Below are 111,916 nucleotides of genomic sequence, written 5' to 3'. Positions count from 1 at the left end.
AGGGTACGGTCGACACCACACAGACCAGGGCGAAGAGCCAGACAGGAAGCATGGTCCCGCCTAGAACTGCGATGATGAGCTGCTGTACCGGGAAGCCATAGATATACATTCCGTACGAGACGTCGTTGCGTCGACCGATTCGAGTGAGAACGGCTGGGAACCGGCTTCCTGAATAGAGCATTATGTATGCCACAGGAATCGCGGCTAGCGGCTTAAAGACGCCCGCCACAGCAAGAGTGACTGCGAGCGCCAGAGTGAGCGCTACGAGAAGGCCGGAAGCCGGAATCCTGTCGCGATATAGAAAAAGCAGAGCACCTGCGACGAAGAAACTCCCGAGGCTCGTCGCATTGTCCAGAATCGGCGCGGGGAATGCACCGGGCCAGAAACGGAAAGTCAGCGACACCGTCGTCGTACCGACGAGCATGATCGCGAGCGCCGTACCAAGAAGCCTTCTCGGCAGAAGCGAAACCAGCACACCGATGACCACGTAACAAAGCGCCTCGTAGATGAGGGTCCAAAGAGGTAGGTTCCAGACGAATGGAAACGGATTGTTGACGAGGGTGTGCTCAACAGTGGTCTGCTGAACAAAGAGGCCAGCGTTCGCCAGAACGTAAGAGAACCCACTGCGCCAATCGATTGAGCCGTGCGGATCGATGAGCGTGGATAAAGGAGCCAGCACAAACGCCACTGCGATGAGCGCGGCGAGAAAAGCGGGATAGATGCGAAGAAACCGTCGCCAGAGATAGCTGAGCAATGACCGCGATCTAAGCCTGCTTGCCGTGACCAGATAACCCGAAATGGCAAAGAAGCCGGCTACGGCCACCAGGCCAGGATCGGTGCCGTTAAGCATCGGCGGAACCCCGAGGCCATTAACGAGCCAAGAGTGGCTGACGATGACGATGACAGCCAGAAACAGGCGAATCGCGTTCAAGCTATTGCGGGCCGGATCGAACACTTCGCCGATCGTCTTCAAGTGCGGGCCGTCGCTAGCATTCTAGCCTTACGCGCGGACCGCCAGAGCGAAGGTGGCAAGGGCCTCATCTGCTGTTGCGAACGGACCCGTCCACGCGTGCCGCGTGTGAAGCATCGCGCTCTTGGCATGCCAGCCGTCCTTCATGAGATACACCGTCGCCACCCGCTGCGGCTGTCCTGCCGCATCGTTCCTGACGATGACAGCAACTTTATCGCTCTCAAAATCGAGATACACCTCGCCCATGATGAACTCCCCCCAGTCCGTTGGAAAAGGATAACCCGTCGCGTATTACAGGAGTATTACTTTTCTTGCACCAGAACGGGCAGCTGCGAGGCCACCGCATCGGCTAAAATTCGTGAGCCTCGGGCGTTCGCCACCACGCCGTCGTCAGAGAACCCCGTCACCCACGTGCCATTGGGTGAGGCGACCGCAGCGTTGAGATCGAGCACGCCATAGCCAGCTGCAGCAGCCGCCGTCTTCAGGGCATCGTTGACCGCGATGATGGCCTCGGGATCGTCATCGGATGGAGGTAGGAGCGCGACGATGGGAGTCGCCCCCCGGATGGTTACTGCTTTCCATAGGGTCTCTACTTGCGCGGCGATACTTTCCGACGAGGCGCCTCTGGCTACGTCGGTCGATCCGGCCTGCACGATCACGTAGCCGCTGAGCGAAGTGGTGGCGTCGATCTCTTGCTGCAGATCAGCGACAGCCGCGGTCGATCCGCTCACCCGTTCCAGGCCAAGTCGGGCGCTCGACTGCACGCCACCGACCGTAGCGGATTCTATGGACTGCGCCCACCAGGAATCGGCGCCCGAGCTATTCTGGTCTCCCAGCAGCGAGACCGAAGCAGCCGGTGCTGTCGTGGGAGTTGCGGTAGGTGTCTCGGTGGGGAGATCAAACGACGTCGGGGCCGGCCTCGACGTCGGATTTGGATTCACTCCGGGCCGCAGGGAGACTCCGGAGAGGGCGAGCGCCGCGAGAACAATCGCGGCCACGGCAACGACAGCGAGCGCCACGTAATCAGCACCTCGACCGAACGACCAGCCGCTTGGCCGCAGTCGAGCCGTTTTTCTCGCCATGAAGTCCCCCGCCATCTGAGGGTTCCAGCCTAAGGGGCGATTCTGCCGATTAAGGCCTGCCTGGGCGAGGCCAGCGCATCCGATACATTTGCCGAATGACAGTGACTCGATGGGAGATGCCGCGAGCGAAGTCAGGCCTCATGGAGAGCGGCGTGGGATTCGTCGCAGCCTTCGTATTGATTTCGCTACTAACTGGATGGTTGCGCGGAGCCGTTTACTACGACCCCCATCTAGTTCTTCTGTCGAGCTACGCCGTCGTGTGGGTACCCTTTCTCGGCGCAGTCCTCGTAGCGAGTTATATAAGAGGAACGCGGTCGTTGGCCAGAGACATCGGGCTGCGCATCACCTGGCTCGACGTATTTTTCGGCGTGGGTGCAGGTCTGCTAGCTCGAGCCGCGGCAGGGTTAGTCGAGATCGCCTTGACCGGTCGGATGGTGGGTATGGGTGTCAGCTTCGGCGATGCCGTCTACGACGGTTGGTGGCTCTTCGGCACGATCTTGGCACCGGTGCTGCTCGCCCCGTTCATCGAGGAGTTGTTCTTCCGGGGCCTTTTGCTACGAGCTGTTCACCGAGCCAGCATCGGCCTGCTTGGCTCACGCACGGCTACGGTCATTGCGATCCTCGTGAGCTCGCTGCTCTTTGCACTGCTGCACCTGACGCAAGCTGCCAATCCGATGGCCGCGCTTATTCTCGGCGTCTCAGCATTCCTTTTCGGCCTCGCGGCTGCGACGATCGCCGCCTTTACCGGTCGAATTGGAGGTTCGATCGTGGCGCATATCGTCTTCAACGGCGCGCTAGTTCTGACCTCCCTGTGAGGCGAACTTTCCGACGTGGGGACCGGCGGCCCTCCCCTTTATGAATGGTCCCGGGCCTGAGCCAATCTCGATACAGTGCTGTCCGCTCTGAACTTGCGAGCAGCGCGACGATCGCTCCGCCTGACACAGAACTAGTCGTGAATCGCCAGGCTTGGGTTGCTACCTATATGCTCGCTGCTTCTCCCGAGCGGCCCTGATGGTTGAGACAGCCTCGGCGAAGGGGTGCCCACCCTTGACCGCGTAGGCAAGGTGGTGGATTGCTGCGAACACGTTAAACGCGGCGGCTTTTGCTCGGTTTCTTTCGTAGTGACGGTACGCCTTGTGAGTGATATAGATCCGCGACACATTTAGGACGCCAGCGTAGCCTTCGCGATTTGAAGCGGCAGGGAAATGACTAACGTGCAAGTCATCGTTGTAGACAATGCTCCATCCAAGGCTGACCGCGTGACGGGCAATGTCAATCTCTTCATATCCATAGCGGATCTGCTCGTCGAATAAGGCGTTGTCAAAAAGGTCTCGGGGAAAGACGGTCGCGTTGATGCAGATCGCTTTTAGTTGCTCGCCGGGAGCTACGCGCTGGAAACCCAGGAAGCTAGCGTTATGGGCCGACACCTTCCGTGCAGGATCGTGAGAATGGTTCAGCTCCCAACCCGTAGTAATTACCTGCTCAAGAGATGACTCCTTCGCAATAGCCACAAATTCTCTATCAACCGTGACGTCGTCATCGATGAAAGCGATCAGATCACCCGTCGCAGCGGAGATGCAGTTGTTTCGGTTGGCGCCCAGCCCGCGCCTAGGCCCGGGTAGGTAGATCACTCCGGCGAACCTCTTTGCGACATCTTCCGCAGAACCATCCCCGTCGTCACTCACGATGATTTGTTCAGGAAGGGAACTGCCATCGAGAATGCTTTGCAGGGCTATTGCGAGTTCCTCGGGCCGGTTCATCGTGCAGATACAGAGCGAGAGTGTGGGCATTCGCTCATCATGGTCTACGCAGGTGAACCTAACAAGTATTCGCCTTTTTCCCATACGCGACCGGGATGCATCGGGACGAAAATAAGCGAAGCGGGCGCGAAGGCCCAGAAGAGACCACGTTAGCGAGTTACGTCGATGACTGCTGAACCCGCCCACATAACACCTCTCGTCAGCCCGGAAACAACTTTTCACGCACCATCTTCCTCACCGGGTTCTTTCTTGGCGAATACGTCGCGAGCCGCAGGTCCGCAAGCCCAGGTCGGTAACTTCAGTTCGTCCCATCGTGGGTGCCCGAGGTCTCCGCGAGTACGGACATCGTCACGACAGTATTGAGATAGGCGAAACACGCCGAAATCCACATCCAATATGCTGTGTCCGTGATCTCACGAACAGTCGACGGCCGACCTCAATCAGCCGGGCCACGCAGATGAGCGCTTCAGGTAGCACACTGCCAATCGCCGTTATCGTCCCGTATTACAGAGGCTCTGCGTTCCTGGACGGCCTTCGCGACTCTATTGCCAGTCAGTCCGCCCGCGAGGTAATCGTCGTAGTGGACGGAGGCGAGGAGCTGGAACTTGTCGAGACACATCTCGCCAGAGTTGAGGGCTTGCGAGTGCTCGCAACAAATGAAGCGCTCGGCACGGCCGGCGCCAGGAATTTCGGCGCACGACACGCGACGCAAGAGTGGATTACGTTCTTAGATCAAGACGACCTTTGGCCACGCGGGTTCCTGAACGGTCTCTTCCGCCAGGTGAGTAGCGACGTGCTCGCATACGACAATGACTTGTTCGAAGAGATACCGGGAGGTCCACGCCGGGATCTGGGGAAAAGCGTTTTCGAAGAGGCAGGCTGGTCGAAGTCTCATCTATCGAAACAGCAGTCCTCAGACTTGTTGAGCGGATTCCCCATGGTCAAGCTGCTCCTCACCAAAGTTTCGTTTCAGTCAATTGGTGGATACCGGGAATCTGTTTTCGCGGTGGAAGATTTCGACCTCGTCTGGCGACTCATCGCTTCGGGCTATGACCTGTCTTTCGCAACCCAGCCAAGAGGGTCCTATACCGTTAGGCCTGACAGCACCACGGGCCGCATTGCTGCAGGCGATCCGCACCTCAACCTTCGAGCGTTGCGATCCTGGGCAGGCATCTGGACCAGAATGACAATGGCGAGTAGCTTGCCCCTCCCAACCCGGGTGGGCGCGGCGCGCCGCGTGATACGAACGTATGGTCGCATTGCGAAGAGTCGTCTCAAGCAATTGCTGCGGTGACGCACAACCGGCAGTTGCGCGAGACTCCTTCGTCAGCCACAGGTAGTTAGCGATCATCGAGCAGAGGGTGATTGCGGACTGTGAAAGAACTCCTCGGACTCATGGTGGCGCGCATAGCGCTTTTCGCCCTTCCCCCAAAGACTGTTTCGTTGGAAGTTCAGTCGACTTCCTGTTCTCAGCTCCGCTAACGCCGGCTTACATAATCAGTGAGTCGGGGATCTTCATGACTAGTGCCGGAACGATTATTGGCGATGTTCGCTTAGGTTGGACCGAGTGGGCGGGATTGCCGCCGCGCTCGTGGTCCTAGGTCACTTCTTAGCAGGGGTTCTGCCCCCTTGAAGCTTTTTCGCGCCCCTACTTCGTTGTCAGCTGAGTTGGAGTAGTCGCATTTTTTCTTGTTTCAGGCTACGTAGTACCGCTTTCCTAGAGGAACCAAAGCACGTCGGTCTTCATCGTGCGGCGGGTCTCTTTCCTCCATTTGCCCGCACCGAAATGCCCGCACCCGGGTTTCCGGTGTCCGACCCTTCCCCATTCGCTGGCGCCTCACCTGCCTCCCATATCGAACTGCGACATAGTGTGCCGTTATGAGCCGGAGCACCGCGGCTGCGCCGAGACGCGTCCAGTAGCATCAACATCATGAGTAACAAGCCGGGGGGCCGACTCGATTCATTGACAGGCCTGCGCTTCTTCGCTGCCCTGGCGGTCTTTGGCAGTCACGCTGTCTGGCGACTACCGGAGAGCTCGGTCAAATCCGCTCTCGAGACGGTGACGACTCAGGGATTCGTCGGGGTTTCGTTCTTCTTCATCCTTAGCGGATTTGTCTTGGCCTGGTCGCATCGCGACGGCGATACTCTGCGGTCGTTTTACCGCCGTCGCTTCGCTCGAATCATGCCGGCTTACTGGACGGTGCTCGTTTTTGCTGTGGCTTGGCACCTGTTCGTCAGCAACGAACCAATCAGTCGGACGATAGGAAATGACGCCCTGTCGTTCGTGGGATTGCAGTCGTGGATTCCCGTCGAGACGATCTACTTTGGCGGCAACGGACCCGGATGGTCTCTGTCGGACGAACTATTCTTCTACGCTTTGTTCCCGCTGATCTTCTTACTCATCAGTACGGCACGAAATAGGTGGATAGTTGGCGGGGTCTCGGTCGCAGCGATCGCTCTAGTGCCGATCTTGTTGAACCCCGTGGAAGCGCACACGACTGAATACTGGGCGGTCTACGTCTTCCCAGTCCAGCGGATAACTGAATTTGCGCTCGGCATGATCCTAGCTAAGGCCCTGCGCTCGGGCTGGCGTTTCCCGATCGGGCTACTACCCGCGATTGTTTTTGCAGTCGTGGCCTACGTCCTCGCCGGCGTCGTGCCACTCGCCTTCGGACTCGTGGCCGTCACCCTGATTCCGTTTGTCATCCTCATAGGAGCAGCCGCACAGAACGACCTCGATGAGCGTCACGCGTGGCTCCGCACGCCTGCGTTGAAGCGGTTGGGCGAGTGGTCGTATGCCTTCTACCTTGTTCACGCGTTGACGCTCACAATCGTTACCGGTATCGCTATGCGTGTCGCGCCCGACCTGTTTGCGACGAGCACCCCGTTCGCTCTAGTCGCGCTCCTCGCATCGCTCATCGTTGCCACCACTGCTGCTATTGCCCTGTACTTCCTTGTCGAGAAGCCGCTCGAGAAGCGTCTCAGAGGTGAGCGGCCGCGGCCAGCAATGCTCGAACATCCACGACAGTAGCCGCGCGCGACAGACGAACAGATTACGTTCAGCTATGAACGGGTCAGGGCAGCGCCATACCGGTGTTCGCCTCTCGACTATGCTCAGCGGATGGGGGAAACAGGTAGTTCGCGGATCGGTTCTTTGGACGGATTGCGCGGGGTTGCGGCGCTCATGGTTCTGGCGCACCACTCGTTGCTCGTGTTTCCAGATCTAGCCGATGGGTTCTATGAACAGGGCGCACCCGAGTCAATCGGCTGGTTCGTCTACTCGCCGCTGCACACGCTATGGGCAGGCACCGAGGCTGTATATGTGTTCTTCATCCTGAGCGGACTAGTCCTGACGCTCCCTGTGATCCGCAGGCCGGCGTTCTCCTGGCGGGAGTATTACCCGAGCCGCATCATCCGCCTATACCTGCCTGTCGTCGCATCCGTCGCATTTGCACTCGTATTGGCACTAGTCGTAGCAAGAACCGATACTCCGGGAATCAGCGAATGGCTACAACGCCACGACCAGCCCATCACTATTGGAACCACGCTTCGGAACGCGACCCTTCTTACAGGAACGAACAATCTGAACAGCCCCTTATGGTCGCTTCGATGGGAGGTCTGGTTCTCATTGCTTCTCCCGGTCTATATCTGGATCGCGGTGCGCTTTTCACGCGTGGGATGGCCAATAGCAGCCGTATCCGTGGTCCTCTCACTGATCGGGACCGTCGTCGACAACGGTCCCCTCATGTTCCTCCCGATCTTCATGATCGGCTGCGTCATTGCTACGAAGCTCGCCGATCTCGCCCGTCTAGCAAAGTGGGTCGAAGAAAAACGTCGAAGTCGTGTCATCTGGGCGACCGTACTAGCCATCACGCTACTCGGGTTCTCAGCACGGTGGTGGCTGCCCGAAACGCTGTCCGGCACGTCCACTATCGTCGTCTTGATCTGTGCAGCGGTCGTCGTGGGGCTAGCCATCTACTCGCCGGGAGTCCGCTCCGCCCTCCAACTCCCCTTCATCCAGTGGTCCGGCCTCATCTCGTTCAGCCTGTACCTCACCCACGAACCCATCATCGTCACGACCGCGTTCCTCTTGCCGTCAGACATGGCTTGGCTAGTGCCCATCATCGCGGTACCGCTCGCTCTCGTCTTCGCCTGGCTCTTCTACCAATTTGTTGAGGCTCCAGCTCACAAGCTGGCCCGATGGGCCGCAAGATCGAGGCCCTCCCGTCAGCACGCTGCTTCACGAACAGCGCCCGACTAAAGACCCTTTGTCAGCACCGCTGGAACATCGGCGGATAGACCGTCTGATTCCGTGTTATTTGTGACCACGGCGTCGGCCCCGACGATGCAGCCTGAAGCGATCGCGACGGCCGGGAGAAGAATCGTTCGAGTTACGCTCTAGCACCGTCCCCAATCACCACGGGACCGCAGACATAGACACCAGCGCGCTTGTCATGGTCGCCGACTTCATGTGTAAATGTGCCGACCATGACCTGCGGGGCCGAAGAAACATCGTGCGCCGACGGTGATCGGCTCGCGGTTCTCGAAACAGCAGCGACAGTCGATCATCCCGCCTGGGCTGAAAGTGCCGTCACGAGTTGGGTTCTGAGCCGGTAAGCCTCTCGTAAGTTCAGGAGAACATCCGCGTGGCCATCAGTTAGGCCTCGAGTACGTCACCTTCGGGCGCGACGCTCTCCCACCGTCAGCCCAGCCCAGAATGCGCCGGCGACGAGGCCGAGCGCCACGACCGCGAGCGCGTACATCGTGGGAGCCGCGACCAGATGCGTGGAGTTCGGGTTGAACACCTCGCCCGACAGCGGCGCATATGCCACCCAGGCGAACGACATCGGCTGGGCTGCGAAGTACACGGCAGCGACAGATCCGGCCACGACGGCGATGATCGCGAGAACCAGCAAGAGACGTTTCAGGGAGGCGAAGGTCATATCTCCACGCTACGGAGTTCTCACGGTGAGAGGGCCACGAACGACAAGGTGAGTTCGACGCGGCGGAATCTACGAGTGACTCCGCTCGGCCAGCTGCGGCAAAGAAAAAGAGAGGCCGCGCCATTGCGACCTCTCCTTTTCGGCTTGTGTGCGCCCCTACTTCGCTGGCACGAGGGCCGCGAATTGTTCGGCCGAATCGCTCTGGAAGGCCGACTTCACGGCGACGAAAGCATCCCAGTCGACGTTCACGATCGACTGGCCGTCGCTCGACGTGCCGGTGCCACTCGTGGGTGCGGTGAAGAACGACACGTCGGTGGGCGTGACGTCGCGCAGCTCGAGAGCGAGATTGCCGACGTAGGCCGCGTCGAATCCGCTGTCGACGACAAGATACGGGGCGAGGGCAGAGACGAGCCCTCCGATGCGGCCGGGATTCGTGAGGATCGCGGCGTTCATGACCTCGCTCATCACTCCCTTGGCGAACTCCTGTTGATTGCGGGCGCGCTGGAAGTCGCCGTCTCGGAATGCATAGCGTTCTCGCACGAAGGCCAACGCTTCTTCGCCGTTCATCGTCTGCATGCCGCGGTCGAAGTAGTGACCTTTCATCTTCGATGAGTCGAATGCGGTCGAGTTGTAGACATCCACCCCACCGAGCGCGTCTGTGACTCCTCGGAATCCTGCGAAGTCGACGACGGCCACATGGTCGATGCGTGCTCCGATCATGCCCTCGATGGTCTGCACCGCCAGGGGAACCCCGCCGTACGACAGGGCCGCATTGATCTTCGCCTCGCCAAACCCGGGAATGTCGACCCAACTGTCGCGCATGATCGACATCACCGTGATGTGCTGCCGATCAGCCGGGATGTGGACGACCATGATGGTGTCGGAGCGTTGGCCTTCGAGGCCGTCGATCGTCGTGTTGCTGTCACCTCTGGTGTCAGAGCCGAGCACGAGGATGTTCTGAGCCACGGGAGCCTCGCTCGGCGCGGCCGCCTCGGGCCTGACAGCAGCAGCCGGGAAGGCCTCGACCAGCTTCACCGTCTTCTGATCCCAGGTCTTGCCGACCTCCATGGCATACGCAGCGGCAGAGCCACCCCCCACGAGTGCGAGTACCACGAGGATCACCGCCGCCATCCTCCACGGATGACGACGCACCCGTGTCGTCGCTGCTGTTTTCCTAGCCATATCGTCACACTCCATAAAATGAATAATGCTCACTTTATGAGATGCGACGAATCCATGCGACCCCCCGTATGAGGGCTAGATGCCGCGGATGACTCGAGCGATCAGCTCGCATCCTCGTGGCGCGTCTGCTCTCTGCGGTCGAAACGCCGAGTGCGAGAATCCGACCTCCACAGCTGCTCTTTGACCGCTAGTTCGACCCAGTCGGGCAGACCATAGCGAATGTGAGCGCGCGCAAATGCCGAGGTAGCGAAGGGAGGATCGTAGATCTCGAGCGATGACAAAGCCCGGGCTGTCATTCCCGCACTGGCGAAGGGGTTGCTGCCGATCGCCCCCTGCCGACCATCGCCGTCATTCAGCTTGTCGATGGTGACGCCGATCATCGGCTTCTCGAGCTGCCTCGCCATGCCGATCGCGTATTTGACCCAGTGCTTCTCTGACGTGTGCTCTCCGATGAGCACGACAAGACACGACGTGGTCGCAAGCTGGGCATCGATCCAGCTCCGAACATCACCGTCCGAATGATCCTCCATCACGTCGTAGTCGACGATGGCCGGCATCGGAGAGGCAGCGCCATCATCGATCGCCGTGAGCAGCCGAGCACGAGAAAGGTCATTGTCGGTGTCGAACACATAGAAGAAATTGAGCACAAACACTCCTCACTCGAAGCGGGTCGTAGTGGTCGTTATGGGGGGCCGGTGCAACGCCAGCCGTCAGGGCCCCTGGACCCTCATGTGTTCGGAACAGTCTTCACAACGGATTGTTCCGATTTTAGAGGGGTTGACTTTTTCTCAGTTTTAAGATCACAGCGACCCCCGGATGCAAGCCGTGACCACCGAACCCTATGCCGACGTTGCTAAACCATGCGCCGAATCGGTGTGCAATATCCACCCCCCGAAGTGGTGATATGAGAATAACTCATAAGTGAGATAAGTTCATTTTTAATTCACTTACAACTCCGGGGCGAGAAGCTCTCTCGTAAAAAACGAGACTTCTTCATTTAATTTCGTTCTTCTCACGCCGGCCCTAATGCCGCCGAAGGGACCGCTTCACCCATGACCGAGACCACACCCCGCCTGCACTCGGCGTCGCCAGTGCGCCGAATCACTCGAGCGGGTGTGCGCATCGATCAGGCCGAGGCCGTCGCTCCGAATCTCGCCAACTGGGCGCGCAGCTACCGCCAGAAACTGCGCATCACCGACGCGGTCATCATCGTCGCCGCTATCGCTCTCGCGCAGGTCGCTCGCTTCGGGATCGATGACAAGAGCGTCGACGTCGCCGGCCACACCGTCGACTACTGGCAGGTGTCTGTCATCGTGGCCCTGAGCTGGCTCGCCATGATCGGTGTGTTTCGAACGCGCGATTCGCGCGTAGTCGGGGCCGGAGCATCCGAATATCGCCTTGTCATCAACGCGAGCATGCTGACCTTCGGCCTCGTCGCCATCGCCTTTCTCATTCTGCAGATCAACGTGGCCCGCGGGTACTTCATCATCACGCTGCCGATCGGCTTGAGCGGCCTGTTGTTCGGTCGTTACTACTGGCGTCGCTGGCTCATTCGGCAGCGAGAGCTCGGACACTTTCTCTCGCGCGCTCTCGTGGTGGGCGACATCGCCGACGTCAGCTACGTGATCAATCAGATCGACGGCAAGACGGGCGCCGCCTACCGCGTCGTCGGAGCCGTCGTCGACGGCAGCCACCCGAACGAACTCATCGCGGGGCGTCAGCACATCCCCGTTGCCACAGACCTCGACGGCATCGCCGCCACGGCCAGCCGACTCGGAGTCGACGCAGTCATCGTCGCGGGCCAGCCGCAACAGAGCAACGACTTCATCCGGAGGCTGGGCTGGCAGCTCGAGGGGGCGGCCACCGAGCTCGTACTCGCCGCCCGACTCGTCGATATCGCGGGGCCGCGCATCCACTTCCGCCCTGTCGAGGGGCTCCCGCTGATCCACGTGGAGATTCCGCAGTATGACGGTCTCAAGCACGCGCTGAAGCGCACCCTCGATGTGACCCTCTCGGGTCTCGCCTTGGTCGCGCTGCTCCCCCTCTTCGCCGTGCTCGCCGTACTCGTCAAGCGCGACAGCGCAGGGCCGGTCATTTTTCGCCAGGAACGCGTCGGGCGAAACGGCAAGACGTTCAGCATGCGCAAGTTCAGGTCGATGGTCATCGAAGCCGAGGTTCTACTCGAAGGACTGCGCGACCAGAACGAGGGGGCCGGGGTTCTCTTCAAGATGCACAACGACCCCCGGGTGACCCGCGTCGGCGCCATTCTGCGCAGGTTCTCGCTCGACGAACTGCCCCAGCTGTGGAACGTCTTCATCGGCGACATGAGCCTCGTTGGCCCTCGCCCGCCACTCGCGCGCGAAGTCGCCGGCTACGAAGACCACGTGCACCGTCGCCTGTTCATCAAGCCCGGCCTCACGGGCATGTGGCAGGTGAACGGCCGCTCAGACCTGAGCTGGGACGAGGGCGTGCGGCTCGATCTCTATTACGTCGAGAACTGGTCTCTGACCGGCGATCTCATCATCATGTGGCGCACCCTCAAGGTGCTCACCAAACCAACAGGAGCTTACTGATGACCTCACTCAGGATTGCCATGCTGGGCACCCGCGGCGTGCCTGCGGCCTACGGCGGATTCGAAACCGCTGTCGAGGAGATCGGCCAGCGTCTGGCCGCGCGCGGACATGAGGTCACGGTCTACTGTCGCCGAAGCGAGGGCGACGAGCCCCGATTCAGCTACCTCGGCATGAAATTGGTGCACCTTCCTTCGGTGCGTTCGAAGGCTATCGAGACCCTGAGCCACACGGCACTGTCGGTGGCCCACCTCGCCACCGCGGGCAAGAAGGATGTGGCCTTTCTCTTCAACGCGGCCAACGCACCCTTCCTACCCGCGCTCGGTCTGCAACAGATCCCGACAGCCGTGCACGTCGATGGCCTCGAGTGGAAGCGCGGTAAGTGGGGCAAGAACGGCCGCCGCTACTACCGCTGGGCCGAGCAGTTCTCAGTGCGCCATGCGGATGCGCTCATCTCAGACGCGCAGGGCATCGCCGACTACTACACGCACGAGTTCCGCATTCCCACCGAGCTGATCACCTACGGCGCGCCGATTCTGCAGGGCACTCCGACGAACCGCCTGCATGACATGGGTCTCGAGGCGGGCAAGTTCCACCTCGTCGTCGCCCGCTTCGAGCCGGAGAACCACGTCGACGTCATCGTCGACGGCTACCGTCGGAGCGACGCGAAGTATCCCCTCATCGTCGTGGGCTCGGCGCCGTATGCGGCTGCGCACACCACCGAGATCGAACGGCTCGCTGCCGGCGACCCTCGCATCCAGCTGGTCGGAGGCATCTACGACCAGGAGCTGCTCGATCAGCTGTACGCCCACGCTTACACCTACGTGCACGGCCACTCCGTGGGCGGCACCAACCCGTCGCTGCTTCGAGCAATGGGTGCTCGCACTGCCGTTATCGCCTACGACGTGGTCTTCAACCGCGACGTTCTCGGAACCGACGGGCTCTTCTTCCGCGACGCCTCGGCTCTCGCTCAGCGCCTCAACGCGAGCGAGCTGGAACCCGGGGCGACGGCAAAAGCGGCAACCCTGCTGCAGCTACGAGCCAATGAGCGCTACAACTGGGATTCCGTCACCGACGGCTACGAGGACTTGGCGCAGCGGCTGCATGCCGGATACAGCACTCAAGGCCTCGGCCACAGAACGCGCAACCGCACGCCGTGGGAACCCTCGTCCACAGTCGCTCCGATCGAACTCGCGCCAGCCGACTCTCACGTGGCAACCGTGACCGATCTGAAGCGCGCATCGTGAGCGTCGCCCAACCTGAGGTCTCGGTCGCCGAGAAAGAGAGCTACCTCGGCACGGTACGTCGGCTGGCATCGGCTCAGAAGAAGGCTGCCCGCGGGGCTCCCCCCTACTCGATCTACGTGAACCGCAAGGCCGGGCGCTACCTCGCGGCATGGGCTTTCCGCGCCGGGCTCACCCCGAACGCGGTCACGGGAATCAGCGCGGCACTCACGTTCTCGGGCATCGCCCTCATCGCGACCGTCGAGCCCACATGGTGGCTGGGGCTCGTGGTCTGGTTCCTCTTGGCCGCGGGGTACGCCTTCGATTCGGCCGACGGCCAGGTCGCGCGCCTGCGCGGCGGCGGCTCCGCCAGTGGCGAGTGGCTCGACCACGTGGTCGACGCACTCAAGATCTCGACGCTGCACCTCGCCGTGCTCATCAGCGCCTATCGGTTCTTCGATGTGCCGAACGACGCTCTGCTTCTCATTCCCATCGGCTATTGCATTGTCGCTGCGGTCTCGTTCTTCGCGATGATCCTCAACGACCAGCTGAAGGCCGCGTATGGTGCGACATCTGCCTCAGCCGCAGTCACGGGAGCCGAGGCGAAGGCCGATGGTCGAAGCCGGCTGCGTTCGCTCGTGCTCGTTCCAACGGACTACGGGTTTCTCTGCATGCTTTTCGTGCTTCTAGGATTTCCTGTCCTCTTCTTCGTGGCCTACGCGGCATTCTTCGTCGCCAACGCGGCCCATCTGGCTCTCGCCAGCGTCAAGTGGTTCAGAGATATGGGCCGCCTGGGCTGAGCCCACGAGGACTTTCTCTCCTTTGGGACACCGAGTTCCAAAAAGGAGAGGAATTCTCGCGTAATCGTGGCGATAATTGTGGGTCCCTACATATGGGAGCAATAGTGCTTTCCATTCTTTAGACGGGGCCACATGTTCGACGTTTTCTTTGTCTTCGACAACGACCACGATGCTTCACGAGCGCTGCAAATCACTGCGACGTCGCACGAGGTGCGGAGCATCTCGGAGACCGCGGTGCAGCGCGCCGGCGAACACCCGCTCGACTCGTCGACGAAGGAGCGCATCGACGCGGGTATCACCGCGGCAGACTGCCTCGTCGTGCTCATCGGTGAGAACACGGCCTCCGACCACGGCGTGATCTACGCCGTCAGCCGAGCCGTGCACGACCTCAACACACCGGTCATCGGGGTGCGCATCGACAAGCTGGCCGACGCCGACGGCAGACAGGGCATCGCGGGAGAGGATCCGTTCACTCGATCGGGCATCTCCGCACGGTCGCTGATGCACATCGACACGTACGATCCGCAGTTCACATCGAGCGTCTTCGCCCGATCGCACATTCGATTCAGCATGCGCGACTGGGTAGACGTGGCGGTTCGAGAGTCGCTTCGCCGAAACAACGCACGAGACCGCCGCACGCAACGCTCGATCAGTTTCGGCTAAGCGACGCCGCTGATCACTCCGGTACGGGGGCGCCGAGCACCACGACCCTGCAGAACAGGAATCCTCATCGGGCGAGGGCGGCGTCGATGTCGGCGCCGAGGTACGGGCCCATCGATCGTGAGAACGTACCGGTGAGGTGGTGCGAATCGCTGTAGACGATGACGCCGCCGATGAGACTGTGGCACGTCGTACTGTCGCACAGATACTGATCGAGCGTGACGTAATCGACCAGCGACGGGTTCTCCTGGGCGAGCTCGGTCAACAGGTTCGGCACGTCGACTGACGAGCGGGGAAGAGCGCAGGGATCCACCGCCGCGCCGGACATGGCGATGCACTCCGGCCCGGATGCGGGACGCATGCCAGGAACGTCCTCGGTGACGATCACGGGAATGCCCGCATCGCGGTACGCCGTCCAGTTCTGCACCACGCTGGCCTTCGCTGCGGCGACATCGGCCGAGCTCGCGCCTACGCCGGCCAGATAGTCTTGCGCGCTCGCGTGGCTGGCGAAGATGACTCCGCTGACCTGCGGCATAGCAAGGATCTGCGTGCGCAACTGCGCGGACCAGTCGACGCATGCGTCATCGGTCGCCTGGGATCCGACGACGTTCGGGCTCGCGCCCGTGCAGTCGGTCTTCGCCGCCAGCACGATCTGCCACCCGCGCAACGCCCCATAGCTCTCGAGCGCCGGCACGAGCCTGAGTGCGTGCGAGTTTCCGACCACGACGATCGTCGCCGTCGGATCTTCTGTCTGGCCGAAGCGACAGAGAATGACCTCAGACGACTGCGCCGTCTGCTGACACGAATCGTCGGCGCCCAGATCGGATGCCGCGAACGCCGTGTCGAGACCGGTCACGCGGGCGAAGGGCTCGGAACAACCGTTCGAAGCGACCATCGCGCCCGCACCGAAGCAGACGTCGTTCTGCAGGCTGGACAGGGCACTGGCTGCTGCTCGGTCATTGCTCTGCTGCACTCCGACAAAACCGAGACCCGAGACGAGTACCAGCGCGACGGTGCCCGTTGCCGCGAAGATGTATGCGGTGCGGCGACGCCGCTGCACGGCAGGGCGACTCCGGAGCGGATCCTCCACGAACTTCTTCGTGAGCACCGCGAGCGCCAGGGTCACCGCGAGGATGACAAGCTTCGACGGCCACGAGGTCGCACCGTGCAAGACCCATGGAGCCGCGATGATGAGCGGCCAGTGCCAGAGGTAGATCGAGTAGGAATAGTCGCCGATCCACTGCACCGGACGAAGTGCGGCGGCTTTCGACGGCGACCATCCGAGCCTCGAGACTCCTCCGGCGATGATGAGCACCGCTCCGAGCACGGGCACGAGCGCGATCACGCCGGGGAAGGGCTGGGCCCCGGTGATGAAGAACACCGAGAAAGCGATCAGGGCGAGCCCCGCCCAGCTCGAAAGCGCGCGGAGACGCTCGGATCGAATGCCGGGGAGAACCGTGAGCAGCCCGCCGGCCGCGAACTCCCAGGCGCGGGTCGGCGTGGCGAAGAAAGCCATCTCCGGTGAACGCGATGTCAAAACGACAGAAATGATCAGCGACACAACGAATACGGCGATCAGTGCACCTCTCACCGCAGCCTTGGGCGTCACGCTCTTCGCCTTTCGGGCGATTACGATCGCCGCGATCAGAACGAGGGGCCACACGACATAGAACTGCTCTTCTGCCGAGAGCGACCAGTAGTGCTGGGCCAGGCCCGCGCTGTTCTCAGAGGCGAGATAGTCGACAGCCTGAAATCCGAGCAGCCAGTTCTCGACGTAGGCGGCCGAGGCGCCCAACTGTTGGAGGTTCTCCTGCCAGGTGACTCGGGGCATCACCAGAAAGAGAAGAAGCAGCGACGCGGCGAGAACGGTGAACGCTGCGGGCAGCAATCGCCGGATGCGTCGGGCCCAGAATGCAGACACCGCGATTCTGCCCGTGCGCTCGACCTCGCCCATCAGGTGCTGAGTGATCAGAAACCCTGAGATGACGAAGAAGACGTCGACGCCGACGAATCCGCCCGGAAGGCGTTGCGGCCAGAGGTGGTAGATCACGACGGCTGACACGGCCACAGCGCGGAGAGCCTGCACGTCGGTTCGAAAGACCTTTTCGGGTATGCCCGTCGCCGCATGCCGCGTTCTGCGGCGCGCGTCCAATGCAGTCATACCTACTCCGTTCGTGATGAGTGAGCAAAGCTCATTTAAACGCTACCCGCTCCCGCTGCGATCCTGTATCCCCTGTTCGGGGCGCCGCACGCTCCTACCGGTGATTCGATCCGAGCACACCCGCCGCAGCGGGAATCCGGGCCTTCGCCGCGACGGCCGAAGGCACAGCCACGGTAAGAGCGGTGGCCGCCGCGAGCGTCGGCGCCGCGACAGTGCCCGCGGCATCCATGGCCCCGTTGAACTCGAAGCCGCCCTTCTGACCGCTCGCCCGGGCGAACTCCGACAGCGAGTTGTAGTTCACCGTTCCGGCGGCGCCGTTGGGCCAGTGGAACATCACCTTCGGCGACGTGACAGCGCTCCGCTGGAACAGGTTTCCGGTGACCGCGATCTTCAGCTGAGCGCCCGTCTTCTCTCTCAGGTTGTCTTGCACGCAGAGCAGACAGTCGGTGCCCGTTATGGCGCGCCCGAGCACGTTGTTGCCAATGTTCACGTCGCGCAACCGCCACGAGACCGTGGGATCGGGCAGCGGCCGTCTCGGATCGTGCCCCGCCGCAGAGGTGTTGCTGGCCACACGCGTGTCCTGGGTCAGATCGATGTTGCGCTTGTTATCGATCAGAGTGTTGTTCCAGATCTCCCCCACTCCGGTGCTGTAGAGCTTGATGCCGGCCTGCGCATTGTTCGCGATGTAGTTGTTCGCAGCCACGACTTTCTCTGACAACTCGAACATGAGGCCGTGGTGATAGTTGCCCGTGATCGTGCTGTTCGTCACGGTCGCGTCGTAGACCGACTCGTCGAACCAGAGCCCGGTTCCCTTGTTCGAGCGGATGATGCTCGAATCGACCCAGACATCGCGCGAGCGCACCACCTTGAACCCGCCAGCAGCCGGCGTGTAGTTGAAGTTCTCGCTGTTGTTGTCGGAGACGAGCACCGAAGACGCTCGCATCCCATCGGCGTATGTGACCTGAATTCCGATGAATCCGTTGGACGATGACGTCACCCTCGTGAGGGTGAGTCCGGATGCGACGGCGCTCATGCCCATCGTCGAGATCTCCGTGAGAGTGACGTCGGTGAGGGTGACGCCTGTCGCCACATCGTCGACACGCAGTGCGCCCATGTCAGGCATCGAGGGAGCGTACCGGCGAATACCGATTCCCTGGATGACCGTCTTCGGCGCTCGAATCGTTACAGCTCGCTGAAGCGTGCTCGCCCGGACCTCCTTCGCCGTCGGATCCGATCCGATGATGAGCTTGCGGGCGGCCTCGTCGAAGAAGAACGTGCCCGGCACGACCTTGGCGGCCGATGCCACCTGCGTCTGTGCGACTCCAGCGATGAAGACCTGGTCGGGATGTGCGGCCATCGGATAGTCGGGGTTGAGGAAGATCCACCCCTTCTGCGTGTAGTCGGGCTTGCCCCGCGAATACGTGGGGCTGTGATCGAACACCTTCGTCCAGCCCGAACGAACCCAGGTATTTCCACTCTTCTGGAAGCCCGAGACGGGCTCGCTGCCGTCGAGCCAGACCGCCTCTTTCGGGTAGCTCTGGATCGTGACCCTCTTGGCCTGCTGCACGACGACGGTCTCGTGGTAGGTGCCGGCGCGGAGAACGATAGTGGAGCCAGCGGGGGCGGCGGCCAACGCTTTCGTCAGCGTCTTGAACGGAGCTCCCTTTGTGCCCGCGTTGTTGTCGGATCCGCCGGAGGCGGCCACGAACACGGCATTCGCGGGGACCGCGTAGCTCGTCGAGCCGACCGCGGCCGATCCGGCCGTCAGAACGCCGGGTGCGGGAGCGGGCGCCGGAGCGGGGTTCGGAGCCGGCTCGGGCGCCGGAACAGGGTCAGGATCAGGCGCCGGAGCGGGATCGGGTGCCGGAGCAGGCGTCGCGGCCTTCTTGAGCGTCTCGACGGTGATCTTGTCGTAGACCACCGTCGCCGCCGATGACCCACTGGCCGTGTAGGTCCAGATTCCAGGCGTACCGGCTTGAGATATGCGTTTGTCGCTCGCGTCCTTCGCGACGACCGACCAGGCCGGAACCGTGCCGCCGGTCGGATAGACCCGAGCGCTCAACTCGACCGGCGACGATCCGGTGACCCTCAGCTGCAGCGTGAGGCGGGCCGACGCAGCGGCCGACACGGGAACCGCGACGCCACCCAGGGCGACGACGTTGCCGGAGGTGTCGTCGATGCGGCCGATCGCGAGGGCGACATCGCCATTCGGTGCGATCGTGGCCGCGGCACGGTAGGCTTTCGCGCCCGCCTGCCGTTCGTAGATAGCGACCCGAAGGCCACCGCCCGCCTGCGGAATGGTCGGAACCGTGAACTGGGTCGAGACCTGCCCATCGGCGAGGCTGACTGAGGAGAGATTAGCGGCCCTCGACGTCGCAGCCGCGGGGATAGCGACCGTGCCCTTCTTCGACGCGACCGAGAACGACGGCGCGCCTGTCAGCTGATACGCGCCGCCGCTGGTGGCCGAACCCCAGCCCTGCTGCACCGTGCGCGCGAAGTCGTCGGAGGCGACTACCTTGTCAGTCGTCCATGGATCGGTGTCTGTGGCCGCGGTCGCCGTTGCCCCCGCTCCGCCCAAGATCAGCGCGATCGACAGAAGGGCGATAAATGGAGTTGTGGCGCGCACGTGTCAGACCTTCTCTGTGATCGGCTGAACGGTGGTCGGGCGAGAGTACTCGGAATACACGTGCCCGAACGCCCCCGCGAGCATTCCAGCGCCGCGATGGCGAGTTCGCACTCCATGCGCTTCGACGCTGACCCGCCCGGTTATGCGACCGAGCACACCCTGCAGCCCGCCGCCGACGAACCGGATGCCTCCGCGCACGCTCAGGACGAGCCGTGTTCGAAGGCGTCCCATCACCGTGGGCTCGAGTGCCAGCGACGACCTGCTCCATGAGTTGCCGCTCCGGTATGCGCGCTGGAGGACCCACTCTCGAGTTGCGCGGGAGGCGGGGACGACGTCGTGCACCACCGCTTCGTCGCACCACACGATCTCTCCCCCGGCCGTCGTGATCTGCCGAGAGAAGAGGGTGTCACTTCCGCCGGACAGGCCGAACTCGTCGTCGAATTCGATGCCTCTGCTGCGCAGCCAGTTGAGGTCGAGCAAGAGGTTGTTCGTCGCAGCCACGTCGACCCTGGTTCCCGACGACAGTCTCCGGCGAGTGAAGAACCCGCCCTCCTCGATCCAGCGCTCGGGTTCTTTCTCATACGTCGAGACGACCGGGCCGACGACGGCCACAGGCCAGGAGCGCAGGTATTCGTCTACGAGCTCGAGCAACCAGCCGTCGACCGGCACCTCGTCGTCGTCTATGAAGACGAGCAGCGTCGCATCGTCAGCCTCGCGGAGAGCCCTGTTGCGTGCCGCGGCGATACCCGGGATCGGCTCGTGTACGTATCGACCCGAGCCGCCCAGCGCGCGTGATGCGGGATGCCGCGCCGACGCATCCGGGTCGTTGTCGACGACCACGACCGACACGGGCATGGTCACCGACGCCGCCTGCTCCCGGAGCAGCCCTATAAGAGGTACGAGCTGGCTGACCCGGCGGTACGTGAGCACGGCGATCGTCAGGGAGAGTTCGGGGCCTGGTGCATTCATAGGACTGCCTCTTTATTCGGAGTGCCGGTTGATGTGGGTCGCGAGCCTGACTGCGCCCGTCGTGATCCGAGGATCTCGCCCGCCCGACCAAGGAATCTGATCGTGTACGAACGGTGGATGAGGAGGAGCACGCCGACGGCGAGCGCGAGGTAGGCGGTCGCACCGAGAGCGACGTGGCCGAAAAGCGGCAGGTCGAGCAGGCCGACGGCGAGATAGCCCGCCGCGCCCCAGAGGCTCGCGTGGACAGCCGGGAGAATCGCACCCACCTGGTGGCGGATCTTCACACCGGTGATCGTGGATTGGATGGCGAAGAGCACGGGAACGAGGAGGAAGCCCGCGGCCGTGTAGCCGATCGCGACACCCAGCACCCCGAACTGCAGACCGATGACGATGCCGGCCACCTGCAATCCCGTGGCCAAGAACTCGTAGTTGAGAAGGAGGGTGGTGCGCCCGAACGCCTTCATGAGCGCGGGCGTGATGTAGAAGATCGTCTCGCGGGCGCCACCGAGGGCGAAGGCGGAGATCAATGCGGCCGCGGGCAACCATTCGGGGCCGAGCACCACGCGCACCAGTTCGGGCGCCGCGCACGAGATGAACACCATCACCGGAACGACCGCGAGCGCGAGGGTCTCTGTGGCGCTCGTCAACTGCGCCGAGACTCGTGCACGATCGTGGGCATTTCTCGAGAACACGGGAAAGAGCACCCTGTTCACGGTCTGGCCCACGAACTGCACCGGAAGCGACAGCACCCGGTAGGCCATTCCGTAGAGGGCGAGCGACGTGACTCCCAGCACTCGCCCGACGAGGATGCCGTCGACGTTGCGCGAGAAGTAGGCGATGCAGTTCGTGAAGAACACCTTGACGCTGAACGACATGAGATCGGCCACGTGGCGGAAGGCGAAGTTAGGAACTGGTCCGCGAGCGAAGATCCAGAGGAGAACGGCGACGATCGCATCGGTCACGCCGACCTGGTACACCAGCGAATAGAAGTCGGCACCCACGAGGGCGGCCGTGACGCCTGTCGCGGCGCCCGCTACTCCCGCCACCACGTCGCTCACCGCGATGCCCTTGAACGCCTGCCCGCGCGAGAGCATCGCTCGCGGAACGATGGCGATCGCCTTGAGGGGAACCAGCACCGCCAAGATGCGGAACACCGCGGTCAGCTCGGGCGTACTGAAGAACGCCGCCAGAAGGGGCGCGGTCAGCCACGTCGCGATGGCAATGACCACCGCGAGCAGGATGTTGACGGTTGCGACGGCACCCGGCGCACGCTTGCTGAGCTGGGGGCGTTGGATGAGCGCCGCCGAGAGCCCCTGATCGAGGATGAGCGACGTCAGCGTCACGTAGATCATGGCCGCGCTGATCACGCCGTAGCTCGACGGTCCGATGACGCGCGCGATCAGAACCGCGCTGACCACCTGCACCAGTTGGCGCACGATGACCGCGATCGCCGACCACCGAACCCCGTGCGCCACGGTCGGCGACGCCTTTCCCCTCGAATCCCCCGAAACCACGCGTCAGCCCTTCGCACCCGCAGCAGGGCTGGCCGCAGCAAGGATCGGCGCGGCTTCGCCTCCCGGAATGACCTGAGCGACCGCTTGCCAGATCTCGCCCTGGTAGGTCTCGATAGAGTGCCTCGAAGCGGCCGCTCTCGCGTCGGCGGCAGCGCCGTCGCGCATGACCTGCCATTCGTCGACCATGCGGTCGATGGCGTGCGCCAGTGAGTCGGCATCGCCGGGTTCGACGAAGACGACGGAGGAGTAGCCGGCCCCGGCCTCCCTCAGGCCCGACGTGTCGCTCACGATCGCCGGCCGAGCAGCCAGCATGGCCTCGACGGCCGTGTTTCCGAAGGGCTCATCGACCGTCGACGGAACGACGGCGACGTCGGACTCAGCGAGGAACGGGTAGCCACTCGGCTGGAAACCCTCGAATCGAACGCGCGACTGCAGGCCGAGCTCAGCGATTCGAGTACGCAATTGCTGCTCGAACCACTCGTAGCCTGGAAAGACGGCTCCGACGATGACGAGCGTCACCATGTCTGCGTGCCGCGCTCGCGCGATCGCCTCGACCAGGACATCCGGACCCTTGCGGGCGGACAGCCGACCGACGTAGACGAGCCGCAACTCTCGGTTCAGAGAGGCGCGCGCCTCGACGACGGTCTCGGGCCCCACAACGCCGTTGTAGATGACACGCGACGTCGACGCCGCGGTCGGGCTGGTGAGCTGCACCGTGTCTCGCGCATAGATGCTGTTGAAGACCACGAGCGACGCCAGCCGGAGCGGCGCCGCGAGGGCGTATCGGAGCGCGCGACCCGCGCTGCGTTCAGCCTCGTGCACGTGCACGACGAGGGGCGTGCCCGAGAGACGCGCGATCAGGTTCCAGAGCGGAATGGTGAGCGTGCTCACGTAGATCGCGCTGGGGCGAGACCGTCTCACCAGAGCCAGCCCCGACACGAGACCGACCACCGAACGAGAGACGAACCCGACGAAGCCGCGCGGCTTCAGCACCGATTTGCGAACGACGGGCATCGGAACGATCCGCACACGTGCGCCGCGAGCCGTCAGTTGCTGCTCGAGCGGGCCGGATGTCGCGAGCAGGACCTCGACGTCGGCTCCGTTGCCGACGAACCCGGCGACGCTCTCGAGCAGAACCCGGTCGGAGCCGTAGAGCTCGGCGCTGGGGTGGGCGACGAGGATTCGCTGTTGCGGCATCGGTCAGGCCTCCAGGCGAGTGCGGTCACGGGCGGGATGTCGTACGAGCCTCGACGAAGGTGAAATCACGGTGAACATGCAGCAAAGACGAGGATTGCTCAATAGTAGTATAAGAAGTTCGCGAATATCTAACGATTCCTCAATCCCGCGCAGCCTCGACGTATGCTGTGACGACTGAGTGAACCACCGGGGAGAGTCAACATGGCACTGCAGGTCTATCTACGTGCCATCGTCACGGGCTGGTGGATCATCGTGATCACCCTGATCGTCGGTCTCGGACTCGCGACCGCCTACAACTCGATCAGCAAGCCGATCTACTCGAGCAGCGTCAAGTTCTTCGTGTCGACGCAGAGCGAGGTCGGCGAGACCCCGCTGCAGGCCGATGAGTTCGCCCAGCGTCGCATCAACTCGTATGTGCAGCTGATGACCAGCGAGGCGATGATCAACAAGGTCAAACAGTCCAGCGATATCGATCTCAGCGTTCCGCAGTTGACCTCGATGATCTCGGCCTATTCCGACCCCGAGACCGTTCTCCTCGGCGTCGAGGTGCACGACACCGACAAAGACCGATCGTTCGCGATCGCCCGGGCAGTGGCCGAAGACTTCGGCGCACTGGTCGCCGAGCTCGACAACCGCGGCAACGCCGAGGCTGCGAACGTGAAGCTGAATGTCGTCTCGGGGCCGACACTGACCGCTACGCCTATCTCGCCGCGAACCACCCTCAACCTCGCGCTCGGCGGCATCGTCGGCCTCGCACTCGGCCTGGCCGTGGCCATCCTGCGCAAGACGGCCAAGAAGACGGTCGGCACCGATGCCGAACTCGCAGAGGTTCTCGGCCTGCCCTCGGTCGGATTCGTCCCCCGCCTGCGAATGGGCCACCGAGACGACGCCCGGGCTGCCCTCACCATCGCGACAGAGCGCATCGTCACAAACCTCGGACTCGACACGCTGCCCTCGGCTGAAACTCGTGTCATCCAGGTCACCAGCGTCAACCCGGGCGACGGCCGTACTTTGATCGCGTCGAGCCTTGCGACCACCCTCGCGGGGCTCGATCGCCGCGTGGTGCTGGTCGAGGGCGACCTCAGGTCGCCGGCACTCCGCGAGGCCTACGACGTCGCCGGTGAAACGGGTCTGAGCGACATCCTCGACGGGCGGTTGTCTGCCAGCGCGGTGATCCAGGAGACGTCGATCGGGCTGCTGTCGGTCATCACCGCGGGCACGCCTCACAGCAATCCCAGCGAGCTGCTGACATCGCGCCACTTCGTCGACCTGATCGACGAGCTGTCGGCGCACTTCGATGTGGTCGTGATCGACAGCCCTCCCCTTCTTCCCCACATCGACTCGACCGTCATCGCGAAGCGGGCCGACGGCGTGGTGCTCGTCGTCGGGCGAGACCGCACGACCAAGCAGCAGCTGCGCGATGCGGCGGCCGCACTGGCCCCGACGTCGTCGCGCGTGCTCGGAACGGTCTTGAACGCGTCGCCCGCCGCGAGGGGCCTCTTTGCAGGCTTCGGCACGCCACGACGACAGAGCCCCTCCGCCGGCATCGAACTCCTGCTTCCTCCGTCTGGGGCGAAAGGGGCGCCTGGGGCCGACGATGGCGAGCCGAGAGCCGACCCGGCTTCCATCTCGGATGACGACGCTGGCACCGCACGCGACCGGCGCAAGAAGGTGCCGGTCGGCAAACCGTGATCCAGCTGCTGGGATGGGTCGCCTTCTGCCTGGTTCTGGCAGTGCTCGTGCGCAACCGGCCGATGGTGAGTGTCGGAGTCGCCACCGGTCTGTGGTTTCTCGTCCCGTCGATCGCTGGTCACCTCATCACCGGCCAAGCCGAAGGCGCTCTGTCGTTCCACCCCGCGACCTGGGTCATCCTCACCGCCTTCGCCGTGCAGATCTTCGCCAATGGCCGTCGCCTCGTCGTGGTTGTCGCTGAGCACATCCTGCTCGTTCTCGTCTTCGTCGTGGTGATCGCCGTCGCTTGGGTGAACACCCGCTACGGCACCTACGGCGGCGGAACCGTCATCCTCGTCGATCAGATCGTCATTCCCGTGCTGGTCTTTATGCTGGTGCTCCTCGGAGCCACCGTGCGCAGCCTGCAGCGCTTCCGTACGTTGCTCATCGTTCTCACATCTGTCTCCGTCGTCGTCGCGATCATCCAGTGGAGCGTCAAGGACACGGTGTTCTACGCCGCGCAGTTCGCTGAGACGTACTGGTTCGACGCCCGCTACGACCGATGGATGGGCACCTTCGACCAGCCGCTCGCGCTGTCGCTCGTGGTGTGCGTCATCACGCCACTCCTCACCGCCGTGACCCGATGGTGGATCCGCGTTCCGCTTCTCGCCCTGATGGTGATGGGCGCGCTCGTCAGCCAGTCGCGCCTGGGAATCGCGCTCGTCGTTCTGGCCGCCGTCTACGTGGTGATCGCCACTGCCACGACCCCCGCCCGCAGAGCGATCGGCGTGCTCGTCACGGCGGGCGCCGTCGTCGGACTGGCGTTCACTCCGATCGCGGCGGGGGTTCTTGGCCGCCTCGAGAACGACACAGGATCGACTCACGCCCGCGAGCTCGCGATCAGCTTCTTTCTCAGCGACTGGCCCCAGTTCTTTCTCGTGGGGCAGGGCATCTCGTCGAGCTATCGCGTCGCGTCGGCAGCGGGGCTGGGCACGAGCCTCGAGAGCTCGATCCTGATGTACGCCATCGACATCGGCATCGTGTTCTCCGTGCTCTATTTCGGAGCGATGGTGTACCTGCTGATCCGCTACAGACGGTCGACCGCCATCCGAGGCATTCAGGTTGCGGGTGTGCTCGCGTTCATCATTCCGATGACCTACAGCGCCCTCGCCACGCGCTCCGTGGCGGGCATCCTCGTCTGGTCCCTGCTCGCGCTGGTCACCGCGGCGAGCATGCTCCGCGCATCCGAGTTACGCGCCGACGCCGCGAATCTTCTCGAGGTCGGTCCGCGAGTAGAGTCCGGCGACGACACGATCGTTGCCCGAACCCGCGAGGTTCTCTGACGCGAGGGTGACCTCCTGGGTGCCAGGGAGGGTGAGGAAGTGCACCGGCGTCGCCGAGATCTGACGCACCGGCACGTTCGAACGCACCGCGATGGCGTGCAGCCACAGGTCGTCGGTGTACGGAGCCGCGGTGAGGAAGGCATCGCCGTTCTCGCGCAGGCGCTCGAGCATCGTCGTCGGGTACAGCACGCCCGACACTCCCAGGGGAACGTTGGCGGCGTGCGGGTGGGTGTCGGATGCGTAGGGCCACGACGTGTAGGTCACCGGTAGGCCGTCGGGGCCGAGGCCCATACGTCTGATCCAATAACCGACGATCGAGTCGGGATGTGCGCGGCTCGCAGCCATGATCCCCGCCAGCCAGTCCTCTGGGTAGAGGATGTCGTCGTCTGCGGTCACGACGGGCACGGTGAACTCGTCCTGCGATTCCACGTAGGGGTAGTACTTGGTGTGGGGGCCGTAGTTCTGTGCCAGCAGCACCTCGAGTCCGCGAGCCTTTTGCCGTTTCAGCGCGGGCGGGAGGGCGTTCAGATCGTCGACCGAGTCGATCCAGAGGATCATGCGGGAAGGGCGGACCTTGCCGCGGGCGATGGACTCGATGGCCAGATGAACCGTCTCGATACGAGAGCCGTAGCTCGTGAGAGAGACGACCACGGGTTCCGTACCCAGTACCGAATCGACACTCCGCTGTTCGCGAAAGCCGAGCGCACCCGCCAGGATGCGCGCCTGCGCCGAACGCGCCCGCTTGCGCAGACGACGCGCGATCCGACGTACGGCACCCGGCGCCCCCGAGCGCCCCCGCTCGGGCGCCCGGGTGTTGATCAGCTCTGTCATCGAATACCTACAGAACCGGTGCGACGGAGAGGTTGTCGAACGACACGCGAATCGGGAAGTTCGTCGTCGATCCGCTGAGGTAGGTGATCAGTGCCACTCCCCCGGCAGCCTGGAGTCCCGCCGTCGTGTCGTCGACCGTGACCTGCCAGTCGGTGGGCTCCTGCTGCCCGGTCGGCCAGAGCTTGGCACTGAGGGTCGTCGAGGTCGAGCCGACCGCCTGCACGCGGATCGAGTACTCCGTGCCAGGCACGTACGTTCCCGGTACGGCCAACGTCTTCAGAGTGGTCTCGGTTCCTCCGACGGTCTTGCCCAGATACAGGGTCATGGCGCCATTCGGGGCCACCTTGACCTTTCCGCGGTAGTCGTTGCCCGCGGAGACCTGCCGAGCCGCCAGCGAAACGTACTGGCCAGAGCCGTTGTCGAGCTTGTCGGTCGAGAAGTTCACCACCGCGTTGCTTCGCGTCGACGAGACAGCCGGAAGGAACGCGTTGAGTCCGGCGCCTCCCTTGCTGAATGACAGGATGCCCTTGCCTCCGGCGACAGAGGCGTTCGCGGCGCCGCCGTTCACTGTCCACGCACCACCCGCGTCTGCCGAACCGAAGCCTGCCGACGCGGCGCGCTCGAAGGCGTCGGTCGCGAGCGCAGCACCGGGATTCGGGTCGACAGGCGCGGCCGGACTCGTGACCGTGACGGAGTTCGACAGGGTCGCCGTGGCTCCCGCGTTGTCGGCCACGGTGAGCTGCACCGTGTAGGTGCCGCTGGCAGCGTAGGCGTGCGAAGCAGTCGCTCCGGTCGCCGTCGCTCCGTCTCCGAAGTTCCAGGCGTACGACACGATCGATCCGTCGGAATCCGTCGACGAGGAGCCGTCGACCGACGCCGTCAGCCCGGCCGACGAACTGACGAAGGCCGCGACCGGTACCGCATTCGTCGGCGCCGGAGGCGTGACGACAGCACCGATGGTCGTCGCAGACAGATCGTCGAACGAGGTCACGAGCGGGAAGTTGGTCGATGAGCCACTGAGGTAGCTCATCAGGCCGACCGTTCCCGGCGCCTGCAGGGCTGAGGTCGTGTCGTCGATGGTCGCCTGCCAGTTTGCCGGCTCCGCCTGCGACTTGGCCCAGGCCTTCGCGCGGATCGTCGTGGTGCCGGAGCCTTGGACCTCGGTTCGGATCACGTAGTCGGTGTTCGCGACGTAGCTCCCCACGAGATTGACCGTCTTGAGTGTGGTCTCGGCACCCGCGACCGTCTTGCCGATGTAGAGGGTCATGGCACCGTTCGAACCGACCTTGACTCGGGCGCGGTAGTCGGTGCCCGGGGAGACCTGGCGACCGGCTACCGAGATGAACCCGCCTCCACCGTTCGGAACAGCCGAGAGCGAGAAGGTCGCGAGCGTGTTCGTGCTGGTCGAGGAGACTCCCGCGAGCGATGCGGCGACATTCGCGCCCGCCTTCGTCGCCTTGAGCTGCGCCTTGCCGCCGGAGACCGAGGCGTTCGCCGTGCCGCCCGTGACAGACCAGGCTCCACCGACATCCGCTGTGCCCAAGCCGCCCGTGACAGAGCGACCGAACGCGTCAGTTGCCAGCGTCGGCGACGGCTGCACAGGCGGAGCCGTCACGGTGACAGACTTCGTCACCGTTCCGGTAGCGCCGGCGTTGTCGGTCACGGTCAGCACGACGCTGAACGTACCGGCGGCAGCATAGGAGTGACTCGTCGTGGCGCCCGTGCCTGTGGATCCGTCTCCGAATGCCCAGGCGTACGACGCGACCGTGCCGTCGGCATCCGACGATGTGGTGGCGTCGAACGACGCGGCGAGGTCGACCGCGGTGTTCGTGAACGCGGCCGTCGGCGCGACATTCGCCGGCGGAGCCGTGATCGTCACGGACTGCGTGGCTGTCACGACCGCACCGCGGTTGTCTGTGACAGACAACGTGACCGGGAAAGTGCCGCCTGCGGCGAACACGTGGCCGGATGTCACGCCCGTCGCGGTGGTTCCGTCACCGAAGTCCCACGCATAGCCCGTGATCGAACCGTCGGAGTCGGACGCCGACGATGCATCGACCGCCAGGGAGAGGCCGGTCGCGACCGTATTGAACGATGCCACAGGAGGCACGTTCGGCAGGACCGTTGTGATGGTGTGCTGCACGGTGTCGGTCGCGCCGGTGTTGTCGGTGACGGTCAGCACCACCGAGTGATCGCCCGCGTCTGCGTAGTGGTGCACCGGTGTCGCGCCGGTCGCCGTGCCTCCGTCGCCGAAGTCCCAGGCGTAGGAGGTCACCGTGCCGTCTTGATCGACCGAGCCCGAGGCGTCGAATGCCACATCGAGATCGGTGACGACCGACGAGAAGGATGCGACCGGCTTGACGTTCGGAACGACTCCGGCGCCGAGGTCGTAGTGGTTCTTGACCTCATCGCTCGTCAGAGCTCGCGGGTAGACCGCGACCTCGTCGATGGTTCCGGCGAAGTACGGAGCCGTGTTTCCCCACGTCGTGTCGCCGCCGACGCGCCAGTACCCGTTGTAGTCCTGCGCCTGCGTCTGCGGATTGGTGCCCGACAGCGCTCCGTCGACGAACAGCTTCAGGCCGGCCGACGACTGCGAGGCCGACATGTAGTGCCACTTGCCGTCGTTGTAGGCGGAGGGGGTCGTGATGGTGTTCGTCTGACCGGTCCACGTTCCGAACGTCAGACGTCCGTCGTTCTCCATGTAGACGTGACGGTCGTAACCGCTCGATCCACCGGTCTTGTTCGCACCGAAGCCGATCAGCTTGCCGCCTCGGGTGGTGGTCGTCTTGAACCACAGTTCGAGAGCGTAGGTGTTCGGGTTGTTGAACTGGGTGGCACTCGAGATGCCCGCCTCCTGCCAGCCGCCGTTGTCGACCGGCTCGAACTTGGCTGCCGTGTTGGTGACGCCCGAGAGGGCGCCGTCGACACCCGGAGTGACGAGCCCGGTGTAGTCGCCCGGGTTGTCGCTCTTGCTCGAGTCGACCGCTACCGGGCCGCTGTTCTCGCCGAGACGCCAGTACAGCGTGGGGTCGAGGTTGAAGACGGATGCGCCGTAGGCGTCAGCGGGTGCGGCCGGGATCGGCGACACGCGGCCCGATGCGACATAGTGCGCGACGAGCTGATCCTGCGAGAGTGCCGCTCCGTAGATGGCGACCTCGTCGACGTTTCCGGTGAGGTACGAGTTGTTCGGCTGGCCCGGCCATCCGCTGAGGTTGTCTCCACCGACTCTCCAGTAGCCCGTGAAGTCCTGACCCTGGGTGACGTCGGTGCGGCTGCCCACGACCTTGCCGTCGACGACCAGCTTCATGCCCGCCGGGCTGAGCGTCGCCGCGACATGGTGCCACTCGCCGTCGTTGTACGGCTTCGACGAGGTGACGGTCGCCGTGTTGCCGGTGTAGACACCGAACCAGATCTTGCCGTCATTGCCCATGTACACCTGGCGGTCGTACGAGCCGGATGTTCCCGTGGCCGCGTTTCCGAAGCCGATGATCTTTCCGCCGTCGGTCGAGGTGGTCTTCACCCAGGATTCGACGGTGAAGTTGTTCGGGCTCTTCTCGGCCTTCGGTGTGGTCAGGTACCCGGAACCGGTGAGACCGATGGCCGTGTTGCCGTTGCTCGCGTCCATTCCCGCAGACCCGAAGTCGACGGGGCCGTTCACCGTGGCGTCGTTGAAGCCCGCCCAGTCCTCCACCGTCGTGCCGGGCGCATCTCCGAGCCGGTAGTACTCGCTCGGAGCATCTGCCATGACGGCGGTCGAGTATGCACTGTCACTCTGACCCGTGGCCGTGGCCGTGATGCTCACGGAGTCGGAGCGAGCGATGTTGCCGAACGGATCCGTCGCGAACACGCGGTAGCGATAGGACTTTCCGGGAACGAGCCCCTTGTCGACGTAGCCCATCGCGGGAAGGTTGTAGAAAGAGGACTCGGCCGTCGTCGTGTAGATGGGCGTCGTGGTGTTTCCATCGCGAAACACCTCGTACTTCATGCTCGAGTTGTCTCTGTCCCAGTTCGCGGCCCAGCGGATGCGAACGGTGCCGCTCACGGTCGAGGTGAGCGTCGGATTGAAACGAGCGCCGGTGACTCGGGGACCCTGTGCGTTCGGAGCAATGCTCGAGACCGCGAAGCGAACGAGTCCCTGCTGCGCCGTGTTGTTGACGTTCTTGAACTCTCCACCCATGACGACGTACTTCGACGTTCCGTCGACGGCCCACGGCCCCTGGTTCTGGCCCGTGGCCGTTCCCGTGTCGAGATCAGGGAACCAGTTGAGAAGCGAGGGCGCCGGGTTGCCGGTGAAGCTCGGGTATCCGTAGATGTCCTGCGTGACCGTTCCCGTGGCGGTCTTCGAGAAGGCGAGCGCCCGGTGGAAACCCCATGGGTCTGTCTGGGGGAAACCGCCGATGTTGCCGCAGTAGTGCGAGTGGCTGGCGACATAGACGACATCGCCGATCGGCTTCACGGCGTAACTGTCTCCGTGGCAGTCCTCGATCCAGTCGATGGTTCCGCCGTTAAAGTTGGCGCGGAAGGCTCCCTCGAGGTTTCCGCCTGAGCCGAAGACGTAGCCGGTGCCATAGAACGAGTCGCCATCGCGGGAGAGACTCGTGATGGCCGACTGGGTGTTGCCGTTGCGCACGGTGTTGTTCGTGGCGAAGGGCAGAAGCGAGCCGTCGGCGGTGCTGACCGAGCCGAGACCGTAACCCGGGTTGGACGAGCCGTTGATGGCGGTGAACTGCCCGCCGATGATGAGTTGCGATGCGTCGGGCGAAAGCACGAGGCCGTTGACGCGCCCACCCGTGACCTGCGGGGCGAATGCCGTCAGCGCTCCATTTGCCGCGCTCGCCTCGGCGACTCCGGGTCGTTGCTCCGTGCCGACGGAGCTGAAGAGACCACCCATGAAGACAGAGGTCGACGTCGCCGCGATCGCCCGAACGGGCCCGGCCGGCTTGGGCAGGAACGAGGTGATGAGGGCACCCGTCGTGGGGTTGAGTGCCGCGATGCGCCAGACCGACGATCCGTTGACCTGGGTGAACGACCCTCCGACATAGATGCGCGACCCGTCGGGCGACGCTGCGATCGAGAACGCCTCGGCGTTGAGGCTGGGCGCGAACGACGTGATGAGATTACCGGTCGAGAGGCTGTACGCGAGGATGTTGTTGCGCGGCACCGTGTTCACACCGGGCGCCGAACCGGCGGGCCGTGCCGTCGTGAACTTGCCGGCGGCATAGACGGTGTCTCCGACGATGACCTGCTGCCACACGACGCCGTCGATCTGCACGGTCGGCAGGGCGTCAGCCGACACCGTCGTCGGAGAGGCCGGGCTCGTCGGATCGAGCGGCTTGGAATCGGCGAAAGCCGGCGATGCCGTCAAGGTCGCCGCGACAACAGCGACAGCTGTCGTCAGTACAAAAAAGGCCCGAGCTCGGAGCCTGCGTGGCTTTGCCATGGTTTCCTCAGCGTTTACGCGAATGTGAATGTGAAACTTAGATGATGAATGCTCAGTTTTTCGAGCAAAAAACGCCCCTGATCGAGCACGGTATCAGGATCTCCAAAAAATGAATATCCCTCAATCGGGGGGCCTTGTCGGGCGTCTCAGGCAGTAGGTGCGGCGCCCGCGAAGACGGCGAGCGGCACGGAGGCCAGGTAGTCGACGATGATCCTGACATCGGAACGCGCTTCGACGGGAACGGAGAACACATAGGCCGCCGTAGCGCTGGAACCGGCCCCGAGAGAGGCAGGAAAAGCGACGATGTCGGGGCCGCCGCTCAGCTCGCCGGCGGGAACGCGATCAGCTCCGGAGTCCACCGTGACTCTGGTGTTCTGAAGATCGACCGGCTCGCCTGTCGAATTGGTGATGGTGACCTCGAAGCGAATGGCGGGACCGCCCGACTCACCGATTCCCGCAGCCACTCCGTCGACCGAGGTGATCGACGAGATCGACGCCGATACTCCAGGTGCGATGTCGACCGGCGCATCGAAGGCGTTCGGCTCAGACATGGCGCGTTCACCATCGGCATCCGCCGACGGAGCAGCCGGCGACCCGGCACCGGTGGAGGGCGTATCGGCGGAACCCGTCGGGGACGGGGCCGAAGAGGCCGCATCCGACGCCGTCGCGGGCGCCGTCGTCGCTCCCGACCCCTCTCCGCTCGATGCGCTGACCGCAGCCCAGGCGACCACGCTGATCACAATGAGGAGAACGACCCCGATAAGTGCGAGAACCCAGACACGAGGGCGTCGAGCTCGCCCCGTCTCGGGAGTAACCGTCGAGGGATCGGTACCCTCTGTGCGCGAATCGCTCATGCTCGTCAACCTTTTTTCCGTGGAGTTACCGAGCATTGTTGCACGGGCCTTGAGGCGAATATGGCTCGATTTCTCACGCCCCTACCCCCAATACAGGGGAAAATCTGAGAAATCCTTGCTTTTTGAATTCGCCGGTCGCTAGCGTGATCAAAACCTGAATTATTCTCATTTATCTGATTGGGGGGCCAGTTGGTCATCAAGATCGGCTATGCCGCGGGCGCCTTCGACCTGTTTCACGTCGGACACCTGAATATCCTCAAACACGCCAAGAGCCAGTGCGACTACCTCATCGCGGGCGTCGTCTCCGATGAGATGTTGACCCTGACGAAAGGCATATCTCCCGTGATTCCGCTCGCGGAACGCCTCGAGATCGTCAGCCACATCTCCTACGTCGACGAGGCTCGGGCAGAAGTCGTGCCCGACAAGCTCGACACCTGGCGCGACATCAAGTTCGACGTCTTCTTCAAGGGCGACGACTGGCGTGACACCGACAAGGGTCGCCGCCTCGAGGCGGAGTTCTCCGAAGTCGGAGTCGAGGTCGTCTACTTTCCCTACACAGCACACACCTCGAGCACGAAACTTCGACGCATTCTCGATCTCATGCTCGAACCCGAGTACGCCAATGGAGCGAGAGGAGGCGCCACTGGTAACTGATACCTCTATACCCCCAGGGCCCGACCGATCTCCCCGAACGGTCGGGCCTCACCTGTGCCCAGGAAACCGCATGCTCTAGGCTGAGCGTCAGGGAGACCGCACATCGCGGGATCCCTCATGGGGGATCAGATGTCGCACTCGTCGCACGGCAGGCCGGGGCTCGTCCTCGTCGCCGATTCTGCTCGGCTCTACGACCGACCGGCACCCGACGGCAAGGTACGACTTGCGGTCGACCTCGTTATTCTGGGCGGCTCGATTGTCGTCGCGTTCGGGCTGTCTCTGGCAACGCGCGTCACGCGGCGCTCGTAGCACGCACTCGCGCCGCGGCCGGTAGTACCGGTTGAGTTCAGGCGGCGAACCGAACGGCGGCCTCTTCGACCGATCCGTAGGGACCGGACCAGGCGCGTTGCGTGTGATCGTCGCTCAATTTGGCATGCCAGCCATCAGTCATCCGGTACACCGTTGCGAGACGAGTGGTCGAGTTGTCGCCATCAGCCTTCAAGATGTAGGCGCGGCGGCGGCCGTGATGTTCGATGGTGATTGAGGTCATGCTGCGCGTGCGCCCTTTCAATCGGTCACTGACGTGATCGAGCTTTATATGAATGTTTCTCAACTAATTCTTATATGACGCTACAGAGTGTCACCTTCTGGCAGGTAGTCCCAGAAGAGGGCACAGTAAACGACATATGCTCAGAGTTCGGAGCGGCGCGATATCTGGATTGGGTACAAATCCGCCGCGCTGATGCCACGGGGCTCCGCGAGACCCTGGCCGGCTCGCCGCTCTAAACGGCGCAGATTTCAGCGAGGCTCAGCGCGACAGGGCGACGACGACCAGGGTCAGGCTGATGCCGGCGACGACCACGAGTCCCCCGAGTTTGAGATCGTCGGCAGACGGCGTGACCCACGAGCGCCGAGCTCTGCGCTTCTTCGACGCCGAGTTCGTACCGGCAGCATCCGATACCCGAGCCTTCGGCCGCGCACCGGCCGCGCGTCTTGCGCCGCGCTCGACCGGACGCTTTGCCGCGCGCTCGATCGGACGCTTCGCCGGACGAGCAGCCGCTGAATCCGACGCGGCGCCACCCTCGGCTTGCGTCGCGTTGTCGTCGAACTCGGCGAGCAATGCATCGAAGGTGAATTCGCGTTCGGCAGCGGTCATGTTCGCGTGATCGCGAGCGGGCAGAGGGGTAGTCATGGCATCCGAGACGAGAGAAAAGAGAGGTGTGTGCGGAAGGTGCCGTTCGGCGCGGGGCTACCGGCTGGTTCCGTGCAGTCAAAGATCGTTCACTCAAAGATATTGACATCTCAGATCTTTGTCGCCTCGGGATGCCACATCGACGGCGAGGGGCCACCCCCAATAAGGGTGACCCCTCGAGTCGATCAGGAGGCGACCCTCCCGCTCGCGTTCGGTCAGACCGAGATCAGGCCTGAACCTCGCCGCGCCATGCACCGTCGGGGTGCTGCTCCGACTCGATGTACTCCTTGAAGTTCTTCAGGTCTTTCTTCACCGCGTGGCTACCCACTCCTACGGCAGAACCGAGCTTCTCGAGCAGACCTGTGGGCTCCCAGTCGAGCTGAACGGTGACGCGCGTCTCGGTGTCGGCGAGCTTGTGGAACGTGACGACGCCGGCGTGGTCGACCTCGCCGCCCGTGCTGTTCCAGGCGACGCGCTCGTCAGGGTGCTGCTCGGTGATGTTCGCCTCGAAGGTGCGCTCGACTCCGCCGACGCTCACCTTCCACTCGGTGAGGGTGTCGGTCACCTGCTGGATGGACTCGACCTCGTCGAGAAACTTCGGAAACTCCTCGAACTGCGTCCACTGGTTGTAGGCGACGGAGACGGGAACAGAAACGTCGACGGTCTCGATGATCTGGGGCATAAGAGTTACTCCTTGTATTGCGGTATCAGCTTGTCCGTACGTTCTCGACGTTACGTCTCCCCACGCAACACCAGACACCCCCTTGACGCGCGGCGCATCCAACACCAGAGAGACATCGGCTTACGCTGGCCCCATGACTGACGCCCCGATCTTCGGCCAGGCTCACGCGCCGGATCTGCATGTGATGACCTACAACATCCGGCGTCGCATGCGACAGAACGCGCCCGGCAGCCCCGATCTGTGGTCGAGACGTCAGCCGCTGCTGCGCCAACTCCTCTCCCGCGAGCGCCCCACCGTGCTCGCCACCCAAGAGGCGCTGCCCGACCAGGCCCTCTTCATCTCGGCGGTACTCGGTCCGCACTATCGCCGCATCGGTTACGGACGCAACGCCGACGGCACCGGCGAGGGATGCCCGCTCTTCTACGACTCGCGTCGGCTGCACCTCGAGAGCTGGCGACAGATCGCACTGTCTGAGACACCGGATGTCCCGGGCTCGCGTTCGTGGGGAAATCTGATTCCGCGCGTGGCCGTGGTCGCGCGCTTCATCGATGTGAAGACGCACGAACCGCTTCGTGTCGTGAGCACGCACTTCGATCACATCTCGAGGCGGGCCCGGTTGCGCTCGGCAGAGCAGCTCGCGGCGATCGCGGCGTCGAGCAACGAGTCGATCATCGTGATGGGTGACATGAACACCGACGTCGGCACGGTTCCGTACGACGTGATCGCGGGCGACGCCGGCCCCCTCGTGGATGCCTGGCGCGCGGCCGGCGTTCGGCTCACCGCCCCGTGGGGCACGTTCTCCAACTACCGCGCGCCCAAGACCGGTACCAAACGCATCGACTGGATCCTCGTGAGCCCCGACCTCGAGGTGCGCGAGGCGGCCATCAACGCCTCGCGTTTCGACGGCGCAGCCGCATCCGATCACGAGCCCGTGCAGGTGCTGCTGCGCCAACGCAAGGCCCCGGCTGACGACGGCGCCGCTGGGTAGTCTTCGAGAGTGATCACCGAGACCTTTCTTCGGCGGCCGAGCGGCGCGGGCGAGTGGTCGGCCGACGCATTGCGCGTTCTGGGCGTGCTGAGCGTGCTCGCGGGCGGCATCGGGTGGGGTTTCGTCGAGGTCGCGGTCTTCGCGCTCACGCTGCTCGGGATGCTCGTTCCCCGCTTTCTCGGCGTGCGCCCGGGCTTCGACATCGCCGTCGGCGGCACCCTGCTCGTGGCGGCGTGGAGCGGAGTCTTCGAGCTGTACACCTCGATCGACTGGCTCGACGTGGTGATCCACTTCGCCGCGAATGGGGTGCTCGCCGCACTCATCTTCGTGGTGGCCGCACGGGTCGGCATCGTGGCCGATGTCGGCGACGGCGCTCCCGGCGAGATCGGCACGGTCGCGGTCATTCGCCCTGCGGTGCTCACCACCGTGTTCGGGCTCGCTGCCGGCGTGCTGTGGGAGATGGGCGAGTGGGCAGGCCACACCTATATCGACTCGGCGATCTACGTGGGCTACGACGACACCATCGGAGACCTCGCCGTGGGCGGACTGGGCTCGCTTCTCGCGGGCCTCTGCATTCGGTGGCTCGCCGCTGACAGTCGCTGGCCCAGAGCATCGACCGAGGGTGCTGCGCTCAAGGCCATTAAACACAAGAGGAGCGCCGGCTCGATTGGGGGATAAGCCGGCGCTCTCTCGATACAAAGCTATGGAGAGTTGAGGCTCGCCGCCATACCACTGAGCATTTTTCACCCCTCTTTTCACCCCCCCCCCCCCACCTGCGGGTCTCCGCGGCACGGGGGGGCACCGGTCAGCCCAGGCGGTCGAGGCGCTCCTGGGCCTGTTTCGCCCGCTTCTTGGCCTGCGCCTCGGCGCGTTCGGCCGCCTTCCTGTCGCGCTCGCCGACCTGGATGTCGTGATAGATGCCAGACAGATCCGACTCCACGCCGCGAAGCTGCTCCTCGATGTCGGTGCGCTCCGCCTCGAGTTCGGCGCGTCGACTCGCGAGATCGTCGAGTGCGCTTGCCAGATCGCTTACCGATCGATGGGCCGTGGCCACGTCGTCGAGCGCGCTCCACGCCGCGGCCTCCGCGGCTTTGCGCTCCCGCTCGCTAACCTCGGGGTTTGCTTTGGATGCCCGTGGGCGCGCCGCCCGAGCACGCCGCCCCGCGGAGACGCCGTCGGGCGGTAACGCGGCCGCCCCCTCGAGCCGCACCGGCTCCCACCCCGTGACCGCGAGACTGCGCACCAGAAGTCCGTCGCGCACCAGCGTGGCGGCATCCATGTCTGTCATCGCCGCCTGCAGAGTCTGAGTCACCTCGATCATGGCCGAGCCGCTGAGCGTGACGCCGGCGACGTCGGCGATCTCGCGGGTGCGAGCGGATGCGCGAGACAACAGCTTCTGCCGATCGCCCCCGAGCGAGCGCAGGGCGACCGGATCGCCGCTCTCTTGCGCCTCGCGCAGCCGCTCACCGAGTTCAAGCAGCTCGCCGAAGATCGCCGGATCTTCGCGCACGAGCGCGGTGACCGCCCAGGCCGGGGCCTGCGCGCGGGGCAAGCGCTTGATCGCCGCGGCATCCGATCGCTGCGAGGCCTCGCGGGCCGCCTGATTGCGGGCCGACGTGAACTCAGCGGGCGGCAACTCGTAGAGAGCCTTCGCCACTCGCCGCAGGTCGCTCGAGGTCATGCCTCTATGTTGGCGCATCGGGGGCGCCCGCGGGCAGGGGGTCGTGTTTGTGCCCGAATACCTCCATGTGTCGAGGGGGGCCTCGACGCAATGGAGGTATTCGGGCACAGTCGTCGTGAGTTCTCAGCGAGGGGCGCTGGTTCCCACCGACGACCGGGCCAGGTCGAGCTGCACCGTGGTGCCCACCGCGGTGAGCCGCAACGCGGCCACGTCGTATTGCCCCGTCGACCGCGTCGCCGCATCCGGGCCTGGAACCGACCAGGCCGGCTCGGGGTTGGCGTTCGCCGGGTCGGGGCTGTTCTGTGCGTTCGCGGTCAGCGACAGCAGAGCATCCTCTCCGAAGAGGCCCCGCGTAGCATTGGCCACGAGGGTGATCACCGGGGCGGTGAGTGCGAGCAGTGCCGCACTCGTCGTCGACACCACGCTCGTGGGCCCGGTGAAGAGCGCCGCGTTGAGGGCGGTGCCCAGGGCCTTGGCCACGTTGCTGGTCAACCCGTTCGAGAGCGAGTTGAGCAGCAGACAGAGCGCGGCGGTGGCGAGACCACCGCACGCCGCGCCGCCCGCGAGGGCGATCGACGAGGTCACGGCCGGCGATCCGTTGAGGAGCGTGTTGAGCGACACCTGCGGAATCGTCAGCGTGATCGACGCCACCGCTGTCGTACCCGCACCCTGAAGGACATTCACGACGACCTTGCCCGACACGGTGAGAGCAGTGAGCGAAGCCTGAATAGCGCTGTTCAGATCGTCGACGTAGTTGCTGAGAGCCTGCGTAGTCGCGGCGGTGAGGGCGTTGATGACGGCGTCGTTGATGAGCAGCTGCGTGTTGGGGTCGAGCCCGTTGATTCCATCTGTTCCGTACGCGGCCCCGAGCAGTCCGTCGAGATCGACGCCGATCTGTCCTGTCGCGAGGTCGATGGACACGACGCCCGCGTCATCGGAGATGGTGTCGTCGAGCAGGGCGTTCACGGCGGTCAGATCGAGATTCACCGAGAGCTGGCTGATCGAGACCGATCCGATACCCAGACCGAGCGTGCCCAGCAGAGCGGTGAGCGACGTGGTCAGGCCGCTCGTCAGAGATGTCAGCACTCCGGCGTTGCCCGCCAGCCCCTCCACCCTCGCGTCGAGTCCATTGATGACTCCCGCGGTTCCGGTGACGAGGGTGCCGACCGTCGGCGAGGTCAGGTTCAGATCGACCCCGGCCACGGCGTACTCGCGCTGCAGCGACGAGAGGATCGAGCCCGTCCAGCTGGCGGCGCAGGCGTCGAGAGTCGCACTCGACGCCACCGCGCCCACCTCGAGCGAGGCGTCAGCAAGGCCTGCGATCGCCGTGCTCAGGCTCTGCCCGAGCGCCGACTGCACGATGTTCTTCAGCTGCAGCGTGGCGAAGGTGGGCGGGTTCGGGCCGGGCTGACTCGCCGTGGTCTGGATGGCTCCGCTGTTGTTCACCGCGCCGGTTGCACCCGTCGACGTTCCGTCGGGGTTGACCTGCACGTAGCTGTTGTCGACTCCGAGGTCGGCGTTCAGCGGAAGGAGCAGAAGGTCGCCGAGGCTGAGCTGCAGAGTGTCGAGTGCCGTGACCGTGAGCGGATTCGCGTAGGCATTCTCGCCCAACGAGTTCGACTGCGGGGGCGACGGCGAGATCGAGACACCGGATGCGTCGTTGACTCCGCTGATGCCATCGAGCTCTGCGAGGCTGTCGAGGTCGATGCTGGCCAGGCTTCCGCCCAGCAGCTTGCCCGACGCCCGCGTGGTGAACGGCGAACCGTCTGGGCCGCAGTCGAGCGTGCCCACGGTCGCCGAATCCCACTCGGCGTCGAGCCACGCGGCATCCGTTGGTGCAGCCTGAATGGAGGTGCCCACTGCGACGGTGATGGCGACCACCCCGGCGAGTGCGCCGATGAGGCGACGCATCGTAGAGCGAGAGAGGGTGCGGCGGGTGGTGCTGCGCGGGGTCATGACTCGCTCCTTCGGGTGGTGAGGGTTCGGCGGTAGCGCACGATCATGCCGAGTGCGATGGCTCCGGAGCCGATGAGCACAACGGCGAGCGCATCGAGTCCGGTGTTGGCGAGTCCGCCTGTGCCTCCCGCTCCTGCGCTTCCCGGCGGCTGCGTAACCGGCGTCTGCGGACCGGGTGTGATCGGCGGGTTCGTCGGGACCACGTCGTCGCCCTCGGCGAGAACGTGGAAGGCGAAGTCTCCCGAGAGCCCCATGAGGCTCTCGTCGCGGCTGAACGAGACATCGGGCATGCGCACCTCGACGAGGATGTAGCGCGGACTGCCGGCTTCCAGTGTGCCGAGATCGAACAGCACCTCTCCCCCGGTCTCGGTGCCCGGCTCGACAGTCGTGATCGGCTGAGGATTGTCGGCACACACGGGATCTGCCGGGTCGAACGAGACAGGCTCGGCGGGCATGCCCGTCCACGGTAGGTCGCAGAATCCGATCGCCATGGTGACACCGTTCGGGTGAGCCATCAGCTCTCCCCCGGAATACATCTCGAGGGCGAGGCGAGCCGTCTCGGCATTCTCGAGACTCACCGTGATCTCTCCGAAGCCGACATCGCCGGGGCTCATGTCGAGGAACTGGAGCGGATCGGGAGACTCGCTGAGGTTCAGATAGCCGGGCGCGCCGGGTTGCGGGTCGGGATCACCCGGCAGGGTGAGAGCGGCGGATGCCCGGGCCGAGACGAGCGCGATGCCCGCCACCATGAGCAGTACGGCGAAGACCATGGCGAGCGCTGTGGCGGCTCGACGTCTGGCGGATGCGGGTTGAACGCGCATGGCGTCTCTCACCTCTTTGTGGTTCGGTGGTGCGGGATGTCTGGGTGCGGGGCCAGAAGGCCCATAAGACGAGGGCGCCGGCTGCAAGAGTGACGGCGACCAGAGTGATCGGGCTTCCGATCGCGTCGCTGACGGCCTGTCCTCCGGCGACGGAACCGAGAATGACCTTTCCCGTCTTCACGTGATACGGAAAGAGGTCGGGAATCGTGTTGGCGTCGCCCTGCATCGAGACGATGCGCCCGGTCGGCACGTTCGGGTCAGGCTCGATGCCGATGATGCGGTGGGTGATCGGCAGGCGTTCCCCTCCTCGTTGAAGGGTGACGACCTGTCCGACCTGGAGCTCGGATGCCGGGACCTCGCGCACCAGAGCCAGTGAGCCCGTCGGAATCGTCGGGGCCATGGATCCGGTGGCGAAGGTCACGAGCGAGAATCCGAAGAACAGTGTCGCGATGCCCCAGGCGATGGCGGCGAGGCCCGCCAGCCCGGCGAGCGCGAGCGCCGCATCCCGGATTCTCGTGACGACGCCCGCAAGCCGTCTCGGGCGACGGGACCCACCGTGTGCATGGGGATGTTCACGGTGGGTCCCGCGGATCTTGGCGACTCGGCTCATCGATTCGCCTTCCGCTCGTCAGCCTGGACGGTGGTGCCGGTTAGTCGAGCTCGGAGGCCGAGACGAACTGCCAGGCGGGTGCGACTGTTCGACCCTGGAGGGTGTCGGCAGCGTCATCCGGCAGCGAGATCTCGAAGCAGTAGTTGAGCTGGTTGCCCGAGTCTGCCGTCAGAGCGTTGACCGTGGCACCGGCGGTGTTGAGGGCTGCCGACGTGGTGGCGCTTCCGACGACGTACGTCGCTGCCGCCCCGAATGCGGCATCGGTGCAGGCTGCCGGAGCAGCATCTCGCGCACCGGTGGCGACGACGACGCGAAGCTGCAGAGCACCCGCGAGCAGCGCGTCTGGATCGACGGTCGGAATGTTCGTCGCGTTGACCGCTCCGCTGAGGCGCACGCTCGGCGCTGCCACCGACCCGTCTGCCGTGCTGAGCGCCACGGGAGCGTAGACCGAGTCACCCGGAGTAAGGCTGAGCGCGCCCGGCGTGAAGATGAGTGATCCACCGGGGTTGCTCTCTTCGTCGATCCAGTCGCCGGCTACGAACGGCGACGAGGTGTTCTGTTGCACCTCGAAGGCGCTGGTTCCGACGCCCGGCGTGCCCGGGTCTCCCCCGACTCCGGCCGTTCCGCCGACGACCCATTCCGAGTCGTTCCACACGGCCAGCGTGACCGTGGCTCCGACCCCCAGCACGAGGCCGGCCGCGAGAACCGCAAAGGCCTTCTGCTTGGTGGAACGCTTCTTGAGTGATGGCGTGACCGAAGACTCCGGTGCGTCGAACTCTGACGTCTGTGACATGACTGATCTCCCCAACTTGATGAAGCCGCCCCTGTTTGTGGCCTCTGTGGGTTGAACGATGACATGAGAGGAATTCTCAAGGGGGCTCGAAAGGGCTCTTCCCGTAGTCAGTCCATCTGAGTCGAGTAGTGGCCGTGGAGCCCGGGTAGCGGGCCGGGTACGGGACCGGTAGCAAGGTTCGGTAGTGCCGCCAGAAAGAGTGCGTACAGACAGCGCGACAACCCGTAGTATGTGCGCAGGGGGTTCCACCATGACATCACGCACGACTTCTGCGCCCGCCCGCGCCCGTCTCACCGCCGCACGTTTTGTGGGCGCCGCGGTCGTCGCCGGCGCACTCGTGACGGGATCGGTGCTCACGGCTTCGGTCGCCACCGCCGCTCCGGCTCCGGGCGTTCCTGCCGTGACCGCTGGCCTCGACTACGTGGCGCTCGGCGACTCGTACTCGGCTGGCCTCGGGCTCACGCCGACGACCGGACTGCCCACTCCCGAGTGCGGACAGAGCGCGGTCGACTTTCCCCACCAGGTGGCAGCGGCTTATGGCCTGAACCTCACCGACGTCTCGTGCTCGGGAGCCGAGACCGGCGACATCACCGTCGACAGCCAGTTCGGCAACATCGCTCCTCAGATCGCGGCACTCAGCGCAGACACCGACGTCGTGACGCTGACCATCGGCGGCAACGACCTGGGCTTCAGCGATATCGCCCAGTCGTGCCTGGCGCAGACCGCCGACGGCCCACTGGCCTTCCCCGTGCAGGGCGGCGTGTTCCTTCCCAACTGCGCCAGCGGCTACGTGGTGCAGGGCGTCGACTCGCTCGCCCTGAAGATCTCCGCTCAGGTCGCCCCCTCCCTCGCCACCACGTACGCCGCTATCGCCGCTGCGGCCCCCAACGCCAAGATCTTCGTCGTCGGGTACCCCAGCCTCTTCCCCGCCACCATCCCGGCGGCTGGCTGCTTCACCTCACCCACCAACACGCCCAACGCCTTCCCGTTCACCACGGTCGACACGGCGTACCTGCGCTCCGTTGAGGTGAAACTGGATGCCGCGATCCAGAGCGCCGCCCAGACGGCCGGCTTCACCTACGTTCCGTCGTTCGCCTCGAGCGTCGGCCACGACGCCTGCGTCACCGACGGAAGCGCCTACGTCAACGGCGTCCTCCTCGGCGATGGCGGCCTTCAGCCAGGAACGCTGCACCCGAACGCCCTCGGCGCCACGTTCCTCACCGACTCCGTGAGCACTGCTCTCGACGCCGCGTTCCCGGCCCCGATCGTCGTGCCGTCACTGCCGACCCCGCCCGTCGCATCCGACCCCGCAGCGGTGACGCCGAAGCCGGTGCTCGCGAACACGGGTATGGATGGCGGACTTCTCGCCGGAGGGCTCGCGCTCGCCGTGCTGCTTCTCGTCGGCGGCGCAGCCGTGACCGTGGCGCGACGCAAGGCCGCCTAGCCTCGACAGCCCTCTGATCGCGACGCGGGTCTGTCGCTAGGGTTGAAGGGTGACAGACTCCAATGGATCCAGCGACGCCGACTTCGATGCCCGTCTCGCGGCGGACACCGTGCACAACGAGCTCGAGCAGTCGCTTCTCGACGGCATCCGGGGCGAGGTTCGTCAGACGGTCTTCATCTCGGCGTTCCTCACGACGCCCGTCTTCGCGCTGAGCCGCACCGAGACATCCGGCGATGCCGCCGAGGGATTCAGCCCCCTCGTACTCAGCACCGTGGGCGGCGCGCCGATGCTGCCGCTCTTCACCGATGTAGCGCGGGTTCCGGCCGAGTATCTCGAGGTCGCCCCGCACCCGGTGGCCCTCACCGGAGGGCGTTTCGTGGCGAGCGTCGCCGACGAGGTGGGCATCGTGGTGAACCCGGGGCATCCGATCGGCTTCGAGCTGGCGCCCGGAGCGTTGGCAGCGATCAGGCGCGACTTCGCCGAGTCGCAGCAGGGCTAGCCCTTCGACAGGCTCAGGGAACGGGCTGTTACTGCTGTGGCAGCTCCGCCAGCTGGCCGACGCGTCCCGACAGGATGCCGGGCAGCTGAGCGAGCACCTCGTTCGCCTGCCGGGTCGCGCCATCGAGATTCGCGTGCTTGCCGTCGTCTGACGTGCCCACCTGCCACCGGCCACCGTCGCCGGCGACCGGGGTGTAGACATCCAGAATCGCGATGCCGGTCTGCTGGGCTGCGCCGGTCAGCAGCCGATTGAGCTCGACCACCTTGCCGCCGACCTGATTTGACGGCGGCACAAGAACGGCGATCGGGGTCGACCCGCGCTCGCGCACGCCCGCCCACAGGGCCTGGATGTCTGACGCGGCCCGGGCGGGCGAGCTGCCGGCGAGCAGGTCGTTGGTTCCGGCCTGCACGAGAACGTAGCCGCCCTGGGCTCCGGCCGCCGCGTCATCGAGACCGGATGCGATGGTGTCGGCCACCGCGCCGGGCTGCGACGCGAAGGCCCCCATCGAGACGCCCGGAATCGCGTTCGCCTCGACCGTCTGCCGCCACCACGACGCAGCGAAGAACGCGTGCGAATCGCTCAGCACCGAGAGCGGAATGACGGCCTGCGTGACGGGCGTCGCGGTCGGTGTGGCGAGTGGCGGCTGAAGGTTCGGGGCCGAGCCCACGATGAGGGGCCGCTCCCCCGCGCCCGTGAATCCTGTCTGCAGCCCTAGGGCAGCGGCGGGCCAGAGCGCGACCAGCGCCGCAATCGCGACCGTGAGCCAGAACGAACCGCGCGCAGCCCGTTTCGATGCCCGACGCGAAGCGGCACGAACTCCGGGCGCGCTACGTGGCTCGCCGAAACAGGCGCTCACGGGCGAGTGGTCTGGTTCGGCTACTCGCCGACGACCGCGGCCATGTCGTATTCGGCCTTGACGAGAATCGGCAGGTGGTCGGAGTCGCCCTGCGGAAGGGTCTTGACCTCGTCGATGCGGAATCCGTTCGAGGTGACGAAGTCGAAGTGCCCGCGCACCCACTTGTAGCGCATGTAAGTCACGCTGTCGCTGAGCGAGAGCTCGTAGCCCGAGTCCTTGATTCCGGCACGCAGCTTGTTCTGGAAGAGGGGGTAGTTGAAGTCGCCCACCATCAGAATCGGAATGTCGACGCCGATGCGCTGCAGCTCTTCGTGAGCCGCGGTGATCTGGGTTCGACGCAGAGAATTGGATGCCGTGAGCGGCGCAGCGTGGAACGATGCGGCGACGAACGACTTCTCGGTCTGGCGATCGAGAAGGCGGGCGCCGAGCAGACGCTGGGTTCCGGGAGACATGACGCGGTCGTGCATGGACTTCTTGAGCGTGAACGTCGTGCTGTCTTCGACCGAGAAGCGCTCGGCGCGGTAGTAGAGCGCCAGGCCCAGACGGTTCTCTGTCGTGGCGTGAGACATGGTCAGGTGCCCCATGGTCGCCGGAAGCGACGCGGTGTCTGCTTCTTGAACGCAGAAGATGTCGACATCGAAGTCGTCAGTCAGGGCGGCGAGTTCGCCACTGGCACTGTTGTTCCGCAGGTTGTAACTCAAAACGCGCATTCTGGAAAGTCCTCTCGCAGTTCTGCTAGACCACAGACTATTCGTGACGGCCTGGGATTTGGATCGGTTGCGGCTGTGCTTTCGATTGTTTACGTCGACTTAATCAGCGCGTTCGTTAGCTGAGACCGTCGAAGCGGCGTTCGCTGAGCCGGTCGAAGCGCGGGGAATAGGCACACCTTTTCATGCGTTCACATACACATGAAGAAAATCGGGTTTCTCTCGTTCGGTCACTGGCAGCCGGTTCCCGGGTCGCTGACTCGCACGGCCGCTGACGCGCATCTGCAGATGATCGAGCTGGCTGTCGCGGCAGAAGAGATCGGTGTCGACGGCGCGTACATGCGCGTGCACCACTTCGCACGGCAGTTCGCATCGCCGTTCCCACTGCTCTCGGCCATGGCCGCACGCACCTCGAAGATCGAACTCGGCACGGGCGTGATCGACATGCGCTACGAGAACCCGCTCTACATGGCCGAGGAGGCGGCGACCGCCGACCTCATCTCGGGCGGCAGACTGCAGCTCGGCGTCAGCCGGGGATCACCCGAGACGGCGCTCCGCGGCTCAGAGTCGTTCGGCTTCGTTCCGCAAGACGGCACAACGGATGCCGATCTCGCCCGGGCGCACACCGAGCTGTTCCGCGCGGGCATCACCGACGCATCAGTCGCCATGAGCAATCCGCAGATGACGGGAGTGAGCCAGCCCATGGGCATCCTGCCCCAGTCGCCGGGTCTGGCAGACCGCATCTGGTGGGGTTCGGGCACACGCGCGACCGCTGTCTCGACGGCCGAGCTGGGTATGAACCTGATGAGCTCGACGCTCCTGTCGGAGGACACGGGCGTGCCCTTCGGTGACCTGCAGGCAGAGCAGATCGCGCTCTACCGCGCCGCGTGGAAAGACGCCGGCTGGGAACGCGAGCCGCGCGTCTCGGTAAGTCGCAGCATCCTGCCCATCACCACGGATCAGGACCGCGCCTACTTCGGCGACATGAGCCGCGACCGCGACGACCAGGTGGGCTACCTCGACAACGGCATCGCGCGCTTCGGCAAGAGCTACGTGGGCGAGCCCGACGCGATCGTGAAGGAGCTGCTGGATGACGCGGCCGTGCGCGACGCCGACACCGTGCTCGTGACGATTCCGAACCAGCTCGGTGTCGACTACAACGCGCACCTGCTCGAGACGATCGTGAAGGACATCATGCCTGCGCTGAACTAGCGCCCGTCGAGTCGTACGCCGCTATCGTGGCAGGCATGTTGAGTCCCGAGGACGCGCTTCTGCATAAGCCCCAGCGCGTGCTCATTGCGGGCGTCTCGGGGGTGGGCAAGACGACTCTTGCCGCGCGGGTAGGCCGGATGCTCGACATTCCGCACACGGAGATCGATGCGCTTTTCCATGGGCCCGGCTGGGTTCCGCGCGAGGAGTTTTTGAACGACGTTCGTCTGCTGGTGTCGCGCGAGACGTGGGTGACCGAGTGGCAGTACTCGTCGGCCCGACGCACGCTCGCCGAAAAGGCCGATCTCCTCGTGTGGCTGGATCTGCCGTTTCTGACCGTGACGTTCCCTCGCGTGATCAGACGAACGCTCAAGAGGCGACTCAACCACGAGACGCTCTGGAACGGAAACATCGAAGGTCCGCTCTTTACGTTCTTCACCGACCAGGAACACATCGTGAGATGGGCCTGGTCGACCCGAAACAAGTACCGCACGCTGATCCCCGAGGTGGAATCGGAGTTCCCCCACCTCACGGTGGTGCGTCTGCGTTCATCACGCGACGTCGAACGGTGGCTGGCCCAGCTGCAGAAGGCATACGCCGACCCTCGATAGATTGCCATCGAGTGTGCAGTTTCTGTCGGTCGTCGACTCCGAGACGGGCGAGAACTGCTCACTCGAGTTGAGATGGCTCAGGGGGCCGACGGTCGATCCGTAGTCTGGGTTCATGGACGACCTCATCGAAGCCGCCTGGCATGCCGAGGAGGCTCTGCTGACGACCGGCGCACGACGTGACGCAGATCGACTCGCCGAGCTGCTCGCATCCGATTTCTACGAGATCGGGCAGTCGGGGCGTCGCTGGAGCCGCGACGAGATCATCGCTTCTCTGGTCGGCGACGGCGACGAGCATCCGGATGCCGAGCTGACGGAGCGCGAGGCAACGCTCATCGGCGTCGATACTGCGCTGCTGTCGTATCGGCTGGAGTTCGCGGGTCGACGCAGCCGTCGGTCGTCGCTCTGGCGATGGGATGGCGGCCGCATCATGTGCTTCTTTCACCAGGGCACGCCGCTGCCGACGGGCTGAGTAGGGGCGGCTCGTGGTCTCGATACGGCCGCGGGCGGCCTACTCGACCAGCGCAGAAGTGGCTCTCGACGGGCGCCGAAGTGGGTCTCGACCGGCGCAGCTAGCGGCGCACTGCGTAGCGCAGGTATGCGACTCCCGAATCGAACGATCTGGTCTCGAGCAGCTCGAGGTCGACGCGTCGCTCATCGCGGGCGAAGAATGGCAGCCCTCCCCCGACCAGCACCGGGTAGACCCTGAGGTGGTATTCGTCGATCAGGCCGAGTGTGGCGGCCTGAGCAGCGAGTGTCGCTCCGCCGATCGCGATGTTTCCGGGCGCGGGCTCGGAGCGGAGCCGCGCGATCTCGTCAGCGAGGCCCGTGGTGGCGAGGCGGGCGTTGCCCTGTACCGTCGACAGGGTCTTCGAGAACACGACCTTCGGCAGAGCATTCCAGAACTCGAGCCACTGCTGCACGGGGGCCGCGAGCGCGGACTCGTCGACCGTCTCCCAGTAGAGCATCGCCTCGTAGAGGTGCCGGCCCATGAGATGCACCCCGACCTCGCGAATCTCGTCGAGCGCGATGCCGAAGACCGCATCGCTCAGACCGGGCCAGTCGAAGTCGCCATCCGGCCCCTGCACGAAGCCATCGAGCGACACACTCATCGAATAGGTCACGCGTTGCATGGGGCCTCCCGTCGTTGGGCTATGCGTTCGATATTACGACCGTCGGGCGGAATCAGTCGCGCCCCAACCTGACCGTCTCGTAGTGTGAAGTATGGCTACCAACGAGGCGGGCAGAGTGGAGTTCGACGCGACGATCGGTGTCGACGTCAAGGGCGAGACCTGGAGTTGCATCGAGATTCCCGACTCGGTCGAGCGCTTCGGAACCGGTCGAAGCGTTCGTGTCGACGCGACGATCGACGCGGTTGCCCTCGACAACGTCGGGGCCATGCCCACCGGCTCGAACGGTCACATGGTGTCGGTGAGCGCCAAGGTGCGCAAAGCTCTCGGCAAGGATGTGGGCGACGAGGTGCATGTGGTGATCTCTCGGCGAGCGTGACCCTCGCGTAGATCGTTGCTGCGGCAGCCCATCAGAATGAGGAGGACCCGATCGTGACTGATATCAGAAACCGCGCGTGGCTGTGGGGCGGAATCGCATTGATCGCCTCGGCCGTGGCAGAGTTCGCGCTTCCGCCGTCTCTGAGAGCGAGCAGCCTCATCGGCGCTCTGCTCATCGCCGCGGGGCTCGTACTCTTCTCGTTCGGCGGCGGTATCCGCCGCAACATCTTCGGTGGCCATGTACTCGGGGCCGTGGCCGCGGTTCTGCTCGCTGCATTGTTGGTCGCCACGAACATCGTGAATCTTCTCCCCGACTCCGGCGGTCCCGCCTGGAATCAGGAGTGGGTGGCGTCGGTCGTGGGATTTGCCCGTCTCGCTCTGTCGGCCATCGTCGTCGTTCAGGTCGGCAGGTCGGCGGAACTCTCGAGCACGTGGCGATGGGCTCCTCTCTGGGCCGTGCTTGCACAGGAGTTCAGTTGGGTCGTGTTCCAGTTCGGCCTCATCAACGCGGGAAACACCGTGAATGGGCCTGGCCTGTGGGTCACCTCGTTCTTCGCCATCGTTGCCGCCGCCGTTCCTATCTTCATCGGCGTGCTCGCGATCATTGTCGCCGTCACGGGACTTTCGTCGTCGCGGCCTGCCTCCGCTTAGAGCTCGGATGAGCGCAGAAGTCCCCACTGCGGACAATCGGTACCGGTGCGCCAGTACCTTCTGTCCGCAGCGGGGACTTCTGAGCTGCGCTACTTGGCCTGGCCTATGCCGAGCGCGTTGCCGTCGGGGTCGATCAGATAGGCGACCCAGGCATCCCCCTGATCGGCGATGCCATCGACCGTCTTCAGTTCGTCTGTGTCGTAGTTCTGGGGCTCGACGCCGCGGTGCTTCAGCTCCTCGAGTTCGGCGCGCAGGTCGAGAACCCTCCATTCGGCCTGAGTCTGCTCGTCTTTGGTGCCGACGGTCGAGGCGGTCACCTTGAGTCGGGTGTTGCCCGATGCGTAGGTGATGGCGGTGTCTGTGGCCTCGATCACGTCGAGGCCGAGCCTCTTCTCGTAGAACTCGCGCGAGGCATCCAGATCTTTCGAGAGCAGTATGACGTCGACGGGATGGTCCTTGAGCATGCGTGAAGCCTTTCGATAGGGAGTCGTCCCCACGATCCGCTTGCGGCCGCAGCGGGTCAAGCCCTTGTGAGGTGGAACAGGCGCCCACCGGGCGCAGCTGTCAGCGCTTCGCCGACGGTACCGCGACTAGTCCCAGGGCCAGCGTGCTGACCGCGAAGCCAGCCATCATGCCGAGGGCGGCCACCTCGAAGCCTGTGATGTAGATCACGAGGCCGACGCCAAAGAGCACGACCGCCAGAGCGAGCAACCCGAAGCCCGCGATGCGCATCCATGGCGTTTCTTCGGTCATGCACCCGATGCTGCACCGGCTGAGCGTCGAGCGATAGCCCCCATTCGGTGAACATCGACGGGAAGCCGGATTCCGGATGCCGGTTCCCTTCGACAGGCTCGGGGAATGACAGCTCGGGGCACGCGGTGGTTACTTGCCGTCTGCCTTGCCCTCGGCGATGTACGCGAGTCGGCGCAGGGTCTCGATGTTGCGCACGTAGAGTCCGATGTCGAGCAGCGCCGGCGGCACGTATTTTCCCGGACCCGCGACGGCCTTCTCGATGATCCGCACGACGCATCCATTGCCCCGCGGTTTCACGTCGATCTGAACCGACGCCTCGCCGATCGGCCAGCCCTTCGCGACGATAAGCATGTGCCGGGGCGGATCCCACTCGTGCATCGTCGTCTCGTCATCGATGACCGCGGGCCATGACCCGAACGAGTGGTGCAGATGCGAGCCCTCCGCAGGCCACGCCTTCTCGACCTCGCGCATGCGCGACGATCCCACCACCCACGTCGGAAACAGCCATCCGTCGGCCAGTACGGCGAAGACATCCTCGGGCGAACAGTCCATGAGTCTCACGTTTGTCGACATGACTCACCAGCATCCGGCATCCACGAACGGGGGTCTAGGGGTTGCGGCCCGTGAGCAGTAGTGTCGCCCCATGTGCACCCGTGTCTTCTGGAATGACAACCCGATCGCCAAGGTCACCTCACGGTGCATGGACTGGGAGGTCAGCGACGAGCCCGTGCTGTGGTTCTACCCGCGCGGCATCGAACGCTCGGGCGGGTCGCAGCCGGATGCCGCCGCCTGGCGATCGCTCTACTCGAGCGTCGGCCTCAGCATGTGGAACATCGGCACGTCAGACGGCATGAACGAGAGGGGCCTCGCGGCGCACGCGCTCTTCCTCGACGACATCAAGCCGCCGACAGGCACGGATGCCCCGACGATCGTCATCGCGATGTGGGTGCAGTACGTGCTCGACCACTTCGCCACCGTCGCCGAAGTTCTCGAACACCTCGACGATGTGCAGCTCATCGCGCCACCGATCAGGGGGCAGTACATGGGCGCCCACCTCGCACTCGAAGATCCCTCGGGCGACTCGGCGATCATCGAACCCATCGACGGTGAACTCGTGGTTCATCACGGAGCCGAGTACACCGTCATGGCGAACTCCCCTGCCTTTGACGAGCAGCTCACGAACCTCTCGCGCTATGCGCCGTTCGGTGGCGATCTCACGCCGCCGGGAGACATCACCTCGCTCGACCGCTTCGTGCGCGCGAGCTACTTCAGGCACTATCTGCCCGAGCCCGCGAACATCACGGAGACTGTGGCCGGGGTGTTCCGCATCACGCAGAACGCGGCGGTTCCCCCCGGAGCGCCCTACGACGACGGAGGCGTGTACCCCACGTGGTGGCACGCGGCCAGCGACGTGACCAACCGCATGTACTACTTCTGGTCGACGCACAGCCCGTCGGCAATCTGGGTCGATCTGGCCGCGATCGCCGACGGCACCGAGCTGCTCGCGCTGAATCCGCGGCAAGGCGAGTTGGTCGGCGACGCGACGGCCGCGTTCGAGAAGAGCGAATTGCTCTACGGCTGAGCCGGCGGCTAGCCCTTCACACCGCCCGTGCTGAGGCCGGACTGCCAGTAGCGCTGTAGGAACAGGAACGCCACGACAAGGGGAATGATCGATACGAACGACCCCGTGAGCACGGTGGAGAACAGCACCTGGGCGCCGCCGCCGCCCGTGGCCGCCTGCTGCCATTGAGCCAACCCGACTGTGGCTGGGAACAGAGCGGGGTTATTCAGCATGATCAGCGGCAGGAAGTAGTTGTTCCACGTCGACACAAGGGCGAACAGCAGAACGGTGACAATACCTGGCGCCAGCAGGCGCGACGCGATGGTCGTGAAGATGCGGAACTCTCCGGCGCCGTCGATACGCGCAGCCTCGATCAGGCTGTCGTCGACCGCATCCGCGGCGTAGACCCTGATCAGGTAGACGCCGAAGGGGCTGACGAGCGATGGCAGGATTATGGCCCACGGTGTATCCACTAGATTCGCAGCGCTGAACAGCAGATACGTCGGGATGGCGAGCGCCGTGAGCGGCACCATCACAGCGCCCAGGATGAGGGCGAAGACGAACGAACGGCCCTTGAAGACGTACTTCGCGAGCGCGTAGCCGCACATGGTCGCGAGCAGCGCGGCCCCGACGGCGCTCGTGATCGCGTAGAGAGCGGTGTTGCCCATCCACCTCACGAAGATTCCGTCTTGGAAGGTGAACAGCTGACCCACGTTGTCGAAGAGCGCGAATGTCTGGCCGAACCACAGCCCGAAGGTGCTGAAGAGGTCTCCGTTCGTCTTCGTCGAAGACAGGAAGAGCCAGACCAGCGGGAGCAGGAAGTACGCGAGCGTCATCCACAGGATGATCGTGAGCACCGAGCTGCGGCGCTTGTCGCGCTCGACGGGCCTCTTGCCGCGCGCCCGCGAGGCCTCCTTGCGGGTCGGCGCCGACGAGGAGACGAGGGGGGATGGTGTGGCGAGGGTCACGACAGACGCTCCTTGCGTGCGGTGGCGAGCTGCACCACGTAGCTGATGATCATGATGAGGAAGCCGAGAAGGAACGCGATCGCCGCCGCGTAGTTGATGTCTTGGTTCTTGAAGGCCACGTTGTAGGCGTAGAGGTTCGGCGAGAAATCGGATCCGATGGCGTTCGGCGCAATCGAGTACAACAGGTTGGGCTCGTTGAACAGCTGGAACGACCCGATGACCGAGAAGATGATCGTGAGCATGATGGCGGGCCGGATGGCCGGGATCTTGATGCTCCAGGCCGTACGCCAGGCCCCCGCCCCGTCGATCTCGGCGGCCTCGTACATCTCGGTCGGAACCGAGCGCAGCGCCGCGTAGAGCACGATCATGTTGTAGCCGATGAACTCCCAGCTCACGATGTTCATCGTGCTGCCGAGGATGTTCTGCGGCGAGAGCAGGGTCGGAGCGTCGAGACCCACCGCGCGGAACAGCTGCGCGATGAGGCCGGAGTCTGTGCCATAGAGATAACCCCACATGAGCGTGGCCACCACGCCGGGAACGGCGTACGGAACGAAGATCGCGAGCCGCACGAACTTGCCGCCCTTGACACGGCCCGTATCGAGCGCGAGCGCGATGAACAGGGCGATGACCAGCATTATCGGTACCTGCACGAAAAGGAACATGGCCACGCGGCCGAGACCTGCCCAGAAGCTCGGGTCCTGCAGCGCCCTCGAGTAGTTGGCGAGGCCCGAGAATACTTCGCCGCCGACCAGCTGGGAGGTGAAGGTGCTGAGGTACCCGGCGTAGCCGAGGGGCACCAGGAACATCGCGGCGAAGACGATCAGGAAGGGAACGATCAGCGCCCAGGCGGCGAAGAGTTGTGGGCGCCGGATGGTGCTGCGTCGCGCCGACGCAGAGGAGGCGCGCGACGGTGGGGTACGTCGAAGAGGGGGTGCGGCGGACATGTGGCTCCTTCATTGGGCCGGAAGGGTGCCGGCCGGCCGCGGCCGGCACCCCTCGGTTAGCACTACTTGACCGTGAAGCCTTGCTGCTTCGCGTAAGCGACGACAGCGTCCTGCCAGGCGGTGAGCGCCGACGACATGTCGGCCTTGTCGGCGATGGCCGTGCCTAGCGTGTCGTTGAAGCTCGAGTAGACGTAATCCATGAACGGCAGCCACTGGAAGTCGGTGCTGACTGTGTCGGAGACTCCCGCAAACAGCTCATTCACCTTCTGGCCGCCGTAGAACTCGGACGCCTGGCCGGTGAAATCCGAGCTGGTCAGGGTGTCCGTGGTGGTCGGGAACAGGAACTGCTTGTTCGCAAACGTCAAGGTGGACTCGGCGTCTCCGTTGAGGAACTTCGAGAACTCGGCGGCGGCGATGGGGTTCTTGGTGCCGGTGATCACGGCGTCGGACGAGCCGCCCCAGTTGCCCGAGACGTCGTCGCCCGCGTTCCACTGCGGGATCTTGGCCGCGGTCCATTTGCCGCTCGTGTTGGCCGCCGTGCCCTGCAGGAACACTGGGCCCCAGGCCGCGGTCTGCCAACTGGCGTATTTGTCCGACGAGAAGCCCTGGTACCAGGCATCGTTGAAGTCGGCATCGGTGGACACCAGATCTTTGTCGATCAGGTCCTGCCAGAACTTCACGACCTTCTGCGTGGCGGCGGAGTCGAGGTCGATGCCGACCGTCTTGTCACCGTCGTAGCTGAACGGCTTGGCCCCGGCTTGCCAAAACAGGCCTACGATCTGGCCGGGGTCATTGCCAGGGAGGTTCGATATATAGGAACCCGTCTTGTCCTTGATCGTCTGCGCATCGGAGGCGAAGTCGGCCCATGTGGCCGGGGCCTGCGAGAGACCTGCGGCGCTGTAGATGTCGGAGCGATACAGGTTGCCGAGCGGCCCCGAGTCCTGCGGCACTGACCAGACGCCTTTGTCGTCGGCCACCTGGTTCCACACCCACTCGACGTACTTCGACTTGAGCTCGTCCCCGCCGTAGGGCTGGAGGTTGACGAGGCTGTTCGTTTGACGGAACGACGGGATGTATTGGTATTCGATCTGCGCGACATCCGGTGCACCCTTGCCGGCCTTCAGCGCCGTGCGCAGCTTCGGGTACTGCACGGTGCCTGTTCCGACGTTCACGACCTCGACTTTGATGGCGGGGTACTTGGCCTCGAACAAGTCGACCTCCTGCTGGATGTCGGGCACCCAGGTCCAGAACGTCAGGGTCGTCGGAGTCTGCATCGCCTTGTCGATATCGGCCTGCGAAACGGGCGCGGTCGTCGAGCCGGCGTTGCCGCCCGCTGATGGGGTGCATCCGCTGAGGATAAGTGTCGACGCGACCGCGAGGGACACGAGCGTCGTTGCTGCGTGAGTTCTTTTCATCATCAATCTTTCGTGGGTAGGTGGAGGGTGGACGGTGGTGCTACTCGCCGACGACGACGCGCTCGAAAACGCGGGCGGCCCGACGGGCGAGGGTCAGGGGCGCGCCGGCCGAGAAGACCTCACCGGTCTCGAGGTCGCGCACGGCGGCGGGGGGCACAACGACGGCTTCCTCGCCGGACCAATTCGACACGAACACGACGCTCGCGCGGCTCGGGCGCGACGCGGTCGTCACCGTGACCTGGATCGGCGCAGACCAGAGCGCGGCAGCAGCATCCGGAACGAGCCAGCGGGCCAGCGACCTCGACAGCTCGGGGTTGGGTACCGTGGCGACGTAGGTCACCCGTCCGGCACCGGATGCCCGGGTCGTCACGACCGGGCCGGTTCCGATTTCGGACTCGGGCAGGCTCACCAGCACGTCTGCGCCGTCGAGCAGAACGACGTCGGCCCAGCGGGTGGCGGCGGATCCGTCTTCGAGGGCGATCTCCCCCTCGGTCTCGGCCAGCACGGCAGTCGGCTCGTCGAGATTCGTGTATTCCTCATACCGGATGCCTGCGGGCCCAGCCAGGACGGCCGGCGCCGCAACCCGGCGGGCCCGGGCGAGATCGTCCCCGTATCCGGTGCGGATGCCCACAACGAGGTGGCCGCCCGCGACGGCGTAGGCGGCGAGAGCATCGAGCGTCTCATCGGACGCGACGTACAACGCCGGGGCCACGAGCACCGGCCAGCGCTCGACGAGCTCGGCCGCGTCGAACGCGAGGAACTGCTCGACGTGCTGCACGCGCACCTGCGCACCCGCTTCGGAGAGCCCGCGGTAGTGGGCGTCGAAGAGCTGCGTGTACGAGTTGCGGTCGGGGCCACTGCTCGGCGTCGCGAGGGGCGGATAGGTCTCGAACGACCACTTGGTGTCGGTCGACCACAGCATCAGCACGTCGGAGTCGGGCTCCATGCCGTCGAGTGCCCCGCCGAGCGCGGCAAACGTGGCGCCAAGGGCGGCTACCTCGCGATAGATGCGGCCGGGAACCTGGCTGTGCGGCAGAACTCCACCCCAGTAGGTCTCCACGCCGAAGTGCAGCGTGTGCCAGTGCCAGTACTCCACCATGCGGGCACCGCGTGCCACGAGGGCGAGCGCGGCCTGCTTGATCTGGCCGTCGAATGGCGGGTGATTCTGCCACGGCCCGCCGATGGATTGGGCGTTCGTCTCGGTCACCAGGAACGGGGCCTGCCCGCTCGAGAAGGCCCGGTCGCCCCACTCCATCAGTGCCCAGACGCCGGTGTGCCACCAGTCCGCCTCGCGCTCGACCTCGACGCCGATCGTCAAGCCATCTTGCATCTTGTAATAGGGGTTCCCCGCGGTCACATCGAGAGACTTCACCACCTGATCGTCGGCGAGCTGCGGCCGCGAGTATGACAGGCAGGTCGTGACGAACTGGTCGTCACGTGCGTGCTCGCGAACCACGCCGGCCTGCCACGCGATGAGCTCGTTTGTGAGCGTGGCCTGGAACCGGCGCCACTCGAGGTCGTACTGCGGCTGGGTATTGCCGTCGGGTCGCCAGAGTTCGTCGAAGCTGCCCAGACGGTGAGACCAGTACACCAGGCCCCACTCTTCGTTGAGTCGCTCGATAGTGCCGTAGCGCTCCCGAAGCCACCCGACGAAGCGCCGGAAGACCTGGTCATTGTGCGGCAGATGATTGCCCGGCTCGTTATCGACCTGGTACCCGACGACGGCGGGGTGATCGGCGTAGCGCTCGACGATCTTGCGAACGATCCGCTCGGCGTAGAAGCGGTAGGCGGGGTGACTCTGATCCATCTCCTGCCGTGCACCCCAACCGGAGCGCACACCAGTGGGATTTTCAGCCTCGATCTCTGGGTGCAACTTCTGCAGCCACGGAGGCACAGCGTAGGTCGGGGTTCCGAGGATGACGGAGATACCGCGGGAGTGGGCACCGTCGAGAACGGGCTGCATCCAGTCGAGCTCGAAACGGCCCTCGCGGGGTTCCCACGTCGACCAGACAGATTCGCCCACGCGAATCACCGTGAAGTGTGCCTCGACCATCAGGTCGAGATCCCGATTGAGCGTGCCCGGCTCCTGGTACTCGGCGTAGTACGCCGCCCCGAAGAGAATGCCCGAGTGCTGAGGAGATGTCGTCATCGTTGACCCTATTCTCAAGAAATGTTGTCGATAACATTTGCGATGACATGAAACTAATCGATGTGGCTCCGATTGCGCAAGACCCTGTTCGGTAACGAATAGGTCGACAGGCCGTACGGCGGCTCAGTCGCCGATCGGTGCGGACGATCTGCGTTGAATCAGGCGCGGAGTGGGCAGAACCAGTCCACCGTGAGGTTCTTTGCCCTCAATCTCGGCGACGAGGGTCGACACCACGAAACGCCCCTCGAACGCGAAGTCCATAGCCACGCTCGACAATGAGGGAACCATGTATTCGGCCTCGGGAGCGTCGTCGGTGCCGACAACGCTCACCTCGTCGGGAACGCGGACACCGGCTGCGGCAAGCGCGGCCATGGCGCCCATGGCCATGCTGTCGTTGGCTACCGCAATCGCCGTGAACTCACCGATTCGACGCGCCAGTCGCGCTCCGGCCTCGTAACCGGAGCGGGCCGACCAGTCCCCCTCGTCGTTCACAACGACCGTCCCCCCGGCGGCAGTGAACGCATCACGGAAACCCTGCCTTCGCTCCCCCGACGCCGTCCAGACAGGAGGCCCTGCGAGGTATGCGGCACGTCGGTGGCCAAGCGCGACGAGGTGCTCTGCGGCGACCCGGCCAGCCGCAGAGTTCAGAGTCTCCCGGCCGTCGGCGCCGCGCAGATCGAAATCTCTAGCCACGGGGATCGACAGCTCTCGATCCTCGACGGCCGCACGACCGGTCTGCGTCTGGGCCGAGAGAACGATGCCGGCGATCTGGTCCTGCAGAATCACATCGAGCGCCTCCCGCACCGATGCCTCATCGCCGCCGTCGACCGAGACGATGTCGAGAACATAGCCAAGCTCGCGCGCGGCGGCGGCCGCACCGACGAGGGTGCGCGAGGGCCCCGACTGATCCATCCGATCCGCGAGGTAGCCGATCCTGTTCGTGCGACGCAGGCGCAAGAACCGAGCCGCCGAGTTCGGCTTGTATTCGAGCTCGGCCAGCGCGTGCTCGACCTTCTCTCGGGTATTCGGCCGGATACCCTCGAAGCCTCTGAGGTATCGGCTGACCGTCTGGTGGGAGACGCCCGCTCGTTCGGCCACATCGTAGATCGTGGCGGATTTCATGTGAGGAGCTTACTGACAGCGGCACTCGCATACGTCATTTCTCCGAACCTGTCGACCGGGGCGCGCTTTCGGGCGAGGTGGCACAGACTCGACGCAGCACGGGGAAATCCGCGTGCAACCGAAGGAGTGTCATGAGTCGTGGAGTAGCCGTCGTCACCGGAGGAACCGCCGGACTCGGCCGAGCCATCGTGAGGGAACTCGCCGACCGAGGATGGGACGTGGCCGTGCTCGCGCGAGGCGAAGACGGACTGGCGGGCGCCGTCTCCGACGTGCAGATCCGAGGAGGTCGCGCCCTCGGCATCAGCACGGATGTCGCCGATCGCGAGGCCGTCGAATCGGCAGCCGACCGTGTGGAAACAGAGCTCGGGCCGATCGAGCTCTGGGTCAATGACGCGATGGTCGGGGTCTTCGGCGACTTTCTTACGACCGAGCCAGCCGACTTCGAGCGCGCGACGCAGGTGAACTACTTCGGCTTCGTCAACGGAACCCGTGCGGCTCTCTCGCGCATGGTTCCCCGCGAGCGCGGCCACGTCATCCAGATCGGATCGGCCCTCGCCCACCGGGGCATCCCCCTTCAGGCTGCGTACTGCGGAGCGAAGCACGCCGTGAAGGGGTTCACCGAGTCGGTCACCACCGAGCTCATCCACGCTAAGAGCCCCGTGCGCATCTCCACCGTCGATATGCCGGCCCTCAACACGATCCAGTTCAACTGGGTCAAGTCGCAGCTGCCCCATCACCCGCAGCCGGTGCCCCCGATCTACCAGCCCGAGGTCGGCGCGAAGGCCGTGGCCGATGTCGCGGATCACCCCCGTCGCCGCACGTGGGTGGGCGAGCCGACGATCAAGACCGTTCTGGGCAACCGCTTCGTCGCCGGCTGGCTCGACACGTACCTCGCGAAGGTCGGATACGACGGACAGCAGGCACCGGAGAAGGTCGAGGCGATGCTGCCCAACAACCTCTACGAGCCCGCGACGGGCGACAAGGGCGCGCGCGGCATCTTCGGCAGCGACGCCCGAAACGGAAGCCCGGCGACCTGGGCGATCGGACACCGCAAGACGATGGCCGCGGCCGCCGTCACCCTGGGCGCCGCCGCGGTCGGCGGCGCAGCGATGGCTGCGACCGCTGTGGTTACGCGACTAAGCCGGTCGTAGGCTGGTCGGCATGAGCGAAGTGGATGCGGTCGTCGTCGGCACAGGTCCGAACGGTCTTGCCGCGGCCGTGACCCTGGCCCGTGCCGGGCTATCGGTGCGCGTCTACGAGAAGAACTCGACGATCGGCGGGGGCGCCCGCACGAAGGAGCTGACGCTTCCCGGCTTTCTGCACGACGTCTGCTCGGCCGTTCATCCGATGGCCCTGGCCTCGGGATTCTTTCAGCGCTTCGGGCTCGAGAAGCGCATCGAGCTGGTGGTTCCCGAGGTCTCCTACGGGCATCCGCTCGACGGCGGCCGAGCGGGAATCGCGTATCACGACCTCGCCCGCACGGTGAGCGCCCTCGGCCGCGACGGAGCCGCCTTCCATTCGCTGATGGCCCCGCTCGTGGAGCGCGCCGATCAGGTCGCGCGCCTCGCAGGCTCGAACCTGCTCATGGCTCCGCGTCAGCCCATCACGGCCGCGCTGTTCGGCCTGAGAGTGCTCGAGCAAGGCCTGCCCACCTGGAATGCCCGCTTTCAGGGCGATGTCGCGCCCGCCATGCTGGCCGGCATCGCGGCCCACGCCATCCGGCCCATGCCCAGCCCGGTCACCGCGGCCGCCGCACTGAGCCTCGGCAGCTACGCGCACGGTCGCGGCTGGCCCGTGCCGGTCGGCGGCAGCCAGGCGATCGTGGATGCGATGGCCGCCGATCTCGTGGCGCACGGCGGGCAGATCGAGACGGATGCCGGCATCCGGTCGCTCGACCAGCTGCCGTCGTCGACCGCTGTGCTCTTCGACACGACGCCGCGCGCGGTTGCCGACATCGCGGGCCGACGGCTGCGCACGGTCTACACGAGGGCGCTGCGCAAGTTCCGCTACGGCAACGGAGTGGCCAAGGTCGACTTCGCGCTGGCGGGGCCCGTGCCGTGGACGAATGCAGAGCTGCACAAGGCCGGGACCGTGCACGTCGGTGGAACCCGGGCCGAGATCGCGGCGTCCGAGGCCGACGTCGCGGCTGGTCGGCATGCCTCGAATCCCTATGTGCTCGTGGCCCAGCCGTCAGGCTTCGACCCGAGCCGCGCCCCCGCGGGAAAACACGTGCTCTGGGCCTACACGCATGTGCCGAAGGACTCCGCGATAGACCAGACCGAGGCGATCATCAGGCAGATCGAACGGTTCGCGCCGGGCTTCCGAGACCTGATCCTCGCGTCCGCGAGCATGACCGCGCGCGACATGGAGAACTACAACCCCAACTACATCGGCGGCGATATCGCGGCGGGCGCCGCTACTCTCGCGCAGCTCATCAGCAGGCCGGTGCCCTCGTTCGACCCGTGGCGCACGCCGGCATCGGGCATCTACCTCTGCTCGTCGTCGACCCCGCCCGGTCCCGGCGTGCACGGCCTCGCCGGCTGGTACGCGGCGAAGAGCGCGTTGAAGCACAGCTTCGGAATCAGGACGACGCCGTCGCTCGCTCCCTGACGTAGGGGAGCTGGATGCCCGTGGCTGCGCTAGACGGTGATGGCGTCGAGCGGCGGCGCGTCGTCGGCAGGGGCGAGCGAGTCTGTCACGGGGAGGGCAACGGCGGCAGCGACGGCAGCAGCAGTCTCGGCGTCATGGCGCCGGAGGGTGCGATTGATCTTGCGGATCTCGTGACGAGCGAGTCGCTCGAGCGTCGAATCCGGATGCGCACTGCGCACGTCTTCGAGGGCGTCGACCGTCAGCTGTGGCCCCACGACGCGGCGCAGCGAGTACATCGCCTGCTGCGCGACATCGATGTCGTGGACCAGCTCGCGGAGGGCACGCTCCGTCTCGGGAGCGCGACGAAAACGCGGCAGACCGAGGACGACGGGCTGTCGGTTCGTGCCATACGCAGAATCGGTCGCTATCGCGAGAACGAGCGACGTCTCGCGTATCGGCGCCGCGTTGACGAGCGCCTCACCGAGTTGCCATCCGACACGTCCGCGACGCACGGCGCCCCACTCGAGAAATGCCGTGTGGAGCGCACCGAACGCCGCTGGACGCGCGGCGGGATTCTTCAGATGCAGGGCGACGGTCTCGATGACCCCAGGATCGGTCAGGAACGGGAGGGCCTCGATCAGCACCGGCGTGGCCGCTTTCGAGTCGAAAGACGAGGTGTCGAAGTAGCGGCGGTCGTTGACGAAACGCCCGAAGTCCTCTGCGCCGGCCACGGAGTGGTCGACAAGAAGACGGCGCACGAGAGCGCGCTCATCGGTGGTCGAAACGACGGTCATAGGAGGAGAATACATCCGATTGCTGAGGATTTATCGACGTGCGAGTCCCATCTCGTGACATTCTGTCACGTACCGACGAAGAACGCATGGAGTGGAGCATCTAAGACGGCTCGACGGGCCTCTTCTCAAACACGCCCACGCCACGGCCCCGGTCACGAGACAATGGAGTCATGAGCGAGATCGTCGACAGCCCAGGGCAGAGCACTGCCGACACCGGCGAGTCCGAACTCGTCTCGCTCCTGCGACGACTCGTCGAGATCGATTCATCGAATCCCGATCTCGGCAGCACCGGCCGCGGCGAGGCAGCCGTCGCCGACTTCATCACCGACTGGCTGACGCCCCATGGATGTGACATCGAGCGACTCGAGGCTACTGCCGGCCGCCCGTCCATCGTCGCGACCTGGCGCGGCACGGGCGGGGGGCGATCGCTAATGCTCAACGGACACATCGACACCGTCTCACTCGACAGCTACGACGGAGACGGGCTCGCTCCTGTGATTCGCGACGGCGCGATGTTCGGGCGGGGCACCTACGACATGAAGTCGGGGATCGCCGCGATCATGGTGGCTGCTGCGGCCGCTGGGACGCGGCCACACCGGGGCGACATCGTGCTCGCGCTCGTCGCCGACGAGGAGTTCGAGAGCGCCGGCACCGTCGAGGTTCTGAAGCGGTTCTCGGCAGACGGCGCCATCGTGGTCGAACCGAGCGACGGCGAGGTCACGCTCGCGCACCGAGGACTCGTCTGGCTCGAGGTCGTCATCACGGGCCGCGCGGCTCACGGCTCACGTCCCGACCTCGGCCGCGACGCCATCGTGCAGGCGGGCCGTTTTCTCGCCCGACTCGGCGACCTGGCGCATGAGCTCACGACTCGACCCGAGCATCCGTTTCTCGGTGCGGCCAACGTGCACGCGTCTCTCGTGCGCGGCGGCGTCGAGATGTCGAGCTACCCGGCGGAGTGCACGATCGGCATCGAGTGGCGCACGCTTCCCGGCCAGGATGTCGACACGATCGTCGGCGAGATCGACGCACTCCTGGTCGCGGTCTCGGCCGAGCATCCCGGGTTCGAGTACCGCATCGTGCCCGGCCTCGTCGAGCCGCCCTTCGAAGCGGACCGCTCGTCGGCCGTCGTGCAGAGCGTGCTGGCGAACGTCGAGGCCGTCACCGCAAAACCGCCCGTTCTGCGGGGCGAACCCTTCTGGACAGACTGCGCCCTTCTGGCCGCGGCCGGCATTCCCGCCGTGCTCTTCGGAGTAACGGGCGGCGGGGCACACGCGGCCAGCGAATGGGTCGACCTCGCCTCGGTTGAGACCGTCGCCCAGGTGCTCGAGCGCACGATCGGCGACTTCTGCGCGTAGGAGGGGCTCAGACCTCAGGCCAGCGGCTCGATCAGCTCGGGGCCGTTATTGCGCACGCTGTTGACCTGCTTCGACACTTCGTAGTGCTTCAACTCGTGCGCCACCTCGACCGATTCGGCGTCGAGCAGGTGCAGAAGTGCGTCGGAATCGAGGTCGGCGCCCAGCCACGCGTCGTAGCCGTTCGGAGTGAGAATCGCAGGCATACGATCGTGCACCTCGCCGGGCGCCACATGGGCGTCTCGGGTGATGATGGCCATCGAGATCACCCACCGATCGGGGTCGTCGTCGGGCTTCGACTTGTCGCGCCACGCCGAGACGATGCCGGCCATCGCCAGCGCCTGCTCGGGCGCGAAGATGAAGTGCGGCTGCTTCGAGCCGTCAGGCAGGATCGTCCACTCGTAGTAGCCCGCCGCAGGCACGATGCAGCGCTGCGACTGAAACGCCCGTCGGTACATGCCCGAGGTCGCCACCGTTTCGATGCGGGCGTTGATGGGCTGCGGTCGCTTGGTGAGGTCGGGGTACCACCCGGGCACGAAGCCCCAGCGCACCGCGTCGAGCTCCCGTGGATGCTCCTTGCGCTGCCGCACGACCGCCACGTCGTCGGTCGGGGCCACGTTGTAGTTGTCTTCGAGCTCTGGCAGGCCGTCCATCAGACCCGAGAGCAGGTCTCCTGATGCCTTCGCCACGACAAATCGTCCGCACATGCGTCAAAGCTAGCCCCGACCCTCCGACGGCGGAATGCCCCTTTTCAGGAAGATCAGGGCGGTGGCGGGCGAGAACGCCGTTTTCGTCCGGTTCCTCCTGAGTTGCGGCGCGTAGCTCGGCAATAAAACGCGCCCGTGCGCGGTTGAGGCGCTCGTGAGCACAGAACTCCCCCACGACACCCGCGTCGTCATCATCGGCGCCGGCCAGGCGGGGCTCTCCGTCGCCTTCCACCTGCGCCGCCTCGGGCTCGTTCCCGGGCGCGACGTCGTCATCCTCGACCGCGGACCGCGGGCCGGAGGAGCCTGGCAGTTCCGCTGGGAATCGCTTCGACTCGACACCGCCCACAAGGTCGACGACCTTCCCGGTATGAGCGAACTCGGTCTCAGCTTCTCGACCGCCGACCAGTCGCTGCCCGCACGAGACGTGGTGAGCGACTATTACGAGCGTTACGAACGGCACTTCGAGCTCGAGGTCGTGCGTCCCGTCGAGGTGACGGGCGTCACAAAAGTGCCCGACGGGCGCTACGAGGTGCAGACCAGTCGTGGCGCTGTGCGAGCCGAGGTCGTCGTGAACGCCAGCGGAACGTGGGCACGACCGTTCCTCCCGTCGTATCCGGGCGCCGACGCGTTCGCGGGCATCCAGCTGTCGACACCCGACTACCGGGCGGCGGGCGACCTGGCAGGCCTCGACGTCATCGTCGTCGGCGGAGGAACCTCCGCGGTCGGGTTCCTCCTCGAACTCGAGGGCGTCGCCGCGTCGACCACCTGGGTCACGAGGCGGCCCGTCGAGTTCACGATGGATGAGCATTCCAAGGTCGCGGCAGTAGAACGCGCCGACGCGGCGGCTCGAGCCGGCCTTCCGATTCCGAGCGTGTCGAGCGGCACAGGACTGCCGGCGAGTCCTCGCAACGTCGCAGGTCGCGAGCGCGGCGTTCTCGTCGACCGCCCCATGTTCTCGTCGATCGAAGCCGATGGGGTGCGTTGGTCAGACGGCTCGTTCCAGCACGCCGACGCCATCATCTGGGCGACCGGCTTCCGCGCCGAACTGGGGCACCTGGCGCCGCTGCATCTGCGCGAGACGGGCGGTGGGGTGGCCGTCGCGAAGGGGCGCTCGCTGCGCGATCCGCACGTCTTTTTGGCCGGCTTCGGCCCCCAGGCGAGCACGATCGGCGCCAATCGTGCAGGTCGGATCGTGGCGACTCAGGTCATGGATGCCCTGGCGGCCACGAGCGGCGCTACCGCATAGCGCGTCTTACGTCTGCGGGGTCGTTCCCCCGGGCTCGGCGATCAGCACCATGCCGTTCGCGCTGTTCGCCGTCACCATGAGGGCCTCGATCCAGGCGCGGTTCACGGGTGGCTGGCGGTTGCCGTAGAAACGGATATGCAGGGGAATCGTCGGATGCATCCAGATGGAGCTGCGCCCATTGCCTTCGTCGGAGTTGTGCTCCCAGTTGAAGAGGAACGATTCTCCGCGTCGGAACTTGGCGTTGACGACGACTCGCATGTGAGCGAGCACACGGTCGTCGATGTCGATTTCGAGGCCGGTCGGGCCGTAGATGAGTTTTCCCACCTATTTAGTTTATCTAGCTATTTATCCGACTTCGACACCGCGTCGCTCATTCGCTCCAGAAACGTCGTGATCACGGTGGCCTCGTGCCCGTCGAGCCCCCGGGCAACCTCCATCATGCGATGGTGCATGTCTCCGAAGACCTCGCCCATATCGGCGTGAGTCATGGCCGTGGCCGTCAACACGACCGCCCGGCCATCGCTCGGATGCTTTGCCCGGCTGAGGTGGCCGCTCGCGACGAGACGGTCTACCAACACGGTCGTGGATGCCGACGAGATGGCGAGATGGCCGGCCAGGTCTTTCGGACTCACGGCCCGCGAGTCGCGCTCGGCGTTCACCACGAAACGCAGCGCAGTGATGTCGGTCTCGTTGAGCCGCAGCGCCGCTCGCGTTCGACGGCGCATATCCATCTCTGCCACCCGGTAGCGGCGCAGGGCGTTGAGAGCGTCGACGCCGGTCTTCAACTCGACGTCGTCGCCATACCAATAGCCCGAAGCGCGCACCTCCGACGATTCCATGGCTTGATTCTAAGGCCCGGTCGCTAGGCGAACTAAGCATCTCTCGCATTTATCGGACAGGTGTCCGAGAAATCGTGATAGACTGCCATGATGTCAACTGTGCGAAGTGCTGTAATGCCCGACAGTTCTCGATTCTCCTCCGACGCTCCGGCAGACCCGAGAGCGGCTCGCACGCGACAGGGAATCCTGTCCGCGGTGGCTCGGCTCCACTCCGCCGACTCCGGCGACATCTCTGTCAGCGACATCGTGCGTGAGGCGAAGATCAGCCGCAGCTCGTTCTACGCGCATTTCTCCAGCCTCGACGACCTGGCGGTCGCCCTGCTTCGACAGGAGTTCGCGAGCGTCGCCGCTCCCAACCCCGGAGAGCCCAACCCCGCAGCCAGCCTCCGCGAGAGCTACACGCGACTCGTGCAGCACTTCGCTCAGCGAGAGTCCCTCTACTCGCACGCGCTCGGCCTCCCCCTGTCGCGACGCGCCTTCGACGACGTCATCGCCGCGTATGCCGAGCAGGTACTCGCGTCGTTCTCAGCACCCACCTCGGGGCCTGCCGCCATCCGGGCCCGCCTCGCCGCGACCTACGTCGCCGGCGGCACCGTGAGCCTGCTCAGCGCGTGGGTGTCCGACCATCACGACATCAGTGAAGACGAACTGGTCGACGAACTCATCACCCTGCTGCCACCGTGGCTCAAGTGACTCCTCGGGCCAGGTCCTCAGACCAGCGCTCACCTCAGATCTCACCTTCCGCACACCACGTCACAAAGAAAAGAGAAGCCCAGTCGTGAAATTCGATATTGGAGAGACCCTCGTCTACCCGCACCACGGAGCGGTCACCATCACGGAACTCGAGACCAAGAAGGTCAAGGGCGAAGACAAGCGCTACATGACGCTGCGGGTGCACACGAGCGATCTCATCATCAAGCTTCCGATCGACAACGTCGAGCTCGTCGGAGTGCGCGACGTGATCGACGCCGCCGGTGTCGACGAGGTCTTCGCCGTTCTGCAGAACGACTTCGTCGAAGAGCCCGGAAACTGGTCGCGCCGCTACAAGGCGAACCAGGAGAAGATGGCCTCGGGCAGCGTGCACCGTGTCGCCGAGGTCGTGCGCGACCTGTGGCGTCGCGAGCAGGCGCAGGGCGTCTCCGCCGGCGAGAAGCGACTGCTGCTCAAGGCGCGCCAGGTGCTGATCTCCGAGCTCGCACTCGCGCGCCGAGTCAGCGACGAAGACGCATCGCTACTGCTCGACGAGGTCTTGAACGCCGTCGTCGTCTAACATCTCCGAGCGCACCGCACGGCAAGTGCGTGGCAGAGGCCGACCGGTCCCCCCGGACCAGATCCCCACATCCCTGTCGGCCCCTGCCTATTAGCTCAAGTTAGACATTTCTGAGAGCGCTTGCAACGTGACGAACCCTCACGTTAGGTCGTAAGACGCTGCGCGCGCCCAGGCCACGGGCATCCGGCGTCTTAAAAAAAGAAGCGAGCCGGGGGTGCTGCACCCCAGGCCCGCTTCGTCTCTACTGCTAGTTGCAGACCTTCGAGAGGGCCAGGAAGGTGTCCTGAACGTCGCTCGAAGCGTCGGTCAGAGCCGTCGTGTCGGCCGAAGCCGGGTCTTTCGAGTACGTCTTGAATTCGCTGACGAGCGAACCCAGAGCCTTGTCTGCGTCGTCGGCGACCTTCTTGACCTCGTCGTTCGAGACCTTCGACACGTTGTCGGAGAACTTGTCGGAGACCGTCTGTAGAGCCTCGGAAGCCCCCTCCGGATCGGTAGCCGCGTCAGAGAGGCTGCTCGTCAGTTCGCTCTGAAGGTCGGTGAGACCCGACTCGAGAACCTTGCAGGCGTCGGCCTTGCTCTGTCCGCCGGCGCAACCGGTCAGCAGAAGTCCGGTGATGGCGAGCGCGCCGATCAGCGATGTGGTCTTTGTGCGCGAAATTCGCATTGAGAGGTACTCCTTTTTGGGGGGTGCTTGGTGTAAAAACCCTAGCAGTCAGCCGTTAGCGCGCCGAGGTGAGCGCATGGGCAGTACTCACCATTGACATCCCCATGAGCATCAGCCGAACGAACACATGATCGTGCCGATCGCCGCTCCTACTGCGTCGGCACAGCCAGGCTGACACTCGGGTCGGCGTCGGAGAACTCCACCGTCGTCCATGTGTCGGCCTGGCCCGACACGGGGATCTCTGCCTTCATCAGGTGGCCGGTCTCGTCGATCCAGTACCGGATGGTCGGTGCCGCGTTCGACGGTGCGGCCGTCGCCGGCGTATCCGAGGTGGGGCTCGCGAACACGTCGACCGCCACTCCGTCGACGTCGTCGGAGCGCAGCCAGAGGGCATCCGTCTGCTGCAGGAGCTGCGGATTGTCAGGCCGGTCGTTGCCCAGGCTCAACAGAACGGCGACCACGTTCGACAGGCTCGTCGCCGACGGGTCGAGGTCGCTCTCCTGCCAGCCGTCGGCCGGCACGGGAAGGGGCGCCTTGTCGAGCGTCGTCGGCTGATAGCCGAGCGTCTGCGGCGTGAACCGCAGCAGCCCGGTGTCGGCCGCGCCGTCGACGGTGGTCGAGGCGAAGCCGTATCCCGCCCCTGCGGCGTAGTCGACCCAGCCCGAGAACTGCACTGGTTGCTGGCCGGGGATACTGAACGTCACGGCGCGAACGCCGCTGTCGAAGTTGTTGAAGCGGAAGATCGCGAGCCTCTGCGCCTGCTCCGTCGACAGTGCCGACCCCGCAGCCTGGCTCGAGGTCGGAGCATCCGGACCGTCTGACGGCGCGCAGCCCGCAACGCCCAACACGCCGACCATAACGACCATCACCACGAGGGGGCGCATCCCCCGACTGAATCGAACCACCCGCCGAGGCTAGCGCATGTGTCGACGAAATAACGTCAGAGTGCGCTAGACGAAGACGGGCTCCGGTTGCAGCACGACGCCGAACTCCGCAGACACGCGATTTTGGATGTACCGCGACAGTTCCGCGATATCGGCGGCTGTGGCGCCACCCGTGTTCACGATCGCGAGGGTGTGCTTCGACGAGATCGCGGCACGGGATCCTGGCAGCGAGAAGCCCCTGCCGATTCCCGCGCGCTCGATCAGCCACGCGGCGCTCAACTTGACCTGCGGCTCCGACGATGCGGACGTCGACGCGGCTCCGCCGAGCGGGCCCGACAGATCGACGGCGAGCCCCGACTCGGGATCGGGCAGCGCGACCACGATCGGTTCCTGCTCGGGCTCGACGAGCCAGCGCGGTGCATCCGACGGCAGCCCGCGGGCGAAGTTCTCGGAGACGATCGGGTTGGTGAAGAACGAGCCGGCGCTGACGGAATCGGGATCCGCGGCATCCAGGACCATGCCCTTGGATGCCCGCAGAGACAAAACCGCCGAACGCACGGCGCCCAGCGCGACCCTGTCTCCAACGGCGACGCCGAGAGCGGTGGCCAGCTGCGGATACGCGATCGGGTTGCCGAGAGCGAGAGGTCCGAGCGGCTCGGCGGAGTCGTCGGAGTCGGTCAGCGAGAACGTGACCGAGAGCACGACTCCGCGCCGACCTTTCTTGAAGACGCTCGTGCGGTAGCCGAGCTCGAGGTCGTCGCGTGCGATGCGCTCGACGCGGCCGGTGCCATAGTCGAGAAAGTCGACAGAGACGATGGAGTCGCCCGCCTCTTGCCCATAGGCGCCGATGTTCTGGATGGGCGATGCGCCGGTCGAACCCGGGATTCCCGAGAGCGCCTCGAGGCCCGACCAGCCCTGCTCCACCGTGTAGGCGACGAGGTCCTCCCACGGTTCGCCGGCCTGCACGCGCAGTCGCACGGTTCCGCTGGGCGCGACGATTCGCGCCACTCCCCTGGTCGCGACGCGCACGACCGTGCCGTCGAAGCCCTCGTCTGAGATGACGACGTTGGAGCCACCGCCGAGCACGAACCAGTCGTCGCCCGAGTCCCAGACGCCGAGCACGCTCTGCAGCAGTTCGGGCTCGCCCTGCGGTTCGATGATGCGAGCCGCCGGTCCGCCGACCTTGAGGGTCGTCAGGGGGCCGAGCGGGACATCCAGGGCCTCGACCGACCCGTCTGTCGATTCACTAGCGCGCGGTTCCGGCCGCCCGTGCCGCCCGCTCATACTGAAGCGGCTGGCGCCAGGGAGACGACGGCCTGCGCCTTGCCGAGAACCGTGTCGCCGTTGTAGGTGACGGTCAGGTCGATGCGCGCGGTGCCCGCCTCGGCGTCGACCTTGCCGACCTTCGCGCTCACGATCAGCTCTGCTCCGTCGACGGGGTCGACGAGCACCGGGCGGGTGAAGCGCACCTGGTAGTCGAGCACGCGTCCCGGGTCGCCGATCCAGTCGACGACCGGCTGCACGGCGAGCCCCATGGTCAGCATGCCGTGCGCGAGCACCCCGGGCAGGCCGACGGATGCCGCGACGTCGTCGCGGTAGTGGATGGCATTGAAGTCTCCGCTGGCTCCGGCGTAGCGCACCAGCGAGTCGCGGCTCAGCGCGAAGTGTCCGCCCGCGACGACGTCGCCCGCGGTCAGCTCGTCAGGCGTGAGGGTGATTCCGGCGGTCATTCGTCTCCCCTGACGACGAGGGTGGATGTTGCGGTCACGACGTGCGCGCCCGTCGCGTCGACGATGGTCGACTCGGCAGTGACCATGGAGTGGCCGCCCAGCGACTTGATGCTCGCCACGCTGAGGGTGGCCGTGAGCTCGTCTCCGGCCACGATCGGACGGGTGAAAGTGAAGCGCTGGTCGCCGTGCACGACGCGCGAGAAGTCGATACCGGCATCCGGCTCGCTCAGCAGCTGCTTGAGGGTGTGCTCCTGCACCACCACCGCGAAGGTGGGCGGCGCCACGACGTCGGCGTAGCCGGCGGCCCTGGCCGCCTCGACGTCGGTGTTGAGCGGGCTCGTGGCGAAGACGGCCGCGGAGAATTCGCGCACCTTCTCACGGCCTACGAGATAGGGAGAGGTCGGGGCGAAGACGCGTCCGACGAGTTCGGGGTTCACTGGCACCCGTCCATTGTACGAACGCACCGCCGACCTCTGCGCTGTTGCGGCTGCCTAGACTGATCAACGATGAGCACTCCCCCGGCCCCGCACCGCCAGCCCACCTCGAACCGAACGCTCTTCATCGTGCTCGGGGTCGGCGGCGCGCTCGCTCTCGTCGTGTCGATCGCGGCTGCCGCGGTGGTCCTCATGCTGGCCGTGGGGGTCATGCGGGGCGGCGCTGCAGCCGGCCCGTCGCCCGTGCCGTCGCCATCCAGCGAGTCGCCCGGCGACGTCGACTACAGCGATCTGACCTTTGGCTCCGACTACACGCTGCCCTCCGGCAGCCTGGCCGCCCTCACCTTCAGACCGCCCGAGGCAACCGACTGGGCCGTCGATCCAGACGCGCCGTCCGACGCCGACACGATGAGCTACGTGAGCGAGTCGACCGGCTGCAAACTGCGAATCTGGCAGTCGACCCTCGACACCGTCGACGTCACCGCCGGCGACGACGAGGAGACCTCGCGCAAGGTGGCCTCGGCGCTGCGCACAGAACAGATTTCCGACGACGCGTTCGCCAAGCACACGTTCACCGGAGGCTTCTCGTCGGCCAAGGTCGAGTTCGTCGACCTGCTCTGGGGCGCATCCAACGGCAACTACCTGGCCGTGCGCGCGTTCGGCGACGCGGGCGTCTTCGTGTCGGTCGGGGTGGCGTGCACGCAGTCGAGCGCGTGGGACGCGGTCAAACAGGCCGACCCGGGGCTCGGAGTGGTCACTCTCTCGGAGTAGCTCCAGTCAGCCGGAGACCGCCCACATGGCGACCGCGCTGGCCGCAGCGACGTTCAGCGAGTCGATTCCGTGCTTCATCGGAATCTGCACCACGGTGTCGGATGCCGCAATCGCCTCGGGCGTCAGGCCCTCGCCCTCCGCGCCCAGCACCAGGGCGAGTTTCTCGGGAAGCCGAGCCTGGAAGTCGCGCAGGCTGACGGCATCCGGAGTCAGAGCCAGCGCGGCGACGTGGAAACCGGCCTCGACCAGCAGCTCACGCGTCTCGGGCCATTCGCCCACGCGGGTCCAGGGCACCTGCAGCACGGTGCCCATGCTCACCCGGATGGCCCGGCGGTAGAAGGGGTCGGAGCAGCGTGGCGTCACGAGAATCGCATCGGCTCCGATCGCGCCCGCCGAGCGGAAGATCGCGCCCACGTTGGTGGGGTCGACCACGTTCTCGAGAACGACGATCCGGCGGGCGTTCCGGATGAGCTCCGCCGGGTTCGAGAGCGCCGGGCGATTCATCGAGGCGATGAGTCCGCGGTGAAGCACGTAGCCGGTGAGCTCGGCGAGGAGCTCGCCCGGCCCCGTGAAGATCGGCACGTCGGCGAAGCCGTGCTCCGCGAGCGCCGCCTGAGCCTCCTCAGTCGAGGTTCCGAGCGCCAGCACGGAGCGGGGAGCATGCCCCGCGCGCAGTGCCCGCTCGAAGACGAGCAGCGACTCGGCGAGATAGAGGCCGTGTTCCGTGCCTCGCGCCTTCTTGAGTGCGACGTCGGTGAGGTGGGCGTAGTCGCCAAGCCTCGGATCGCTCAGGGAGTCGATGCGCAGGACGGGCACTGAGCTGCCGCTATCCGCGCCGGTTCGGTTCATCAGCGTCTGGACGACCAGCAGCGGATGCGCCGAGTGGGCGCCGATGTGCGCGGCCCTCGCGGATGACGATCACCGCATACTGGGCGCCGACGAAGACGTGCAGCAGGCATCCGATGACCACGCCGTAGAAGGCGACGACGGCCAACACCTCGTGGCCGGCGAAGTCGGAGTGGGCGAGCAGAAGCAGCGGCAACCCGAGCATCAGGAAGGTCGTGCGGATCTTCGAGATGTAGGTGATCGACATCGATCCCTGGCGCTTGTAGGCGAGGATGATCAGGCCCAGGATCAGGTCTGTCGCGGCGATGGCGATGAGGATCCAGAGCGGAAGGATGCCGCTGATGACCAGCGTCACGCACACGACCACCTGGCTTGCCCGGTCGGCCACGGGGTCGAGCACCGCCCCGAAGTGAGTCACCTGGCCGAGCTTGCGTGCGGCGAAACCGTCGATCCAGTCGGTTGCTCCCAGGGCCACGAGAACGATGAACGCCCAGAAGTTCTCGTGCCACACCAGAACGAGCAGAACGAACAGGGGCATGAACAGGATGAGACGAGCGAACGTGATCGTGTTCGGCACGTTCAGAATCCGCTCGCGCTCCGGGTGCGCTGTCGAGGTGTCCACACCTTGAGAGTAACCGCTGCCCTGCTCGCTCTGGTGCGTTGACGGGTCAGGAGGCGGGAGCGGTTCCGGTGGGAGCCGGTGCGGGCTCCTCAGTCGGGGGCGCGGGTGCGTCCGAGGGAGGGGTGGAAGCCGCTCCGCCGTCGGCCGGGGCGGGCGGGGCCGTCCCGTCGGCCGGGGCGGGCGGTGCCGGCGGAACCGCACCGTCGGCCGGCCCCGCAGGAGCACCGGGACCACCCGGCGCACACACCCCGCCGGCGCCCGGAGCGGGCGGGGTTTGCGGCGTCGTTCCGTCGTCGGGCTTGACCGGCGCGGGGCCATCGGTCGAGCCCGGAGTGGGCGAGATCGACGAAGTGGGCAGCGGGGTCGGCTCGCCGCCCTGAGCGGCGAAGGCGGCCGTCGTCCCCACGATTCCGAGTCCGATCACGCCGCATGCGACGCCGACGGCGATACGCGTGCGGAAGGATCGGCGGGCCGGCGGAGCGGAGGGATCGTTCGACGATCCGGGACCGGTAAAGAGGTTGAGTTCTGACACGGGGTCGTTCCTTTCAGATTCGGCGCGATTCGATGCGCCGGTCAGAACGCGGCGTCCTGACCTCATCCACAGTTGCGAGCGAATCTGAAGCTTCCGTTAAGCTCAGGGCTTTATCAGCCGGCCCATAGAATCGTGTTCGGAAACTGTCGTAGGTTCCTCGAATGATCTCCTCGGCCAGAATCCTGCTCGTCGAAGACGACGAGACCATCCGCACCTCCGTCGCCACCGCCCTGGGCGCCGAGGGCTTCGTCGTGTCCGCGCGCGAAGACGGCACGGCCCTCGACGACGATGTCGCCTCCTTCGTTCCCGACATCGCGATCCTCGACTGGATGCTGCCCGGCCCGAACGGCCTCACCCTCGCGGCGCAGCTTCGGGCCCGCAGCGACTGCGCCGTGATGATGCTCACCGCGCGCGACGAGGTCGACGACCGCCTGCGCGGCTTCGCCGCGGGAATCGACGACTACCTCGTCAAGCCGTTCTCGATGGCCGAGCTCGTGGCGCGAGTCAGTGCCGTTCTCCGCCGCCGCGGACGCCTGCCGTCGGTCATCGAGATCGACGATCTGATGGTCGACGTCGAGGGGGCCCGCGCGGCACGGGGCGACACTCCCCTGGCGCTGACGGCCACGGAGTTCCGCCTGTTGAGCTTTCTCGCGCAGAGCAGGGGTCGCACGCTGTCGAAGGGCCAGATCCTCACCCAGGTGTGGGGCTACGACGACATCGATGCGAACGTCGTCGAGGTGCACCTCAGCTCGCTGCGCCGCAAGATGGAGGCGAACGGGCCGCGTCTGATCCACACCGTGCGCGGCATCGGCTACCGGCTGAGCACATGACCGGCCCATCCGGACCCGACACCGTCGGCGGAGGCGGGCTGCGAACCGGGTCGCTGCGTACCCGAACCGTGCTGTCGGTCCTCGCCCTGCTGACCGTACTTCTGCTCGCCCTGTGCTTCACCGTGCAGTTCGTTCTCGGCGAGCGCCTGCGCACACAGCTCGAGGAACGGCTCCAGGACCGGGCGTCGGCCGCCGCCGCGCTCGTCGGCACCGTCTCGAACGACGACCTCGCGAGCCGACTCTCGGCGCAGGGCCTCTCGGTGCTCATCGAGAGCCCCGACGGCGGCTCGGTCGTGGCCGGCCCGACCCCCGAACAACTACGGCAAGGGCCGGATGCCGCCGGTCTCGGCCCGCTCGGAGCGCCCGGTCTCGAGGAGGGCCGCCCCGGAGCCGGCGACGGGAACGCCTCGGCGACCGGGTCGGGCACCGACGCGGATTCGCAGATGGGCTCGACGTCGGGAAGGACCATCGCCTCGTCGGTCGTCACCACGTCCGATCCGCAGATCGTGACCCTCGAGTCGACACTGAGCGACGACACCGTGCTCACACTCAGCGTCGGAGCGGGCGGCGTCGATCAGACGCTGCAGCAGCTGCTCTGGATCATGCTCGGTGCCTCGGCCGTCTTCCTCCTGCTAGCGGCGGCGGCACTGACGGTGGTCGTGCGCGGGGCCCTGCACCCGCTCGAATCGATGACCGCGGTGGCCCGCGACATCGCTCGGGGAGATCGCGGCAGACGCCTTCGACCGACGAGGCCCCGAACGGAGATCGGGCGGGTGGCCATCGCCTTCGACGAGATGCTCGACGGGGTCGAGGGAGCCGAGCGAGCGGCGGTCGACTCCGAGAGGCTCGCCCGGGAGGCTGAGCAGAGGGTGCGCTCATTCGTGAGCGATGCCGCGCACGAACTGCGCACCCCCGTGTCGGGAATGCGGGCGGCGGCGGACACCCTGGTGCGAGCATCCGTTGATCGCGCCGAGCGCGAGAGGCTCGCAAGTCACGTCGTGCGCGAGGCCGCCAGGGCCTCTCGCCTCATCGACGACATGCTCATGATGGCCAGGGTCGACCAAGGGCTCGACCTGCGCAGGGCTCCCCTCGATATCGCGGAGGTCGTCGCGCGCGAGGCCGAGCGCCAGCGCATCCGGCGACCGGCCCTCGAGCTGATCTGCACCGACGATCGCAGCGACCTCGATGCGGGACTGCTCGACGGCGACGCGGAGCGGCTCAGCCAGGTGATCGCCAACCTCGTCGACAACGCGGCACAAATGACCGGCGGAGCCGGGCCCGTGACCGTGGCGATCAGCCAGGCCGAGCACGCCGTTCGAGTGGAGGTGCGCGATCGGGGGCCCGGCGTGCCGCCGCAGGATCGATCGCGCATCTTCGATCGCCTTGTGCGGCTCGACTCGGCGAGGAACGCCTCCGGCGGCGGCGCGGGCCTCGGCCTGCCCATCGCCCGAGGGATCGCCCGAGCGCACGGCGGCGACGTCGTCTGCGTCGACCCGTCGGGCGATCAGACCGGCGCCGTCTTCGTGCTCACGCTGCCAGTCGACTGAGGTGTCGGCGGCCTCCCGCTCAGCCGCTCAGCGGAGGTCGAGTCTCATAAGCACCCGCGGAAATCCGTTCAGCACCGAATCGGTGTCGCTCGCCTTCTCGAAGCCGGCGTTCTCGAAGAGTGTTCTCGTGCCAACGTACGCCATCGTGAGATCGACTTTCTCACCCCTGTTGTCGACCGGATATCCCTCCACCGCCGGAGCACCGTGATCCCTGGCGAAAGCCACCGCGCCCTCAAGAAGCGCATGCGACAGCCCCTTCCCTCGGTGCCCGGGCCGCACCCTGATGCACCACACCGACCACACGTCGAGATCGTCGAGGTGCGGGATCTTGCGATTGCGTGCGAAGGTCGTGTCGGATCGGGGGTGCACGCCGGCCCAGCCGACAACCTCTCCATCGTCATAGGCCAGAACACCCGGTGGCGGCTGCTGCTTCACGAGAGTCTTGACCAGTTCGCCGCGGTCGGTCGATCTGAGCTGGTTGTTCTGAGACGACGGGATGCGATAGCTCAGGCACCAGCAGACCGTCGCGTCGGCGCGCTTGGGCCCAAGCACCGATGCGACATCGGCGAACGACGTGGCGGGACGCACCTCGATGGACATGACAACACCTTGCCCCCAACGGCGCACAGAAAAAAGCCCCCAAGATGGCGAGATCTTGGGGGCTTTCGTAGCGGGAGCGGGACTCGAACCCGCGACACCACGATTATGAGCCGTGTGCTCTAACCACCTGAGCTACCCCGCCGGGCGCCGTCCGTTCGGCTGGCAGCTCGCGCTGCCGCCTGTGGAGGACGGAGCCCCCTGTGGGAATCGGACCCACTACCTCTTCCTTACCAAGGAAGTGCTCTACCAATGAGCTAAGGGGGCGTAACCTGCGCACGACTGATAAGTCGTGCGTTTTGGCACCTGTAGAGAATAGCATCACAATCAGGCCAGCCTGAACCGTTGTCTAGGGTCGAAACGATTCGAGGCTAGAGTGTTGCGCATGACAGTCGAACTCACCGACACCTCCGGCGCGCCCGAATCCGACTCGCAGAGCAGCCTGATCGCGATCGGCACTGGCTCCGAGTGGTGGCGCTCAGCAGTGATCTACCAGATCTATCCGCGGTCGTTCGCCGACAGCGACGGCGACGGCATCGGCGACCTGCCCGGAATCACCAGCCGCCTCGACTCACTCGCCACCCTCGGAGTCGACGCGATCTGGCTCTCGCCCTTCTACACCTCACCCCAGCACGATGCCGGATACGACGTGGCGAACTATGTCGACGTCGATCCGCTCTTCGGCACTCTCGCCGACTTCGACATCATGCTGGCCAAGGCGCATGCCCTGGGCCTCAAGGTCATCGTCGACCTCGTTCCCAACCACACCTCGTGGGATCACGAGTGGTTCAAGGCCGCTCTCGCCGCCCCGGAGGGCAGCCCGGAGCGCGACCGGTACATGTTCCGCGACGGCCTCGGCGAGAACGGCGAGATCGCGCCCAACAACTGGCAGTCGGTCTTCGGCGGGCCCATGTGGGAGCGCACGACCAACCCCGACGGCACGCCCGGCGAGTGGTACCTGCACATCTTCGACGTCAGCCAGCCCGACCTCAACTGGCAGAACCCGTGGGTTCGCGAGCAGATGATCGGCGTGCTGCGCTTCTGGCTCGACCGCGGCGTCGACGGCTTCCGGGTGGATGTCGCGCACGGCTTGATCAAAGAGGCCGGGCTTCCCGACTACACGCCTCCCGCAGACGCCGGCAGCATGGGCGGCGGAGTGACGCCTCTCGAGCCCGGGATCGACGCCGACGACCCGCCCACCCCTCCCTACTGGGCGCAAGACGGAGTGCACGAGATCTACCGCTCGTGGCACGAGGTGCTCGACGAGTACGAGGGCGATCGAGTGCTCTGCGCCGAGGCCTGGGTCGAGCCGCTCACGAAGCTCGCCCGCTGGGTGCGTCCCGACGAGATGCAGCAGGCCTTCAACTTCACCTACCTCGAAGCCGCGTGGAGCGCACCGGAGCTGCGAAAGGTGATCGACACCTCGATCCACGCTTTCGGCACGGTCGGCGCTCCCTCGACGTGGGTGCTGTCGAACCACGACGTCGTGCGTCACGCGAGCCGCCTGGCTCTCGGCGCCGACAACCTGCAGGGCGACGGAATCGGGCCCAAGACTCCGGGCCTGCCCGACACCGCGCTCGGGCTGCGCCGCGCCCGCGCCGCTACTGCGCTGATGCTCGCCCTCCCGGGCAGCTCGTACATCTATCAGGGCGAAGAACTCGGTCTGCCGGAGGCCATCCATCTGCCCGACGACGCCCGCCAGGACCCGACGTGGTTCCGCACCAAGGGCGAGCGCTACGGGCGCGATGGATGCCGCGTGCCCATTCCCTGGGAGGCCGGCCAGCCGAGCTATGGCTTCGGTCCGACGGCCGCCAGTTGGCTGCCCCAGCCGAGCGATTGGGATGTCTACTCCCGCGATCGCCAGACGGGTGCGGCCGGGTCGACACTCGAGCTCTACAAGCTCGCCCTGTCGCTGCGCGCGCAGCACCAGCTAGGAATGGGTTCGATCGAATGGCTTCCGGGCTATGACGACGACGTGATCGCGTTCTCGAACGGTGCCGTCACCGTTATCTCGAACATCGGCTCCGTGCCGGTCGAGCTGCCCTCGACGGCCGGAGACGTGCTGCTCGCCTCCGAGGCTGTCACCGAAGGCGTGCTCGCGATCGACACCACGGTCTGGCTCGCGAACTGAGCTGGGGGCCTTGCGTTGATCGAGTAGTCGCGCGAGCGTCCGCTCTGCGTTGATCGAGTAGTCGCGCGAGGAACGAGCCGGCGTATCTAGATCAGCTCACGTGGTCTCGATACGGTCGCGGGGCGACCTACTCGACCAGCGCCGCACATCCGGTCGCGGGGCGAGCTACTCGACCAGCGCAGCGGCAGCTAGTTGGCGTACTGGTTGAGCCAGGGCATCGGATCGATCGGGGTGTCGCTCGCGTTGTGGATCTCGAAGTGCAGGTGCGCGCCCGTCGAGGTTCCGGTGCTGCCCACGTTGCCGACCTGCTGGCCGACTTTCACGTCTTCGCCCTTGCTCATGGCGACCGAGTTGCACTGCATGTGGCCGTAGAGGCTCGCGAACTTCATGCCGTTGACGTTGTGGTCGACGATCACGTAGCAGCCGTAGCCGCCGGCGTCGCTCTTCTGCGCGAGACGCACGGTGCCGTCGGCGATCACCTGAATAGGCGCGCCCATTCCGGGATTGAAGTCGATGCCCTGGTGGTTCGTGCTTCCGATTCCACCGGGCGACGAGCGATAGCCGAAACCGTCGCTGATGGGCACGCCGGTCGGGAAGGGCCACTGGATCGTGCCACTCGTGTCGTTCGAGAACGTGTCGGCCGTGTTGAACCCGGTCATCGACACCTTGGGCACGGTCGTGATCGTGTACGAGTCGCGATCGACACTCGCCGCGGACGCTTCGCTGGCCGCTCTGGCCTGCTGCTTCGCTCTATCGCCTCCCGTGTTCTGATCAGCCTGTACCTGCACGCTCTGCGAGATCGACGCGTTCGGCGTCGCAGCGAAATACGCTTCCGCAGGAAGCGACGTGGCCACCGCTATTCCGCCGGCGACGAGAAAAGCGAACATGCCGAAGCTCTTCTTCGCGATCATCTTGGTCGACGGGCGGCGGCGGCGCTGCTGCGGTATCGCTGCCTCGCCCGATCCGTTGCCGGATGCGTCTGCGGCTGATTTCGGCAAACTCACGCGAGACCGCTCGGAGGACGTACTGGCCGCTCGGCGTCCGGCTTTGACGCGCGGCGGGGTGTTCTCGTCGTCTGACGAGTCGGACACCGCGCGTCGGCCTGGCACTCGAACCGATGAAGGGGGCACGACCTCGCCGAGAACGTCGGCGGGAGCGGTGCCGAGAGTGGCTGCGGAATCCTTCACGACGGGAACGCTCACGTCGGCAGGAGCGTCTGACGGGACGGCCGACTCGGTGACGGTGACATCGACGGCAGAGACGGGAGTCGTCGGCTCCGCCACACCGGTCGCCACGAATTCGGGCTCGGTCGTGGCGAACGCAGCTGCGGAGGACAGTTCTTCGGTCGAGGCGGCAGCACGGCGTCCGCGCGGGCGAACGGTGTTCTCGAATGCGGCTCGCTCCGCCTCGCGCTCCTGCGCTTCGGTGAGGATGACGGGAGCGGCGACCCCGGCGGCTCTGGCCGCTCTGCGAGTCTGAGGAGCCGCGGTGCCTTGCGCATCCGGAATCACTGCCGCGGCCGTCTGCCTTCTCGACCTGCGAGTAAGCGGCGCTGCGTCGGTCGTGGGTGTCGCACCGTCGGTCGCAGACGAGAGGTCATCTGGACGAGGGTTGTGACGAGCCAAGGTGCAGTAGTTCCAATATCAGTTCGGTTTTAGAGCGAAAGGCGTCTTCTAAAAGTCATTCCAGCCGAAGACGCGACTGTCGAGGGTAACCGCCGAGTCTGAAAATTTCCGCAAAGCGACGACTTTCGGCGCACATTGGCGGCGCCGAACCCTCAGATGAGACCGGCGGATGCGTAGAGGTCACGAAGGATCGGCTCGAGTTCGACGGCCAGCGCTTCGTCGGCCGCCAGCAGGAACCGGGCGCTTTCGGCATCGCCATCGAAGCCGCCGACTCGACCTCCGGCCTCTCGCACGACGAGCGCTCCCGCCGCGTGATCCCAGGGGTTCAGACCTCGCTCGGCATAGGCGTCGAGTCGCCCCGCCGCCACCCAGCAGAGGTCGAGAGCCGCGGAGCCGGCCCGTCTGATGTCTCGCACCCGGCCGAGGATGCCTGCCAAAACCTGCCCCTGCCGCATCCGCGTCTCGGCGCTGTACGAGAAGCCCGTGCTGAGGAGCGCCTGCTCGAGCGAGACATCGGAGTTGACCTGAAGCTGCTGCGCGCCGAGGTAGGCGCCGCCTCCCTGTGTCGCCGTGAAGACTTCGCCTGTGGCCGGGCTCACGACGCAGCCCGCGAGCGCGTTCCACTGCTGCGGGTCGGCGCCTCCCTCGACGACGGCGATGCTCACCGCGTACTGCGGGATGCCGTAGAGATAGTTCACCGTGCCGTCGATGGGGTCGACGATCCAGGTCAGGCCCGAGCGGCCGGTCGAGCCCGTGGATTCCTCCCCCAGGAAACCGTCTTCCGGCCGCACGTCGGCGATCGCACCCCGGATGTAGCTTTCGACCTCGCGGTCGGCGAGGGTGACGACATCGACGATGGAGGACTTCGTCGCCGCTACCTCCACGCCCTCGGCGCGCCGTCGGGCGGCGAGCGCGCCCGCTTCGAGGCCGATCCGGCGGGCGATGTCGAGCAGGTCCTTATTGGCAGCGATGGTCATGGCATCCAGCCTGTCACAGCGCTTCCCGCATCGCTTTATCCACACCTCCACGTGGCCAGGGCACGTACGCATAGCTAGGCCGGTTAGGATCATCACGCTTTAAGCGTCAGAGCTGCGTGTTTTAGCCAACATGTGATGGAAAGCACTGACGACGTGACGTACACCGCGAGAGAAAGGTGCCCATGACTCCGATCGGCAGATCAGTCGGAGCAGAAGAATCGGAGCGCGCCGCGCGCTTCACAAGCCTGTTCGCGTCCGCCCTCCGCACGCGAGGATGGCGCGAGGCTCAGCCCCTGATCGAACAGCACTGGCATGAGTTCGCCCTCGTCGAGCCCGACGTTCTGCTCGACGCCATCAAGATGTTGCCCTCCGAAGCCTTCATCGAGAACCCGACCTGGCTCATCGGGGTCGACCGTCTCCGGCATGCGGTTGCGGGCGAGGCCCCACGCCTGATTAACCCCGCCGCTCCGGCTCGTGCCGTGCAGAGCCGCGGGGTCGGCCTGAAAGCGCATCTGATCGCCGCCACCGGCCGGATCGTCTCGTCGCGCACAGAGGGACGCCTGCCCGAGGCGGTCGCGGGTGCCGCCGAAGCGCATCACGCGCTGCGCTCCGCAGAGAGCGACGAACTCGCTCCGTTGAAATCGACGCTGCCGCATCTCACGATCCAGTGGTCCAGAGCGATGGAGGTCGGAGACCATCCCGCCGCCATCGAACTCTACGAAGACACCTTTGAAACCGCTCTCCTCTTCGATCAGCCCGACGTAGCCCGCCGTGCGGCGGCATCCCTCGCCTGGATGTACGCGGAGCAGGGTCACACGCACGAGGCAGGCAACTGGCTCGACCGGGGTAAGCGCATCGATCTGCCGGCCGAGGCGCACGACATGCCCCTCTATCTGGCCGCCGCTTTGCTGGCGGTCGACGCGCTCGACTGCGACGAGGCGCGCGCGCAGCTGGCGATGGCGCAGCAGTGTGCGGCAGACGACTACTGGGCCGCCCTCCTGTGGGTTCGATCGCTCCTCTGCTGCACGCCTCACGAGATCGCCCACGTCGAGCACGACCTGGCCGACGAGGTACTCCGGCACCCCGATGTCGTGGCGAACGGCGGCGCCCATCTCCGCCATCTCGACCTCGCTAGGTGGGCGTTGAACCGACCCGGCGCTCAGTCGGTGAGCGGGCCGAGATCATCCGGAGAGCCCAGTGCTGCTCGAGATATGATCGATTCGGAGATGGCGTACCGGCAGGGTTCGTTCGACGAGGCTCTGCGCCGTTGTGCGCCCCTTCTCACCGAGAGCACGGCCCCGCGGTTCAGAGCGGCGGGGCTTCTCCTCACGGCCGCGAGCCGATTTCGCCTCGACCGCACGCAGTCGGGCATCGAGGCTTTCCGTCAGGCCCACGCACTCGCGGAACACGAGAACCTGCTGCTCGTCTTCTCGGTGATCGACAGCACCGACCTCCGCGAGCTGGCTTCTCTGAGCGGGCGAGAGCTGCGACCCGTCGTCGTCGACGTCCTGCACCCGCACAGAACCGCGGGTCAGCCGATACCTTCTCTCAGTCGCCGGGAGCGCCAGGTGCTGCGCCTCCTCGGCACGGAGCTGTCGAATGCAGAAATCGCCGAGCGCCTCTTCATCACGACAAACACACTCAAGTCCACCCTGCGAAAGGTCTACCGAAAGCTCGATGTGCACGATCGGCGAAGAGCATCCGACGCCGCGCAGCTCATGGGAATCGACCGTAGCGACCAGTGAGAAATCGACTCGCACAAAGCCGCGTCATAAGTGTCGATGTCGAGCGTCTCTCCAATTGGTGAGAAGTATTCGGGCACCCACGCCTTATCTCCTTCGCCATTTCACGGGTGGCATCGAGCTTTGCTCCGCCCTCACACTTCGCGAATCGACCGGGGAATGTAGACGATGACGACAGACAGGGGCCAGCCCTACAGCGAAGCCGCAGCCGCGTTCTTGGCACGCTTTCGGGCAGAGCTCGATTCACAGGGATGGCGTTCCGCAGCGCACGTCATCGAGAGCCACTGGGATCACTTCGCTCTGTCGGAGCCGCAGGTACTTCTCGACGCTTTCACCGCCCTGCCCTCGGAAGGGTTCATCGAGACACCTTCCCGACTCATCGAGGTCGATTACCTCCGCTACATCGCGTCGGGAGCCGCACCACACGCCTTTCGTCGCCGATTCAACCCCGCCGCAGACACGCCGTCGCCCGATCTACCCCTGCGAGACCGGCTCTTCGGCATCACGAGCACGGTGGCCGCGCATCGCTCGGCCGGCCGAATCGCGGATGCCGTGGCCGACGCCATCGAGGCTCGTCGCGTTCTCAACACGGCCGACGCAGACGAGATCGCCGACCTGCGCATGGCGCTGCCTCACCTCACGATCCACTGGGCCCAGGCGCTCAACATGGGCGACAGCCCCCTCGCCGCGCTCGAATACGAGCAGACCTGCGCGGCGGCCGTGGCGACCGGTCAAGCCCGGGTCGCGCGCCGGGCAGCCGCCTCGCTGGCCTGGATGCACGCGGAGCAGGGGCGCATCCACGACGCGCGTGACTGGCTGGATCATGCGACCGGATTCGACGTCGCAATCGATCGCTACGACGTCCCCCTGCTCCTGACCGAGGCGTTGATCGCCGTCGACGGTCTCGACACTGAGAAGGCCCGGCGGTATCTCGCGGCGGCCGATAAGTTCGTCGCCGGCGAGTACTGGGCCGCATCGCTCTGGCTGCACGCACTCCTGAGCACCTCTCCGGAGGAGATCATCATCACCGAGACACTGATGACGCGCGAGACACGGCGTCACGTATCGAGAGCCGTCGAACCGGGTGCACACCGACGGCAGGTTGCGCTCGCCCGCTGGACCCTGAGGGTGAGACGCGGAACTCTGCAGAATCCGGGCGGCGGCGACGACCGGATCCCCACGGCGATCGCCGCGGAGAGGGCCTACCGACAGGGCAAATTCGCCGAAGCTCAGACCGTCGTCTCCCGACTGCCGAAAGACGAGCTGCCTCCTCGCCTGCATGCCGCGGTGCTGCTCATCGCCGCCGCAAGCGACCTGCGCCTCGGCCGACGAGAGCCGGCCGTAGACGCGTTTCGACGGGCGCACGACCTGATTCAGCACGAGGGGCTCTCGATGGTCTTCGCCACCATCGACGCGCGCGCCCTCCAAGAGCTGGCCGAGGCCGCTCAGCTACCGGTGGATTCCGCCGTGTTGCAGTTCCTGCACGAGAGCACCGACGACCCGCGCCCCGCCGTTCCATCTCTGTCGAGGCGAGAACGCCAGGTACTCGCGCTCCTCGCCACTGGAATGTCGAACAACGAGATGGCCGAGGCGCTCTTCATCACGGTCAACACTCTGAAGTCGACGGTTCGCAATCTCTATCGCAAACTCGGCGTTCACGACCGCGCAGAAGCATCAGACCTCGCTCATCGACTCGGTCTCGACGACGGCGCCTGACGCTCATCGCCCCATTGGGATCTCAGGCGCGCAGGAACTCGATCGCCGCTGTGCGGAAGTGGCGCGACGTGGGCGCATTGAAGTGGTTGCGTCCCGGGATCTCGTAGAAGACCCCGTTCGGTGTCGCCTCCGCGAGCGAGCGCGAGCGCTCGAGGATCGAGTCGTCGCTGCCCGTCGCAAACAGAATGGGCTGCAGGGGCGGATTCGATGGGTCGGGCTGGATGCCGTCGCGCATGCCGTCGACAAGGCTCATCAGGGCCTCGAGATCGTTGCCCGGGATGGCCGAGGCCATCGTCACATAGGCGCGGGTGATCCGGTCCTCGACCTCGGCGCCGGTCTCGATGAACGCCCTGGCCTCGTCGGTGCGCAGTCGCGTGAGCGGTTGGCCGTCAGGGATTCCACCGAGGACCGCGCGAGTGATGCGACCGGGCAGATCGAGCGCGGCCTGCCAACCGACCCGCGCACCGAGCGAGTAGCCCGCGTAGACCGCCTCGTCGATCAGATAGGTGTCCATCACGACGATCAGGTCGGCGACGAGCTGTTCCATCGAATAGGCGGCGGGGTCATGGGGCTTGTCGCTTTCGCCGTGCCCACGTTGGTCGAGGGCGATCACCCGATAGCCCGCTCGCGTGAGGTCGCGGGTCCACCCCGTCGCGTGCCAGTTGACGAGCGCGCTCGACGCGAACCCGTGCACCGCGAGAACGGTCGGCGCATCGGCATCGCCGAACTCGTAGGTGGCCAGCTGCAGCCCGTCAGACGACATGATCTTCTGCGCGCGAGGCGCTTCCGGCACAAGTGAGTTCACGCGACCAGTTTGCCAACAATCGCGGGCACCCATCGCTCAGCACGCGGCCGCTCGGCTGCAAGCGTGCCCGTCCACCTAAATTCCGTCGACGTTCAACCGCACAAATGGAGATAAGCGGTCATAATCATGGCGGCGCGAACGGCGTGCTGGCGCCCAGCAACGAAGAAAGCCCCGCACATCACACGATGCGCAGGGCTTCTCTGGTGGCAAGTGAGGGATTCGAACCCCCGAAGTCTAAGACGGCTGATTTACAGTCAGATCCCTTTGGCCGCTTGGGTAACTTGCCAGGGCGCACCCGACCACGTGAAACACACAACCGAAGGCGCGTGTACACATTACCCGCCTTCACGCCGTCGGCGAAATCAGCCCGTCGCGAGGTCGTTCGAATAGCGGATGGCGTACTCCGAGACGCCCACCGCGTAGGGGGCCGCATCGTTGTATGCCGCGATGGCCATGCGCCAGTTGTCGGGCACCGAGAGGTCGCCGCCGGCGTGGCACAGGTAGTTGGCGGTAGCCAGAACGGCGTCGTCGAAGTTCTGCGGATCGACCTTGCCGTCACCCGAACCGTCTGCGCCCCAGTTGCGCCAGCTGTCTGGGATGAACTGCAGCGGACCGACCGCGCGATCCCATTCGGCGTCGCCGTCGATGGCGCCCTGGTCGCTGTCGGGAATAGCGTTCGTCGTCGCCCCGTCGAGCGCGATGCCGAGAATCGGCGGGGTGACGAGGCCGTCTGCTCCGATCGACGAGCCGTCGATGGTGCCGTGATGGCTCTCCATCTCGCCGATGCCGGCCAACGTGTTCCACCCGAGGTTGCAGCTCGGGTTCTGGTTGGCCGCGTAGACGGCAGCGCCTCCGTACGCCAGCATGGCGCGATCAGGGATGCCCGTGGCGGCTGCCGCGCGAGCCGCCCAGTCGGCGTCGATGAGAGTCGGCAGCCCCGCCCAGGGATCGACGATCGGGTTCAGCGCGGGCTCGAGCGGAGACATGGTCGGAGCCTCGGCCACCTCGGGCTCGCTGGGCTCGGGTGTGGTCGTGCAGCCGACGAGGGCGAACGCGACGACGAGAACCGGGGCAAGAACAAGGGAGCGACGCACTCGCACCAGTGTACGGATGGGGTCTGACACGCCGCGAAGCTAAACTGGGGCGCATGGCAGATTCAAGCTTCGACGTAGTCAGCAAGGTCGACAAGATGGAGGCGGACAACGCCCTCAATCAGGCGCACAAAGAGGTGGAGCAGCGCTACGACTTCAAGAACATCGGCGCCTCTATCGAGTGGAGCGGCGAGAAGGTTCTGATGAAGGCCAACTCCGCCGAGCGCGTGAAGGCGATCCTCGAGGTGTTCGAGGCCAAGCTCATCAAGCGCGGCATATCGCTGCGCAGCCTCGACGTGGGCGAGCCCTACGCATCGGGCAAGGAATACCGGCTCGAGGCATCCATGAAGAACGGCATCGAGCAAGACGCCGCCAAGAAGATCTCGAAGCTCATTCGCGACGAGGCTCCCAAGGGCGTCAAGAGCCAGATCCAGGGTGACGAGCTGCGTGTCTCGTCGAAGAGCCGCGACGACCTGCAGGCCACCATGGCGCTGCTGAAGGGCGCCGACCTCGACGTGGCCCTGCAGTTCATCAACTTCCGCTGATCGGCGGGCAGATGGCGATGGATGCCGGCACGCCGGCCACCGCACCGCAGCCCGCGGCGATTCCCGGCGTCGACGTTCCGGATGCCCGGGGCCGCACCGGCCTCGACCAGACCGGTCGTGAACTGACGGGCAACCCCCGCGTCCGCGTCACCGATGTGCGACTGCTCTCGTCGAACTGGCACGTGTTCCGTGCCAACACGCTCGAGTATCAGCGAGCAGACGGAGTCTGGGAGACGCAGCACCGCGAGACCTACGACCGGGGCAACGGAGCGACGATCCTGCTCTACTCCGTCGAGAAGCGCACGGTGCTGCTCACCCGCCAGTTCCGCTACCCGGCCTACGTGAACGGGCATCCGGATGGCAATCTCATCGAAGCGGCGGCGGGCCTGCTCGACGACGACGACGCGCTCACCGCCATCCGGCGCGAGGCGCGCGAGGAGACCGGCCACGAGATCGGCGAGGTCAGCCCCGTATTCGAGGCGTACATGAGCCCCGGCTCGGTGACCGAGAAGCTCTTCTTCTTCGCCGCGCCCTACTCGCCCGACACACGAGCGGATGCCGGCGGCGGGCTTGCCGACGAAGGCGAGGAGATCGAGCTGCTCGAGATCGACTTCGACGAGGCGCTCGACCGCATCGGCGGCGACATCATCGACGCGAAGACGATCATGCTGCTGCAGTGGGCAGCGTTGCGCGGGCCGTTCGCACCGCTGCGCCCTTCGCCGGTCGAGTAGACCGCTTGCCTCGCTGATCGAGTAGCCGCACGAGGCACGAGGCGGCGTATCGAGACCACGTCACCGGATCTCGATATGGTCGCTGAGCGACCTACTCGATCAGCGCAGCAGGCGCCTACTTCGCTGCTGCCGCGAGGGTGTCGACGAGGTTGTCGAGGCCCCACGGGAGCGACAGCGCGGTGGGCGGCGAGACGGCAGAGATGTTCTGCGCTCCCACGAGCTGAGCGGCGTGCCCGGCCGCGACGGCCGGAATGACCGACGTCTGCGGCGAGCTGATGAACGTGTCGGCCTCGGGCTGAGTGGTCGCGTAGTTCAGCACGACGTCGGCCTGCAGCTTGTCGAGCTGCTCGTAGCTCAGCGTGTAGAAGAACGTGCCATCGCCGTTCGACAGGTCGTCGACGGCCGGGGCGTTCGTGAAGCCGAGGTCGAACATGAAGCCCACCCGCGGATCGTTCTTCTTGTAGACGTAGAAGGTGCCCGAGCTGTCTGCCACGGCGGCGAGAGTCTTGCCCTTGAACTCGGGGTGCTCAGCCGCCTTCTGGGCGATCTGCGCGTCGATGTCGGACAGAACCGTCTTGGCCTCGTCGCTCTTGCCGAGGGCGGTGCCCACGGTGGTCACGACGTCACGCCACGGTGTGCTCCACGCCTGGTCGGGGTACGCGACGGTCGGCGCGATCTCGGACAGCTTCTTGTACTGCTCGTCGGTGATGCCCGAGTAGACAGCCAGAATCACGTCGGGGTCGGCGGCAGCGATGGCCTCGTAGGGAGGCTCGTCGGGCGATTCGGGAAGGATCGTCGGCATCGCGGCGCCATCCTTGTCGATCGCGTCTTTGACCCAGGGCAGTACGCCGTCTTTGTCGCCCGCGTACGAGTCGAACGGGATGGCGACAGGGATCACGCCGAGAGCGATGGATGCGTCAGTGCTGCCCCAACCGAGCGTCACGACGTTCTTCGGGTTGGCCGGCACGGTGGTCTCACCGAACGCGTGCTCGATGGTTGCTCCGCCGGTCGACGCGGAGTCGGTCGACGAGTCGGAGGCAGCGGTGCTGCATCCGGCCAGCAGCAGGGCGGCGGTGAGAGTCGTCGCTACGATCGCGGCGATTTTCATTCTTCGGGGCACGGAAAGGTCTCCTATGGTGATGCGACAGGGCAAGGGTTGTTAGGTAAGCCTAAGCTGACCTGACCGGTTTGCGCTAATTCGTCACAGACCGTGATGAAAACGGCCCATCGGCACGACCATCGGCGAATGACTGATCGGATCGTCGATGATCACGGCCTCGAGCCCGAACGCTGCACCCACGGTGTCGACCGAGATCACGTCGGCCGGTCGGCCCTCCGCCACGATCTTGCCGGCCGACATCACCACAAGGTGATCGGCGTAGCGCGCCGCCAGATTGAGATCGTGCAGCACCATCACTACCGTGGTCCCTCGCTCGCGGTTCAGTTCGTGTAGAAGGTCGAGCACCTCGATCTGGTGCGTCACATCGAGGAAGGTCGTGGGCTCGTCGAGCAGCAGAATGTCGGTCTGCTGCGCGAGCGCCATGGCGATCCACACCCGCTGGCGCTGGCCGCCCGAGAGCTCGTCGATGCGGCGGTCGGCCAGATCGACCGTATCGGTCGACCGCAGCGCCTCCGCGACCGCCTCCGAGTCCTCGGCGGTCCATTGCCTGAAGAGTCCCTGGCGAGGAAACCGACCTCGTCCCACGAGATCGGCCACGGTGATGCCGTCAGGAGCAATCGGCTGCTGTGGGAGCAGGCCGAGAACCGTGGCCAGTTGCTTGCTCGGATAGCGGTGCACGTCAGTCCCGTCGAGCGTGACGACCCCCGCGTCCGGGCGCAGCAGTCGCGCGAACGAGCGAAGGAGGGTCGACTTGCCGCAGGCGTTCGGACCCACGATCACAGTGACGCGGCCGTCGGGGATGACGGCGTCGAGGTTCTCGACGACGCGACGTCCGTCGTAGCCGAGAGCAAGGCCATCCGCTCGCAGTTCATGAGACGTCATGCTGTTCCTCTCGATCGGTTGCTGCGGGCCAGCAGAACCAGCAGAACGGGGGCGCCCACGATTCCCGTCACGATGCCCACGGGCACCTGCAGACCTGACACCGCGTGCTGCGCGATCAGGTCGGAACCTGTGACGACGAGCGCGCCCACGAGTGCACTCACGACGAGAGCGGGCCCGGTGCCGCCAAGGAGCCGTCGCGCGATGGGCGCAGAGACGAAGGCGACGAACACCACAGGCCCGGCGGCGGCCGTGGCGACGGCTGCCAACCCCACCGCGATCAGGGTGATGACCAGCCGCGCCGGAGTGACGCGCACACCGAGACCGGTGGCGGCCTCGTCGCCGAGCTGCAGCATCCGGAGCCGGGGCGACACCAGGGCGAGCGCCAGTACGAGCACGACGAGCCCCACGGCGGTACTGGTCAGTTCCTCGGACGTGACCGTTCCGAGGCTGCCGACGAGCCAGACCAGGGCCGACTGCGCGTCGCGCACATCTGAACGAGTGAGCATGAAATTGATCGCGGCCTGGGCGAGAAAAGCGAGCGCGATGCCGATGAGCACGAAGCGAGAGCCCGCCACGCCGTGTCGGGCGGCGAGCACGGTGATGAGGCCGGCCACGAGAACGGCACCGCCGAAGGCTGCGAACGACACGGCGAGGCCGCTCCAACCCGCGAAAAGAATCGCCCCGACCGCGGCCGCGCTGGCGCCCTGCGAGATGCCGATGATGTCAGGGCTTGCGAGGGGATTGCCGAGCAGACTCTGGAAGACCGCACCGGCCAGCCCGAAGGCCGCTCCCACCATCAAGCCGAGCAGGAGTCGAGGCACCCGGAGGCCGAGGATCACGAAGCGGTCGCCCCCGCTGCCTCCACCGAACAGTGTGCTGAGAACGTCGCCCGGCGCGACCACCCGATCGCCGAGCATCAAGGCCACCACGGCGAGGGCAGCAAGCGCCACGATCAGAACGGCAGCGATCACAAGAGACCGGATGCGCCCGGCGCGGCGGGCGACGGCGACACGGGCGAGATCGTCGACAGAGGGCTGGTATCGCTGCTGGACAGTCATCGGGTGACCGCCTTGTTTCCTCGGACGAGTGCGATCAACACGGGCGCGCCGATGAGCGCCACCACGATGCCCGCCTCGAGCTCTGAGGGCGGGGCGATCAGGCGCCCGATGGTGTCGGCGATGACCAGTAGGGCCGCCCCGAGGGGCATCGACCAGAGCAGGATCCAGCGGTAGTCGGCGCCGACGAAGCGACGCGCGATGTGTGGCACGACCAGGCCGACGAACACGAGTGGTCCCGCAAGCGATGTCGCCGAACCGCACAGGAGGATGATGGCCGCGCCCGCGACGATGCGGGTCAGTCCCACCCGCTGGCCGAGGCCGCGCGCCACATCGTCGCCGAGCGCGAGCAAATTGAGGCTGCGACCGAGCAGCAACGCGGTCACCGACCCCACGATGAGAAACGGCGCGAGCGTTGCCACGGTCGATACGTCTCTGCCCACCAGAGAGCCGACCGACCAGAAGCGGAACTGCGCAAGAGTATCGAGGTCGCGCAGCAGAATCAGGGTGATGAACGAGGTGAGCACCGCGGTCGTGGCCGCTCCGGCGAGGGTGAGACTGAGCGGAGACAGGCCCGAGCGGCCGGAGGCGACCGCGTAGACCAGCGCCGCGGCCAGCGCGGCTCCCCCGAACGCGAACCAGACGTAACCCGAGGGCGCGGTGACGCCGAAGAAGGCGATGGCCGTCACCACGGCGAGCGAGGCGCCGGCGTTCACGCCGAGAAGACCGGGATCAGCGAGCGGGTTTCGCGTCAGCCCCTGCATCAGCGCACCGGCGAGTCCGAGTGCCGCACCGGCCACGAGACCGATGATCGTGCGGGGAACGCGCAGATCGAGCACCACCATCTGCTCGACGCTGCCCGTGCCGCGCGAGAACACCGCATCGAGCACCGAGGTCATATCGATGGAGCGGCTGCCGAGCAGCAGGCTCGCCCCCGCCGACAGAAGCACGACCACGAGAAGGACGATGAAGCCCAGAGTCCTCGTCGCGGGCCGGGCAAAGGTAAGCATTACCTAAGTATGACAGCCTGCCCGAGCTGCTCTCTGAGAACGAGGGCGTCGATCGTCAGTAAGTGACGGTGACTTCGGTTCCCATCGGAGCCCAGTCGAAGACGGTGGCTGCCTTGTCGAGCGGCATGTTGATGCAACCGTGGCTCATGACGTTGCCGAAGTTGTTGTGCCAGTACGCACCGTGGAGCGCCTCGTCGCCGTTGTAGTACATGACGTCGGGCACGTTCTTTGTGTAATAGTTGGGCGCCTGGGTGAGGTCTGGGTTGCCCATGTTCTGGGAGGTCAGCTTTGCCGTGATGCGGAAGCTGCCGGTGTGCGAATCGTGCCCGGAGACACCAGAGGAGATCAGGAAGCTGTCGACGACTTGACCGTTCTCGAAGAGATACTCGCGCTGCTCACTCAGGTTGACGACGATATTGCGCGACGTCTTCGTGACCTGCGCGGGCGTGACGGTTACCGGAAGCTCGAACGCGGGCTTGCCCGTCGCCAGCTGTGTCGCAAAGGCTTCCGCAACCCCGCTCGTGTCGCCGAGTGCGCGACCGTCGACTCCGGCAGCCACTGTGTCGAGAGTCTCGCCCTCGGTATCGGTGATCACCGTGCCGTTGACGGCATCGCGATTCACAGCCGCGGGCAGCGTGTCGACGACCTTCTGAATGGCGGCCTTGTCTGCGGTGTAGCTGTAGGTTCCGTCGTCGTTCGTCGCGAGAGTGATCCACGACGCGACCACCGAACGGTCGACCGGAACGGTGCGTTCGTCGCCGACGTAGAACCCCGCCGTGTCGAGAACGGTGTTCAACTCGGTGGCGGTCGCGGTCACAGTGTCGGTCGACGCCGAGGCCGGCACGACCGTCTGCACTGCAGCGACATCGACGCTGGATTTGCCCGACACGAGGGCATCTTGCAGCGCCGTGCGGAACGTCTCGAGGTCGACTCCTGCTCCATCGACCGCGGGCGTCACCGTGTAGGAGGCCGTTGCGGAGTCGAACGCCATCGTCGCGTTCTCGGGATCGACGAAGAGTTCTGGAGCGAGCTTGCGCAGCGCGGCCGTCGCGGTCTTCGTGTCGATCTTGACCGTCGGCGTGACGGCCGTCTTCGCGTTCCACGCGGTCACATTCCAGAACGGGTTTTGGGAGTGAGCCTTCTCGGCGAGCGTCTGCGCGTCTACCGACGCCCCGAGGTCGGCGCCTGTGAGTTCAGCCGAGCTGTCGGAGGAGGCATTAGCGATGCTGGCGCCGAGCTGAGCGCCGCGCACGATCTTGTCGCCGTCAGGGCCGGTGATGACCAGGGCGGTGTCGGCGAGTTTCTGGCTGACGGCGTCGGATGCGGCGCCGACGGTCATGCCGCCGACATTCACTCCGGCGACAGTCGTTCCGGGCGCGATCAGGAACACGGACGCTGCCACCAGGGCGACCACGGCGACGATCGCAGGAACGCCGATCCAGACCCCGAGGTGACGCTTCTTCTTCTTCGTGGCCTCGGGAATGACCCATCGAGTCGTGCCCGGCGTTTCGGTCGCTGCCGCGGTGGCGGTTGTGTCAGACGCGACAGCTGACGCCTCGGGCACACTCGGCGCAGGAGCCAATTCAGTCACGTCATCACCTCAGCCTCGGAGAACCCACTATTCACATGCTACGTCACGAGTTCTGTGCAACCGATAACAATAAGGCGTCAGGTGTTGGAAACCCGGATCATCTCGTCGCGCGGCACGACCTTCTTGCGCAGGCGACCCTCGGCCGAGCCGAGCGCGAGCTCGTGCTGATCGAGCTGGTGCCAGCCGTCGATGGTCGTGAACTCGACCCCGCGTGAGGTGAGCAGTTCGACGACGCTCTGCTCGTCGGGGTGCGTCGGCGCCCACCAGCTCGCCTGGTCGTTGACCACGTGTTGGATCGTCTCCATCGCGTCGGACTTCGTGTGGCCGATGAGGCCCACGGGCCCACGCTTGATCCACCCGGTGGCGTAGACACCCGGAATCACGGAGTTGTCGTCGGCGAGGGCCTGACCCTCGTGGTTGGGGATCACGCCGTGGCGCTCGTCGAAGGGGATGTCGGCGAGTGGCGATCCGAAGTACCCCACGGCCCGGTAGATGGCCTGGATCTCGATCTCTCGGATCTCGCCTGTTCCCTCGACGCTGCCGGCGCCGTCGGGCCGCGTGCGTTCGTAACGGATCGACGCGACCCGGCCGTCGGCATCCGATGTGACTTCGAGCGGCTTGGCGTAGAAGTGCAGGTGCAGGCGGCGCGAGGCCTCGCCCACCGGGCGCTCACGCCACTGGTTGAGCACCTTGTTGATCACGAAGACCTGCTTGTTGCTGGCGATGGCGGCCTTCGACGCCTCGTCGAGCTCGAAGTCCTCGTCGTAGACGATCATGTCGACGTCGCGCATCTCGCCGAGTTCGCGCAGCTCGAGCGGGGTGAACTTGACCTGCGCAGGGCCCCGGCGGCCGAAGACGTGCACATCGGTGACGGGCGACGACTTGAGGATCTCGTAGACGTTGTCGGGAATCTCTGTGGGCAGCAGGTCGTCGGCGTGCTTGGCGAGGATTCGCGACACGTCGAGCGCGACGTTGCCGTTGCCGATCACGGCGACCGACTGGGCCTCGAGCGGCCAGGTGCGCGGAACATCCGGGTGGCCGTCGAACCAGCTCACGAAGTCGGCGGCGCCGTACGAGCCCTCGAGCTCGATGCCCGGAATAGCGAGCGGCGCGTCGGTGATGGCGCCCGTGGCGAAGATGACGGCGTTGTAGTGCTTCTTGAGGTCGTCGAGGGTCACGTCGACGCCGTAGCGCACGTTGCCGAAGAACCGGATGTCTCCGCGGTCGAGTACCTCGCGCAGAGCGGTGATGATGCCCTTGATGCGCGGGTGGTCGGGGGCGACGCCGTAGCGAACGAGTCCGTAGGGAGCGGGAAGGTGCTCGAAGAGGTCGATCGAGACGTCGAAGTGACGTTCGGCCTTGATCAGAAGGTCGGCAGCGTAGATTCCGGCGGGGCCGGCTCCGACGATGGCCAGTCGCAACGTGGTCATTTAGGGAGGTGTTTCCTTAATTTGTGCGATCCACCACAGTGTCGGCGAATCGGGTGAGGGTCTTCTTGACGGTTCCGTCTGGAAGAGGAGCGAGAGCATCGACGGCACCGCGGGCCCAGCCGTGCGCTTCGTCGATCGTGGCCTTGGTCACCGGATGCGCACGCAATTCGGCGATCACAGCGTCGACAGCGGCCTCATCGACCGGCGCGCCCGGCTTCGCCGTGGCGACCGCGTCGATGCGCTTCAGCAGGGCGGCAGCCTCGGCATTGCGCTTGGCGCGCTTGCGCAGATAGAGGACGGGGAGCGTGACCACGCCCGCGCGCACATCGGTGCCCGCCTTCTTGCCCGTGGGCTGAGTCTTGCCGTCGCCCTGAGCGGGCGGCGACATGTCGAGCACGTCGTCGATGAGTTGGAAGGCGACGCCGATCTTCTCGCCGAACTCGATCACAGGCTGCTCATACTCGACGGGAGCGTTCGAGAAGATCACGCCCATCTGGGCTGATGCAGCGATGAGCGAACCCGTCTTGTCGCTCAGCACCTGCAGGTAGTGCTCGATGGGGTTCTCGTTGTCTTTGGGGCCGATGGTCTCGCGCAGCTGCCCCAGGCAGAGGCGCTCGAAGGTGTCGGCCTGAAGCTGGATGGCGCGCTCGCCCAAGATGGAGAGCAGCTTCGACGCGCGTGCGAAGAGCAGATCGCCGACGAGGATCGCGATGGAGTTGCCCCACACGTTCTGCGCGGTCGGAACACCGCGCCTCACGGGAGCGGAGTCCATAACGTCGTCGTGGTAGAGCGACGCGAGGTGCGTGAGCTCGATCGACGCGCCAGCCATGATGACCTCGTCGGTCACGCCGTCGCCGAGTTGAGCCGTGAGCATCGCCAGAATGGGCCGCACTCGCTTGCCGCCGGCCTCGAGCAGATAACGCGCCGCCACGTCGGCGAGCTCGTCGCTGAACTTGACCTCGGCGAACAGCCTCGCCTCGAGACGCTCGATTCCGTCGTCTACGGCGCGCGCAACCTCACGGTCGCGACTCGTCGAGAAGAGTCGGTCGTGCAGATTCAGCGACGACGAGAGGCTCTGGGTGCGCCGGGCTTTGCCAGCAGGCGCACGTGTGCCAGCAACGGGTGTTTTCGGGGTCACGTGTTCAGCCTACTGACCCGTACGAGGCTTGATGCCCCGGTGCAGGGCGACAATGCCGAGGCTGAGGTTCTTGTACGCGACCCTCGAGAAGCCGGCCACGCGCATCCACTCGGCCAGGGTCTTCTGGTCTGGCCAGGCCTTGATCGAATCGCCGAGGTAGTCGTAGGCCTCGGCGTTCGACGACGCGAGTTTCACGAGGGTGGGCATGACCTTGTTGAGGTAGGTGAAATAGCCAGTTCGCACCAGCTTGGCCGGGGGCTTCGAGAACTCGCAGATGACGATGCGGCCGCCTGGCTTGGTCACCCGGTAGAGCTCTTTGAGTGCCACGTGGGGGTCGACGATGTTGCGCAGCCCGAACGAGATGGTGACGGCATCGAACTCGTTATCGGAGAACGGCAGATTCATTCCGTCGGCCTGCACGAACTCGACATTGCGGTTGCCCGCCTGCTGGCGCTTGCCGACCTGGATCATGCCCGGTGAGAAGTCTGCCGCCACGACGTGGGCGCCCCTCGCGGCGAGCGCCGCACTCGACGTTCCCGTTCCCGCGGCGAGGTCGAGGATGCGATCGCCGGGCCTGGGGTCGACGGCGCGCACCGTGGCCGCGCGCCACAGCTGGTCGTTGCCGACCGAGAGCATCGCGTTCGTGCGGTCGTAGTGCGTGGAGACCTGGTCGAACATCGCGGAGACCGCCTGGGGCTTTTTAGTAAGGTCTGCCTTATTCACGCTCCCAGTGTAGTTGCGTAGCCCGCATGACTGCTGGGGATAGCGCATCTTCGGGAATGCGTTCGCTCCGGCGGAACTAGGCTGATCACGTGAGCGAAACGGCACGAACTCTGCCCAGGCTGGTCGTCGAGACCACCCGCGTCGACGACATCCGACTTCTGGTGCCACTGCTCGACTCGCGGCATCCGATGCTCTGGATGCGCAAGGGCGAGGGGATGGCGGGCGCAGGTGTGGCGCTGCGGCTCGAGTTCTCCGGCGAGAACCGATTCGTCGATGCCTGCGAGACGTGGAGGGAGGTCGCCCGGCTTGCTCAGGTGACCGACCCGCTGCAGTCGCCGGGCACAGGCCTCGTGGCGTTCGGCGCCTTCGCCTTCTCTGCCACCTCGGCCCTCATCTCCACTCTCATCGTTCCCGAGATCATCATCGGCAAGCGCGCGGGCGTCTACTGGATCACCCGCATCACGGCGCTGTCCGAGTCGGGCGTTCCGCTCGCTCCTCCCCTGCCGATGCCCGCCGCGCGACCCCTCGGCGCCGAGTACCGGCTCTCTCTTCTTCCCGGGCAGGTCAAGCCCGACGACTACCGTGCGTCGGTCGAGGCGGCCGTCTCGCGCATTGCCGCGGGAGAGTTGAACAAGGTGGTGCTCGCCCGCGATCTCGTGGGGCATCTGCCCGACGAAGCCGACCTGCGCCGCACCCTCACCGACCTCGCTCTGGGTTACCCCGACTGCTGGACCTTCGCCGTCGATGGCCTCATCGGATCGAGCCCGGAGACCCTCGTGCGTGTCGACCATGGAACGGTCAGCGCCCGCGTGCTCGCCGGCACGATCTCGCGCGGCCGCGATGCCGAAGCCGACCACGACGCCGCCATCTCACTCGCCACCAGTTCGAAAGATCTCGACGAGCACCGCTTCGCCGTCGCCAGCGTCGTTCAGTCGCTGCAGCCGCATACGCGCACCCTCATCACCTCAGAGATTCCCTTCACGCTCAAGCTGCCCAATCTGTGGCACCTCGCGAGCGATGCCGAGGGCATCCTCTCCGACGGCTCGACGTCGCTCGACCTGATCGCGGCTCTGCATCCCACCGCCGCCGTTGCAGGCGCACCCACGGCCACCGCACTGTCGGTCATCGACGAGCTCGAGCCCTTCGACCGGGGTCGCTACGCCGGGCCCGTCGGGTGGGTCGGTGCGGATGGCGATGGCGAGTGGGCCGTGGCGTTGCGCTGCGCCCAGATCGCCGAGAACGGCGACATCACCGCCTACGCCGGCGCGGGCATCGTGGCCGGGTCGGATCCGGAGAGGGAACTCATCGAGACGAAGATGAAGTTCCGCCCCATCGTCGAGGCTTTCGGCTAGGGGCGTGCGCTGTGCCGCCCACTTCGTTCCCTGAGCCTGCCGAAGCGAACTCCGCGGGCCCGCGTTGGTCGAGTAGGTCGCCCGCGACCGTATCGAGACCACCGGCAGATGGTCTTGATACGCTTCGGCCGCAAGCGGCCTCGGGCTACTCGACCAGCGCAGCACTCGAGCGCGAGGCGCTCGCGCGCGCCGCATACGGACGCACCACATCTCCGGAAGACGAGGTTCGCGCCGCCGAGGCGGCCCGCGAGCTGCACGAGCTCGATCTGCGCGAAGCTGCCGAGCGTCAGGCATTGCACCAAGCCACCCTCGATGCCGCGGCTGCCCGCGAGCGCCGAGCCCATCGCATCCGGTCTCGCTCTGTGCGAGTGGTCGGCACGCTCGCCGTACTCGGTGTGATCGCTGCCGGCGCTGCGACGCTTCTTCAGCCGCCCGAAGCTCGGCAGAGTGATCTGCCGCGCACCATCCCCGCGACGGGCGAGTCACGCGTCGATCTCGGGCTGGGCACCATCGCGACGACACAACCCGGCCCTGTGGGCCGAACGAGCTCGGGCAGCGCGGCTTCGGCAGAGCATTGGTTCGATGAGCCGCAGAAAGACACCGACCGACTTGCGCAGACCGTGGGGAATATCGACCCGTCATCGACGCGCGCGGTCGACCCGAGGGTCGAAGGCTGGCAGGTGTTCGTGGCCAAGGACACCGCCGGTGGCTTCTGCGTGATCGCGCGCGAGACTCCGAATGGCGTAGCGGGTGCCGGATGCGCGACGCCCGACCAGTTCACGTCGGCCGGTATCCTGCTGAACACGGGCGGCAGCACCTCGATCACGGTCTACTGGGACGGCTTCGACCTGACCGTCGAGTCCTCCCCGTCGTCTTAGCTCGCCGCGAGCCGCGCCTTCTCGACCTCGATGTCGTAGTCGGCCGGGGGCCAGCCTTGGCCGAACGCCGACATCGTCTCGATAAGCAGCTGCTGCACGGCGGCACGCGCGTACCACTTGTGGTTTGCGGGCACCACGAACCACGGGGCGATCTCGGTCGACGTGTTCTGGATCGCCAGCTGGTATGCCTCCTGGTAGGCAGGCCAGAGCAGCCGCTCGTCGACGTCGCCCGGGTTGTACTTCCAGTACTTGTCCTCGCGCTCGAGCCGAGCGCCGAGCCTGGCCTTCTGCTCGTCGGAGCTGATGTGCAGCATGACCTTGACGATGGTCGTGCCCGACTCCGTGACCTGGCGCTCGAACTCGTTGATGAGCTCGTAACGGTGCTCGATCACGTCGGGAGTTGCGAGGTTGCGCACCCGCGCGATGAGCACGTCTTCGTAGTGCGAGCGGTCGAACACGCCGATCTGGCCGGCCTTCGGCAGGGCATTGCGGATGCGCCAGAGAAAGTCGTGGCTGAGTTCCTCGGGCGTCGGCTTCTTGAACGAGGTGTGCGCCACGCCCTCGGGGTCGACCGTGCCGATCACGTGACTGACGATGCCGCCCTTGCCCGCGGAATCCATGGCCTGCAACACGAGAAGCACGCTGCGGTTGTCGCCGGAGAGGCTGTTGGCGTGCAGCCTGATCTGCAGGTCGTCGAGGGTCGGGGCGCCGGTCGCGAGCGCTTTCTCGCCCTGCTTCTTCGACGCCGTCACACCCGGCGTGCTGGCCGGGTCGAGGTCGGCGAGCACGAAGCCCTCGCGCGCCGCGAGCAGTTCGCGGGTGCTGCCCGAGAAGAAGGTGTCATCGTTCTTGGCCATGGTCGTTCCCTTTCGCCGAGCGTGTCCCCCACTGTAGAGCGAGATTTGGTGCAGCCACAGTGCGTACTCGTCGCTATTCGGCGAGGATGCCGCGTGGCTGAACGGAATGCGGCCCGGGACCCGGTCAGCGGGCCTTGCGGGTGAAGACGTAGTGCACGACGCCCGACGGCGAGGCGGTCGTCTCGACATCGAAGCGCTCCTCGAGGCTCTCCAGGCCTTCCCACAAGCAAACGCCACGTCCGAGCACTATCGGCACGACGACGATGTGCAGATGGTCGACGAGGTCTGCCTCGAGGAACTCGCGCACGACGGTCGGGCCGCCTCCGAGGCGCACATCGAGGCCGCCGGCCACCTCCGTCGCGAGCTCGAGGGCATCGCGAGCCGAGGCGTCACGGAACAGGAACGTCGTCTCGCCTACTGCGATGTCGGGTCGCGCATGATGCGTGAGCACCACGACCGGCGAGTGGAACGGAGGCTCCTCGCCCCACCACCCGCGCCAGGACTCGTCTTGCCACGGCCCCTCTTGCGGACCGAACTTGCCCCGCCCCATGATCTCGGCGCCGATGCCCACCTGCGTCGCGGCGGCGAAGGCATCATCGACGCCCCGGGTGCCGGCACCGATCGCCTCGGCATCGTGACCCGTCATGCTCACGAAGGAGTGCGTCGGAAAGAACCACGTCATCAGCCGCTGCCCGGCGTGGCCGAACGGGGCCTCGAATGTTCTGCCCTCGCCGGTAGCGAAGCCGTCGATGGAGACAGCAAGATTGTGCACCCGAAGTTTCGTCACGAGGGCAATCTAGCAATTGCGCGAGCGCTTCAGTGGTTTTGTTCGGTATCGCCAAACGGCACCTCGACGATGCTCAGCGGGCCCTCCGGGCTGGTCAGCGCACGATCGAGCTCAGCGCGCGTCGAGACCCTCGTGTAGCTCCAGCCGTATGCCGCGGCGAACTGCTCGATCGAGACTGACTGGGGGGTGCGCATCACGCGGGCAAAAGCATCCGGGTCTGCAGTGGCGGCGACCTCGAGCGAGTCGAAGATCGTGCCGCCCCCGTCGTTCGCCACGATGAGCTGAACGCGCGGGCGTCTCTCGCCGTCACCGATCAGCAGGCCACCCACGTCATGCAGCAGCGTCAGATCGCCGAGCAGCACGCGCGTGATTCCGCCCTTCGCGTCGGTCTGGCTGGCCAGGGCGACTCCGATGGCGGTCGACACGGTTCCGTCGATGCCGGCGAGCCCTCGATTGGCGTGCACCGTGATCTTCTTGCCGGGCACGATCTTGTCAGCCTCGCGGATCAGTCGCGATGCGCCGAGCACGAGCCGGTCGTGCGGCCAGGTCGCTCGCCACACCGAGAGAGCGAGGATCGGCCTCGAGATCGACGCCCGAGCGGCGGCGAGCTCGGCCTTCGCATACTCGCGGCGTCGGCCGAGATCGCCAGAGCGCGGGGCCTCGACATCCGGGGCGGGCAGCTCCGGGTCGTCGAGTTCGAGCTGGTGCCTGCTCGCGATCACCCAGCGACCGAGCCAGGCACGGGCATCCGGTTCTCGACTCGCCGCGATGGCCTCAGGGCTCGCCTCGACCCGGTCCACCAGCATCCGGCCGTCGTGGCCGGGCGTGATGCGCTCGCCACCGGATGCCACGACCAGGATCTGCACGCCTTCTCGCGCGAGTAGAGCGGGCACCTCTCGGCTGAGGGTCGGGTGGCCGAACACGATCACGCGCTCGACGTGCGCGGCCAGCTCGCCCGAGAGCAGGGAGCGATAGGCCACGATCAGGTTCGGGCCGAAGCGCGCGCCGCTCGAGACCTCGGCGATCAGGGGCCATCCGCCCGCGTGGGCGAGTTCCTCGGCCTCCGGGCCCGCGCCGTCGCCCGCGACCACGATCGTGCGCGGTCCGGGCTGAACCGCGTGGGCGGCCACCGGATGCGACGCGGCGGGGTCGCCGAGGGCCGGCACCGAGATCTCGGGGAAAGCTCCCGAGAGCGGCTCGCGGAACTGCAGATTGAGGTGCACGGGGCCGGGCAAGCCCTCGCGGCCGAGCGCGGCGTCCGTGGCCTTCGCCGCGAGCGTCTCGGGGTCGGGCGTGAGGCCGAGCACCTCGTCGACCGGCTCGTGCGCCGGAGTCGACGGTGGCTCGACGTCGAGCTGGAGCCTCACGAAGGCGCCGAAGATACCGGGCTGCACTGTGGTCTGATTCGCCCCGGTGCCCCGCAGTTCAGCGGGCCGGTCGGCGGAGAGCACGACGAGAGGCACACCGCTGTGATGCGCCTCCATCACCGCGGGGAGCAGATTGCCGACGGCCGTTCCCGACGTCGTGACGACGGCGACGGGCAGGCCGGTCTCACGCGCGATGCCGAGCGCGGTGAACGCCGCCGACCGCTCGTCGATGCGAACGGTGAGATCGAGGATGCCGCGACGGTCGAGTTCGGCGGCGGCCAGGGCGAGCGCCTGTGAACGCGACCCCGGGGTGAGCACGACATGGCGAAGCCCCCGAGCCGCAAGGTGCGTGAGGAGGGCGACGGAGAAGTCCGTTGCCGGACTCACTAGGCCGGGCCGGGCTTTCCTCTGCGCCCCGATGTGGGGTCGTCAGAGGGATTGTCGCCCGCCTGCTCTGCGAGACGCTTCTCGAGGTCGCGGATCTGTTCGTCGGTGCGAGCGTCTGTCGCGGGGTCGCGAGGAGTCGTGTAGCCGAGCTTGCCGAGGAAGTCGGGGTCGTCATCCGGGCCCAGTGTGCGATACACGGCCGCCTTCTGTTCGCGGCCTCGACCGATGACGAACCAGAGGACCCCGCCGATGATGGGGATGACGACGATGATCAGCAGCCACGCCCACTTGGGAAGGCCGCGAATGAGGCGGGCAGGACGCAGGGCGGCGTCGACGATCGAGTAGATCATGAACGTCACGGCGACGATACCGAGGACGAACAGCAAGCGGGCCATGAACCCATGATAGGCACGGTAACCGTACGTTTGCCCGGGGGTTGCCAGAGGAGCAGCGCATACACTGAATGCCGTGAATCCTCGACGCACCTGGTTGCTCTTCTCGCTCATCCGCATCGGGCTGTTCGCCGTCGTTCTCGCGATCCTCCTGCTGCTCCTGACCCCGGGCGGCGTGCCCGCCTGGATCTCGGCGCTGCTCGCCGCGATCATCGCGTTCTGCCTCTCGTTCATCTTTCTGCGCAGGCAGCGCGAAGAGGCGGCGAAGAGCCTCTACGAGGCGCGGGCCAGCACGAAGCGCTCACAGTCGTCTGCGGCCGGAGACGACGAAGACGTCGAAGACGCGGCGGTCGACGGCCCTTCCGCTGAGAAGCAGCCGTAACTGACGGGCTATTTGGCCTGGCGCTTCAGCGCCTTCTCGAGGTCGCTGGCGACACCCTTCCAGCGGCCGAGCATCATCTTGCGCTCGTCGCGGCTGGTGAGCTTCTGCTGGTGGAACGAGATGGTGGTCACGCCGTCGGCCTCTTTGAGGCTCAGCTGCAGAGTGGAATCGTGATTCCATTCGCCGGGACGCCAGCTCACTCGCAGATCGACTCCGGGCTGCACGCTGAGAACGCGCCCGGTGATGTCGTCGTCGGTCTCGTAGGCAGCGCCCTTGACCAGCGGAAGCTTCGTGGTCTTGCCCAGCCAGAGCGGCAGGCCCTCGCCCACGAGAAACGCCCAGACGGCCTTGCGGCTGCCCGCAACCGTCTGTCGAACGCCGACATCCCAGCCTGCAGAAGTGTTCGGTCGCGAGTAGTCAGCCATGCCTCGACTCTAGGCGCTGCGGCGCTCGCCTCGCGCCGAGCGGTCTCGATACGCTTCGGCCGCGGGCGGCCTCGGGCTACTCGACCAGCGCAAAACTTCCCGCGTTGGTCGAGTAGGCGCGCGACGAAGGAGCCGCCGTATCGAGACCAGCGCCGCGACTAGAAGGCGATCGCTGCTGCCAGGCCCAGTCCGTAGACGAGCCCGGTGAGGCTCGTGAGCTGCAGCGCCAGGATCAGTTCCTTGGGCGTCTTCGCGGTGAGCACGATCAGCGAGGCCGGAATGGCGATCAGCAGAGCGAAGAAGACGAGGATCGCGAGCGGGAACAAGAGCGTCAGGAATCCCACCACCAGGAAGGGAATCAACATGAAGAAGCAATACAGGAGGCGCGCCGTCCGGTCGCCGACACGCACCGCGAGCGTCTTCTTCTTCGCGATGCGGTCCTGCGGAATGTCGCGGATGTTGTTCACCATCAGAACGGCACACGAGATGAACCCGATCGCCACGGCGCTGAGAAGTCCCTCGAGGCTGAGGTCGCGGGCCAGAACCCACAGGGTGCCGAGGGTGGCGACCAACCCGAAGAAGACGAACACGAAGAGCTCGCCGAGCCCCGCGTATCCATAGGGCCGCTTACCGCCGGTGTAGAACCACGCGGCGACGATCGCCACGGCGCCCACGGCCAGCAGCCACCAGATCTGCGTGATGAACACGACGGCGAGGCCGGCGGCCGCAGCCAGACCGAAGAAGACCAGCGCCACCGTCAGCACCAGCTTCGGCCGCACCGCGCCCGAGCCGGTCAGCCGCGCGGGGCCGACACGGTGGGCGTCGGTGCCCCGGATGCCGTCGGAGTAATCGTTCGCGTAGTTCACGCCGATCTGCAGCAGCAGAGAGACGGCCAGGCACAGGGCGACGAGAGGCAGCTTGTCGTGCACCGAACTGAGGACCGTAGCGGCACCCGTTCCCAGAGCGACCGGCGCGATCGCGAGTGGAAGCGTGCGAAGTCGCGCGCCCGCGATCCAGTCGCGGGCCGTGACCTTCGTGGGTCGGTTCGGCGCGACCCGGGGCCCGGCCGGATGCCCGGTGGATTTCACACGGCGGGCTTTTCTCGACGGGGACTTCTTGCGGGGCGACTTCTTACTCGTGGGCACCCGACGATTGTAGGGCTCGACGTAGAATGGATGCTGGTGCGCCGGGAAGTCTGGTCGGCAAGCGATCAGGGGATCGCTTCATTCCGCTTCACGACGCCTCCGACACGGAGGCACGAAGGACACCCATGAGCTTCATTCGATCCGAGCGCGTAGCCGCCCTCTTCCTTCTGGTGGCCGCGGCCATCGGTCTCATCGCCGCGAACACGCCTCTGGGGCCCGGCCTCATGAACCTGCAAGACGCGCACCTCGCCATTCCCGGCACGCCGCTCGACCTCTCTGTGGGCCACTGGATCAGCGACGGTCTGCTCGCGATCTTCTTCTTCGTGGTCGCAGTCGAGCTGAAGAACGAGTTCGCGGTCGGTCAACTCAACAGTGTCTCGAAGGCGGTGCGCCCGGCCATCGCCGCGCTCGGCGGCGTGATCGTGCCGGCGCTTATCTTCGTCGCTTTCACGTCCGGCTCCGGGTACGAGGGCGGGTGGCCGATTCCTACCGCCACCGACATCGCCTTCGCCCTCGGCGTGCTTGCGGTCTTCGGCAAGGGCATCCCGTCACGCCTGCGCATCTTCATCCTCGCGCTGGCGATCCTCGACGACATCGTGGCGATCCTCATCATCGCCGTCTTCTTCACCGCCGATCCCAACCTGCTGTTCATCGGTCTCGCCGCGGTCGGGGTCGCACTGTTCTGGCTGCTCAGCCGCAGCCTCGGTGGGCGTTACCGGGCGCCCGTGGGCATTCTGATGGTTATCGTCGCCGTGCTCACGTGGTCGCTCACGTATCTCTCCGGCGTGCATGCAACGATCGCCGGGGTGGCGCTCGGCCTGGCGATGGTGCGTATCCCGGCGATGCGGGTGCGGCACGTGCTCGAGCCCGTGACGAACGGCGCGATCATTCCGATCTTCGCCTTCTCGGCCGCACTCGTCGCCATTCCGCAGGTCGCTCCGAGCGAGCTGGCCGCGCCCTTCTGGGGCATCCTGGTCGCCCTGCCCGTCGGCAAGATCATCGGCATCAGCCTCGGCGGATGGCTCTCGAGCTTCGTCGGACCACGCGAGAAGCGGCCCCACCTCACTCTCCATGGACTGCTCGCCGCCGGAGCCCTGGGCGGCGTCGGCTTCACCGTGTCGCTGCTCATGAACGAGCTCGCCTTCGCCGGAAAAGAAGAGGTGGCCGACGAAGGCACCCTCGCCGTCTTGCTCGGCTCGTCGATCTCCATCGTCATCGCCGCGGTGCTCGTGTCGACCCTCGCCGCGTACTACAAGAAACTCCGTGTGCTTCGCGAGAGTGCGGTAGAGAAGCTCCGCACCTCCTGATCAGCCGGCGGCAGGTTCGGCCGACGCCAGCGTTCGGGCAAGGCTGAGCCTGTCGGGCTTTCCGGATGCGAGGGTCGGCATGGCCTCGACGGTCACGATGCGCACGGGTGCGGCCGCGCGACCCGGCCCCGCGATCACGGCGTCGCGCACGCGCTGCAGGCTGTCGGCATCCACAGGGCCGTCTGTGACGACGACCGAGACCTGCCCCCACTCGGCGCTGGGCTGCGGAACCACGACCGCTCCGCGGAACCCGTCGAGCGACTGCACGACGCGCTCGACCCGGTCGAGCGACACCTTGATGCCGCCGGAGATGATGACGTTGTCGATGCGGCCGGAGACGCGCACGACACCGTCGACGACGTCGCCGGAGTCGGCTGTGCGATACCAGCGACGCCCATTCTCGGTGCGGAACTTGCGGTCGGTGAGCTCCGGGTCGCCGAGGTATCCCTCGGCCAGCATCGGGCCCGATAGTTCGAGCTCGCCCGCAGTGACCCGCGCCTGAACCTGGCTGAGGGGAATGCCGTCGTACACGCATCCGCCCGCCGTCTCGGAGGAGCCGTAGGTGCGACGAACCGTGAGGCCGAGCTCGACGGCTCGCTCGAAGAGGGCGGCCGGCAGCGCCTGTCCACCCACGAGGATCGCGTCGAGCCGATGCAGCTGCTGCCGGATGCCCGGGTCGGCCTCGCCCGCGTCGATGACCCGGGCCAGCTGAGCCGGAACCAGCGAGGCGAACCGCAGCGGGGCATCCATCTCGTCGACGAGCGAGGCGAAGACCCGGGCCGAGAAGTGGCCGGGCGGCTGAATGACCGGAGCCGTTCCCGCCACGATGGAGCGCACGAGAACCTGCACGCCGGCGATGTAGTTGGTGGGAAGCGACAGCAGCCACTGCCCGTTGCCGCCGAGTTCGCTCTCGACCGACGCTGCGCTGGCGAGAAGGGCTCCGGTCGAGAGGGCCACCCGCTTGGGCGCGCCCGAGGAGCCCGACGTCTCGATCACGAGGGCGACGTTCTGGGCGACCTCGGCGGGAACGGGGTTGTCTCGCACCGCGGGCGTCTCTCCGGGCGCGGGAGCAGCGTGCCGCGGCTGAGGCCGCGCGTCGGGCGAGCGTTGCTCCTCGAGTCGGGGCAGGATGGCCGCGCCGCCCTGCGACAGGGCTTCGCGCAGGCGCGGAAGCACGGCCAGTGGATCGTTCGCAACCACGATGTCGAGCGGGCGTGTCATCCGTTCACCCTACGGGAGCGCGTGTTTCCGATGGGTAACGTCTGCCCCGAATCGCCGAACGCGGGTGTTCGCGCCCTGCGCGGTGGTCTGGCCACCACGCTCGGCGTGAACACCCGCGTTCGCGCGAAGGAGGGTCAGTCGTTGTCGACGCGCAGCACGGTCAGGTCGGCGTCGAGCTCGACCTCGACACTGGTGCCGTCGTCCTTCAAGACTTCCACCTTGTACGCGTAGGTGTCATCGGCATCGCCGGTGTCGAACTCGCGAACGGTTCCCTGCCCGACCTCGTCGAGTGCTGCGGCCTCTGCGGCCGAGCGCTGCTCGGCGGTCGCGGGAACGTCGGTGTCGTCGACGTCGTTGATGTCACGGTCGTCGTTGATGTCGCGGTCGTCGTCGATGTCCTGGTCTGTCACCGAGCGATCGTTCGAGCCGGTGCCCGACGAGGTGCTGACGACGCGGTCGTCGTCGTTGTCGAACACGTCGCTCGATGCGACGGCGACTCCGGCTCCGCCCAGAACGAGAACGGCTCCGACGGCTGCGGCCGAGATCCACATGGTCTTCTTCTGCATGATGTGCCTCCTGGTTTGTGGTGGTGAGACCACTGTGACCGGGAGGCGCTGAAGCGGCACTGAAGCATCCTGAAGCGGTCTTCAGGAACTCGTCATCCGCGTTGGTTGAGTAGCGAGGAACGAGCGTATCGAAACCATGGGGTGATTTCGATACGCCAGCTCCTTCGTCGCGCGGCTACTCAATCAGCGCAAGGGAACCCTGTCTCTGAGGACGTCCGCCCATGATGATCTCGAGCAGCGCGGACTCTCAGTCGACCGACAGGGTGACGACGAAGCGCGCTCCCCCGCGTGCGCCCTCCTCGACAGAGACGGCGCCGCCGTGGGCCGCGGCTATCTCGCGCACGATGGCGAGCCCCAGCCCGCTGCCGCCGCCGTCTCGGGCGCGGGCCTCGTCGAGGCGCACGAAACGCTCGAACACACGTCGCCTGTCCGCCTCGGGAACGCCCTGGCCGTCGTCTTCGACCACGAGAACGACCCTGCCATCCGGATCATCGGCGTGCACCGCGAGCACGACGATCGAGGTCGCGTGGCGAACCGCGTTGTCGACCAGATTGCGCACCAGCTGCGCAAGCAGGCCGGCATCGCCCCGTAGCTGCGCGGCCGCGACTCCGCTGGAGTCGATAGTCAACGACGTCGACTCGCGCAGGCGCCGGGCTTCGGCGAACACGATGTCGTCGAGATCGACGAGAGTCGTGGGTCTCGCGAGCGACCGCTCGTCTGCTCGCGCGAGAACGAGCATGCCCTGCACCAGGCTCTCGAGCCTCGCTCCCTCGTCGAGCACCGCGGTCGACAGCTCGTCGGGCGAGATGCGATCCGGATGCGCGCGGGCGACCTCGGCGTATTGGCGCAGCGAGGCGAGGGGCGACTTGAGCTCGTGCGACGCATCCGAGATGAAACGATTCTGCGAGCGGCGCGAGTCGTCGAGGCGCTGCAGCATGCGGTTCATCGTGTGGGCGAGGCGTCCGACTTCGTCGTCTGTGCCCGGGTCTGCGACGCGCCGGTCGAGACTCGACGCCGTGACCTCGTCGACCTGCTGTCGCATGCGATCGACCGGGCGGAGAGCCCGGCCCACGACGAACCAGATCGTGAGTCCCAGCACGATGAGCAGAATCGGCAGGGCCACCGCGAGGAGACTCACGACCGTGCCGATCGTGCCGTCGACGGAGGCAAGACTGCGAGCGGCCACGACCCACAGCTCGCGAGCGGAGCCCGCCTCCGTGGCCGTGCGTCCGACCGCGAGGAACGATTCACCGTCGTCGGAGCTGACCGATCGCGTAGCCGAGTCATCGAGGAGCACGGGAGGTGTCGTCGGCGTCGCATCTGAGTCGTCAGCGGTAGCCGGTGTATCGGCCACATCGTCGTCGGAGTCGGCGGAGTCGCTTTGCGACCCCCTGCCGGAGTTGTCGTCGCCCGAGTCGTCGGAGTCACCGTCGTCATTGCTGCTCGACGGCGTCGGCGTGACGGGGCTGTCGTCGGGCACGGGAGCGGCGCTGTGGCGCAGCGGAGGCACGGCGATCAACGGCCGATCCTCGGCGTTGTCGGTCGACGCGAGCAGGCTCCCATCGGTCGCCACGAGTTGCACGATCCGCCCATCGTCATCGTCGATGTCCGTGTCGACAGACGCGACCCCGGTCGTCTCGACCTGGCCGACCAACTCAGCGGCATCCCGCTCGGCGCTCAGTTGAACGCCCGCCACCAGCGACTCGCGCAGAACCCCGACGAAAGCAGCGGATCCGATGGCAAGAGCCGCCGCGACCACTGCCGTGGCCACGAGAACGATCCTCCAGCGCAACGACAGGCGACGCCGCCGAGCCGGTTCAGCCGCCATGGGATGCCAGCCGGTAGCCCGCGCCTCGAAGCGTCTCGATGGCATGTCGCCCGAAGGGGCGGTCGAGCTTGTTTCGTAGATGCCCCACGTAGACCTCGACGATGTTCTGCTCGCCGTCGAAGTCGTCGTCCCAGACGTTGTCGATGATGTCGCGCTTCGAGACCACGTCGCCCTTGCGCCGCATCAGGTACTCGAGCACGGCGAACTCCCGAGCGGTCACATCGATGCGCTCTGCGCCGCGGGTCACCTCGCGCGTCGACGGATCGACGCGGATGTCTCCCGCCTCGAGCACGGCCGGCCGCTCACTCTGGCCGCGCCTGATCAGGGCCCGGATGCGTGCAAGCAGGATCGCAAACGAGAACGGCTTGGTGAGGTAGTCGTCGGCGCCGGTGTCGAGCGCCTCGACCTGATCCCACTCGCCGTCTTTCGCCGTGAGCATCAGCACCGGAGTCCAGTTCTCGGCGGCGCGCAGTCGCTCGCACACGCGGTAGCCGCTCATCCCGGGCAGCATGATGTCGAGCAGGATCACCGAGTAGTCGTTCTCGGTGGCGAGCCAGAGGCCGTCGGTGCCCGTGGACGCCACGTCGACCGCGAAGCCCTCGGCCTCGAGACCGCGTTTGAGCCCCTCGGCGAGGCGCTTCTCGTCTTCGACAACCAGCACGCGCATGCGCCCAGTCTGCCCGACGGGCGCTGAAGCGCCGCTGAAGCTGGGAACGCGGCGAGCGCGGGTGCTCCCGCAATTCGCGGTGGCTGGGCCACGGCGGTCGGCGAGAACACCCGCGCTCGGCGCGGAGAAACGGAGGAGACTAGCCCTCTTCGACGACGATCTGAACGTCGATGTTGCCGCGGGTCGCGTTGGAGTACGGGCAGACCTGGTGGGCGGCGTCGG

General features: G+C 65.8%; 109 protein-coding genes and 3 tRNA genes (2 of these 112 running past the window's edge). 40 read left to right on the top strand and 72 right to left on the bottom strand.

The features are described 5' to 3' along the window. The 3 genes in view from CCK87_RS00835 to CCK87_RS00825 are tightly spaced (at most 56 nt apart) and all read right to left on the bottom strand, a layout consistent with a single transcriptional unit that may run on beyond the window. Positions 1-973: the 5' portion of an acyltransferase gene (locus tag CCK87_RS00835; RefSeq protein ID WP_086459634.1), read on the bottom strand. Its footprint begins 95 nt before the window's first position; 973 of the gene's 1,068 nt are visible here — the first part of the coding sequence; the start codon lies at positions 971-973; its stop codon lies beyond the left edge, outside the window. 27 nt (positions 974-1,000) lie between these two features. Continuing rightward, positions 1,001-1,216, bottom strand: a complete 216-nt coding sequence (locus CCK87_RS00830; RefSeq protein ID WP_086459633.1) for a hypothetical protein — start codon at positions 1,214-1,216, stop codon at positions 1,001-1,003. A gap of 56 nt (positions 1,217-1,272) precedes the next feature. Beyond that, complete coding sequence (locus CCK87_RS00825; RefSeq protein WP_170927093.1) at positions 1,273-2,052, bottom strand: SGNH/GDSL hydrolase family protein; 780 nt, start codon at positions 2,050-2,052, stop codon at positions 1,273-1,275. A 317-nt stretch (positions 2,053-2,369) separates the two neighbouring features. Between CCK87_RS00825 and CCK87_RS00820 the strand changes: the two genes are divergently transcribed. After that, on the top strand, positions 2,370-2,867 hold the full coding sequence (locus CCK87_RS00820; protein ID WP_170927092.1) for a CPBP family intramembrane glutamic endopeptidase: 498 nt from the start codon (positions 2,370-2,372) through the stop codon (positions 2,865-2,867). 159 nt (positions 2,868-3,026) lie between these two features. On the opposite strand, the gene CCK87_RS00815 is transcribed toward CCK87_RS00820, so the two are convergent. Next, positions 3,027-3,842, bottom strand: coding sequence for a glycosyltransferase family 2 protein (locus CCK87_RS00815; RefSeq protein WP_170927091.1), 816 nt, complete (start codon positions 3,840-3,842; stop codon positions 3,027-3,029). Between the two features lie 427 nt (positions 3,843-4,269). Here CCK87_RS00815 and CCK87_RS00810 point away from each other — a divergent pair, with 427 nt between their 5' ends. The 3 genes from CCK87_RS00810 to CCK87_RS00800 all read left to right on the top strand — a co-directional run bounded on the left by CCK87_RS00810 (position 4,270) and on the right by CCK87_RS00800 (position 8,073). Further along, positions 4,270-5,106 (top strand): glycosyltransferase, encoded by an 837-nt coding sequence (locus CCK87_RS00810; RefSeq protein WP_086459629.1) that lies wholly within the window; start codon positions 4,270-4,272, stop codon positions 5,104-5,106. 636 nt (positions 5,107-5,742) lie between these two features. Next, entirely contained in the window at positions 5,743-6,843 is a 1,101-nt protein-coding gene (locus CCK87_RS00805; RefSeq protein WP_086459628.1) for an acyltransferase, read from the top strand. 90 nt (positions 6,844-6,933) lie between these two features. Then, complete coding sequence (locus tag CCK87_RS00800; RefSeq protein ID WP_086459627.1) at positions 6,934-8,073, top strand: acyltransferase; 1,140 nt, start codon at positions 6,934-6,936, stop codon at positions 8,071-8,073. A 412-nt stretch (positions 8,074-8,485) separates the two neighbouring features. On the opposite strand, the gene CCK87_RS00795 is transcribed toward CCK87_RS00800, so the two are convergent. The 3 genes from CCK87_RS00795 to CCK87_RS00785 all read right to left on the bottom strand — a co-directional run bounded on the left by CCK87_RS00795 (position 8,486) and on the right by CCK87_RS00785 (position 10,584). After that, positions 8,486-8,755 carry a hypothetical protein gene (locus tag CCK87_RS00795; protein ID WP_086459626.1) on the bottom strand — a complete coding sequence of 90 codons (270 nt, stop codon included), beginning with the start codon at positions 8,753-8,755 and terminating at the stop codon, positions 8,486-8,488. Positions 8,756-8,911: 156 nt separating this feature from the next. Next, the gene (locus CCK87_RS00790; protein WP_170927090.1) at positions 8,912-9,937 is read right to left on the bottom strand and encodes an LCP family protein; all 1,026 of its coding nucleotides are present in this window, start codon (positions 9,935-9,937) and stop codon (positions 8,912-8,914) included. 101 nt (positions 9,938-10,038) lie between these two features. Next, positions 10,039-10,584, bottom strand: coding sequence for a TIR domain-containing protein (locus CCK87_RS00785; RefSeq protein ID WP_140162734.1), 546 nt, complete (start codon positions 10,582-10,584; stop codon positions 10,039-10,041). A 405-nt stretch (positions 10,585-10,989) separates the two neighbouring features. Here CCK87_RS00785 and CCK87_RS00780 point away from each other — a divergent pair, with 405 nt between their 5' ends. The 4 genes from CCK87_RS00780 (at position 10,990) to CCK87_RS00765 (ending at position 15,193) form a co-directional block, all read left to right on the top strand. Continuing rightward, positions 10,990-12,510 carry a sugar transferase gene (locus CCK87_RS00780; RefSeq protein ID WP_086459623.1) on the top strand — a complete coding sequence of 507 codons (1,521 nt, stop codon included), beginning with the start codon at positions 10,990-10,992 and terminating at the stop codon, positions 12,508-12,510. Further along, positions 12,510-13,754, top strand: coding sequence for a DUF1972 domain-containing protein (locus CCK87_RS00775; RefSeq protein WP_170927089.1), 1,245 nt, complete (start codon positions 12,510-12,512; stop codon positions 13,752-13,754). The genes CCK87_RS00780 and CCK87_RS00775 overlap by 1 nt, the downstream gene beginning before the upstream one ends. Beyond that, entirely contained in the window at positions 13,751-14,530 is a 780-nt protein-coding gene (locus tag CCK87_RS00770; RefSeq protein ID WP_086459621.1) for a CDP-alcohol phosphatidyltransferase family protein, read from the top strand. Before CCK87_RS00775 ends, CCK87_RS00770 begins: the two co-directional genes overlap by 4 nt. 132 nt (positions 14,531-14,662) lie before the next feature. After that, the gene (locus CCK87_RS00765) at positions 14,663-15,193 is read left to right on the top strand and encodes a TIR domain-containing protein (RefSeq protein ID WP_086459620.1); all 531 of its coding nucleotides are present in this window, start codon (positions 14,663-14,665) and stop codon (positions 15,191-15,193) included. Positions 15,194-15,257: 64 nt separating this feature from the next. Here CCK87_RS00765 and CCK87_RS00760 read toward each other — a convergent pair whose 3' ends face one another. The 5 genes from CCK87_RS00760 to CCK87_RS00740 all read right to left on the bottom strand — a co-directional run bounded on the left by CCK87_RS00760 (position 15,258) and on the right by CCK87_RS00740 (position 23,657). After that, positions 15,258-17,351 (bottom strand): acyltransferase family protein, encoded by a 2,094-nt coding sequence (locus CCK87_RS00760; protein ID WP_086459619.1) that lies wholly within the window; start codon positions 17,349-17,351, stop codon positions 15,258-15,260. A 94-nt stretch (positions 17,352-17,445) separates the two neighbouring features. Further along, a complete protein-coding gene (locus tag CCK87_RS00755) occupies positions 17,446-19,977 on the bottom strand; it encodes a right-handed parallel beta-helix repeat-containing protein (protein WP_086459618.1) in 2,532 nt (843 codons plus the stop codon). A gap of 3 nt (positions 19,978-19,980) precedes the next feature. Then, complete coding sequence (locus tag CCK87_RS00750; protein ID WP_086459617.1) at positions 19,981-20,946, bottom strand: glycosyltransferase family 2 protein; 966 nt, start codon at positions 20,944-20,946, stop codon at positions 19,981-19,983. Then, positions 20,943-22,460, bottom strand: coding sequence for a lipopolysaccharide biosynthesis protein (locus CCK87_RS00745; protein WP_086459616.1), 1,518 nt, complete (start codon positions 22,458-22,460; stop codon positions 20,943-20,945). The genes CCK87_RS00750 and CCK87_RS00745 overlap by 4 nt, the downstream gene beginning before the upstream one ends. A 3-nt stretch (positions 22,461-22,463) precedes the next feature. Continuing rightward, positions 22,464-23,657 (bottom strand): glycosyltransferase, encoded by a 1,194-nt coding sequence (locus tag CCK87_RS00740; protein ID WP_086459615.1) that lies wholly within the window; start codon positions 23,655-23,657, stop codon positions 22,464-22,466. A 201-nt stretch (positions 23,658-23,858) separates the two neighbouring features. Here CCK87_RS00740 and CCK87_RS00735 point away from each other — a divergent pair, with 201 nt between their 5' ends. Both CCK87_RS00735 and CCK87_RS00730 read left to right on the top strand, forming a co-directional pair. Beyond that, on the top strand, positions 23,859-25,349 hold the full coding sequence (locus CCK87_RS00735) for a polysaccharide biosynthesis tyrosine autokinase (RefSeq protein ID WP_086459614.1): 1,491 nt from the start codon (positions 23,859-23,861) through the stop codon (positions 25,347-25,349). Then, positions 25,346-26,671 (top strand): hypothetical protein, encoded by a 1,326-nt coding sequence (locus tag CCK87_RS00730; RefSeq protein WP_086459613.1) that lies wholly within the window; start codon positions 25,346-25,348, stop codon positions 26,669-26,671. The genes CCK87_RS00735 and CCK87_RS00730 overlap by 4 nt, the downstream gene beginning before the upstream one ends. On the opposite strand, the gene CCK87_RS00725 is transcribed toward CCK87_RS00730, so the two are convergent. The 3 genes from CCK87_RS00725 to CCK87_RS00715 form a co-directional block, all read right to left on the bottom strand. Then, positions 26,579-27,502, bottom strand: a complete 924-nt coding sequence (locus CCK87_RS00725) for a hypothetical protein (protein WP_086459612.1) — start codon at positions 27,500-27,502, stop codon at positions 26,579-26,581. The genes CCK87_RS00730 and CCK87_RS00725 overlap by 93 nt on opposite strands. 7 nt (positions 27,503-27,509) lie before the next feature. After that, entirely contained in the window at positions 27,510-32,942 is a 5,433-nt protein-coding gene (locus tag CCK87_RS00720) for a PKD domain-containing protein (RefSeq protein WP_249273645.1), read from the bottom strand. A gap of 146 nt (positions 32,943-33,088) precedes the next feature. After that, positions 33,089-33,796 carry a hypothetical protein gene (locus tag CCK87_RS00715; protein ID WP_086459611.1) on the bottom strand — a complete coding sequence of 236 codons (708 nt, stop codon included), beginning with the start codon at positions 33,794-33,796 and terminating at the stop codon, positions 33,089-33,091. Between the two features lie 189 nt (positions 33,797-33,985). Between CCK87_RS00715 and CCK87_RS00710 the strand changes: the two genes are divergently transcribed. Beyond that, positions 33,986-34,450, top strand: coding sequence for an adenylyltransferase/cytidyltransferase family protein (locus CCK87_RS00710; RefSeq protein ID WP_086459610.1), 465 nt, complete (start codon positions 33,986-33,988; stop codon positions 34,448-34,450). A 129-nt stretch (positions 34,451-34,579) separates the two neighbouring features. Further along, positions 34,580-34,759, top strand: a complete 180-nt coding sequence (locus CCK87_RS00705) for a hypothetical protein (protein ID WP_086459609.1) — start codon at positions 34,580-34,582, stop codon at positions 34,757-34,759. A 37-nt stretch (positions 34,760-34,796) separates the two neighbouring features. Here the strand turns inward: CCK87_RS00705 and CCK87_RS00700 are convergent, their stop codons facing one another. The 3 genes from CCK87_RS00700 to CCK87_RS00690 form a co-directional block, all read right to left on the bottom strand. Beyond that, a complete protein-coding gene (locus CCK87_RS00700) occupies positions 34,797-35,000 on the bottom strand; it encodes a hypothetical protein (RefSeq protein ID WP_086459608.1) in 204 nt (67 codons plus the stop codon). 258 nt (positions 35,001-35,258) lie between these two features. Next, a complete protein-coding gene (locus CCK87_RS00695) occupies positions 35,259-35,642 on the bottom strand; it encodes a hypothetical protein (RefSeq protein WP_086459607.1) in 384 nt (127 codons plus the stop codon). Between the two features lie 226 nt (positions 35,643-35,868). Beyond that, positions 35,869-36,324 (bottom strand): SRPBCC family protein, encoded by a 456-nt coding sequence (locus CCK87_RS00690; RefSeq protein WP_086459606.1) that lies wholly within the window; start codon positions 36,322-36,324, stop codon positions 35,869-35,871. Positions 36,325-36,457: 133 nt separating this feature from the next. Between CCK87_RS00690 and CCK87_RS00685 the strand changes: the two genes are divergently transcribed. Further along, entirely contained in the window at positions 36,458-37,312 is an 855-nt protein-coding gene (locus CCK87_RS00685; RefSeq protein ID WP_086459605.1) for an endonuclease/exonuclease/phosphatase family protein, read from the top strand. Positions 37,313-37,321: 9 nt separating this feature from the next. Further along, positions 37,322-37,990, top strand: coding sequence for a hypothetical protein (locus CCK87_RS00680; RefSeq protein ID WP_086459604.1), 669 nt, complete (start codon positions 37,322-37,324; stop codon positions 37,988-37,990). 127 nt (positions 37,991-38,117) lie between these two features. Here the strand turns inward: CCK87_RS00680 and CCK87_RS00675 are convergent, their stop codons facing one another. The 4 genes from CCK87_RS00675 to CCK87_RS00655 form a co-directional block, all read right to left on the bottom strand. Next, positions 38,118-38,993, bottom strand: coding sequence for a hypothetical protein (locus CCK87_RS00675; protein WP_086459603.1), 876 nt, complete (start codon positions 38,991-38,993; stop codon positions 38,118-38,120). 123 nt (positions 38,994-39,116) lie between these two features. Next, positions 39,117-40,949: a choice-of-anchor G family protein gene (locus CCK87_RS00670; RefSeq protein ID WP_086459602.1), complete on the bottom strand. Its 1,833-nt coding sequence runs from the start codon at positions 40,947-40,949 to the stop codon at positions 39,117-39,119. Positions 40,950-41,636: 687 nt separating this feature from the next. Further along, a complete protein-coding gene (locus CCK87_RS00660; protein WP_086459600.1) occupies positions 41,637-42,380 on the bottom strand; it encodes a signal peptidase I in 744 nt (247 codons plus the stop codon). A 40-nt stretch (positions 42,381-42,420) separates the two neighbouring features. Next, positions 42,421-43,173 carry a SipW-dependent-type signal peptide-containing protein gene (locus CCK87_RS00655; protein ID WP_086459599.1) on the bottom strand — a complete coding sequence of 251 codons (753 nt, stop codon included), beginning with the start codon at positions 43,171-43,173 and terminating at the stop codon, positions 42,421-42,423. A gap of 250 nt (positions 43,174-43,423) precedes the next feature. On the opposite strand from CCK87_RS00655, the gene CCK87_RS00650 reads away from it, so the two are divergent. Continuing rightward, on the top strand, positions 43,424-44,617 hold the full coding sequence (locus CCK87_RS00650) for an SGNH/GDSL hydrolase family protein (protein ID WP_170927088.1): 1,194 nt from the start codon (positions 43,424-43,426) through the stop codon (positions 44,615-44,617). Positions 44,618-44,666: 49 nt separating this feature from the next. Next, the gene (locus tag CCK87_RS00645) at positions 44,667-45,116 is read left to right on the top strand and encodes an SseB family protein (protein WP_086459597.1); all 450 of its coding nucleotides are present in this window, start codon (positions 44,667-44,669) and stop codon (positions 45,114-45,116) included. Between the two features lie 28 nt (positions 45,117-45,144). Here the strand turns inward: CCK87_RS00645 and CCK87_RS00640 are convergent, their stop codons facing one another. Next, positions 45,145-45,972: an SGNH/GDSL hydrolase family protein gene (locus CCK87_RS00640; RefSeq protein ID WP_086459596.1), complete on the bottom strand. Its 828-nt coding sequence runs from the start codon at positions 45,970-45,972 to the stop codon at positions 45,145-45,147. 20 nt (positions 45,973-45,992) lie between these two features. Further along, the gene (locus CCK87_RS00635) at positions 45,993-46,682 is read right to left on the bottom strand and encodes an endonuclease/exonuclease/phosphatase family protein (RefSeq protein WP_086459595.1); all 690 of its coding nucleotides are present in this window, start codon (positions 46,680-46,682) and stop codon (positions 45,993-45,995) included. A 198-nt stretch (positions 46,683-46,880) separates the two neighbouring features. Here CCK87_RS00635 and CCK87_RS00630 point away from each other — a divergent pair, with 198 nt between their 5' ends. From CCK87_RS00630 to CCK87_RS00620, 3 genes are all read left to right on the top strand, one after another. Beyond that, positions 46,881-47,891: an LLM class flavin-dependent oxidoreductase gene (locus CCK87_RS00630; protein WP_170927087.1), complete on the top strand. Its 1,011-nt coding sequence runs from the start codon at positions 46,881-46,883 to the stop codon at positions 47,889-47,891. Between the two features lie 35 nt (positions 47,892-47,926). After that, entirely contained in the window at positions 47,927-48,499 is a 573-nt protein-coding gene (locus CCK87_RS00625) for an AAA family ATPase (protein WP_086459593.1), read from the top strand. Positions 48,500-48,611: 112 nt separating this feature from the next. Further along, positions 48,612-48,968, top strand: coding sequence for a nuclear transport factor 2 family protein (locus tag CCK87_RS00620; RefSeq protein WP_086459592.1), 357 nt, complete (start codon positions 48,612-48,614; stop codon positions 48,966-48,968). Positions 48,969-49,068: 100 nt separating this feature from the next. Here the strand turns inward: CCK87_RS00620 and CCK87_RS00615 are convergent, their stop codons facing one another. Next, the gene (locus CCK87_RS00615; RefSeq protein ID WP_086459591.1) at positions 49,069-49,629 is read right to left on the bottom strand and encodes a dihydrofolate reductase family protein; all 561 of its coding nucleotides are present in this window, start codon (positions 49,627-49,629) and stop codon (positions 49,069-49,071) included. 91 nt (positions 49,630-49,720) lie between these two features. Between CCK87_RS00615 and CCK87_RS00610 the strand changes: the two genes are divergently transcribed. Together CCK87_RS00610 and CCK87_RS00605 are read left to right on the top strand one after the other, a co-directional pair. After that, positions 49,721-50,005 carry a DUF1905 domain-containing protein gene (locus tag CCK87_RS00610; RefSeq protein ID WP_086459590.1) on the top strand — a complete coding sequence of 95 codons (285 nt, stop codon included), beginning with the start codon at positions 49,721-49,723 and terminating at the stop codon, positions 50,003-50,005. 53 nt (positions 50,006-50,058) lie between these two features. Beyond that, positions 50,059-50,655: a hypothetical protein gene (locus CCK87_RS00605; RefSeq protein WP_086459589.1), complete on the top strand. Its 597-nt coding sequence runs from the start codon at positions 50,059-50,061 to the stop codon at positions 50,653-50,655. A gap of 89 nt (positions 50,656-50,744) precedes the next feature. On the opposite strand, the gene CCK87_RS00600 is transcribed toward CCK87_RS00605, so the two are convergent. The 3 genes from CCK87_RS00600 to CCK87_RS00595 all read right to left on the bottom strand — a co-directional run bounded on the left by CCK87_RS00600 (position 50,745) and on the right by CCK87_RS00595 (position 51,981). Continuing rightward, positions 50,745-51,119, bottom strand: coding sequence for a VOC family protein (locus CCK87_RS00600; RefSeq protein WP_086459588.1), 375 nt, complete (start codon positions 51,117-51,119; stop codon positions 50,745-50,747). Between the two features lie 100 nt (positions 51,120-51,219). After that, the gene (locus CCK87_RS17965) at positions 51,220-51,408 is read right to left on the bottom strand and encodes a hypothetical protein (RefSeq protein WP_140162733.1); all 189 of its coding nucleotides are present in this window, start codon (positions 51,406-51,408) and stop codon (positions 51,220-51,222) included. A 129-nt stretch (positions 51,409-51,537) separates the two neighbouring features. Then, positions 51,538-51,981: an SRPBCC family protein gene (locus tag CCK87_RS00595; protein ID WP_086459587.1), complete on the bottom strand. Its 444-nt coding sequence runs from the start codon at positions 51,979-51,981 to the stop codon at positions 51,538-51,540. A gap of 70 nt (positions 51,982-52,051) precedes the next feature. Between CCK87_RS00595 and CCK87_RS00590 the strand changes: the two genes are divergently transcribed. Further along, entirely contained in the window at positions 52,052-52,990 is a 939-nt protein-coding gene (locus tag CCK87_RS00590; RefSeq protein WP_086459586.1) for a linear amide C-N hydrolase, read from the top strand. A gap of 8 nt (positions 52,991-52,998) precedes the next feature. Here CCK87_RS00590 and CCK87_RS00585 read toward each other — a convergent pair whose 3' ends face one another. The 5 genes from CCK87_RS00585 to CCK87_RS00565 all read right to left on the bottom strand — a co-directional run bounded on the left by CCK87_RS00585 (position 52,999) and on the right by CCK87_RS00565 (position 59,567). Continuing rightward, positions 52,999-53,937, bottom strand: coding sequence for a carbohydrate ABC transporter permease (locus CCK87_RS00585; RefSeq protein ID WP_086459585.1), 939 nt, complete (start codon positions 53,935-53,937; stop codon positions 52,999-53,001). Further along, positions 53,934-54,881, bottom strand: a complete 948-nt coding sequence (locus CCK87_RS00580; protein WP_086459584.1) for a sugar ABC transporter permease — start codon at positions 54,879-54,881, stop codon at positions 53,934-53,936. The genes CCK87_RS00585 and CCK87_RS00580 overlap by 4 nt, the downstream gene beginning before the upstream one ends. Before the next feature lie 62 nt (positions 54,882-54,943). Beyond that, on the bottom strand, positions 54,944-56,299 hold the full coding sequence (locus tag CCK87_RS00575) for an extracellular solute-binding protein (protein WP_249273644.1): 1,356 nt from the start codon (positions 56,297-56,299) through the stop codon (positions 54,944-54,946). A gap of 37 nt (positions 56,300-56,336) precedes the next feature. After that, complete coding sequence (locus tag CCK87_RS00570) at positions 56,337-58,445, bottom strand: beta-galactosidase (protein ID WP_086459583.1); 2,109 nt, start codon at positions 58,443-58,445, stop codon at positions 56,337-56,339. A gap of 123 nt (positions 58,446-58,568) precedes the next feature. Beyond that, complete coding sequence (locus tag CCK87_RS00565) at positions 58,569-59,567, bottom strand: LacI family DNA-binding transcriptional regulator (protein ID WP_086459582.1); 999 nt, start codon at positions 59,565-59,567, stop codon at positions 58,569-58,571. Between the two features lie 131 nt (positions 59,568-59,698). Here CCK87_RS00565 and CCK87_RS00560 point away from each other — a divergent pair, with 131 nt between their 5' ends. Both CCK87_RS00560 and CCK87_RS00555 read left to right on the top strand, forming a co-directional pair. Then, positions 59,699-60,718 carry an SDR family oxidoreductase gene (locus tag CCK87_RS00560; protein WP_086459581.1) on the top strand — a complete coding sequence of 340 codons (1,020 nt, stop codon included), beginning with the start codon at positions 59,699-59,701 and terminating at the stop codon, positions 60,716-60,718. Positions 60,719-60,728: 10 nt separating this feature from the next. Continuing rightward, entirely contained in the window at positions 60,729-62,177 is a 1,449-nt protein-coding gene (locus CCK87_RS00555; RefSeq protein WP_086459580.1) for an NAD(P)/FAD-dependent oxidoreductase, read from the top strand. A gap of 29 nt (positions 62,178-62,206) precedes the next feature. Here the strand turns inward: CCK87_RS00555 and CCK87_RS00550 are convergent, their stop codons facing one another. After that, positions 62,207-62,950 (bottom strand): hypothetical protein, encoded by a 744-nt coding sequence (locus tag CCK87_RS00550; RefSeq protein WP_086459579.1) that lies wholly within the window; start codon positions 62,948-62,950, stop codon positions 62,207-62,209. A 170-nt stretch (positions 62,951-63,120) separates the two neighbouring features. Here CCK87_RS00550 and CCK87_RS00545 point away from each other — a divergent pair, with 170 nt between their 5' ends. Then, the gene (locus tag CCK87_RS00545) at positions 63,121-64,305 is read left to right on the top strand and encodes a M20/M25/M40 family metallo-hydrolase (protein WP_086459578.1); all 1,185 of its coding nucleotides are present in this window, start codon (positions 63,121-63,123) and stop codon (positions 64,303-64,305) included. A 14-nt stretch (positions 64,306-64,319) separates the two neighbouring features. On the opposite strand, the gene CCK87_RS00540 is transcribed toward CCK87_RS00545, so the two are convergent. Continuing rightward, positions 64,320-65,009 carry an SOS response-associated peptidase gene (locus CCK87_RS00540; RefSeq protein WP_086459577.1) on the bottom strand — a complete coding sequence of 230 codons (690 nt, stop codon included), beginning with the start codon at positions 65,007-65,009 and terminating at the stop codon, positions 64,320-64,322. 154 nt (positions 65,010-65,163) lie between these two features. Between CCK87_RS00540 and CCK87_RS00535 the strand changes: the two genes are divergently transcribed. After that, positions 65,164-66,255, top strand: coding sequence for an FAD-dependent oxidoreductase (locus CCK87_RS00535; RefSeq protein WP_086459576.1), 1,092 nt, complete (start codon positions 65,164-65,166; stop codon positions 66,253-66,255). Positions 66,256-66,261: 6 nt separating this feature from the next. Here the strand turns inward: CCK87_RS00535 and CCK87_RS00530 are convergent, their stop codons facing one another. Continuing rightward, positions 66,262-66,579 carry an ATP-dependent DNA ligase gene (locus tag CCK87_RS00530; RefSeq protein WP_086459575.1) on the bottom strand — a complete coding sequence of 106 codons (318 nt, stop codon included), beginning with the start codon at positions 66,577-66,579 and terminating at the stop codon, positions 66,262-66,264. Positions 66,580-66,596: 17 nt separating this feature from the next. Then, positions 66,597-67,094 carry a MarR family transcriptional regulator gene (locus CCK87_RS00525; RefSeq protein ID WP_086459574.1) on the bottom strand — a complete coding sequence of 166 codons (498 nt, stop codon included), beginning with the start codon at positions 67,092-67,094 and terminating at the stop codon, positions 66,597-66,599. A 114-nt stretch (positions 67,095-67,208) separates the two neighbouring features. Here CCK87_RS00525 and CCK87_RS00520 point away from each other — a divergent pair, with 114 nt between their 5' ends. Both CCK87_RS00520 and CCK87_RS00515 read left to right on the top strand, forming a co-directional pair. After that, the gene (locus tag CCK87_RS00520) at positions 67,209-67,787 is read left to right on the top strand and encodes a TetR/AcrR family transcriptional regulator (protein ID WP_170927086.1); all 579 of its coding nucleotides are present in this window, start codon (positions 67,209-67,211) and stop codon (positions 67,785-67,787) included. An 85-nt stretch (positions 67,788-67,872) separates the two neighbouring features. Then, positions 67,873-68,364 (top strand): CarD family transcriptional regulator, encoded by a 492-nt coding sequence (locus CCK87_RS00515; protein ID WP_044442618.1) that lies wholly within the window; start codon positions 67,873-67,875, stop codon positions 68,362-68,364. Positions 68,365-68,611: 247 nt separating this feature from the next. On the opposite strand, the gene CCK87_RS00510 is transcribed toward CCK87_RS00515, so the two are convergent. The 5 genes from CCK87_RS00510 to CCK87_RS00490 all read right to left on the bottom strand — a co-directional run bounded on the left by CCK87_RS00510 (position 68,612) and on the right by CCK87_RS00490 (position 72,085). Continuing rightward, entirely contained in the window at positions 68,612-69,028 is a 417-nt protein-coding gene (locus CCK87_RS00510; protein ID WP_086459572.1) for a hypothetical protein, read from the bottom strand. A gap of 149 nt (positions 69,029-69,177) precedes the next feature. After that, the gene (locus CCK87_RS00505; protein WP_140162732.1) at positions 69,178-69,933 is read right to left on the bottom strand and encodes a hypothetical protein; all 756 of its coding nucleotides are present in this window, start codon (positions 69,931-69,933) and stop codon (positions 69,178-69,180) included. A gap of 45 nt (positions 69,934-69,978) precedes the next feature. Beyond that, complete coding sequence (locus CCK87_RS00500; protein ID WP_086459570.1) at positions 69,979-71,196, bottom strand: UDP-N-acetylmuramate dehydrogenase; 1,218 nt, start codon at positions 71,194-71,196, stop codon at positions 69,979-69,981. Further along, positions 71,193-71,642, bottom strand: coding sequence for a MaoC/PaaZ C-terminal domain-containing protein (locus CCK87_RS00495; protein ID WP_086459569.1), 450 nt, complete (start codon positions 71,640-71,642; stop codon positions 71,193-71,195). Before CCK87_RS00495 ends, CCK87_RS00500 begins: the two co-directional genes overlap by 4 nt. Then, complete coding sequence (locus CCK87_RS00490) at positions 71,639-72,085, bottom strand: MaoC family dehydratase N-terminal domain-containing protein (protein WP_086459568.1); 447 nt, start codon at positions 72,083-72,085, stop codon at positions 71,639-71,641. Before CCK87_RS00490 ends, CCK87_RS00495 begins: the two co-directional genes overlap by 4 nt. A 63-nt stretch (positions 72,086-72,148) precedes the next feature. On the opposite strand from CCK87_RS00490, the gene CCK87_RS00485 reads away from it, so the two are divergent. Next, on the top strand, positions 72,149-72,847 hold the full coding sequence (locus CCK87_RS00485; RefSeq protein WP_086459567.1) for a hypothetical protein: 699 nt from the start codon (positions 72,149-72,151) through the stop codon (positions 72,845-72,847). A gap of 6 nt (positions 72,848-72,853) precedes the next feature. Here CCK87_RS00485 and CCK87_RS00480 read toward each other — a convergent pair whose 3' ends face one another. Genes CCK87_RS00480 through CCK87_RS00470 form a run of 3 tightly spaced genes read right to left on the bottom strand, consistent with a single transcriptional unit; the run spans position 72,854 to position 74,847 of the window. Next, complete coding sequence (locus CCK87_RS00480) at positions 72,854-73,663, bottom strand: RNA methyltransferase (protein ID WP_086459566.1); 810 nt, start codon at positions 73,661-73,663, stop codon at positions 72,854-72,856. A gap of 10 nt (positions 73,664-73,673) precedes the next feature. Beyond that, positions 73,674-74,315, bottom strand: a complete 642-nt coding sequence (locus CCK87_RS00475) for a CDP-alcohol phosphatidyltransferase family protein (RefSeq protein WP_086459565.1) — start codon at positions 74,313-74,315, stop codon at positions 73,674-73,676. Positions 74,316-74,361: 46 nt separating this feature from the next. Beyond that, positions 74,362-74,847 carry a hypothetical protein gene (locus CCK87_RS00470; RefSeq protein ID WP_086459564.1) on the bottom strand — a complete coding sequence of 162 codons (486 nt, stop codon included), beginning with the start codon at positions 74,845-74,847 and terminating at the stop codon, positions 74,362-74,364. 161 nt (positions 74,848-75,008) lie between these two features. Here CCK87_RS00470 and CCK87_RS00465 point away from each other — a divergent pair, with 161 nt between their 5' ends. Next, positions 75,009-75,677 (top strand): response regulator transcription factor, encoded by a 669-nt coding sequence (locus CCK87_RS00465; RefSeq protein WP_086459563.1) that lies wholly within the window; start codon positions 75,009-75,011, stop codon positions 75,675-75,677. Beyond that, entirely contained in the window at positions 75,674-77,224 is a 1,551-nt protein-coding gene (locus CCK87_RS00460; RefSeq protein ID WP_086459562.1) for a HAMP domain-containing sensor histidine kinase, read from the top strand. The genes CCK87_RS00465 and CCK87_RS00460 overlap by 4 nt, the downstream gene beginning before the upstream one ends. A gap of 27 nt (positions 77,225-77,251) precedes the next feature. Here CCK87_RS00460 and CCK87_RS00455 read toward each other — a convergent pair whose 3' ends face one another. From CCK87_RS00455 to CCK87_RS00445, 3 genes are all read right to left on the bottom strand, one after another. Next, positions 77,252-77,824 (bottom strand): GNAT family N-acetyltransferase, encoded by a 573-nt coding sequence (locus CCK87_RS00455; RefSeq protein WP_086459561.1) that lies wholly within the window; start codon positions 77,822-77,824, stop codon positions 77,252-77,254. Between the two features lie 68 nt (positions 77,825-77,892). Beyond that, a tRNA-Met gene (locus CCK87_RS00450) sits at positions 77,893-77,966 on the bottom strand. A 50-nt stretch (positions 77,967-78,016) separates the two neighbouring features. After that, positions 78,017-78,088 (bottom strand) — tRNA-Thr (locus tag CCK87_RS00445). 118 nt (positions 78,089-78,206) lie between these two features. Between CCK87_RS00445 and CCK87_RS00440 the strand changes: the two genes are divergently transcribed. Next, positions 78,207-79,952 carry a glycoside hydrolase family 13 protein gene (locus CCK87_RS00440; RefSeq protein WP_086459560.1) on the top strand — a complete coding sequence of 582 codons (1,746 nt, stop codon included), beginning with the start codon at positions 78,207-78,209 and terminating at the stop codon, positions 79,950-79,952. A 188-nt stretch (positions 79,953-80,140) separates the two neighbouring features. On the opposite strand, the gene CCK87_RS00435 is transcribed toward CCK87_RS00440, so the two are convergent. Beyond that, positions 80,141-81,577, bottom strand: a complete 1,437-nt coding sequence (locus tag CCK87_RS00435) for a peptidoglycan DD-metalloendopeptidase family protein (RefSeq protein WP_140162731.1) — start codon at positions 81,575-81,577, stop codon at positions 80,141-80,143. Between the two features lie 152 nt (positions 81,578-81,729). Then, a complete protein-coding gene (locus CCK87_RS00430; protein WP_086459558.1) occupies positions 81,730-82,554 on the bottom strand; it encodes an inositol monophosphatase family protein in 825 nt (274 codons plus the stop codon). A gap of 182 nt (positions 82,555-82,736) precedes the next feature. On the opposite strand from CCK87_RS00430, the gene CCK87_RS18480 reads away from it, so the two are divergent. Continuing rightward, on the top strand, positions 82,737-84,299 hold the full coding sequence (locus CCK87_RS18480; protein ID WP_086459557.1) for a LuxR family transcriptional regulator: 1,563 nt from the start codon (positions 82,737-82,739) through the stop codon (positions 84,297-84,299). Positions 84,300-84,464: 165 nt separating this feature from the next. Next, positions 84,465-86,012, top strand: a complete 1,548-nt coding sequence (locus tag CCK87_RS00420) for a LuxR C-terminal-related transcriptional regulator (RefSeq protein ID WP_086459556.1) — start codon at positions 84,465-84,467, stop codon at positions 86,010-86,012. Between the two features lie 22 nt (positions 86,013-86,034). Here CCK87_RS00420 and CCK87_RS00415 read toward each other — a convergent pair whose 3' ends face one another. The 3 genes from CCK87_RS00415 to CCK87_RS00405 form a co-directional block, all read right to left on the bottom strand. Next, entirely contained in the window at positions 86,035-86,775 is a 741-nt protein-coding gene (locus CCK87_RS00415; protein ID WP_249273712.1) for an alpha/beta fold hydrolase, read from the bottom strand. A 243-nt stretch (positions 86,776-87,018) separates the two neighbouring features. After that, a tRNA-Tyr gene (locus tag CCK87_RS00410) sits at positions 87,019-87,103 on the bottom strand. A gap of 76 nt (positions 87,104-87,179) precedes the next feature. Further along, complete coding sequence (locus CCK87_RS00405) at positions 87,180-87,941, bottom strand: lytic murein transglycosylase (protein WP_086459554.1); 762 nt, start codon at positions 87,939-87,941, stop codon at positions 87,180-87,182. Between the two features lie 23 nt (positions 87,942-87,964). On the opposite strand from CCK87_RS00405, the gene CCK87_RS00400 reads away from it, so the two are divergent. Next, the gene (locus CCK87_RS00400) at positions 87,965-88,453 is read left to right on the top strand and encodes a YajQ family cyclic di-GMP-binding protein (protein ID WP_086459553.1); all 489 of its coding nucleotides are present in this window, start codon (positions 87,965-87,967) and stop codon (positions 88,451-88,453) included. Positions 88,454-88,464: 11 nt separating this feature from the next. Next, entirely contained in the window at positions 88,465-89,184 is a 720-nt protein-coding gene (locus CCK87_RS00395) for an NUDIX domain-containing protein (RefSeq protein WP_249273643.1), read from the top strand. A gap of 115 nt (positions 89,185-89,299) precedes the next feature. Here CCK87_RS00395 and CCK87_RS00390 read toward each other — a convergent pair whose 3' ends face one another. The 8 genes from CCK87_RS00390 to CCK87_RS00355 all read right to left on the bottom strand — a co-directional run bounded on the left by CCK87_RS00390 (position 89,300) and on the right by CCK87_RS00355 (position 98,133). After that, the gene (locus tag CCK87_RS00390) at positions 89,300-90,292 is read right to left on the bottom strand and encodes an iron-siderophore ABC transporter substrate-binding protein (RefSeq protein ID WP_170927085.1); all 993 of its coding nucleotides are present in this window, start codon (positions 90,290-90,292) and stop codon (positions 89,300-89,302) included. A 93-nt stretch (positions 90,293-90,385) separates the two neighbouring features. Next, complete coding sequence (locus CCK87_RS00385; protein ID WP_086459551.1) at positions 90,386-91,186, bottom strand: ABC transporter ATP-binding protein; 801 nt, start codon at positions 91,184-91,186, stop codon at positions 90,386-90,388. Next, the gene (locus CCK87_RS00380; RefSeq protein WP_086459550.1) at positions 91,183-92,244 is read right to left on the bottom strand and encodes an iron ABC transporter permease; all 1,062 of its coding nucleotides are present in this window, start codon (positions 92,242-92,244) and stop codon (positions 91,183-91,185) included. Before CCK87_RS00380 ends, CCK87_RS00385 begins: the two co-directional genes overlap by 4 nt. Further along, the gene (locus CCK87_RS00375; RefSeq protein WP_086459549.1) at positions 92,241-93,251 is read right to left on the bottom strand and encodes an iron chelate uptake ABC transporter family permease subunit; all 1,011 of its coding nucleotides are present in this window, start codon (positions 93,249-93,251) and stop codon (positions 92,241-92,243) included. The genes CCK87_RS00380 and CCK87_RS00375 overlap by 4 nt, the downstream gene beginning before the upstream one ends. A gap of 55 nt (positions 93,252-93,306) precedes the next feature. Next, positions 93,307-94,842 (bottom strand): L,D-transpeptidase family protein, encoded by a 1,536-nt coding sequence (locus CCK87_RS00370; RefSeq protein WP_140162730.1) that lies wholly within the window; start codon positions 94,840-94,842, stop codon positions 93,307-93,309. A 77-nt stretch (positions 94,843-94,919) separates the two neighbouring features. Beyond that, complete coding sequence (locus CCK87_RS00365) at positions 94,920-96,272, bottom strand: FAD-dependent oxidoreductase (RefSeq protein ID WP_086459547.1); 1,353 nt, start codon at positions 96,270-96,272, stop codon at positions 94,920-94,922. 16 nt (positions 96,273-96,288) lie between these two features. Beyond that, entirely contained in the window at positions 96,289-97,410 is a 1,122-nt protein-coding gene (locus tag CCK87_RS00360) for a polyprenyl synthetase family protein (RefSeq protein WP_086459546.1), read from the bottom strand. Between the two features lie 9 nt (positions 97,411-97,419). Next, on the bottom strand, positions 97,420-98,133 hold the full coding sequence (locus CCK87_RS00355; RefSeq protein WP_249273642.1) for a demethylmenaquinone methyltransferase: 714 nt from the start codon (positions 98,131-98,133) through the stop codon (positions 97,420-97,422). Positions 98,134-98,222: 89 nt separating this feature from the next. Here CCK87_RS00355 and CCK87_RS00350 point away from each other — a divergent pair, with 89 nt between their 5' ends. After that, positions 98,223-99,485: an isochorismate synthase gene (locus CCK87_RS00350; RefSeq protein WP_249273641.1), complete on the top strand. Its 1,263-nt coding sequence runs from the start codon at positions 98,223-98,225 to the stop codon at positions 99,483-99,485. 11 nt (positions 99,486-99,496) lie between these two features. After that, positions 99,497-100,363: a hypothetical protein gene (locus CCK87_RS00345; protein ID WP_086459544.1), complete on the top strand. Its 867-nt coding sequence runs from the start codon at positions 99,497-99,499 to the stop codon at positions 100,361-100,363. On the opposite strand, the gene CCK87_RS00340 is transcribed toward CCK87_RS00345, so the two are convergent. The 4 genes from CCK87_RS00340 to CCK87_RS00325 form a co-directional block, all read right to left on the bottom strand. Further along, positions 100,360-101,220 (bottom strand): PPK2 family polyphosphate kinase, encoded by an 861-nt coding sequence (locus CCK87_RS00340; protein WP_086459543.1) that lies wholly within the window; start codon positions 101,218-101,220, stop codon positions 100,360-100,362. The two genes, CCK87_RS00345 and CCK87_RS00340, sit on opposite strands and share 4 nt — an antisense overlap. A 124-nt stretch (positions 101,221-101,344) precedes the next feature. Further along, a complete protein-coding gene (locus CCK87_RS00335) occupies positions 101,345-102,007 on the bottom strand; it encodes a dihydrofolate reductase family protein (RefSeq protein WP_086459542.1) in 663 nt (220 codons plus the stop codon). Positions 102,008-102,036: 29 nt separating this feature from the next. Continuing rightward, positions 102,037-103,761 carry a 2-succinyl-5-enolpyruvyl-6-hydroxy-3-cyclohexene-1-carboxylic-acid synthase gene (gene menD / locus CCK87_RS00330; protein ID WP_249273640.1) on the bottom strand — a complete coding sequence of 575 codons (1,725 nt, stop codon included), beginning with the start codon at positions 103,759-103,761 and terminating at the stop codon, positions 102,037-102,039. Continuing rightward, positions 103,761-104,156, bottom strand: coding sequence for a PLDc N-terminal domain-containing protein (locus tag CCK87_RS00325; RefSeq protein ID WP_086459540.1), 396 nt, complete (start codon positions 104,154-104,156; stop codon positions 103,761-103,763). The genes menD and CCK87_RS00325 overlap by 1 nt, the downstream gene beginning before the upstream one ends. Positions 104,157-104,229: 73 nt before the next feature. Here CCK87_RS00325 and CCK87_RS00320 point away from each other — a divergent pair, with 73 nt between their 5' ends. Next, positions 104,230-104,535, top strand: coding sequence for a DUF4229 domain-containing protein (locus CCK87_RS00320; RefSeq protein WP_170927084.1), 306 nt, complete (start codon positions 104,230-104,232; stop codon positions 104,533-104,535). Positions 104,536-104,543: 8 nt separating this feature from the next. On the opposite strand, the gene CCK87_RS00315 is transcribed toward CCK87_RS00320, so the two are convergent. Together CCK87_RS00315 and CCK87_RS00310 are read right to left on the bottom strand one after the other, a co-directional pair. Beyond that, positions 104,544-104,960 (bottom strand): SRPBCC domain-containing protein, encoded by a 417-nt coding sequence (locus CCK87_RS00315; RefSeq protein WP_086459538.1) that lies wholly within the window; start codon positions 104,958-104,960, stop codon positions 104,544-104,546. A gap of 158 nt (positions 104,961-105,118) precedes the next feature. Beyond that, a complete protein-coding gene (locus CCK87_RS00310; RefSeq protein ID WP_086459537.1) occupies positions 105,119-106,048 on the bottom strand; it encodes a 1,4-dihydroxy-2-naphthoate polyprenyltransferase in 930 nt (309 codons plus the stop codon). 182 nt (positions 106,049-106,230) lie between these two features. On the opposite strand from CCK87_RS00310, the gene CCK87_RS00305 reads away from it, so the two are divergent. Further along, the gene (locus CCK87_RS00305) at positions 106,231-107,412 is read left to right on the top strand and encodes a Na+/H+ antiporter NhaA (protein ID WP_086460302.1); all 1,182 of its coding nucleotides are present in this window, start codon (positions 106,231-106,233) and stop codon (positions 107,410-107,412) included. Here CCK87_RS00305 and CCK87_RS00300 read toward each other — a convergent pair whose 3' ends face one another. The 5 genes from CCK87_RS00300 to CCK87_RS00280 form a co-directional block, all read right to left on the bottom strand. Next, positions 107,413-108,633, bottom strand: coding sequence for an AMP-binding protein (locus CCK87_RS00300; RefSeq protein ID WP_086459536.1), 1,221 nt, complete (start codon positions 108,631-108,633; stop codon positions 107,413-107,415). A 134-nt stretch (positions 108,634-108,767) separates the two neighbouring features. Then, positions 108,768-109,199, bottom strand: coding sequence for a PepSY domain-containing protein (locus CCK87_RS00295; protein ID WP_086459535.1), 432 nt, complete (start codon positions 109,197-109,199; stop codon positions 108,768-108,770). A gap of 247 nt (positions 109,200-109,446) precedes the next feature. Continuing rightward, positions 109,447-110,970 carry a HAMP domain-containing sensor histidine kinase gene (locus CCK87_RS00290; RefSeq protein ID WP_170927083.1) on the bottom strand — a complete coding sequence of 508 codons (1,524 nt, stop codon included), beginning with the start codon at positions 110,968-110,970 and terminating at the stop codon, positions 109,447-109,449. Positions 110,971-111,016: 46 nt separating this feature from the next. Further along, the gene (locus CCK87_RS00285) at positions 111,017-111,694 is read right to left on the bottom strand and encodes a response regulator transcription factor (RefSeq protein ID WP_086459533.1); all 678 of its coding nucleotides are present in this window, start codon (positions 111,692-111,694) and stop codon (positions 111,017-111,019) included. 139 nt (positions 111,695-111,833) lie between these two features. Beyond that, positions 111,834-111,916: the 3' end of an organic hydroperoxide resistance protein gene (locus CCK87_RS00280; protein ID WP_086459532.1), read on the bottom strand. The gene runs 340 nt beyond the window's last position; 83 of the gene's 423 nt are visible here — the last part of the coding sequence; the start codon falls outside the window, past its right edge — the gene reads right to left on this strand; the stop codon is at positions 111,834-111,836.

This window comes from Agreia sp. VKM Ac-1783 (assembly GCF_900177765.1).
Lineage (GTDB): Bacteria > Actinomycetota > Actinomycetes > Actinomycetales > Microbacteriaceae > Agreia.
Note: the sequence above shows the minus strand (reverse complement) of the source record. Positions and strands in the feature narration are given on the sequence as shown.

What these genes read in the sequence shown, in the direction of transcription:
- CCK87_RS00830 (WP_086459633.1), bottom strand. Translation starts at nt 1,216, where the DNA reads ATGGGCGAGGTGTATCTCGATTTTGAGAGCGATAAAGTTGCTGTCATC.
- CCK87_RS00825 (WP_170927093.1), bottom strand. Translation starts at nt 2,052, where the DNA reads ATGGCGAGAAAAACGGCTCGACTGCGGCCAAGCGGCTGGTCGTTCGGT.
- CCK87_RS00815 (WP_170927091.1), bottom strand. Translation starts at nt 3,842, where the DNA reads ATGCCCACACTCTCGCTCTGTATCTGCACGATGAACCGGCCCGAGGAA.
- CCK87_RS00810 (WP_086459629.1), top strand. Translation starts at nt 4,270, where the DNA reads ATGAGCGCTTCAGGTAGCACACTGCCAATCGCCGTTATCGTCCCGTAT.
- CCK87_RS00805 (WP_086459628.1), top strand. Translation starts at nt 5,743, where the DNA reads ATGAGTAACAAGCCGGGGGGCCGACTCGATTCATTGACAGGCCTGCGC.
- CCK87_RS00800 (WP_086459627.1), top strand. Translation starts at nt 6,934, where the DNA reads ATGGGGGAAACAGGTAGTTCGCGGATCGGTTCTTTGGACGGATTGCGC.
- CCK87_RS00795 (WP_086459626.1), bottom strand. Translation starts at nt 8,755, where the DNA reads ATGACCTTCGCCTCCCTGAAACGTCTCTTGCTGGTTCTCGCGATCATC.
- CCK87_RS00790 (WP_170927090.1), bottom strand. Translation starts at nt 9,937, where the DNA reads ATGGCTAGGAAAACAGCAGCGACGACACGGGTGCGTCGTCATCCGTGG.
- CCK87_RS00780 (WP_086459623.1), top strand. Translation starts at nt 10,990, where the DNA reads ATGACCGAGACCACACCCCGCCTGCACTCGGCGTCGCCAGTGCGCCGA.
- CCK87_RS00775 (WP_170927089.1), top strand. Translation starts at nt 12,510, where the DNA reads ATGACCTCACTCAGGATTGCCATGCTGGGCACCCGCGGCGTGCCTGCG.
- CCK87_RS00765 (WP_086459620.1), top strand. Translation starts at nt 14,663, where the DNA reads ATGTTCGACGTTTTCTTTGTCTTCGACAACGACCACGATGCTTCACGA.
- CCK87_RS00760 (WP_086459619.1), bottom strand. Translation starts at nt 17,351, where the DNA reads ATGACTGCATTGGACGCGCGCCGCAGAACGCGGCATGCGGCGACGGGC.
- CCK87_RS00750 (WP_086459617.1), bottom strand. Translation starts at nt 20,946, where the DNA reads ATGAATGCACCAGGCCCCGAACTCTCCCTGACGATCGCCGTGCTCACG.
- CCK87_RS00740 (WP_086459615.1), bottom strand. Translation starts at nt 23,657, where the DNA reads ATGCCGCAACAGCGAATCCTCGTCGCCCACCCCAGCGCCGAGCTCTAC.
- CCK87_RS00735 (WP_086459614.1), top strand. Translation starts at nt 23,859, where the DNA reads ATGGCACTGCAGGTCTATCTACGTGCCATCGTCACGGGCTGGTGGATC.
- CCK87_RS00725 (WP_086459612.1), bottom strand. Translation starts at nt 27,502, where the DNA reads ATGACAGAGCTGATCAACACCCGGGCGCCCGAGCGGGGGCGCTCGGGG.
- CCK87_RS00720 (WP_249273645.1), bottom strand. Translation starts at nt 32,942, where the DNA reads ATGGCAAAGCCACGCAGGCTCCGAGCTCGGGCCTTTTTTGTACTGACG.
- CCK87_RS00715 (WP_086459611.1), bottom strand. Translation starts at nt 33,796, where the DNA reads ATGAGCGATTCGCGCACAGAGGGTACCGATCCCTCGACGGTTACTCCC.
- CCK87_RS00705 (WP_086459609.1), top strand. Translation starts at nt 34,580, where the DNA reads ATGTCGCACTCGTCGCACGGCAGGCCGGGGCTCGTCCTCGTCGCCGAT.
- CCK87_RS00700 (WP_086459608.1), bottom strand. Translation starts at nt 35,000, where the DNA reads ATGACCTCAATCACCATCGAACATCACGGCCGCCGCCGCGCCTACATC.
- CCK87_RS00695 (WP_086459607.1), bottom strand. Translation starts at nt 35,642, where the DNA reads ATGACTACCCCTCTGCCCGCTCGCGATCACGCGAACATGACCGCTGCC.
- CCK87_RS00690 (WP_086459606.1), bottom strand. Translation starts at nt 36,324, where the DNA reads ATGCCCCAGATCATCGAGACCGTCGACGTTTCTGTTCCCGTCTCCGTC.
- CCK87_RS00685 (WP_086459605.1), top strand. Translation starts at nt 36,458, where the DNA reads ATGACTGACGCCCCGATCTTCGGCCAGGCTCACGCGCCGGATCTGCAT.
- CCK87_RS00675 (WP_086459603.1), bottom strand. Translation starts at nt 38,993, where the DNA reads ATGACCTCGAGCGACCTGCGGCGAGTGGCGAAGGCTCTCTACGAGTTG.
- CCK87_RS00670 (WP_086459602.1), bottom strand. Translation starts at nt 40,949, where the DNA reads ATGACCCCGCGCAGCACCACCCGCCGCACCCTCTCTCGCTCTACGATG.
- CCK87_RS00660 (WP_086459600.1), bottom strand. Translation starts at nt 42,380, where the DNA reads ATGAGCCGAGTCGCCAAGATCCGCGGGACCCACCGTGAACATCCCCAT.
- CCK87_RS00655 (WP_086459599.1), bottom strand. Translation starts at nt 43,173, where the DNA reads ATGTCACAGACGTCAGAGTTCGACGCACCGGAGTCTTCGGTCACGCCA.
- CCK87_RS00650 (WP_170927088.1), top strand. Translation starts at nt 43,424, where the DNA reads ATGACATCACGCACGACTTCTGCGCCCGCCCGCGCCCGTCTCACCGCC.
- CCK87_RS00635 (WP_086459595.1), bottom strand. Translation starts at nt 46,682, where the DNA reads ATGCGCGTTTTGAGTTACAACCTGCGGAACAACAGTGCCAGTGGCGAA.
- CCK87_RS00630 (WP_170927087.1), top strand. Translation starts at nt 46,881, where the DNA reads ATGAAGAAAATCGGGTTTCTCTCGTTCGGTCACTGGCAGCCGGTTCCC.
- CCK87_RS00625 (WP_086459593.1), top strand. Translation starts at nt 47,927, where the DNA reads ATGTTGAGTCCCGAGGACGCGCTTCTGCATAAGCCCCAGCGCGTGCTC.
- CCK87_RS00620 (WP_086459592.1), top strand. Translation starts at nt 48,612, where the DNA reads ATGGACGACCTCATCGAAGCCGCCTGGCATGCCGAGGAGGCTCTGCTG.
- CCK87_RS00615 (WP_086459591.1), bottom strand. Translation starts at nt 49,629, where the DNA reads ATGCAACGCGTGACCTATTCGATGAGTGTGTCGCTCGATGGCTTCGTG.
- CCK87_RS00610 (WP_086459590.1), top strand. Translation starts at nt 49,721, where the DNA reads ATGGCTACCAACGAGGCGGGCAGAGTGGAGTTCGACGCGACGATCGGT.
- CCK87_RS00600 (WP_086459588.1), bottom strand. Translation starts at nt 51,119, where the DNA reads ATGCTCAAGGACCATCCCGTCGACGTCATACTGCTCTCGAAAGATCTG.
- CCK87_RS17965 (WP_140162733.1), bottom strand. Translation starts at nt 51,408, where the DNA reads ATGACCGAAGAAACGCCATGGATGCGCATCGCGGGCTTCGGGTTGCTC.
- CCK87_RS00595 (WP_086459587.1), bottom strand. Translation starts at nt 51,981, where the DNA reads ATGTCGACAAACGTGAGACTCATGGACTGTTCGCCCGAGGATGTCTTC.
- CCK87_RS00590 (WP_086459586.1), top strand. Translation starts at nt 52,052, where the DNA reads ATGTGCACCCGTGTCTTCTGGAATGACAACCCGATCGCCAAGGTCACC.
- CCK87_RS00580 (WP_086459584.1), bottom strand. Translation starts at nt 54,881, where the DNA reads ATGTCCGCCGCACCCCCTCTTCGACGTACCCCACCGTCGCGCGCCTCC.
- CCK87_RS00575 (WP_249273644.1), bottom strand. Translation starts at nt 56,299, where the DNA reads ATGATGAAAAGAACTCACGCAGCAACGACGCTCGTGTCCCTCGCGGTC.
- CCK87_RS00570 (WP_086459583.1), bottom strand. Translation starts at nt 58,445, where the DNA reads ATGACGACATCTCCTCAGCACTCGGGCATTCTCTTCGGGGCGGCGTAC.
- CCK87_RS00565 (WP_086459582.1), bottom strand. Translation starts at nt 59,567, where the DNA reads ATGAAATCCGCCACGATCTACGATGTGGCCGAACGAGCGGGCGTCTCC.
- CCK87_RS00560 (WP_086459581.1), top strand. Translation starts at nt 59,699, where the DNA reads ATGAGTCGTGGAGTAGCCGTCGTCACCGGAGGAACCGCCGGACTCGGC.
- CCK87_RS00555 (WP_086459580.1), top strand. Translation starts at nt 60,729, where the DNA reads ATGAGCGAAGTGGATGCGGTCGTCGTCGGCACAGGTCCGAACGGTCTT.
- CCK87_RS00550 (WP_086459579.1), bottom strand. Translation starts at nt 62,950, where the DNA reads ATGACCGTCGTTTCGACCACCGATGAGCGCGCTCTCGTGCGCCGTCTT.
- CCK87_RS00545 (WP_086459578.1), top strand. Translation starts at nt 63,121, where the DNA reads ATGAGCGAGATCGTCGACAGCCCAGGGCAGAGCACTGCCGACACCGGC.
- CCK87_RS00540 (WP_086459577.1), bottom strand. Translation starts at nt 65,009, where the DNA reads ATGTGCGGACGATTTGTCGTGGCGAAGGCATCAGGAGACCTGCTCTCG.
- CCK87_RS00525 (WP_086459574.1), bottom strand. Translation starts at nt 67,094, where the DNA reads ATGGAATCGTCGGAGGTGCGCGCTTCGGGCTATTGGTATGGCGACGAC.
- CCK87_RS00520 (WP_170927086.1), top strand. Translation starts at nt 67,209, where the DNA reads ATGCCCGACAGTTCTCGATTCTCCTCCGACGCTCCGGCAGACCCGAGA.
- CCK87_RS00510 (WP_086459572.1), bottom strand. Translation starts at nt 69,028, where the DNA reads ATGCGAATTTCGCGCACAAAGACCACATCGCTGATCGGCGCGCTCGCC.
- CCK87_RS00500 (WP_086459570.1), bottom strand. Translation starts at nt 71,196, where the DNA reads ATGAGCGGGCGGCACGGGCGGCCGGAACCGCGCGCTAGTGAATCGACA.
- CCK87_RS00495 (WP_086459569.1), bottom strand. Translation starts at nt 71,642, where the DNA reads ATGACCGCCGGAATCACCCTCACGCCTGACGAGCTGACCGCGGGCGAC.
- CCK87_RS00485 (WP_086459567.1), top strand. Translation starts at nt 72,149, where the DNA reads ATGAGCACTCCCCCGGCCCCGCACCGCCAGCCCACCTCGAACCGAACG.
- CCK87_RS00465 (WP_086459563.1), top strand. Translation starts at nt 75,009, where the DNA reads ATGATCTCCTCGGCCAGAATCCTGCTCGTCGAAGACGACGAGACCATC.
- CCK87_RS00460 (WP_086459562.1), top strand. Translation starts at nt 75,674, where the DNA reads ATGACCGGCCCATCCGGACCCGACACCGTCGGCGGAGGCGGGCTGCGA.
- CCK87_RS00455 (WP_086459561.1), bottom strand. Translation starts at nt 77,824, where the DNA reads ATGTCCATCGAGGTGCGTCCCGCCACGTCGTTCGCCGATGTCGCATCG.
- CCK87_RS00440 (WP_086459560.1), top strand. Translation starts at nt 78,207, where the DNA reads ATGACAGTCGAACTCACCGACACCTCCGGCGCGCCCGAATCCGACTCG.
- CCK87_RS00430 (WP_086459558.1), bottom strand. Translation starts at nt 82,554, where the DNA reads ATGACCATCGCTGCCAATAAGGACCTGCTCGACATCGCCCGCCGGATC.
- CCK87_RS18480 (WP_086459557.1), top strand. Translation starts at nt 82,737, where the DNA reads ATGACTCCGATCGGCAGATCAGTCGGAGCAGAAGAATCGGAGCGCGCC.
- CCK87_RS00420 (WP_086459556.1), top strand. Translation starts at nt 84,465, where the DNA reads ATGACGACAGACAGGGGCCAGCCCTACAGCGAAGCCGCAGCCGCGTTC.
- CCK87_RS00415 (WP_249273712.1), bottom strand. Translation starts at nt 86,775, where the DNA reads ATGTCGTCTGACGGGCTGCAGCTGGCCACCTACGAGTTCGGCGATGCC.
- CCK87_RS00400 (WP_086459553.1), top strand. Translation starts at nt 87,965, where the DNA reads ATGGCAGATTCAAGCTTCGACGTAGTCAGCAAGGTCGACAAGATGGAG.
- CCK87_RS00395 (WP_249273643.1), top strand. Translation starts at nt 88,465, where the DNA reads ATGGCGATGGATGCCGGCACGCCGGCCACCGCACCGCAGCCCGCGGCG.
- CCK87_RS00390 (WP_170927085.1), bottom strand. Translation starts at nt 90,292, where the DNA reads ATGAAAATCGCCGCGATCGTAGCGACGACTCTCACCGCCGCCCTGCTG.
- CCK87_RS00385 (WP_086459551.1), bottom strand. Translation starts at nt 91,186, where the DNA reads ATGACGTCTCATGAACTGCGAGCGGATGGCCTTGCTCTCGGCTACGAC.
- CCK87_RS00380 (WP_086459550.1), bottom strand. Translation starts at nt 92,244, where the DNA reads ATGACTGTCCAGCAGCGATACCAGCCCTCTGTCGACGATCTCGCCCGT.
- CCK87_RS00375 (WP_086459549.1), bottom strand. Translation starts at nt 93,251, where the DNA reads ATGCTTACCTTTGCCCGGCCCGCGACGAGGACTCTGGGCTTCATCGTC.
- CCK87_RS00365 (WP_086459547.1), bottom strand. Translation starts at nt 96,272, where the DNA reads ATGACCACGTTGCGACTGGCCATCGTCGGAGCCGGCCCCGCCGGAATC.
- CCK87_RS00340 (WP_086459543.1), bottom strand. Translation starts at nt 101,220, where the DNA reads ATGGCCAAGAACGATGACACCTTCTTCTCGGGCAGCACCCGCGAACTG.
- CCK87_RS00325 (WP_086459540.1), bottom strand. Translation starts at nt 104,156, where the DNA reads ATGGCCCGCTTGCTGTTCGTCCTCGGTATCGTCGCCGTGACGTTCATG.
- CCK87_RS00315 (WP_086459538.1), bottom strand. Translation starts at nt 104,960, where the DNA reads ATGGCTGACTACTCGCGACCGAACACTTCTGCAGGCTGGGATGTCGGC.
- CCK87_RS00305 (WP_086460302.1), top strand. Translation starts at nt 106,231, where the DNA reads ATGAGCTTCATTCGATCCGAGCGCGTAGCCGCCCTCTTCCTTCTGGTG.
- CCK87_RS00300 (WP_086459536.1), bottom strand. Translation starts at nt 108,633, where the DNA reads ATGACACGCCCGCTCGACATCGTGGTTGCGAACGATCCACTGGCCGTG.
- CCK87_RS00295 (WP_086459535.1), bottom strand. Translation starts at nt 109,199, where the DNA reads ATGCAGAAGAAGACCATGTGGATCTCGGCCGCAGCCGTCGGAGCCGTT.
- CCK87_RS00285 (WP_086459533.1), bottom strand. Translation starts at nt 111,694, where the DNA reads ATGCGCGTGCTGGTTGTCGAAGACGAGAAGCGCCTCGCCGAGGGGCTC.